This window comes from Janthinobacterium sp. P210005, assembly GCF_036231865.1.
Taxonomy (GTDB): Bacteria; Pseudomonadota; Gammaproteobacteria; order Burkholderiales; family Burkholderiaceae_D; genus Janthinobacterium; species Janthinobacterium kumbetense.
On the sequence record NZ_JAZARC010000003.1, the window covers coordinates 56141 to 170863 of the forward strand.

98 protein-coding genes and 1 pseudogene (2 of these 99 only partly in view) are annotated in these 114723 nt (G+C 63.8%); 38 read left to right on the forward strand and 61 right to left on the reverse strand.

The window, feature by feature from the left end:
* Positions 1-438, forward strand: the end of a protein-coding gene (locus VPH40_RS13935; RefSeq protein WP_328573712.1) for a cryptochrome/photolyase family protein. The gene continues 1026 nt to the left of window position 1, outside the view; only the last 438 of its 1464 coding nucleotides appear in the window; its start codon lies beyond the left edge, outside the window; it ends in the stop codon at positions 436-438.
* Position 439: 1 nt separating this feature from the next.
* On the opposite strand, the gene VPH40_RS13940 is transcribed toward VPH40_RS13935, so the two are convergent.
* The 6 genes from VPH40_RS13940 to VPH40_RS13965 all read right to left on the reverse strand — a co-directional run bounded on the left by VPH40_RS13940 (position 440) and on the right by VPH40_RS13965 (position 9697).
* Positions 440-5725, reverse strand: coding sequence for a hybrid sensor histidine kinase/response regulator (locus VPH40_RS13940; RefSeq protein ID WP_328573713.1), 5286 nt, complete (start codon positions 5723-5725; stop codon positions 440-442).
* Positions 5726-5765: 40 nt separating this feature from the next.
* Positions 5766-8003: a methyl-accepting chemotaxis protein gene (locus VPH40_RS13945; RefSeq protein WP_328573714.1), complete on the reverse strand. Its 2238-nt coding sequence runs from the start codon at positions 8001-8003 to the stop codon at positions 5766-5768.
* Positions 8003-8632, reverse strand: coding sequence for a chemotaxis protein CheW (locus tag VPH40_RS13950; RefSeq protein ID WP_328573715.1), 630 nt, complete (start codon positions 8630-8632; stop codon positions 8003-8005). Before VPH40_RS13950 ends, VPH40_RS13945 begins: the two co-directional genes overlap by 1 nt.
* A 2-nt stretch (positions 8633-8634) precedes the next feature.
* A complete protein-coding gene (locus VPH40_RS13955; RefSeq protein ID WP_077408483.1) occupies positions 8635-9000 on the reverse strand; it encodes a response regulator in 366 nt (121 codons plus the stop codon).
* Positions 9001-9036: 36 nt separating this feature from the next.
* A complete protein-coding gene (locus tag VPH40_RS13960) occupies positions 9037-9459 on the reverse strand; it encodes a response regulator (RefSeq protein ID WP_328573716.1) in 423 nt (140 codons plus the stop codon).
* 85 nt (positions 9460-9544) lie between these two features.
* Positions 9545-9697 (reverse strand): rubredoxin, encoded by a 153-nt coding sequence (locus VPH40_RS13965; RefSeq protein ID WP_010401308.1) that lies wholly within the window; start codon positions 9695-9697, stop codon positions 9545-9547.
* Between the two features lie 96 nt (positions 9698-9793).
* Here VPH40_RS13965 and thiD point away from each other — a divergent pair, with 96 nt between their 5' ends.
* The gene (gene thiD / locus VPH40_RS13970; protein WP_289900301.1) at positions 9794-10651 is read left to right on the forward strand and encodes a bifunctional hydroxymethylpyrimidine kinase/phosphomethylpyrimidine kinase; all 858 of its coding nucleotides are present in this window, start codon (positions 9794-9796) and stop codon (positions 10649-10651) included.
* Between the two features lie 50 nt (positions 10652-10701).
* Positions 10702-11991, forward strand: coding sequence for a glutamate-1-semialdehyde 2,1-aminomutase (hemL, locus tag VPH40_RS13975; protein ID WP_099666534.1), 1290 nt, complete (start codon positions 10702-10704; stop codon positions 11989-11991).
* A gap of 2 nt (positions 11992-11993) precedes the next feature.
* Here the strand turns inward: hemL and VPH40_RS13980 are convergent, their stop codons facing one another.
* Positions 11994-12710, reverse strand: a complete 717-nt coding sequence (locus tag VPH40_RS13980; protein ID WP_305054007.1) for an HAD family hydrolase — start codon at positions 12708-12710, stop codon at positions 11994-11996.
* Between the two features lie 309 nt (positions 12711-13019).
* Positions 13020-13985 (reverse strand): magnesium/cobalt transporter CorA, encoded by a 966-nt coding sequence (gene corA / locus VPH40_RS13985; protein WP_077408488.1) that lies wholly within the window; start codon positions 13983-13985, stop codon positions 13020-13022.
* Between corA and VPH40_RS13990 the strand changes: the two genes are divergently transcribed.
* The gene (locus VPH40_RS13990) at positions 13984-14142 is read left to right on the forward strand and encodes a hypothetical protein (protein WP_161789554.1); all 159 of its coding nucleotides are present in this window, start codon (positions 13984-13986) and stop codon (positions 14140-14142) included. The two genes, corA and VPH40_RS13990, sit on opposite strands and share 2 nt — an antisense overlap.
* A 64-nt stretch (positions 14143-14206) precedes the next feature.
* On the opposite strand, the gene mtgA is transcribed toward VPH40_RS13990, so the two are convergent.
* From mtgA to mpl, 7 genes are all read right to left on the reverse strand, one after another.
* Complete coding sequence (gene mtgA / locus VPH40_RS13995) at positions 14207-14953, reverse strand: monofunctional biosynthetic peptidoglycan transglycosylase (protein ID WP_442906654.1); 747 nt, start codon at positions 14951-14953, stop codon at positions 14207-14209.
* A complete protein-coding gene (gene aroE, locus VPH40_RS14000; RefSeq protein WP_328573718.1) occupies positions 14935-15777 on the reverse strand; it encodes a shikimate dehydrogenase in 843 nt (280 codons plus the stop codon). Before aroE ends, mtgA begins: the two co-directional genes overlap by 19 nt.
* Positions 15774-16631, reverse strand: coding sequence for an energy transducer TonB family protein (locus tag VPH40_RS14005; protein ID WP_289913189.1), 858 nt, complete (start codon positions 16629-16631; stop codon positions 15774-15776). The genes aroE and VPH40_RS14005 overlap by 4 nt, the downstream gene beginning before the upstream one ends.
* Positions 16632-16768: 137 nt before the next feature.
* Positions 16769-18859, reverse strand: coding sequence for a ribonuclease catalytic domain-containing protein (locus VPH40_RS14010; protein WP_328573719.1), 2091 nt, complete (start codon positions 18857-18859; stop codon positions 16769-16771).
* Between the two features lie 2 nt (positions 18860-18861).
* Positions 18862-19476, reverse strand: coding sequence for a chorismate--pyruvate lyase family protein (locus VPH40_RS14015; protein WP_305062760.1), 615 nt, complete (start codon positions 19474-19476; stop codon positions 18862-18864).
* The gene (locus tag VPH40_RS14020) at positions 19473-20057 is read right to left on the reverse strand and encodes a YqiA/YcfP family alpha/beta fold hydrolase (protein WP_289903512.1); all 585 of its coding nucleotides are present in this window, start codon (positions 20055-20057) and stop codon (positions 19473-19475) included. The genes VPH40_RS14015 and VPH40_RS14020 overlap by 4 nt, the downstream gene beginning before the upstream one ends.
* Entirely contained in the window at positions 20054-21442 is a 1389-nt protein-coding gene (gene mpl, locus VPH40_RS14025; protein WP_305062762.1) for a UDP-N-acetylmuramate:L-alanyl-gamma-D-glutamyl-meso-diaminopimelate ligase, read from the reverse strand. Before mpl ends, VPH40_RS14020 begins: the two co-directional genes overlap by 4 nt.
* A 115-nt stretch (positions 21443-21557) precedes the next feature.
* Between mpl and VPH40_RS14030 the strand changes: the two genes are divergently transcribed.
* The 8 genes from VPH40_RS14030 (at position 21558) to VPH40_RS14065 (ending at position 28534) form a co-directional block, all read left to right on the forward strand.
* Positions 21558-22196 (forward strand): hypothetical protein, encoded by a 639-nt coding sequence (locus VPH40_RS14030; RefSeq protein WP_328573720.1) that lies wholly within the window; start codon positions 21558-21560, stop codon positions 22194-22196.
* Between the two features lie 19 nt (positions 22197-22215).
* On the forward strand, positions 22216-22770 hold the full coding sequence (locus tag VPH40_RS14035; protein WP_328573721.1) for a TlpA family protein disulfide reductase: 555 nt from the start codon (positions 22216-22218) through the stop codon (positions 22768-22770).
* A gap of 82 nt (positions 22771-22852) precedes the next feature.
* Positions 22853-23290, forward strand: coding sequence for a type II 3-dehydroquinate dehydratase (gene aroQ, locus VPH40_RS14040; protein ID WP_034746628.1), 438 nt, complete (start codon positions 22853-22855; stop codon positions 23288-23290).
* Between the two features lie 91 nt (positions 23291-23381).
* Positions 23382-23846 carry an acetyl-CoA carboxylase biotin carboxyl carrier protein gene (accB, locus tag VPH40_RS14045; RefSeq protein ID WP_077408497.1) on the forward strand — a complete coding sequence of 155 codons (465 nt, stop codon included), beginning with the start codon at positions 23382-23384 and terminating at the stop codon, positions 23844-23846.
* Between the two features lie 101 nt (positions 23847-23947).
* The gene (accC, locus tag VPH40_RS14050) at positions 23948-25363 is read left to right on the forward strand and encodes an acetyl-CoA carboxylase biotin carboxylase subunit (protein WP_099666524.1); all 1416 of its coding nucleotides are present in this window, start codon (positions 23948-23950) and stop codon (positions 25361-25363) included.
* Positions 25360-26304, forward strand: a complete 945-nt coding sequence (gene prmA, locus VPH40_RS14055) for a 50S ribosomal protein L11 methyltransferase (protein ID WP_328573722.1) — start codon at positions 25360-25362, stop codon at positions 26302-26304. Before accC ends, prmA begins: the two co-directional genes overlap by 4 nt.
* Positions 26305-26312: 8 nt before the next feature.
* Positions 26313-27584, forward strand: coding sequence for a DUF3426 domain-containing protein (locus VPH40_RS14060; protein ID WP_328573723.1), 1272 nt, complete (start codon positions 26313-26315; stop codon positions 27582-27584).
* Between the two features lie 11 nt (positions 27585-27595).
* Positions 27596-28534, forward strand: a complete 939-nt coding sequence (locus VPH40_RS14065) for a carbohydrate kinase family protein (protein WP_034746615.1) — start codon at positions 27596-27598, stop codon at positions 28532-28534.
* A 49-nt stretch (positions 28535-28583) separates the two neighbouring features.
* On the opposite strand, the gene VPH40_RS14070 is transcribed toward VPH40_RS14065, so the two are convergent.
* The gene (locus VPH40_RS14070) at positions 28584-29117 is read right to left on the reverse strand and encodes a YggT family protein (RefSeq protein ID WP_305058733.1); all 534 of its coding nucleotides are present in this window, start codon (positions 29115-29117) and stop codon (positions 28584-28586) included.
* A gap of 253 nt (positions 29118-29370) precedes the next feature.
* Between VPH40_RS14070 and VPH40_RS14075 the strand changes: the two genes are divergently transcribed.
* Positions 29371-30234: a hypothetical protein gene (locus VPH40_RS14075; protein WP_328573724.1), complete on the forward strand. Its 864-nt coding sequence runs from the start codon at positions 29371-29373 to the stop codon at positions 30232-30234.
* Positions 30195-30506 (forward strand): hypothetical protein, encoded by a 312-nt coding sequence (locus VPH40_RS14080; protein WP_328573725.1) that lies wholly within the window; start codon positions 30195-30197, stop codon positions 30504-30506. The genes VPH40_RS14075 and VPH40_RS14080 overlap by 40 nt, the downstream gene beginning before the upstream one ends.
* 719 nt (positions 30507-31225) lie before the next feature.
* Here VPH40_RS14080 and VPH40_RS14085 read toward each other — a convergent pair.
* The 6 genes from VPH40_RS14085 to VPH40_RS14110 form a co-directional block, all read right to left on the reverse strand.
* On the reverse strand, positions 31226-32377 hold the full coding sequence (locus VPH40_RS14085) for a ribonucleotide-diphosphate reductase subunit beta (RefSeq protein ID WP_071322017.1): 1152 nt from the start codon (positions 32375-32377) through the stop codon (positions 31226-31228).
* Between the two features lie 118 nt (positions 32378-32495).
* Complete coding sequence (locus VPH40_RS14090; protein WP_328573726.1) at positions 32496-35453, reverse strand: ribonucleoside-diphosphate reductase subunit alpha; 2958 nt, start codon at positions 35451-35453, stop codon at positions 32496-32498.
* A 391-nt stretch (positions 35454-35844) separates the two neighbouring features.
* Positions 35845-36456 carry a 1,6-anhydro-N-acetylmuramyl-L-alanine amidase AmpD gene (ampD, locus tag VPH40_RS14095; protein WP_328573727.1) on the reverse strand — a complete coding sequence of 204 codons (612 nt, stop codon included), beginning with the start codon at positions 36454-36456 and terminating at the stop codon, positions 35845-35847.
* Positions 36434-37513, reverse strand: a complete 1080-nt coding sequence (locus VPH40_RS14100; protein ID WP_328573728.1) for a sigma-54 dependent transcriptional regulator — start codon at positions 37511-37513, stop codon at positions 36434-36436. The genes ampD and VPH40_RS14100 overlap by 23 nt, the downstream gene beginning before the upstream one ends.
* 120 nt (positions 37514-37633) lie before the next feature.
* Positions 37634-37894 (reverse strand): PP0621 family protein, encoded by a 261-nt coding sequence (locus VPH40_RS14105; protein WP_077408507.1) that lies wholly within the window; start codon positions 37892-37894, stop codon positions 37634-37636.
* The gene (locus VPH40_RS14110) at positions 37891-38694 is read right to left on the reverse strand and encodes a cytochrome C assembly family protein (RefSeq protein ID WP_305058736.1); all 804 of its coding nucleotides are present in this window, start codon (positions 38692-38694) and stop codon (positions 37891-37893) included. The genes VPH40_RS14105 and VPH40_RS14110 overlap by 4 nt, the downstream gene beginning before the upstream one ends.
* A 326-nt stretch (positions 38695-39020) precedes the next feature.
* Between VPH40_RS14110 and VPH40_RS14115 the strand changes: the two genes are divergently transcribed.
* Positions 39021-39560, forward strand: a complete 540-nt coding sequence (locus VPH40_RS14115; RefSeq protein WP_099666515.1) for a hypothetical protein — start codon at positions 39021-39023, stop codon at positions 39558-39560.
* A gap of 62 nt (positions 39561-39622) precedes the next feature.
* On the opposite strand, the gene VPH40_RS14120 is transcribed toward VPH40_RS14115, so the two are convergent.
* From VPH40_RS14120 to VPH40_RS14155, 8 genes are all read right to left on the reverse strand, one after another.
* The gene (locus VPH40_RS14120; protein WP_442906644.1) at positions 39623-40612 is read right to left on the reverse strand and encodes an ABC transporter substrate-binding protein; all 990 of its coding nucleotides are present in this window, start codon (positions 40610-40612) and stop codon (positions 39623-39625) included.
* A 134-nt stretch (positions 40613-40746) separates the two neighbouring features.
* Positions 40747-42741 (reverse strand): MacB family efflux pump subunit, encoded by a 1995-nt coding sequence (locus VPH40_RS14125; RefSeq protein WP_328573729.1) that lies wholly within the window; start codon positions 42739-42741, stop codon positions 40747-40749.
* A gap of 5 nt (positions 42742-42746) precedes the next feature.
* Positions 42747-43934 (reverse strand): efflux RND transporter periplasmic adaptor subunit, encoded by a 1188-nt coding sequence (locus VPH40_RS14130; protein WP_305054021.1) that lies wholly within the window; start codon positions 43932-43934, stop codon positions 42747-42749.
* A gap of 103 nt (positions 43935-44037) precedes the next feature.
* Positions 44038-44379: a DUF3325 domain-containing protein gene (locus VPH40_RS14135; protein ID WP_289900285.1), complete on the reverse strand. Its 342-nt coding sequence runs from the start codon at positions 44377-44379 to the stop codon at positions 44038-44040.
* Entirely contained in the window at positions 44376-46079 is a 1704-nt protein-coding gene (locus tag VPH40_RS14140; protein WP_328573730.1) for a PepSY-associated TM helix domain-containing protein, read from the reverse strand. The genes VPH40_RS14135 and VPH40_RS14140 overlap by 4 nt, the downstream gene beginning before the upstream one ends.
* Positions 46076-46357, reverse strand: coding sequence for a hypothetical protein (locus VPH40_RS14145; protein WP_328573731.1), 282 nt, complete (start codon positions 46355-46357; stop codon positions 46076-46078). Before VPH40_RS14145 ends, VPH40_RS14140 begins: the two co-directional genes overlap by 4 nt.
* A gap of 226 nt (positions 46358-46583) precedes the next feature.
* On the reverse strand, positions 46584-47576 hold the full coding sequence (locus VPH40_RS14150; RefSeq protein ID WP_442906645.1) for a FecR domain-containing protein: 993 nt from the start codon (positions 47574-47576) through the stop codon (positions 46584-46586).
* A complete protein-coding gene (locus tag VPH40_RS14155; protein ID WP_328573733.1) occupies positions 47573-48091 on the reverse strand; it encodes a sigma-70 family RNA polymerase sigma factor in 519 nt (172 codons plus the stop codon). Before VPH40_RS14155 ends, VPH40_RS14150 begins: the two co-directional genes overlap by 4 nt.
* 238 nt (positions 48092-48329) lie before the next feature.
* On the opposite strand from VPH40_RS14155, the gene ffh reads away from it, so the two are divergent.
* On the forward strand, positions 48330-49697 hold the full coding sequence (gene ffh, locus VPH40_RS14160) for a signal recognition particle protein (protein WP_034746567.1): 1368 nt from the start codon (positions 48330-48332) through the stop codon (positions 49695-49697).
* A gap of 436 nt (positions 49698-50133) precedes the next feature.
* Complete coding sequence (locus VPH40_RS14165) at positions 50134-50529, forward strand: SWIB/MDM2 domain-containing protein (RefSeq protein WP_071650146.1); 396 nt, start codon at positions 50134-50136, stop codon at positions 50527-50529.
* A gap of 79 nt (positions 50530-50608) precedes the next feature.
* Here the strand turns inward: VPH40_RS14165 and VPH40_RS14170 are convergent, their stop codons facing one another.
* Positions 50609-51235: a lytic transglycosylase domain-containing protein gene (locus tag VPH40_RS14170; protein ID WP_099666507.1), complete on the reverse strand. Its 627-nt coding sequence runs from the start codon at positions 51233-51235 to the stop codon at positions 50609-50611.
* Positions 51232-52971, reverse strand: a complete 1740-nt coding sequence (locus tag VPH40_RS14175) for a proline--tRNA ligase (RefSeq protein WP_251350261.1) — start codon at positions 52969-52971, stop codon at positions 51232-51234. The genes VPH40_RS14170 and VPH40_RS14175 overlap by 4 nt, the downstream gene beginning before the upstream one ends.
* Positions 52972-53175: 204 nt before the next feature.
* Here VPH40_RS14175 and VPH40_RS14180 point away from each other — a divergent pair, with 204 nt between their 5' ends.
* A complete protein-coding gene (locus VPH40_RS14180) occupies positions 53176-53808 on the forward strand; it encodes an RNA pyrophosphohydrolase (protein ID WP_076566319.1) in 633 nt (210 codons plus the stop codon).
* 100 nt (positions 53809-53908) lie between these two features.
* Here the strand turns inward: VPH40_RS14180 and mqo are convergent, their stop codons facing one another.
* A complete protein-coding gene (gene mqo / locus VPH40_RS14185; RefSeq protein WP_328573734.1) occupies positions 53909-55507 on the reverse strand; it encodes a malate dehydrogenase (quinone) in 1599 nt (532 codons plus the stop codon).
* The gene (locus VPH40_RS14190) at positions 55500-55757 is read right to left on the reverse strand and encodes a hypothetical protein (protein ID WP_150131050.1); all 258 of its coding nucleotides are present in this window, start codon (positions 55755-55757) and stop codon (positions 55500-55502) included. Before VPH40_RS14190 ends, mqo begins: the two co-directional genes overlap by 8 nt.
* 214 nt (positions 55758-55971) lie before the next feature.
* Between VPH40_RS14190 and VPH40_RS14195 the strand changes: the two genes are divergently transcribed.
* Positions 55972-56394, forward strand: coding sequence for a DUF1841 family protein (locus VPH40_RS14195; RefSeq protein ID WP_034780276.1), 423 nt, complete (start codon positions 55972-55974; stop codon positions 56392-56394).
* Between the two features lie 135 nt (positions 56395-56529).
* Here the strand turns inward: VPH40_RS14195 and VPH40_RS14200 are convergent, their stop codons facing one another.
* The 3 genes from VPH40_RS14200 to nirK are packed head-to-tail and all read right to left on the reverse strand — an operon-like array spanning position 56530 to position 61021.
* Positions 56530-58815 carry a nitric-oxide reductase large subunit gene (locus tag VPH40_RS14200; protein WP_328573735.1) on the reverse strand — a complete coding sequence of 762 codons (2286 nt, stop codon included), beginning with the start codon at positions 58813-58815 and terminating at the stop codon, positions 56530-56532.
* Between the two features lie 14 nt (positions 58816-58829).
* Positions 58830-59507, reverse strand: a complete 678-nt coding sequence (gene ytfE, locus VPH40_RS14205; RefSeq protein WP_328573736.1) for an iron-sulfur cluster repair protein YtfE — start codon at positions 59505-59507, stop codon at positions 58830-58832.
* Positions 59508-59536: 29 nt separating this feature from the next.
* Positions 59537-61021 (reverse strand): copper-containing nitrite reductase, encoded by a 1485-nt coding sequence (gene nirK, locus VPH40_RS14210; protein WP_328573737.1) that lies wholly within the window; start codon positions 61019-61021, stop codon positions 59537-59539.
* A 150-nt stretch (positions 61022-61171) separates the two neighbouring features.
* Between nirK and norR the strand changes: the two genes are divergently transcribed.
* Complete coding sequence (gene norR, locus VPH40_RS14215) at positions 61172-62728, forward strand: nitric oxide reductase transcriptional regulator NorR (protein ID WP_328573738.1); 1557 nt, start codon at positions 61172-61174, stop codon at positions 62726-62728.
* Between the two features lie 13 nt (positions 62729-62741).
* Here the strand turns inward: norR and VPH40_RS14220 are convergent, their stop codons facing one another.
* Together VPH40_RS14220 and VPH40_RS14225 are read right to left on the reverse strand one after the other, a co-directional pair.
* Positions 62742-63083, reverse strand: a complete 342-nt coding sequence (locus VPH40_RS14220) for a c-type cytochrome (protein WP_071075485.1) — start codon at positions 63081-63083, stop codon at positions 62742-62744.
* A gap of 14 nt (positions 63084-63097) precedes the next feature.
* Positions 63098-63427, reverse strand: a complete 330-nt coding sequence (locus VPH40_RS14225) for a c-type cytochrome (protein ID WP_092796428.1) — start codon at positions 63425-63427, stop codon at positions 63098-63100.
* Positions 63428-63660: 233 nt separating this feature from the next.
* Here VPH40_RS14225 and VPH40_RS14230 point away from each other — a divergent pair, with 233 nt between their 5' ends.
* The 8 genes and pseudogenes from VPH40_RS14230 (at position 63661) to VPH40_RS14265 (ending at position 73075) form a co-directional block, all read left to right on the forward strand.
* On the forward strand, positions 63661-64530 hold the full coding sequence (locus tag VPH40_RS14230; RefSeq protein ID WP_034746522.1) for an AAA family ATPase: 870 nt from the start codon (positions 63661-63663) through the stop codon (positions 64528-64530).
* A 9-nt stretch (positions 64531-64539) separates the two neighbouring features.
* Positions 64540-65190, forward strand: a complete 651-nt coding sequence (locus VPH40_RS14235) for a GNAT family N-acetyltransferase (RefSeq protein WP_328573739.1) — start codon at positions 64540-64542, stop codon at positions 65188-65190.
* A complete protein-coding gene (locus VPH40_RS14240) occupies positions 65184-66353 on the forward strand; it encodes a vWA domain-containing protein (protein ID WP_070256030.1) in 1170 nt (389 codons plus the stop codon). The genes VPH40_RS14235 and VPH40_RS14240 overlap by 7 nt, the downstream gene beginning before the upstream one ends.
* Before the next feature lie 312 nt (positions 66354-66665).
* On the forward strand, positions 66666-67853 hold the full coding sequence (locus VPH40_RS14245) for a cation:proton antiporter (protein WP_034780723.1): 1188 nt from the start codon (positions 66666-66668) through the stop codon (positions 67851-67853).
* Positions 67854-68984 carry a YbdK family carboxylate-amine ligase gene (locus VPH40_RS14250; RefSeq protein ID WP_034780287.1) on the forward strand — a complete coding sequence of 377 codons (1131 nt, stop codon included), beginning with the start codon at positions 67854-67856 and terminating at the stop codon, positions 68982-68984.
* 207 nt (positions 68985-69191) lie between these two features.
* A pseudogene (locus tag VPH40_RS14255) lies at positions 69192-69674 on the forward strand (sigma-70 family RNA polymerase sigma factor); the annotation flags it as partial.
* Positions 69675-69863: 189 nt separating this feature from the next.
* Positions 69864-70508 (forward strand): FecR domain-containing protein, encoded by a 645-nt coding sequence (locus VPH40_RS14260; protein WP_328573978.1) that lies wholly within the window; start codon positions 69864-69866, stop codon positions 70506-70508.
* Positions 70509-70603: 95 nt separating this feature from the next.
* Positions 70604-73075 (forward strand): TonB-dependent siderophore receptor, encoded by a 2472-nt coding sequence (locus tag VPH40_RS14265; RefSeq protein ID WP_328573740.1) that lies wholly within the window; start codon positions 70604-70606, stop codon positions 73073-73075.
* Here VPH40_RS14265 and VPH40_RS14270 read toward each other — a convergent pair whose 3' ends face one another.
* Both VPH40_RS14270 and VPH40_RS14275 read right to left on the reverse strand, forming a co-directional pair.
* Positions 73076-74155, reverse strand: coding sequence for an alginate lyase family protein (locus VPH40_RS14270; RefSeq protein WP_328573741.1), 1080 nt, complete (start codon positions 74153-74155; stop codon positions 73076-73078). It abuts the gene before it with no gap.
* Positions 74152-75150, reverse strand: coding sequence for a gamma-glutamyl-gamma-aminobutyrate hydrolase family protein (locus VPH40_RS14275; RefSeq protein WP_099666498.1), 999 nt, complete (start codon positions 75148-75150; stop codon positions 74152-74154). The genes VPH40_RS14270 and VPH40_RS14275 overlap by 4 nt, the downstream gene beginning before the upstream one ends.
* 218 nt (positions 75151-75368) lie before the next feature.
* Here VPH40_RS14275 and VPH40_RS14280 point away from each other — a divergent pair, with 218 nt between their 5' ends.
* From VPH40_RS14280 to VPH40_RS14290, 3 genes are read left to right on the forward strand one after another with little or no spacing between them, the layout of a single operon-like run.
* Positions 75369-75668, forward strand: coding sequence for a hypothetical protein (locus tag VPH40_RS14280; protein WP_251350252.1), 300 nt, complete (start codon positions 75369-75371; stop codon positions 75666-75668).
* Entirely contained in the window at positions 75665-76702 is a 1038-nt protein-coding gene (gene dapA, locus VPH40_RS14285) for a 4-hydroxy-tetrahydrodipicolinate synthase (protein ID WP_328573742.1), read from the forward strand. The genes VPH40_RS14280 and dapA overlap by 4 nt, the downstream gene beginning before the upstream one ends.
* A gap of 10 nt (positions 76703-76712) precedes the next feature.
* Entirely contained in the window at positions 76713-77222 is a 510-nt protein-coding gene (locus VPH40_RS14290; protein ID WP_328573743.1) for a cobyrinic acid ac-diamide synthase, read from the forward strand.
* A gap of 54 nt (positions 77223-77276) precedes the next feature.
* Here VPH40_RS14290 and VPH40_RS14295 read toward each other — a convergent pair whose 3' ends face one another.
* From VPH40_RS14295 to kdpF, 7 genes are all read right to left on the reverse strand, one after another.
* Positions 77277-78032 carry a TorF family putative porin gene (locus tag VPH40_RS14295; protein ID WP_328573744.1) on the reverse strand — a complete coding sequence of 252 codons (756 nt, stop codon included), beginning with the start codon at positions 78030-78032 and terminating at the stop codon, positions 77277-77279.
* Positions 78033-78163: 131 nt separating this feature from the next.
* A complete protein-coding gene (gene kdpE / locus VPH40_RS14300; protein ID WP_328573745.1) occupies positions 78164-78862 on the reverse strand; it encodes a two-component system response regulator KdpE in 699 nt (232 codons plus the stop codon).
* Positions 78859-81600 carry a DUF4118 domain-containing protein gene (locus tag VPH40_RS14305; RefSeq protein ID WP_328573746.1) on the reverse strand — a complete coding sequence of 914 codons (2742 nt, stop codon included), beginning with the start codon at positions 81598-81600 and terminating at the stop codon, positions 78859-78861. The genes kdpE and VPH40_RS14305 overlap by 4 nt, the downstream gene beginning before the upstream one ends.
* Before the next feature lie 58 nt (positions 81601-81658).
* Positions 81659-82234, reverse strand: coding sequence for a potassium-transporting ATPase subunit KdpC (kdpC, locus tag VPH40_RS14310; protein WP_328573747.1), 576 nt, complete (start codon positions 82232-82234; stop codon positions 81659-81661).
* Positions 82235-82244: 10 nt separating this feature from the next.
* The gene (gene kdpB / locus VPH40_RS14315; protein ID WP_328573748.1) at positions 82245-84323 is read right to left on the reverse strand and encodes a potassium-transporting ATPase subunit KdpB; all 2079 of its coding nucleotides are present in this window, start codon (positions 84321-84323) and stop codon (positions 82245-82247) included.
* Between the two features lie 9 nt (positions 84324-84332).
* On the reverse strand, positions 84333-86138 hold the full coding sequence (gene kdpA, locus VPH40_RS14320; RefSeq protein ID WP_328573749.1) for a potassium-transporting ATPase subunit KdpA: 1806 nt from the start codon (positions 86136-86138) through the stop codon (positions 84333-84335).
* Positions 86138-86227 (reverse strand): K(+)-transporting ATPase subunit F, encoded by a 90-nt coding sequence (kdpF, locus tag VPH40_RS14325; RefSeq protein ID WP_034746483.1) that lies wholly within the window; start codon positions 86225-86227, stop codon positions 86138-86140. Before kdpF ends, kdpA begins: the two co-directional genes overlap by 1 nt.
* A gap of 463 nt (positions 86228-86690) precedes the next feature.
* Between kdpF and VPH40_RS14330 the strand changes: the two genes are divergently transcribed.
* The 5 genes from VPH40_RS14330 to VPH40_RS14350 all read left to right on the forward strand — a co-directional run bounded on the left by VPH40_RS14330 (position 86691) and on the right by VPH40_RS14350 (position 94999).
* Positions 86691-88688: a DNA topoisomerase IV subunit B gene (locus VPH40_RS14330; protein WP_077408539.1), complete on the forward strand. Its 1998-nt coding sequence runs from the start codon at positions 86691-86693 to the stop codon at positions 88686-88688.
* Positions 88688-90397: a molecular chaperone HscC gene (locus tag VPH40_RS14335; protein ID WP_328573750.1), complete on the forward strand. Its 1710-nt coding sequence runs from the start codon at positions 88688-88690 to the stop codon at positions 90395-90397. Before VPH40_RS14330 ends, VPH40_RS14335 begins: the two co-directional genes overlap by 1 nt.
* 12 nt (positions 90398-90409) lie before the next feature.
* Positions 90410-92206, forward strand: coding sequence for a J domain-containing protein (locus VPH40_RS14340; protein WP_328573751.1), 1797 nt, complete (start codon positions 90410-90412; stop codon positions 92204-92206).
* A gap of 48 nt (positions 92207-92254) precedes the next feature.
* Positions 92255-94609, forward strand: a complete 2355-nt coding sequence (gene parC, locus VPH40_RS14345) for a DNA topoisomerase IV subunit A (protein WP_328573752.1) — start codon at positions 92255-92257, stop codon at positions 94607-94609.
* Positions 94610-94810: 201 nt separating this feature from the next.
* Positions 94811-94999 carry a helix-turn-helix domain-containing protein gene (locus VPH40_RS14350; protein ID WP_099666489.1) on the forward strand — a complete coding sequence of 63 codons (189 nt, stop codon included), beginning with the start codon at positions 94811-94813 and terminating at the stop codon, positions 94997-94999.
* Here VPH40_RS14350 and VPH40_RS14355 read toward each other — a convergent pair.
* The 13 genes from VPH40_RS14355 to VPH40_RS14415 all read right to left on the reverse strand — a co-directional run bounded on the left by VPH40_RS14355 (position 94996) and on the right by VPH40_RS14415 (position 112746).
* Positions 94996-95370 carry a hypothetical protein gene (locus VPH40_RS14355; RefSeq protein ID WP_328573753.1) on the reverse strand — a complete coding sequence of 125 codons (375 nt, stop codon included), beginning with the start codon at positions 95368-95370 and terminating at the stop codon, positions 94996-94998. The two genes, VPH40_RS14350 and VPH40_RS14355, sit on opposite strands and share 4 nt — an antisense overlap.
* Positions 95370-97676 (reverse strand): M43 family zinc metalloprotease, encoded by a 2307-nt coding sequence (locus tag VPH40_RS14360; protein WP_328573754.1) that lies wholly within the window; start codon positions 97674-97676, stop codon positions 95370-95372. Before VPH40_RS14360 ends, VPH40_RS14355 begins: the two co-directional genes overlap by 1 nt.
* Positions 97677-97841: 165 nt before the next feature.
* The gene (locus VPH40_RS14365; RefSeq protein WP_099666487.1) at positions 97842-98318 is read right to left on the reverse strand and encodes a hypothetical protein; all 477 of its coding nucleotides are present in this window, start codon (positions 98316-98318) and stop codon (positions 97842-97844) included.
* Between the two features lie 215 nt (positions 98319-98533).
* Positions 98534-99751, reverse strand: coding sequence for an acetate/propionate family kinase (locus tag VPH40_RS14370; RefSeq protein WP_328573755.1), 1218 nt, complete (start codon positions 99749-99751; stop codon positions 98534-98536).
* On the reverse strand, positions 99748-101163 hold the full coding sequence (locus VPH40_RS14375; RefSeq protein WP_251350238.1) for a bifunctional enoyl-CoA hydratase/phosphate acetyltransferase: 1416 nt from the start codon (positions 101161-101163) through the stop codon (positions 99748-99750). The genes VPH40_RS14370 and VPH40_RS14375 overlap by 4 nt, the downstream gene beginning before the upstream one ends.
* 9 nt (positions 101164-101172) lie before the next feature.
* Complete coding sequence (locus VPH40_RS14380; protein WP_328573756.1) at positions 101173-103437, reverse strand: DUF3141 domain-containing protein; 2265 nt, start codon at positions 103435-103437, stop codon at positions 101173-101175.
* A gap of 47 nt (positions 103438-103484) precedes the next feature.
* Positions 103485-104609, reverse strand: coding sequence for an ABC transporter permease (locus tag VPH40_RS14385; RefSeq protein WP_099666483.1), 1125 nt, complete (start codon positions 104607-104609; stop codon positions 103485-103487).
* Between the two features lies 1 nt (position 104610).
* Positions 104611-107358, reverse strand: coding sequence for a ribosome-associated ATPase/putative transporter RbbA (gene rbbA, locus VPH40_RS14390; protein WP_305062788.1), 2748 nt, complete (start codon positions 107356-107358; stop codon positions 104611-104613).
* Between the two features lie 2 nt (positions 107359-107360).
* Positions 107361-108434, reverse strand: coding sequence for an HlyD family secretion protein (locus VPH40_RS14395; protein ID WP_099666481.1), 1074 nt, complete (start codon positions 108432-108434; stop codon positions 107361-107363).
* A gap of 18 nt (positions 108435-108452) precedes the next feature.
* Positions 108453-109895, reverse strand: coding sequence for an efflux transporter outer membrane subunit (locus VPH40_RS14400; protein ID WP_442906646.1), 1443 nt, complete (start codon positions 109893-109895; stop codon positions 108453-108455).
* A 16-nt stretch (positions 109896-109911) separates the two neighbouring features.
* The gene (gene fabI / locus VPH40_RS14405) at positions 109912-110694 is read right to left on the reverse strand and encodes an enoyl-ACP reductase FabI (RefSeq protein ID WP_328573758.1); all 783 of its coding nucleotides are present in this window, start codon (positions 110692-110694) and stop codon (positions 109912-109914) included.
* Positions 110691-110876, reverse strand: a complete 186-nt coding sequence (locus VPH40_RS14410) for a hypothetical protein (RefSeq protein WP_328573759.1) — start codon at positions 110874-110876, stop codon at positions 110691-110693. Before VPH40_RS14410 ends, fabI begins: the two co-directional genes overlap by 4 nt.
* A gap of 427 nt (positions 110877-111303) precedes the next feature.
* Complete coding sequence (locus VPH40_RS14415; protein ID WP_328573760.1) at positions 111304-112746, reverse strand: IgA Peptidase M64; 1443 nt, start codon at positions 112744-112746, stop codon at positions 111304-111306.
* Positions 112747-112955: 209 nt separating this feature from the next.
* Here VPH40_RS14415 and VPH40_RS14420 point away from each other — a divergent pair, with 209 nt between their 5' ends.
* Positions 112956-113558: a TetR/AcrR family transcriptional regulator gene (locus VPH40_RS14420; protein ID WP_305054048.1), complete on the forward strand. Its 603-nt coding sequence runs from the start codon at positions 112956-112958 to the stop codon at positions 113556-113558.
* Positions 113555-114723 carry the 5' portion of a DUF418 domain-containing protein gene (locus VPH40_RS14425; RefSeq protein WP_442906647.1) on the forward strand. Its footprint extends 40 nt past the window's final position, so 1169 of the gene's 1209 nt are visible here — the first part of the coding sequence; it begins with the start codon at positions 113555-113557; its stop codon lies beyond the right edge, outside the window. The genes VPH40_RS14420 and VPH40_RS14425 overlap by 4 nt, the downstream gene beginning before the upstream one ends.

Consider the following 114723-nt stretch of genomic DNA (forward strand, 5'->3'; position numbering starts at 1 on the left):
CTGAACCAGACAGGCTATATGCACAACCGCCTGCGCATGGTCACGGCCTGCTTCCTGATCAAGGACCTGGGTATCGACTGGCGCCGCGGCGAAGCGTATTTCGCGCTGCACCTGAATGACTTCGACCTGGCGTCGAACAACGGCGGCTGGCAATGGGCTTCGTCGTCCGGCTGCGACGCCCAGCCCTACTTCCGCATCTTCAATCCGATCACGCAATCGGAAAAATTCGATGCCAGCGGGCGCTTCATCCGCCGCTACCTGCCGCAGCTGAAGGCGCTGGGCGACAAGGAAATCCACGCGCCCTGGCTGGTGCCGCGCATGCTGCTCGAGCAAAAAAACATCGTGCTGGGGCGCGACTATCCGGAACCGCTGGTGCAGCACGACGAGGCGCGCAAGGAGACCCTGGAGCGTTATGCCGTGGTAAAGGTGGTGGCGTAGGTCAAGACTCGGTCAACAAGCGCCCCACTTCCGCCAGCAATTCCTCTTCCTGGAACGGCTTGCCGAAATACGCATTCACGCCCAGCTCGAACGCATGTGCGCGGTGTTTGTCGGCGCTGCGCGAAGTGATCATGATGACGGGGATGGCACGCGTCTTGTCGTCGCTGCGCACATTGCGCGTCAAGTCAAAACCATCCATGCGCGGCATCTCCACGTCGACCAGCAGCAGGGCCGGCATGGCAGCCGGCTCCAGCGCATGCAACTGCTCCAGCGCATCGACGCCATCCTTGGCCAGCAGCACCTGGTAGCCTTCGCGCTCGAACAGGCGCTGCATCACGCGGCGCACCGTCAGCGAATCGTCGACCACCATCACGCGCGCAACCGGCGCGGCCAGCGCGCTGGAAACGGCATGCTGCTCGCGGCTGGCCAGCGCATATTGCGACAGCAGTTCCGGATGGTGCTCGAGGTGCTGCGCCAGCGCCACGGGGTTCAGGATCAGCACGATGTCGCCCGTGCCCAGCACCGTGGCACCGGCAATGCCCGGCATGCGCGCCAGTTGCGGACCCACGTGCTTGACCACGACTTCGCGGTTACCCAGCACGTCATCGACCTGCAAGGCCAGCCTGTCATTGCCATTCCTCAGCAACAGCACGGGCGCATAGCGCTGCGTGGCCTGCGCCGCCGGCGTCTCGCCCAGCATGGCCGACAGGTGGTGCAGCGCCAGCGACTGCCCGTGCGACTCGACGCGCCCGGCCGCCCGCACCTGCTCCAGCTGCTCGCCCTTCAGGTGCAGCACCTGCTCCACCAGCACCGATGGCAAGGCATACGTCTTGCCGTTCGCCGCCAGCAGCACCACCTGGGTGACGGCCAGGGTCAGCGGCAGGTGGATAGTGAAGCGCATGCCGAGGCCCGCCTGCGTCAGCGTTTCCACGCGCCCGCCCAGCGCCAGCGCTTCGGAGCGCACGATGTCCATGCCAAAACCGCGTCCGGCCAATTCCGTCAGACTGTCGGCGGTGGAAAAACCCGGCGTGAAAATCAGCTCGGCCGCCTGCGCGTCGGTCAATGGCGCGTCCATCGCCAGCAGGCCGGCGTCGTGCGCCTTGGCGCGGATGCGTTCCAGGTCCAGTCCCCCGCCATCGTCGGAAAAGGCGATCGCCACTTCATTGCCCTGCTGGCTGACCTGCACCAGCAGCTCGCCCGTCTCGCTTTTTCCGGCTGCCAGGCGCGCGTCGCGCGGCTCGATGCCGTGCACGATGGCGTTGCGCAGCAGGTGCTCAAACGGCGCCGCCATGCGTTCCAGCACGCTGCGGTCGATTTCCACGCCGCCGCCGCGGATGTCGAGGTTGACGCGCTTGTCGACTTCCTTGGCGCTTTGCCTCGCCACGCGGAACAGGCGTTCGGCGATGCTGGCAAACGGCACCATGCGGATCTGCATCAGGTCGCGCTGCAACTCGCGCGTCAGCCGCGCCTGCAGCACCAGGTCGTCCGTCACCGCATCGACGCTGTGGCTGAGGTTTTCATGGAAGGAGGCCACGTCGTTGACGCTTTCGGCCATCATGCGCGTGAGTTCCTGCAAGCGCGTAAAGCGGTCGAATTCGAGCGGATCGAATTCGCGCTCGCTGCCGACGGCCATGCGCGAGGCAATCTGCGATTCGGCCTGCATTTCCACTTCGCGCAGCTGGCGCCGCAAGCGCGCCAGGTTATCGGAAAACTCGGACAGCGAGGCGCCCAGAACGCCAACTTCATTTTCCATCTTCGAGCGCGTGATCGACACTTCGCCAGCCTGGTTGACCAGGCGGTCGAGAATATCGGCGCGCACGCGCACCAGCGCCGCCTTCGGTTCGGCGACCGGCGTATCTTCCATCCCCGGCAAGGGCAGCAAGGGCTGCTGCAACTGCTCGAACAGGTGCAACGCATGGTCGTAATGGGCCAGCAATTCCTCGAAAGCCTGCGGCGTGGCTGTGCCTGCATGCAGCATGTTTTCGATATGCGTCTCGATTTCATGCGCATGCTGGCCCAGGCGCATGGCGCCGGCCATGCGCGCGCTGCCCTTGACCGTATGCAGGGTACGCAACAGCATCTGCGCCTGGCCGCTGTCGTGCGCCTGCTGCTGCCAGCTGCGCAGCGCCTCGCCGATCTGCGGCAGCAGGTCGGCGCCCTCTTCCAGGAAGACGGACAATAAATCGAGGTCAAGTTCATCGCTGATGCCGGCGCTGGCCGCCAGCAGCGCGGCCGCATCGGCTGGCATGATGGCGGGCGCAGGCGCTTCCGGCGCCGCGTGCTCCAATGGCGGCGCATGTTCGAAACCGACGTCGAACAGGTCGTCGCTGGCGCCGCTGTCCTGCACCGGCGTCGGCACCGGTGCAGGCACTTCGGCAGCAGGCGGCTGCAGCGCGTCGGCGACGATGCTGGCATACGTCGCCTCGAACAGGGTCTCGAGCTGCGGCACAGGGACCTCGGCCAGCGCGTCGGGCAGCGCTTCCGCAGGGTGCGCCGGTGTGCCGACGATGCTGGCGTAAGCGGCCGCAAACAGGGCGTCTAGCCGCTCTGCCTTGCTCTCGCCGGGCGCCGCCGTCAGGGTGCGCCACAGGGTGTTGAGCGCTTCGATCATGTCCGGCTGCGTTGGCGCCAGGTCGCCCAGCGCAAACGCCTGCAGCATTTGCCCGACGCGCTGCGTGGCCTGCTCCAGCACATCGTGCTGTTCGGCGCGCAGGCCGGCCAGCGGCGGCACCACCGTTTCGATCACCGTCTCGAGCGCGTGCGCCAGGTCGCGCAGGGACTGGAAGCCGACCGTGCCCGACGTCCCCGCCAGGGTATGCACGGCTTGCAGCGCTTCCGCGCTGACGGCGCGCTGCTCGTGACGCCATTCGCCGAAGTCGCGCGTGAGCACGCGCAGCAATTCATCCGTCTCGGCCAGGTAGATGTTGTACAAGGGAAGGCTGATGCGCAGTTCGCCCACGTGCTTGAGGTGATCGTCCGGCGCTTCGTGGAGCGCGGGCGCCGTGGCCAGGGGAAGGCCGATCACATTGCCATTGCCGGCCACGGGCGCGGCCGGGCGCGGCTTGCGCAATTCGAACGGACAGCCTTCGCGCACGCGCTCTGCCGCTGCCAGCAGCATGCCGGCCTCGCGCTCTCGCCCTGCGCCGCCTTCCAGTTCCGCCACCCATTCGCTGAGCTGGTACCAGCCGTAATTCAGCAGGGTAAACAGATCGTCGCTGACGGGTCGCGCTTCGGCCAGCCAGGTATTCATGACGCGCTCGATGGCGCCGGCCGCTTCGGCAAACTGCGCCAGGCCGATCATGCGGCTGCTGCCCTTCAGGGTGTGGAACGAGCGGCGCAGCATGGCCAGGTGGTCGCCGCTGGCGGCTTGCTCGCGCGGCAGGGCCAGCGTGGTGTCGACAAAGGCCAGCACTTCGCGCGCTTCGGCCATAAAAATGTCGAGCATCTCCGCATCGACATCGGTCACTGCCGGCACGGCATCCATTCCGGCAGGCGCGGCGGGCGCCAGGGCCTGGTCGAGCAAGGGTACGGGCACGGTGCCGGCGGCGGCGACTTTTTCAAATGGCAGGGCGCGGAAGGCGCCGGCGGCGGCGTCGAAATGGAAACGCCCGCTGGCCGCCTGCGCGTTACGGCCCAGCATGTCGACAAAAAATCCCAGCGCGCTGACATTTTGCGCAATCTCGTCGAGCGCCCCGGCGCGCGCCTCCGTATTGGCGTCGCCACCGGCCAGCTGCCGCACGGCCGCATCGACCTGCAGCACGGCGGCGCGCGCCTCTTCCTGTTCCAGCCCGGCCAACTGCTGCTGCAACTGCTCCAGCACGGGCGCGACGCCATCGAGTGCCCCCGCCTTCGCCCCCGCTGCATCCGCGTAATACGCATTGAGCACCTTTTCCACCTGGCGCAGGCCCGTCTTCATTTCCTCGGCCAGCGCGGCAACCGTCTGCCCCTGTTCGATCTGGCGCGACAGCTCGCCCGCCGTGACGGGCGGCGGCGCTTCGCCAGCCAGCAGCGCCTGCAGGCGCGCGGCGATGGTTTCCGCATTGCCGGCGAAATCGTCGGGCAGGCGACGCACCTGCTCCAGGCCCGTGTCGGCAAACAGCAGCGCCATGCCGATTTCATTTTCCAGGGCCGCACTGCGTCCGCTGGCCACGGCTTGCCGCGCCACGGCCGCGCATTCGCGCAACAGGCTGGCCAGGGCCGGCTGCTTCAGGGACTCCGCATGCGCGGCCACGTGTTGCAGCGATGCGTCAAAATCCGTGCCCAGGGCGGGATCGAGGTCGGCTTGCGCCAGGCGGCTCCAGCTGGCACGCGCCTGCGCCAGTGCCGTGCGGGCGCCTTGCAAGGCCTCCTGGTCGACCCGACCATAGCGCCGCGTTTCCAGATCGGCGGGCACCTGCCCGTCCAGGGCGAAGGCGGCACGCAGCTGGCGCGCCTCCGGCGTGGGCTCGGTGGCGGCGGCAATGAAGAACAGGGCGTCGCGCAGCATCGCTTCGGGCAGGCTGGCCGTGCCCTGCGCCAGGCGGCGCAACTGCAGATTGATCAGGCCGAACAACTGTTTGACGTTGAGCGTACCCATGCCCTCGCCGCTGGCCGCCAGCCCGGCAAACGCCTGCATGACGAACCAGAAGGTGCGCGCCGGCGCTTCCTGCTGCGCATCGGCCACCAGGGTCAGGGTGGCGTGCAAGTCGCTCGCATGCTGGCGCCGCGCCGCGTCATCCTGCGCCTTCAGGAAGGGCAGCAGGGACTTTTCAAAGCGCCCGCGCCAGGCCGGATAATCGGCTACCGGGGGCGCGTCCGCCAGCGCAATCGCATACCCTTCCAGCACCGACGCCGGCGGAAAGAACAGGTCGGCCGGGTGACTGCGCTCGGCGCCCAGCATGGTTTGCAGGTCTCGGTAGTAGGGGAACAAGCGCGTCGGCTGCGGCGGCGTGCCGGCCACCAGGTCTTCCAGGTATTCGGTCAGGGCCTGATACAGTTCGGCGACGACTTGCGCATGGTCCAGGGTGTATTCGAGGCTGCCGTCGCGAAAGCGCGAAAGCGCCTGCTCCGCGCCGTCCGTCAGCAGGCTGGCGCCTGCCACGTCGACCATCACCAGTGCGCCATGCGCCTGGTGCAGATGCGAGCGCGCATGCTGCAGGGCCGTGGCGCGTTCCTCGCGCTCGCGGCCACCCGCCTCGAACAAAGCTGTTTTCGAGCGGCCCAGCGCTTCGCGGATTTCCACCATCACCCACGACAAAGGTTCGCTGTCGAACGGCTTGGACTGCAGTGGACTATCAGGTGTGCTCATGCATGCCTCGGTAAGGAAATCGCCTGGACTGGCGCGGCGTTCAGGCGGCGACGCGGAAGCGCGACACCGAATTTTTCAGTTCCTGCGCCAGCATCGACAGTTTATGGATCGACTGCGCCGTTTGCTGCGTGCCATCCTGGGTCTGCTCCGTCACGCTCAGGATATGCTGGATATTCAAGGCCACGCCGCTGGCCGAACCGGCCTGCGTGCCGGTGGCGAACGAGATGCCCTGGATTAGTTCAGCCAGGTGTTTCGACACCTGGCTGATATCGTTCAAGGCTGCGCCGGCCGCGTCGGACAGGCGCGCGCCCTCGACCACGCCCTGCGTGGACGTTTCCATCGCCCGCGTCGCATCCTGGGTATCGGCCTGGATGGTGCGCACCAGCGCGCCGATCTGCTTGGCGGCGGCGGCCGAGCGTTCGGCCAGGCGCTGCACTTCCTCGGCGACGACGGAAAAGCCGCGCCCCGCCTCGCCGGCCGAGGCCGCCTGGATGGCGGCATTCAGCGCCAGCACGTTGGTCTGTTCGGTGATGTCGGAAATGAGCTCGGTGATTTCGCCGATTTCCTGCGAGGATTCGCCCAGGCGCTTGATGCGCTTGGACGTATCCTGGATCTGCTCGCGGATTTCATGCATGCCCTTGATGGCGTTTTCCACCGCCGTCGAACCCTGCTGCGCCGCAGCCACCGACTGGCGCGCCACGTCAGCCGAGACACTGGCCGATTTCGACACGTCGGTAATCGCATTGGCCATCTTGACCACGGTGGCGCTGACGCCCTGGATTTCGCGCGACTGCTGCTGCGACGCGATCAACAGCTTGCTGGAGATGCTTTGCGCCTGCGTCGAGGCGCGATTGACCTGTTCGGCCGTTGCCGTCACCCGCCCCACCAGGCCGCGCAATTCCTCGACCGTGTAATTGACGGAATCGGCGATGGCGCCCGTGATGTCTTCCGAGACGGTCGCCTGCACCGTCAGGTCGCCGTCGGCGACCTTCTGCAATTCGTTCATCAGACGCAGGATGGCCGCCTGGTTCTGCTCATTCTTGGCCTTGGCCTGCTCCTCCTTTTCCTGCGACAGCAGGCGCAGGATTTCCGCTTCCTGGCGCCGCCGCTCGGCGTCGCGCGTGCGGTTGACGGAATCCTGCAGCAGCACGCGGCCGATGCCGGCCGCCGCGATCAGGGTCAGCAACACGCCGCCGACCATCATCCAGAAGGCGACGCCCAGGGTTTCCTGGTTCACGTGGTACATCTGCTGCAGCAGGGTCAAACGCTGGCGCAGGTCCTCGTTCTCGTTGAAAATCAGCTGTTCGGCGCTTTTCGCCGAGCTGAATTTATCGAGCCGGTCGAGTATCGACGAGACCAGCTTCTGGTAAGTGTCGAAACTGGCTTTCAGCGCCACCAGCCGGTCGCGCAGTTCAGCGTCGCGCGTAGGCGCCAATTGCAGCGGCACACTGCCATTGAGCAGGCCTTCGACGGCGGTGCGGAAATACGTCGTGTCGCGTCCCAGCGAGAACGCCGTTTCCGAGCTGATGCTGCCCGACGACAGGAACTCGCTGGCGCTGCGGCTCATGCGCTGGCTCAGCATCATCAGGCGGCCGATGACGGCCAGGTCGCGCGCATTGCCGCCACGCTGCACCTTGAGCGCGGCAATTTCCTCGGTCTGCGCCAGCAGCGCCGGCGACAGCGCATTCAATTGCTGCAAGGTCTTGTCGAATTCGCCCAGTTCCAGTTTCAGGCGCAAGATGGTGCTGGCCGCGCGGTCGCTGCTGGCCCACTTCTTGCGCGCGTCGGCCACCGCAGCCAACAGGGCGGAACGCGACTCGCCGATATCGCGCCCGTGATACGTACCGCCGCGCAGCATCAGGCGGAAATCCTGATTCAGTTCATTGCGGCTTTCCTCGAGCTGGCGGAAGGCTTCCGGATTGCCTTGCACAGCGTTCGGCGCAGCCTTGCCGATGCGCTGCGAATGCATCAGCGCATCGCTGGCCAACTGCGTCTGCGCCGAGGCAATATTGCCGCTGCGCGTATTCAGCCCGACGAACAGCAGGCTGGCGGCCAGGCTCAGGGCCATCACCGTCGACAGGATGCTCAGCTGCTTTTGCAGCGGAAAATGGCCGATCAGCGGCAGCTTCCAGTCCCCGGCAGGCGCGCTGGCCAGCGACTTGCGCCGTCCCAGCGCGTCGCGCAGGCGCAGCGGCAGGTCGGCCGTCGATGTCGGCGCTTCCGGAGCGTGCTGCGCTTCGGGCAAGCCGGCCGCCAGGATCGGGGAATGGGCACCCATCAGCAAATATCCTTGTGGTCAGGGAGGCCGTCAAAGCCGGCATCGAGGAAGCGTGCCGACTGCGCCAGCTGCGCCAGGTCCAGGCGCAGCCACTGCTGCCCTTCGCTGTCGCGCAGCGCCTGCGCGGCCCACGATGGGAGCACGCCCTGCGCCGTATCCTGCACGGGCTGCATCGCGCGCAACTGGCGCAAGCCCAGCACGCGTTCGACCAGCAATGCGCAATTGAGGCCCAGGCGAGGAGAAAAGGTGATGATGCGGCAGTGATTGCCGGGCGCGCAAGCCGCTTCGCCCATGTAGCGGGCCAGGTCGACGACCCCCGTCAGACGCCCGCGCATGGCCGCCAGGCCCAGGTACCAGTCCTGCGCTAGCGGCACCCCCTGGATCTGCACACCGGCGGCAATGACGATTTCGCCAAGCTGCGTCAGGTCGAGCAGGCACGGCCGGCCACCGAGCATCACGCCCAGTTCCTTGCGCGCTGCCAGCGCGCCGCTGCGCGCGGCCTGTATCCGCTCGATCAATTGCAGCTGATACTGGCGCAAGCGCCCCTGCCGCGCACCCGTCTCGAAAGATGGCATGGCGGCGGACGGATAAGCCGCGGTGGATACGCCGTGACCTGGCATCGTCTGCATGCTCAGGAAATCGCGGCGATCTTGGCCAGCAACTCGGCTTCGACCACCGGCTTGACCAGGTAATCGCGCGCGCCCTGGCGCAAGCCCCAGATGCGGTCCGTTTCCTGGCTCTTGCTGGAGCAGATAATCACCGGCACGTCCTGCAATTCGGGATCGCGCGCGATGGCGCGCGTGATCTGGAAGCCATTCGCACCGGGCATCACCACGTCCATCAGGATCAGGTCGGGCCTGGCCTGCTTGAGTTGCGCCAGCGCGTCGGCGCCATCCTGCGCCGTGAGGACGGCGTAGCCGGCACGCACCAGGATCTCGCTCAGGTAATAGCGTTCTGTCGGCGAGTCGTCGACGATCAGAATTGTGTGTATGGCCATCTGCTTCCTTGCTGCGTTGTCAATCAATAAAACCACTTACTCAAAATGCCCGGCCAGGTGCAGCCGCACGGCCTCCAGCAGCGCCTCGCGCGCCAGCGGCTTGGCCAGGCAGGCGCTGGCGCCTGCCATGGCGCCGCGCGCGCGGTCGAACAGCCCCTCCTTCGACGACAGCATCAGCACCGGCGTGGCGTGATGCGCCGCGCTGGCCTTGATCAGCGCGCAGGTGCGGTAGCCGTCCAGGCGCGGCATCACAATGTCGCACACGATCAGCGCCGGCCGGCAGTCAGCGATCTTGGCCAGGGCCTCGAAGCCGTTTTCCGCCACCACCACGCGATAACCGGCCTGGCCCAGGATCTTCGCTGCCGCGCTGCGTATCGTCGCGCTGTCGTCGATGACGAGTATCGTGGTGCCGGTGCACGCGGCATCGGCCGGCGCCTCGGGCAAAAAGGGACGCGTCATGTGATTATTCGACAATCTTTCATACCATAGCACAGCCTGCCGCGATACCTGCTTGCGGCAGCGGCATCCCATGGACCGCGATCAATTACAGCGCCACCATCTCGAAATCATCCTTGCGCGCACCGCATTCAGGGCAGGTCCAGTTCATCGGAACATCGGCCCAACGCGTGCCCGGAGCGATGTCTTCGTCCGGCAGGCCGGCCGCTTCATCATAAACCCAGCCGCAAATAAGACACATCCACGTTTGGAATTGCTGCGTTGTTTCGTTGCTACTCACGTTCTGCCACCCTTCAATCAAGTAAAATGCTGAATTAGGTATCTTAATCTACCCGCCGTGCAAAACCAAACTTCTCCCCTCATATTAAGCTTCGGCGTGTCCGATCCGGTCGGCGCGATCGGTATCCAGGCCGACCTGGCCACGTTTTCAGCCTTCGGCTGCCACGGCCTGTCCGTCACCACGGGCCTCTTGATCAGCGATACGGCGCGCGTGGAAGACGTGCAGGCGGTCGATCCTGACTGGGTTTCCGACCAGGCGCGCGTGCTGCTGGAAGACATGTCCGTGGCCGCCATCAAGATCGGCGCGCTGGGCAGCGTGGAAAACGTCACGGCCATCGCCGAAATCGTCTCCGACTATCCGAACGTGCCGCTGATCCTCGACCCCTTCATTTCGGCGCTGCCGGAACAGGGCATGGACGACGAAGACATCCTCACTGCCGTGCGCCAGCTCTTGATCCCGCAAACGACCCTGCTGGTGCTCTCGCCGGTGGAACTGGAACGCCTGGCAGAGACCTGGCGCGACGCCGATCCGGACGACACCCTGCAAAACGACGTCGACTATCTGGTGGCCTTGGGCTGCGAATACGTGCTCGTCACCGGCATGCCGGCCGACGCCAGCAAATCCGGCACGGCCGAAGGCAAGCTGCGCGCCAATACCCTGTTCGGCGAGGACGGCGTCGTGCGCCACGACGAATGGCAGCACCTGCCCGGCATCTTCAACGGCGCCGGCAGCACCCTGTCGGCCGCGGCCACCGCCCTGCTGGCCCTGGCGGAAAACGAAGACGATGTGCCGCAGGTGGTCGTAGCGGCGCAGGAATTCACCACCGGCGCACTGGCCCACGCACAGCGCCACGGCATGGGCAAGCTGGTGCCGAACCGGCTGTTCCGGCAGCAGCGCCCGCGCGGCGGCCAATAGACACAGACCAGACGACACAGACAACGATCCACTTTCAAGGCACGATTATCATGACGACGACTTCACAGAACGACATCCTGTTTACCCGCGCACAAAAAACCACGCCAGGCGGCGTCAATTCGCCCGTGCGCGCCTTCCGCTCCGTGGGCGGCACGCCGCGCTTCATCACGCGCGCCGAAGGCCCGTACTTCTGGGACGCGGATGGCAAGCGCTATATCGACTACATCGGCTCGTGGGGCCCTGCCATCGTCGGCCACGCCCACCCCGAGGTAGTCAAGGCGGTGCAGGATGCGGCAGCACTGGGCTTGTCATTCGGTGCGCCGACCGAAGGCGAAGTGCTGATGGCCGAGGAAATCACGCGCCTGGTGCCGTCGATCGAGCAGGTACGCCTGGTGTCGTCGGGCACGGAAGCGACCATGAGCGCCCTGCGCCTGGCGCGCGGCGCCACGGGGCGCGACAAGATCGTCAAGTTCGAAGGCTGCTACCACGGCCACGCCGATTCGCTGCTGGTAAAGGCGGGCAGCGGCCTGCTCACCTTCGGCAACCCGACGTCGGCTGGCGTGCCGGAAGACTTCGTGAAGCACACGCTGGTGCTCGACTATAACAACGTGGAACAGCTGAAAGACGCCTTCGACAGCTTCGGCGCGGAAATCGCCTGCGTCATCGTCGAACCCGTGGCCGGCAACATGAACCTGGTGAAAGCCACGCCGGCATTCCTGCAGGCGATGCGCGAACTGTGCACGCAGCACGGCGCCCTGCTCATTTTCGATGAGGTCATGTGCGGCTTGCGCGTGGCTCTGGGCGGCGCGCAGGCGCTGTACGGCATCCAGCCCGACCTCACGGCGCTGGGCAAGGTGATCGGCGGCGGCATGCCGGTGGCAGCCTTCGGCGGCAGCGCGGCGCTGATGCACCATATGGCGCCGCTGGGCGCCGTCTACCAGGCTGGTACCTTGTCCGGCAACCCCGTCGCCGTGGCGGCCGGCATGGCCACCTTGAAACTGATCCAGCAGCCAGGCTTCTACGAGCAGCTGGGCGCCACGGCCAAGCGCCTGGCCGAAGGCCTGACGGCCGCCGCCAAAGAAGCGGGCGTGGTCTTCTGCGCCGACTATATCGGCGGCATGTTCGGCATTTATTTCAGCGCCACCCCGCCGACCAGCTACGCGGAAATGATGGCGGGCGACCGCAGCAAGTTCAATGCCTTCTTCCACGCCATGCTGGACGAAGGCGTGTACTTTGCGCCCGCCGCCTTCGAGGCGGGCTTCGTCTCGGCGCAGCACGACGATGCCGTCATCGACGCCACCATCGCTGCCGCACGCAAGGTGTTTGCCAAGCTCGCGTAACGTTACACCACCGCGGTGTCCATCACCGCGGCCACCAGCGCCGGCAGGCTGGCCATGTCGCTGAACACGACATGCGCGCCAGCCGCCTTCAGGCGCGCTTCCTGGCCGGCGGCGATATGCCCGCCGCCAATGAATCCCAATACCGTCATGCCCGCCGCCACGGCGGCCGTCACGCCCGTGACGCTGTCTTCCAGCACCAGGCACTGGCCAGGCGGCACGCCGAAAGCAGCCGCCGCTGCCAGGTACAGGCCCGGATGCGGCTTGGCGTGCCCCACCAGGTCCGGCGTGAAAACGCGCTTGTCGAACAGCGGCGCCATGCTAGTCCGCTCGAGCGACGACAGCACGCGTGCGCTGACGCTGTTCGAGGCCACGGCCTTGGGCAGGGGAATGGCGGCCAGCGCCTGCGCCACGCCGGGCACGGCGCGCAACTGCGCATCGCATGCCACATCGACGGCGTTGCCGATGGCCATGATCTCGTCGGCCGGCAATTGCGGCAAGCCCAGCTCCTTGTAGATGTCCTGCATCAGCGGCACCAGGCGCTGGCCCAGGCGCGGCTCGATCAAGCCCTGCAGGGTGACGCCCTCGGGCAGGTTGGGCAGGCGCGGCCCCAGCAATTCCAGCAGCGCTTGCAGGGCCACGGCCTCGCTGTCGACCAGCACGCCGTCGCAGTCGCTGATCAGGTGGGTAAAGCGCGTTGGGATGGTGGCGGTATCAGGCATGGACTCTCCAGAAGGCAACAGTGACGGGAAATGCGGCGGCTAGCCGGCCAAGGCTGGCATCGCAACGATCATAGGTGGAACGGGCGGACGCTACCACGCAGAAAACGTCTGAATGACGATACTTTTCTGCCAAAGGCAGCCAACGGGGAAAGAATCGGGCGTCAGGCAAGCGGCTACGCGCAAATACCAATTCAATACCACGCAATACCAGTGATTATCGCTGATTTTTGAAATTGCTGCGCTCGCATTGAAATCCGGACAAGATCCGGTGGTAGCGCCGGGGCGCGGACGCGTCCCGGCGACAAGGACTTATTTCAGCCAGCCGCGGTGGCGGAAGTACAGGAAGGGGGCGATGGCGCTGGTGACCATCAGGCCCCAGGCCCACGGATAGCCGAACGACCATTCCAGTTCCGGCATCAGCTTGAAGTTCATGCCGTACACGCTGGCGATCAGGGTAGGCGGCAGGAAGGCCACGCTGGCCACCGAGAAGATCTTGATGATCTTGTTCTGGTTGATGTTGATGAAACCGACAGTGGCATCCATCAGGAAGTTGATCTTATCAAACAGGAAAGACGTGTGACCGTCCAGCGATTCGATGTCGCGCAAGATCTGCCGCGCTTCCTCGAATTGCTCGGAATTGAGCAGCCGGCCGCGCATCAGAAAGCTCACGGCGCGGCGCGTATCCATCATGTTGCGGCGGATGCGGCCATTCAAATCTTCCTCGTGGGCAATGGCATTCAGCGCTTCGGCCGCGTGCGCATCCGTAAATTCCTTTTGCAGCACGCGCGTGCTGACTTCTTCCAGGTTCTGGTAGATGCCTTCGAGCACGTCGGCCGAGTATTCGGCATCGGTGGCGTACAGGTCGAGCAGCACGTCCATGTAGTCGGCAATCGAGCCTGGCCGCGAACGGGCGCGCATGCGCACCAGGCGGAACACGGGCAAGTCGTCCGTATGCATGGAAAACAGGATCTTGCGGGCAAGAATGAAGGCTACCGTGATGACGCGCGAGGGACCGTCGTCTTCTTCGCGCAGGAAGTCCGTGCGCAGATGCAAGTCGCCGTTTTCCGCTTCGTAATAGCGGGCCGACGCTTCAATATCCTTGACTTCGTCTTCGCCCGGCAGGGTGACGTTGTAGATGGCCTTGACCCAGGCCCGTTCATCATCGGTGGGGTCGGTCAGGTCGACCCACACCGGTTCGGCATTTTCGAGGTCTGCGCGGCTGTCGATCGGCACCTGGTTGAGCCGGCCATTCTGTAATACAAAGACATTGATCATGCGCGCTCTCAGCCGGATGTTGGGTTATCGTGATGTGCTGGCGCTGGCGCCAAAAATGAAAACAGCGCAAGTGTACCCGCAAAGGCCTTTTCACGACCACCCCCGGCACCGCTTTTTCACGGAAAAAGTGCGGCGTTGCACCAACCGGGCCGATTAAGATGCTGCGCCGCAATAATGCCAATCAGGCATCCTTGATTTTATGAAAAGAAATTCCACTATCCTCAAGGCAATTCCGCCACCCCCATGCGGCGCAGGATGACACTGGTACGCCGGTTCAGGTAGCCCGTATCGCGGTGACGGTCATAATAGCGGGGATTCGGCAGCATCACGGCCAGTTTTGCCGCCTGTCCGGCGCTCAGACCCGCCGCGCTGACCCGGTAATAGTGGCGTCCGGCCGCTTCGGCGCCAAAGATGCCCGTGCCAAACTCCACCACATTCAAATAAATCTCGAAAATGCGCTGCTTCTCCATCAGGCTTTCCAGCATATACGTGATGATCAATTCCTGGCCCTTGCGCACATAGCTGCGCGAGCCGGAAAGGAACAGATTCTTCGCCAGTTGCTGCGTGATGGTGGAGCCGCCCGCCACGACCTTCTGCTTCTTGCTGTTTTTTTCATATGCCTTTTGCAAGGCTTCCCAGTCCACGCCTTCATGCTCGGAAAAATTCGCGTCTTCCGAGGCGATGACGGCCCGTTTCAGGTTGTTCGAAATGCGGTTGTACGGCACCCACGTCTGCTGGATGGTGGCGTTGGGATTCTTGTCCTGCAAGACAGACAACTGTTCGCGCATGAAAGCCGTGCTGGACGGGTTATGGTCGACCCACCACCAGATTTGCAGGAAGAAATACAGTTGCACGACGATAAACGCCAGCACGGGCAGGATGAGCAGCCACTTGATCCAGCCGTAGCGGCTGCCGCTGCCGCCCTTGCGCGCGCCCTTCTTGCCGGCGCTCACAGGGCACTGCGCAATTGCGCCAGCAAATCCTGCGTCTGCGGCCGCACGCCGCGCCACACGTAAAACGCTTCGGCCGCCTGTTCCACCAGCATGCCCAGGCCGTCGCGCACCTGCGCGCCATGCTGGGCGGCAAAGTCCATGAAGACGGTGGGCTGGGCGCCGTACATCATGTCCAGCGCCAGGGTGTGGCGGCCGAAAATACCCGGCGGCACGGGCGGCAAGTCGCCCGCCAGGCTGGCCGAGGTGGCATTGATGACGATATCGAACTGGCCATCGGGCTGCGCGAAGCTGCCGGCGCGCAGCTGCCCGGGGTGCGCCAGCGCATCGGCAAACTGCGCCACCAGCGCCTCGGCCGTGGCCACGGTGCGGTTGGCAATGAACATTTCCTGCGGCCCCTGCTCCAGCAAGGGCAGTACGACGCCGCGCGCCGCGCCGCCGGCGCCCAGCAGCAGGATGCGCTTGCCCGCGACGCTCACGCCCGCGTTGCGCACGATGTCCGCCACCAGGCCCGCGCCATCGGTATTGTCGCCAAGAATGGTTTCATTATCGAAACGCAAGGTATTGACGGCGCCGGCCGCTTGCGCACGCGGCGTCAACTCGGTGGCCAGCGCGCACGCGTCCAGTTTAAAAGGCACCGTCACGTTCGCGCCCTTGCCGCCCTCGGCGGCAAACGTACGGGCCGCCAGGGCAAAACCGTCGAGCGGCGCCAGCCGGCGATCGTAGACCATGGCCTGGCCTGTCTGCAAGGCAAACGCGGCGTGGATCAAGGGGGACTTGCTGTGGGCGATGGGATTGCCGAAGACGCAATATTGATCGGGATAAATGTTTTGCTTGCTCAATTGCTGCCGCCAGTCAGGTTAGCTTCCATTTTTTCTTCGCGCGTAAATTTGAAGCGGGTGATGACGACCCACAGGTCATCCTTGTCACTCGACAACATATTCGGTGGAAAACGACCATACGGCGCCGCGCGGCGCACGATGGCCAGAGCCGCCGCATCGAGCGCCGGGTTGCCCGAGCTTTTTTCCACGCGGGCGCCGCCTTCCTTCTGGTAAATCGTGCCGTCCTGGAAGATGGGGATATAGACGACCAGTTCGCCATACATCTTGCGGCCATTCTTTTGCGGGAAATTCAGGGTGCCGATTTCCTCGATGCGCTTTTGCAGGGTCTTGTAATACATGGCATAGCCGACTTCCTGCGTGCTGGGCGTAATAAAAGTCTTGCGCGGACGTTTATTCTGGTCTTCCACGGTCTGGCTGATTTCGGCCGCCATGCGGGCGATGGCCTTACTGCTTTCCATCAAGTCCGAGCCGCTGGCCAGGGGATTGGGCTTGTCCTTTTCCGTGACGGGCGCGGCGCTGTAAGGCGTCGGCTTGGCCGCCTGCGTCAGCAATTCCTGCTGTTTTTGTTCCAGTTCGGCAATGCGCCGGGCGCTGGCCTTGACGCTGTCGCCCTCTTCCACCTTGCGCATGTCGGGCAAGGGCGACTTGGCGCGCCCCTTGTCGGCCTGTCCACCACCGTCGAGGTTGGCTTGCGCCAGCGCCTCGGCCTTCAGCGGCTTGTTCGCATGCTTGGCATTGACCAGGATCACTTCCAGGCCGGGATCGGTAGCCACGGCCCGCTGCGGCGGCGGGGCGACAAAATGCATCGCCAGCAAGGCGCCGTGCGCCAGCAGCGATACCGCCACGGCTATCATCAGGAAACGATTCTCTCGGAAAGACTTCACGCGCAACCCAGTTCGCAACAAGCACAAGATACAAGATGGCTGAATTCTACGTCAAAGGGCGGTGCCGGCAACAGTTTTCAGCACCGCCTGATGGCCTGACGGACGCCTTACTTGACCCCGGGTTCGCTGACCACGTCTTCGCTGGCCAGTTCCGCCACTTCCGCCTCGGCATCGCTGACCTGGTTGGCCGCTTCCGGCGAGGCTTCCGGCGCCACATCGCCCTCGTCGGCGCCTTCGTCGCCCGCATCTTCCTCGTAGTCGAGCTCGGCGTCGTCGGCCGCCGCGTCCGGCACGGCGGCGATTTCCAGCAGGCGCGCTTCGATGCTCAGGTCGACTTCATCCCAGCGCAGCAAGTCCAGTTTCACCTGGGCGCCGCGCGCCACCGATGGCATGCCCGGCAGCTTGATGACCAGCGGAAGGTCGACCAGGCGCAAGATTTCATCCTTCAAGACGACGGCATCGACCTGGCGCGCGTTTTCCTGGTGCAGCCAGCGCAAGCACCAGTAGCGTTCCATGTTCGACTGGAAATCGCCATACGCGGCATACGCGGCGTCGAAGGCCGAGACGATGGCGAACAAATTCGCGTCGCGCGGCTTGAACGGGGCGACCAGCGGCGCCGTCACGCCATGCTCGGCGCAGGCGATGATTTGCCACTGGTTCACCAGGTCCGTGTAGCGGCGCAAGGGCGAGGTGCTCCACGCGTACTGATCCACGCCCAGGCCCTGGTGCGGCGCAGCATGGGTGACCATGCGCACCTGCATCTTTGCCGCCCAGCTATTGCCGCTGCCGCCGCCCTGGCTGCGGTAGATGCCCGGCACGCCATGGTCGTGCAGCATCTTGCCCCAGGTACTGTTGGCAAAAATCATCAATTCGGCAACGATCTTGTCCAGCGGCGCGCCACGCTTGCGGCGCGCCACGGTGACGATATCATTTTCCACATAGAAATTGAAATCAACGCGGTTATTCTGCTCCGGCTTCAAGCCAAACGCTTCGCGCTTTTTCATGCGGCCCTGTTCCAGCTGCTGCGCCCATTGCCACAGCACGGCAAAATCGGCCTTGTGCGGATACTCGCCTTCGCCGCTGGCCAGGGTTTCCTCGTTGACCAGGTCGTCGAGCTGGTTATGGCGCAAATTGCTGGCGATCGGCACCAGTTCCGCGCGCGTGTGCGTGCTGACAACTGCCCAGTCCGCTTTCGGGTCCAGCGTGGCGTACAGCGACAGGGCCGGGCACGTCGTGCCCTCCGCGAGCGTGAAAGCATTCACGATTTCATCCGGCAGCATGGTGATCTTGTCGCCCGGCATGTAGACGGTCGACATGCGCTGGCGCGCCATCTTGTCGATCACGTCTTCCGGACGGATGCCCAGGCCCGGCGCGGCGATGTGAATACCTACTTTCACGGTGCCGTCCGGCAACGGTTGCACGGAGAAAGCATCGTCGATCTCGGTCGTGGTCACGTCGTCGATCGAGAAGGCGGCCACGTCGGCCAGTGGCAGCTTGGCCGTCACGGATGGCACGGGTACGCTCGGGAAGCCGGCGCCTTTCGGGAAATTTTCGAAGAGGAATTTCGACAGGTGCAAGTCTTTCGGCGAAGCAATACCACCGACGGCCAGCATCAGGCGCGGCGGCGTCGTGTGCAATTCCGTGCACGCCGCTTCCAGTGCCTTGTATTCGATGGTGTTCTTGTCCGGCTTGAACAGCAGTTGCAGCACCATCGGCTGCATGGAGGCAGGCAAGCGGTTCTGTTTCAGCTCTTCCACATACGCGGCTTGCACCAGCGCCTGCTGTTTTTTCTTTTCGATGCCGGCCAGGGCCGCCTTCAGGGACGCTTCCGGCGCCGCCTTGTAGCGGCCACGGCCCTTCTTGTAGAAATACACGGGCGCCGAATGCAAGGCCAGGATCAGGCCGGCAGCTTCCGGCGGCAATGGTGCGTGACCGAAATACTCGGCGCCCAGCTCGGCAAAGCCGAACTCGTCTTCGCCCGCCACTTCCCACAGGAAATCGAGGTCGATCTCGGCAGCAACAGTCTTGGCTTGCTCGAGCAGCTCGGCCGGGGACGGCTTTTCATACTGCAGCAGCACATCCTTGACCTTGACCTTGGTGCGCTTGCCGCTGGCCATTTCGACCTGGTACGCTTCACCCGCTTGCGACAGGACCGTGCCGACCTTGAAATCGCCGGATTCTTCAAAAAATAGATTCATTGTTATGCTTTGTTTATTAATGTGTCGGTTGCAACGGTGCGAGTGACGGACGTCAACTCCAGCACCGCCGGCAAAAATACTTCGGTTACCAGCAGCAACCCCTGGTGACGCTGGTACAGGCAGCGGCGGGCAAAAAACAGCGACTTGTCACCGACGCGCTGCCCGTCCCCTGCCAGCGCCGCCTGCGCCCGCTGCACCAGCGGGTGCCCGGCGCGCAAGCGGGCAAATTCCAGTTCACCGCGCCGTACCATGCGGTCGCCAAACAGGGTCGTGCCCAGCGAACGCTCGCCCAGCGCGGAAAACAAGGGCCAGTCCGTGGCCGTCGCCTGCATGGGCACGACGGTATGGCCAAACACGGCCGGTTTGTTATCACAACGCAACAGCACTTCGCGTTCCCACACCCGGCCCGCACGGTGCAAACCGATGATGGCGGCCTCGTCGGTCAAACAGCGCGATGTTTCCTGATGCAAACATTGCACGCGGAACGCGCTGCTATGCGCTTTCAGCTTGGCCGTCAGCGAACCGCCGCCCGTCAGCCAGTGGCGCAAGGCCGGCGGCGCATTAACGGCATTCACGTGCGCATGCCATTGCGCCTGGCGCAGCGAACCCGGCCTCACCGGGCAGAGTCCGCGTCGATGCCGCAAAAGGCCAGCACGGGCGCCAGGTATGCGGCAAATTCGCTGATGCCATGGTCGCTGCCATCGATAACGCACTGCTGCGCCCCCTGATAATGCGCCACCATGTCGCGGTAGTCGAGTACTTCATCGCCCGTGGCGGCAATCAGGAAATAACGTTGCGGCTGCGTAATTTTCTCTACAGCAAACGTACGCAGCTCATCGATGTATTCGCGCTTGAACTCGAATGGCTTGTCCGAATGGAATTCGGTCGTCACGCCCACATGTTGTTCCAGGTCAATCAGGGGAACAATCGCCGGATTGAGCAGCACGGCGCGGCAACCGAGCTGTTCGGCCAGCCAGGTGGCGTAATAGCCGCCCAGCGAGGAGCCGATAATCGTCAGGTCGGCCGGCGCCACCTCCTTGACCAGCGACAAGGCCAGTTCGATGGCCAGCTTGGGCGAGGCCGGCAACTGCGGGCACAGCCATTCTGCTTCGCGGCCCAGCGCCTGCATCTGCGCGGCCAGCAGGCGCGACTTCATCGACAGGGGCGACGAGCGAAATCCATGCAGGTACAGAATCATCGGCCCAGCGCCTCCAGCAACTTCTGGTGCACGCCGCCAAAGCCGCCGTTGCTCATGACGACGATCTGGTCGCCGGGACGGGCGGCAGCTGCCACGGCCGCTACCAGCGCATCGATGTCTTCATAGGCGCTGGCAATCTGGCCCAGCGGCGCCAGCGCGTCGCCCAGGCTCCAGCCCAGCGCGGCATGGCTGCCGAAACCGAAGACCAGGTCGGCATCCTTCAGGCTGCCGGGCAGCGCATCTTTCATGGCGCCCAGCTTCATGGTGTTCGAACGCGGCTCCAGCACGGCCAGGATGCGGCCGATGTTGCCGATGGTTTGGTTCATTTTTTGGCGCAGCCCGCCCACGGTGGTGGCAATGGCCGTCGGGTGATGCGCGAAATCGTCGTACACGGTAATGCCGTTGACCTCGCCGCGCACTTCCATGCGGCGCTTGACGCTCTCGAACGTGGCCAGCGAGACGCACGCCTGGGCAATCGGCACACCCACGTGGCGCGCGGCGGCGATGGCCGCCAGCGCATTGCTGCGGTTGTGCTTGCCCGTGAGCGCCCACGCCACATGGCCTTCCTGCTGGCCATTGAAGTACACGTCGAAGCTGCCATCGGCCTGCTCTTGCAGTTGCCAGTTGGCATCTTGGCCGAAACTTTCTTTTTCGCTCCAGCAACCGCGCGCCAGCACGCGCTGCAGCGACGCTTCGTCGCCGTTGAACACGAGGCGGCCGATGCCGGGCACGGTCCGTACCAGATGGTGGAATTGCGTCTCGATCGCGTGCAGATCGGGGAAGATGTCGGCGTGATCATATTCCAGGTTATTCATGATGGCCGTCTTCGCGTGGTAATGCACGAACTTGCTGCGCTTGTCGAAGAAAGCCGTGTCGTATTCATCGGCTTCGATGACGAAGAAGTCCGAATCGGCGCTTTTGCCGTCGATCTTGCCGCTGAGGCGGGCGGAAATGCCAAAGTTCATCGGCACGCCGCCGATCAGGAAGCCCGGCGCGTAGCCCGCGTCTTCGAGTATCCAGGCCAGCATGGCCGACGTTGTCGTCTTGCCATGCGTGCCGGCCACGGCCAGCACCCACTTGTTGCGCAAGATGTGTTCGCCGATCCACTGGGGGCCGGACACATACGGCAGGCTGCGGTTGAGGATTTCTTCCACCAGCGGGTTGCCGCGCGAGACCACATTGCCAATCACATACAAATCCGGGTTCAGCTTGGTTTGTTCCGGATCAAAGCCCTGGATCAGTTCGATTCCCTGCGATTCCAGCTGGGTGCTCATCGGCGGATACACGTTGGCATCGCAACCAGTGACTTTATGGCCGGCTTCCTTGGCCAGGACAGCCAGGCCGCCCATGAAGGTACCGCAAATGCCGAGAATATGAATATGCATGTGATCAGTGCGAAAGGTGCACGCTTAAGTAAGTAAGACGGTGAGATAAAAAACAGCAAGTGCAGGATTTTACCTGACGCCATGACTTTTTCCGCTTCAGAGTATCATCTCGCTCATGACGAACGATGCATTTGACGATAGCGCGCAGTTGCGCCTGGAAATCGCCGCCGCTGCCGCGCGCCTCGTGGCGCAGGATGGCGCCGACTATGGCAGCGCCAAGCGCAAGGCGGCGCGGCAAGTCCTGGGGGACGCGCCGAACCGCCCCAATATCTTGCCGGACAACGACATGATCGAGGAACAGGTGCGGCAATACAATGCCCTGTTTCTGGCCGACAGCCAGCCGGCGCGATTGTTCCAGCTGCGCACGATTGCGTTGCAGGTGATGGAAGCGTTGCAACAATTTCATCCCCTGCTCAGCGGCCCCGTGCTCAATGGCACGGCCGGCCCCCATGACGAGATCTATTTGCAGCTGTTTGCCGAGAGCGCCAAGGACATCCACATCTTCTTGCTGAATAAAAATGTCGTGCTCGACATGTCGGAAAGCCCGCATTTCAAGGGAGCGCGTTATGATGCGGTCGAGACAGCCAGTTTCTTGTGGAAAAACGAAGGCGTGCACGCGGCCATGTATGAACTCGACGATATGCGCGGCGCGCTGAAAGCCAAGGCGGATGGAAAAGTGCTGCGCACCGACATCGCCGGGTTGCGCGGCCTGCTGGCCACCAGCCTCGCCGACGGCGTGCCGGCTGCCGACTAACATTGATATAGATAAAGTTATGACAAAAAAGAATTGGATCGCCTGCGCCATCGTGGCGCTGATGTTCGGCGGCATGGGTGCTTACGTCGGTTTGAGCAAGGAAAAAGCGAAAGAAGCGGGACCGCAGACGACCGCCATCGCGCCAGGCGCGAAGGGTCCCGTCAACGAACTGTATGCGCTGTCCCTGCCGGACGCGGCGGGCGTCACGCAAGTCTTGTCGCAATGGAAAGGAAAAAACCTGCTGGTGAATTTCTGGGCGCCGTGGTGCCCCCCTTGCGTGGAAGAAATGCCAGAGTTATCCGAAGTGCAAGGCCATTATGCGGCGAAAAACCTGCAGGTGATCGGCATCGGTATCGATTCGGCCAGTAATATTGCCACTTTTGCCAGCAAGGTCAAGATCGCCTATCCCGTGTATGTGTCCGGCATGAGCGGCACCGACCTGTCGCGTCATTTTGGCAATGCCACGGGCGGTTTGCCCTTTACGGTGCTGATCGGCGCCGATGGCGAAGTCAAAAAGACCTATCTGGGCCGCTTGAAATTTGATCAGTTGCGCGCCGATCTGGATAAATTGTAAATTCGGAGCGTGCTTTTTTCTCTTGCCAATGCGTATCTTTGGCGGCAAAATGCGGAACTTTCGCTAAAACGGTCTTCCATACATGGCAAAAAACCTCCTTCTGCTCAACGGTCCCAACCTGAATTTGCTGGGAACGCGCGAGCCTGAGGTCTACGGCGCCAGCACCTTGGCCGATATCGAGCAGGCAGCAATGGCGCAAGCCATGGCGGCCGGTGCCGACTTGGTTTGCTTTCAAAGCAACCATGAAGGCGCGCTGATCGACCGCATCCATGCCGCGCGAGCGGAAGGGATCGATGCCATCGTCATCAATCCGGGCGGCCTGACCCATACCAGCGTTGCCTTGCGCGATGCGCTGGCCGGGGTCGCCATCCCGTTCGTGGAAGTCCATATCTCGAATATTTATCAACGCGAAACGTTTCGACATCACTCATTTCTCAGCGCGATCGCGCAGGGGACGATCTGCGGCCTGGGTATCGATGGATATCGGTTTGCCATCGACTTTGCGCTTAAAAAACGTTAATCTACGCGATCTGCACGCATTTAGCGCGGCGATAGGTTCTTGGACATCACCGCATCACTCATAAAACAAACTACATTCCTAGGGGTTTTACATGGATCTACGAAAACTCAAGACCTTGATCGACCTGGTCGCCGAATCGGATATCGCAGAGCTGGAAGTTACCGAAGGCGAAAGCAAGGTTCGCATCGTCAAATCGTCGGCCATGCCGCAAAACCAGATGGTCATGATGCAGCCGCAAGGCATGCCAGCCCAATACCAGCCAGCCGCGCCAGCCGCCGCTCCCGCTGCGGCAGCCGCCGTCGTGGTCGCCGCCGAGCCAACGGGCTATGTGGTCAAGTCGCCGATGGTCGGTACCTTCTACCGCTCTTCCGCTCCTGGCAGCGCCGCCTATGTTGAAGTGGGCTCGACCGTCAAGGAAGGTGATACCCTGTGCATCATCGAAGCGATGAAGCTCCTGAATGAAATCGACTCCGATAAAGCCGGTGTCGTGACCCAGATCCTGGTCGAAAACGGCCAACCGGTCGAATTCGGTCAACCCTTGTTTGTGATCGGCTAAAACCCAGTCCACACGGCCGGCAACGGCCGTTTGCAGTTTTAGCCCCTCACACTTGTTGTTTCGCCGGCTCGCCGGCTCTCACAGACATACGCGAACCTACCATGTTTGAAAAAATCCTGATTGCCAACCGTGGTGAAATTGCCCTCCGTATTCAGCGCGCCTGCCGCGAAATGGGCATTAAAACGGTTGTAGTCCACTCCGAAGCCGACAAGGACGCGAAATACGTCAAGCTGGCCGACGAATCCGTTTGTATCGGCCCGGCCCAGTCGTCCCTGAGCTACCTGAACATGCCCGCCATCATCAGCGCCGCTGAAGTGACGGATGCGCAAGCGATTCACCCAGGCTATGGCTTCCTGTCGGAAAATGCCGACTTTGCCGAACGCGTCGAGAAATCGGGCTTCGTCTTCATCGGCCCCCGCTCCGAATCGATCCGCTTGATGGGCGACAAAGTGTCGGCCAAGCAAACCATGATCAAGGCTGGCGTACCGTGCGTCCCCGGCTCGGAAGGCGCGTTGCCGGACGATCCGAAAGCGATCGTGCAAATTGCCCGCAAGATCGGCTACCCGGTCATCATCAAGGCCGCCGGCGGCGGTGGCGGACGCGGCATGCGCGTGGTGCACACGGAAGCGGCCCTGATCAACGCCGTGGCGATGACCAAGACGGAAGCCGGCACGGCCTTCGGCAATCCTGAAGTATATATGGAGAAGTACCTGGAAAATCCGCGCCACGTGGAAATCCAGATCCTCGCCGACGAACACAAGAACGCCGTCTGGCTGGGCGAGCGCGACTGCTCCATGCAGCGCCGCCACCAGAAAGTGATCGAAGAAGCACCGGCGCCGGGCATCCCGCGCAAGCTGATCGAGAAAATTGGCGACCGTTGCGCCGAAGCGTGCCGCAAGATCGGCTACCGCGGCGCCGGCACGTTCGAATTCCTGTACGAAAACGGCGAGTTCTATTTCATTGAAATGAATACCCGCGTGCAAGTGGAACATCCGGTCACCGAGATGATCACCGGCATCGACATCGTGCAAGAGCAGATCCGCATCGCCGCCGGCGAAAAACTGCGTTTCCGCCAGCGCGACGTCTTGCTGTCGGGCCACGCCATCGAGTGCCGTATCAACGCGGAAGATCCGTTCAAGTTCACGCCATCGCCAGGCAAGATCGTCTCGTGGCATGCACCGGGCGGCCCCGGCATCCGCGTCGACTCGCACGCCTACGCCGGCTACTACGTGCCGCCGCACTACGACTCGATGATCGGCAAAGTGATCGCTTACGGCGCCACGCGCGAGCAAGCGATCCGCCGCATGCAGATCGCCCTGTCCGAAATGGTGGTCGAAGGCATCAACACGAATATCGCCCTGCACCGCGAACTGATGATCGACGCGCGCTTCATCGAAGGCGGCACCAACATTCACTATCTGGAACAGAAACTGGCCGATATGCCGGACCTGGGCAAGAACCTGAATAGCGGCAGCCCCAGCATCGCCAAGAAATCCGAAATCAAGGCGGGCGCATGAGCTGGACGGAAATCGTCATTGAAATTGCCCGCGACAACGCCGAGGCCATGTCCGACGCGCTGATGGAAGCGGGCGCCCTGTCGGTGTCGGTGGAAGACGCCGATGAAGGCACGGATGCCGAGCAGCCCTTGTTTGGCGAGCCCGGCATGGAACCGAAGGAAGCGGCGTGGGAACGCAGCCGTGTGGTGGCGCTGACGGACGTCGACGCCGACCAGGCCGCCATCGTGGCCGCCGCCGCCCAGGCGGTCGGCATGACGGACGTACCTGTCTTTACCATGCGCCCCGTGGAAGAGCAGGACTGGGTGCGCCTGACGCAGTCGCAATTCGCACCGATTCACATCGGCAAGAATATCTGGGTCGTGCCCAGTTGGCACGAGGCACCGGATCCTGACGGCCTGATCCTGGAACTGGACCCTGGCCTGGCTTTCGGCACGGGCAGCCACCCGACCACGCGCCTGTGCATGGAATGGCTGGAAGCGACCCCTGCTCCCGGCAAGACCGTGCTCGACTACGGTTGCGGTTCCGGCATCCTGGCCATGGTGGCCAAGAAGCTCGGCGCGCAAACGGTCGCCGGCGTCGATATCGACCCGCAAGCGATCGAATCGGCGCGCGACAATGCCGCACGCAACCAGTGCGAGATCGAATATTTCTTGCCAGACACGTTTGCCACTTCGGCACACGCCACGGCCAAGTTTGACATCGTCGTCGCCAACATCCTGTCGAGCCCATTGAAACTGATGGCACCGATGCTGTCGGGCCGCGTTGCCGACGGCGGCGCCCTGATCCTGTCCGGCGTGCTGGCACGCCAGGCGGAAGAAGTGGCCGCTGCCTACGCACCGTTCATCCAGCTGGGTGTATGGGCCGAGCAAGACGGTTGGGTGGCCCTGCATGGCCGCCTGGGCAGCACGCAAGCACCTGCGCCCCGCGCGGAAGGTGCATAAGCACAGCAATGGCCCTCGCCACCAAATGCCCCCATTGCAACACGATATTTCGGGTCGCTGCTGACCAGTTGAAGTTACGTGGGGGCATCGTGCGCTGCGGCACGTGCAGGGAAGTCTTTGACGGCAATGCCGCGCTGGTCGATCCAGCTGCGGCATCGCCGTTTTTAACATCCGGCCCCGGCACTGCCGCCCCCCTGTCGACCAGTTACCCGATCGACAACAGCCTGCCGTCCTCCACGGACGACGAACCCATTTATTCCCTCGACTTCGATACCTCGTTCGACCCATTCGGCATCTTGCCGGAAACGGCGCAGCTCAAGGACGATGCAGACGATGGCGAGCACATCGAGCTGGACCTCGACGTGGCCCTGCCCGACGAGGCGCTGGACCACGTGCCGGCCGCCGCACCGCTCGATATACCTGAAGCAACACCAGTAGAAACACCGGCAGAACTGCCCGAACCACCGTTGCCCCAGCTAATGGCGCCCTTCAAGCGCCGCCAGATCGATGACGCGCCCGCCTTCGCCACGTATTTGCGCGATAGCCGCCGCGAACCGAACCTGGAAGCGGCGGCAACCCCAGTGGCCCCGACATTGCCTGCCGCCGAAAAAGTCAACCTCGACAAGCCCCTGCCGGCGGCGCCTGCCGCAACCAGCCCCGCGCGCCGGGAACCCACGCTGGCCGACCCGCTGCCCGTCCCCCCCATTACGCCGGATGCCGCCGAAGAGCAGGAAGAACCCATCCAGCCGCCGGCCGACGACGAGCCGGCCTTTGTGACATTGGGCCGGCGCCGCGAACAGAGCGGCAAGGCCTTGCGCGTGGCCATGGCCCTCGGCTCGGTGGTACTGCTGCTATTATTATTCCTGCAAGTAATGACCACCTTCCGCAATCCGCTGGCGGCGCAATTTCCGCAGTGGAAACCGACCCTGGTAGCGCTGTGCAAGCTCAGTGGCTGCCAGGTCGACTTGCCGGCGCAAATCGAGGCGCTGGCCATCGAGCAAGGCGAGTTGCAAACTTTGAAGGACCAAACCTTTTCCTACGTCTCGCTGCTGCGCAACCAGGGCCGTAGCGTGCAAGCCTGGCCCAGCATCGAACTGATCCTCAACGACGCCAACGACAAACCGGTCTTGCGCCGCGTAATCGCGCCGCGCGACTACCTGCCGGCCACGATCGACGTGAGCACGGGGTTTGCGCCGCGTTCGGAACAAGCCATCAAACTGTACTTTGCATTAGACCAGCTCACGGCGTCTGGCTACCATATCGCCATCTTTTACCCTTAACAGACACTATCATGACCAAAACATCGCTGATCTGCGGCTCGCTTGCCACCGACACCATCATGCAATTCCCCGGCCGCTTCGGCGAATCCCTGCTGGCCGACCAGTTGCACAAGGTAAACGTCTCCTTCCTCGTGCCCACCATGCGCACGGAGTTCGGCGGCTGCTCGGGCAACATCGCCTACAGCCTGAAAATGCTGGGCGGCGACCCGCGCATCGTCGGCGTCATGGGGCAAGATAGCGCCGCCTACCTGGAGCGCCTGCAAAAGCTGGGCATTTCCACCGCCAACATCCTGATCAAGGCCGACAGCTACAACGCGCAATGCTTCGTTACGGCCGACGCGGACAATAACCAGATCAACGCCTTCCACCCGGGCGCCATGTCGTTTGCGCATGAAAACCCGATCGCCAATGCGGGGCCGGCCAAGGTGGCCATCATTTCGCCGGATGGCGACCAGGGCATGCTCAAGCACGCCGCCGACCTGGCCGAGCTGGGCATTCCCTTCATGTTCGACCCGGGCCAGCAGTTGCCACGTTTCAATGGCGAACAGTTGATCGACTTCATCAACAAAGCCACGTATGTGTCGGCCAACGACTATGAAATGGAGATGTTGATGGAACGCACGGGCCTGACCCTGCCGGACATCGCCAGCCGCCTGGAAGCGCTGATCGTCACGCGTGGCGAAAAAGGATCGGAAATCTATACGGACGGCAAGCGCATCGACATTCCTGTCGTGACCGCCAAGGAAGTGCTGGATCCGACCGGTTGCGGCGATGCCTACCGTGCTGGCTTGCTGTTCGGCATCACCAACGACCTGGGCTGGGAAACCAGCGGCCGCCTGGCCAGCCTGCTGGGCGCCATCAAGATCGCCACCCAAGGCGCGCAAAACCACGTATTTACGCCGGAAAGCATCGCCGACCAGTTCGAAGCGGCGTTCGGTTACCGCTATTAATATGTAGTCCGGTCGGCTTGTGCGCTAGCGCCAGGCCGACCTCCTCGTTTTACCTCAATACAATAATCATCCCCACCAGCACTTGCGCAATCTGCAGCAAGATCAACGCCACCAGCAAAGACAGGTCCAGGCTGCCGACCAGCGGCACGACCTTGCGGATCGGACGCAGCAGCGGCTCGTTCAGGGCCCGTACGAACGGCGCCAGCGGCGCATGCGGGTTGACCCAGCTGAAGATGGCTTCGATGATCAGCAAGGCCATGAAACCGTAGAGTATCCATTGCAGGAAGCGTTGCAGCGACTTGAGCAGTACCACCTCGACGGGATAGCCGGCAATAAACAGCACCGAGCTGGCCAGCAGCACGATCAGGAAGGCGCCGATCAGGCTGGCCCAGTCATACCCGCCCACGCCCGGCACCACGCGGCGCAGGGGGCGCACCAGCCAGTCGGACAATTGAAACGTGAATTGCGCCACCGACGAGGGCGGCCGCACGCGCACCGCCTGCATCCAGAAGCGCAGCAGCAACACGCCGCCCAGCAAGGTGGCGATGGTATCAACGATCAATGTAAGGATAACGATCAGCACGACTAATTCTCCAAAAAAAAACCGCTGTGTGATTGAGTCACACAGCGGCGTGTTGCCTCATCCAGGCACCCGTATCGCAGAAATTACGATGGGCGGGTGCTGGTTGGGAATGGCCAGGCTGCAGCCGGCGCCAACACGGTTTTTGCTACAGGTGCGATAGGCGCCGATGGCTTGGCGACAGGAGCTGCCTTCTTCGGTGCGGCCTTTTTAGGCGCGGCCTTCTTGGCTGCTGGCTTGGCTGCCACGGCGGCTGGTGCCGCTGGAGCTGCTGCCGGCGCTGCGGCTGGTGCGGCTGCCACGACTGGCGCTGCAGCTGGCTTGGCGGCAGGTTTCGCTGCGGCTTTCGCTGCCGGCTTGGCGGCAGCTTTTGCTGCTGGCTTCGCTGCTACCTTGGCTGCTGGCTTGGCTGCAGGTTTTGCTGCGACCTTGGCGGCAGGTTTCGCTGCTGCTTTGGCTGCCGGCTTGGCTGCGACTTTCGCTGCTGGCTTGGCTGCTACCTTGGCTGCTGGCTTCGCTGCCACCTTGGCCGCAGGTTTGGCTGCCGCTTTCGCTGCTGGCTTCGCTGCCACCTTGGCCGCTGGCTTGGCTGCAGCTTTTGCTGCTGGCTTCGCTACTGCCTTGGCTGCTGCTTTGGCCGCTGGCTTGGCTGCGGCTTTGGCGGCCGGCTTGGCTGCTGCCTTGGCGACGACTTTTTTCGCTGCTGGCTTGGCTGCCGCCTTGGCGGCCGGTTTCGCTGCTGCCTTGGCTGCAGGTTTCGCTGCGGCTTTTTTCACTGCTGGCTTGGCTGCTGCTTTTGCTGCTGGCTTCGCTGCTGCTTTTGCCGCTGGCTTGGCTGCTGCTTTTGCTGCAGGTTTCGCTGCTGCTTTGGCGGCCGGCTTGGCTGCTGCCTTGGCGACGACTTTTTTCGCTGCTGGCTTGGTTGCTGCCTTGGCTGCAGGTTTCGCTGCAGCTTTTTTCACCGCTGGCTTGGCTGCTGCCTTGGCCGCTGGTTTTGCTGCGGCTTTTGCTGCTGGCTTGGCGGCTGGCTTGGCGGCTGGTTTGGCTGCGGCTTTTTTCGCGACAGGTTTGGCTGCTGCCTTGGCTGCAGGTTTCGCTGCAGGTTTCGCTGCGGCTTTAGCTGCTGGCTTGGCGGCCGGTTTTGCTGCTGCCTTGGCCGCTGGTTTCGCTGCGGCTTTCGCTACTGGCTTGGCAGCCACTTTTGCTGCAGGCTTGGCTGCGGCTTTGGCGACTGGTTTGGCGGCTGGTTTTGCTGCGGCTTTGGCAGCTGGTTTAGCGGCAACCGTCTTCGCTGCGGCTGCCGGCTTCTTCGCGGCAGGAGCAGCCTTGGCGGCTGGTTTCTTTACTTCTGATTTCTTAGCGGCTGTTGCCATTTGTCTCTCCTTCATCTGAGATGAGAAATTTAAGCTACAAGATTTAAACCCGTCCGACCCACCACAGGGATAGGCCAGGCGAATTATTCATCGGCACAAACGGTCGTTTGCGCTAATGAATTCGGCACCAGCTGAACTGCTGCAACTCCTCACGTTTGCAGCACTTCAGCCATCGTCGGTGCCACCCTGCTTTATCTCGCAGCTGGTGGCAAAGTCTGAATTCGGTCATTCGTTTTCGATGCCGTGCGTTTTTTCGCTCCTCGCATCGCGCTCGCCACAACACCCATCCGTCAAATAAAAAACCGCCATGCCTGAAAAAATTCGGGCACGGCGGCAGACGAAAACGGTGTGGTTTTGTGCATATCCGTGTAAATCTGTATCCCTGTTTTGCGAGGTTTTTTCGCTACCGCGCTGGTTAAAAAACCCCGCATTCTAACGCTCGCATTTGCAATCTCATAAAGTACACGAAAACCTTGTCAATGCGCAACCGGCACGACACGTTTTCGCCCGCTTTTTTGCACGTTACGCGTGCTATCGCACAATCGCGCGGCAAATGCCGCCGCCAGCGTCTCCGGAAATGATTTTTGGGGCCCGCGATGCGGCCATTCGCGGCAGCCGAAAATCCTGCTGCAAACCTCGTCGCATGACGCGATGAGGCACGCATTTTTCCGCCGCCATGCTGACGAAAAAAAAGCGCCGTCTCGATGACGGCGCTTTTGGGCGTTGACTGAAAAAGGGTTACTCCCAGTTCAGCGCACCACCGGTTTGATACTCGGTCACGCGCGTTTCGAAGAAGTTACGTTCCTTCTTCATGTCGATCATTTCGCTCATCCACGGGAACGGATTTTCTTCCTGGGCGAACAGCGGCTCGATGCCGATCTGCTGCGCGCGGCGGTTGGCGATGAAGCGCAGGTAGCCCTTGAACATCGGCGCGTTCAGACCCAGCACGCCGCGCGGCATGGTGTCTTCCGCGTACGCGTATTCCAGTTCCACGGCCTTCATGAACAGGTCCTTGATCTCTTCACGGAAGGCGGCCGTCCACAGCTGCGGGTTTTCCATCTTGATCGTGTTGATCAAGTCGATGCCGAAGTTGCAGTGCATCGATTCGTCGCGCAGGATGTACTGGTACTGCTCGGCCGCGCCCATCATCTTGTTCTGGCGGCCCAGCGCCAGGATCTGCGTGAAGCCGACGTAGAAGAACAGGCCTTCCATCAGGCAGGCAAACACGATCAGGGATTTGAGCAGCTTCTGGTCATTTTCCACCGTGCCGGTGACAAACGCCGGGTCGGTCAGGGTGTTGATGAACGGAATCAGGAATTCATCCTTGTCGCGGATCGACTTGACTTCGTTGTAGGCGTTGAAGATCTCGCCTTCGTCCAGGCCCAGGGATTCGACGATGTACTGGTAGGCGTGCGTGTGGATCGCTTCCTCGAACGCCTGGCGCAGCAGGTACTGGCGGCATTCCGGCGCCGTGATGTGGCGGTAGGTACCCAGCACGATGTTGTTGGCGGCCAGCGAGTCGGCCGTCACGAAGAAGCCCAGGTTGCGCTTGACCAGGCGGCGCTCGTCGTCCGTCAGGCCGTTCGGGTTTTTCCACAGCTCGATATCGCGCTGCATGTTCACTTCCTGCGGCATCCAGTGGTTGGCGCAGCCGGCCAGGTATTTGTCCCACGCCCACTTGTACTTGAACGGCACCAGCTGGTTGACGTCCGTCTTGCCGTTGATGATGCGCTTGTCGTCGGCATTCACGCGGCGCGCGACTTGCTCGGCGTTCGCTTCGGACGGCTCGGCACCGGCCGGCAGGTTCAATTCGGTATTACCCAGTGGCGCTTGCTGCGCCGGACGCGGCGCAGCTGCCGACGTGGTTTCATCATCCCATGACAACGACATATTCTTCTTCCTTTCCATGCCGGCGAACCGGCGATCCGCAACAGGCCCGTTGTATCGGACAATGCGGACATTGACAACATTGAATCAGCCCGACCGTGCCGGGCTGACAACTAAAATTTTACTGGCAGGCTTCGCATTCCTCAAAGCCATCGTCACCCGGACGCAGGTAGCAAGCTTCGCCATCGGCGTCGTCCGCTGCCGCTGCCGCTGCCACTACCGGTGCCACGGCCACTGCTGCTGCCGCCACGACCGCCGCCTGGGCGCTCTGCGCGCTGGCCGACATGCCGCCATCGACTGCCACGGCGTTCAGGGCGCCCGTCTTGGAGGTCGATTTCTCCATGTGGGTAGCGGCGATGGTACGCAGGTAGTAGGTGGTTTTCAGGCCACGCAGCCATGCCAGCTTGTAGGTCTCGTCCAGTTTCTTGCCCGATGCGCCAGCCATATAGATGTTCAGCGACTGGGCCTGGTCGATCCACTTCTGGCGACGCGAAGCCGCTTCCACCAGCCAGCTTGGCGACACTTCAAAGGCGGTGGCGTAGATATCGCGCAGGTCTTGCGGGATGCGGTCGATCTTCACCAGCGAGCCGTCGAAGTACTTCAGGTCGGAGATCATGACTTCATCCCACAGGTCGCGCGCCTTCAGGTCGCGCACCAGGTAGCCGTTGATCTCGGTGAATTCGCCCGACAGGTTCGATTTCACGTACAGGTTCTGGAATGTCGGCTCGATACAGGCCGAGACGCCGATGATGTTCGAAATCGTCGCCGTCGGGGCGATCGCCACGCAGTTCGAGTTGCGCATACCGAACTTGGCGATGCGCTCGCGCACCGGTGTCCAGTCCATGGCCGACGAGGAATCGACTTCCAGATAGCCGCCGCGCTCTTCAGCCAGCAGCTTGACCGAGTCCTGTGGCAGGATGCCACGGTCCCACAGCGAACCGGCATACGATTCATAGCGGCCGCGCTCTTCGGCCAGTTCCGTCGACGCCAGGTAGGCGTAGTAGCAGACGGCTTCCATCGAGGTGTCGGCAAACGATACGGCGGCGTCCGAGGCGAACGGGATACGCATCATGTGCAGGCAGTCCTGGAAGCCCATCACGCCCATGCCGACCGGACGGTGGCGCATGTTCGAATTGCGCGCCTTGTCGACGGCGTAGTAATTGATGTCGATGACGTTGTCCAGCATGCGCATGGCGGTGCGGACGGTCTTGGCCAGCTTGACGTGATCGAGCTTGCCTTCCTTCATGTGCGCCGGCATGTTCACGGAACCGAGGTTGCAGACGGCGATTTCATCGCTGCTGGTGTTCAGGGTGATTTCCGTGCACAGGTTCGAGCTGTGGACGACGCCGACGTGCGACTGCGGGCTGCGGATGTTGCAAGGGTCCTTGAACGTGATCCATGGGTGGCCCGTTTCAAACAGCATCGACAGCATCTTGCGCCACAGGTCCAGCGCGGCGATCTTCTTGAAGACGCGTATTTCGCCGGCGGCGGCCTTGGCTTCATAGCCCACGTAAGCCTGTTCAAAAGCCTTGCCGACCTTGTCGTGCAAATCTGGCGTGTCCGACGGCGAGAACAGGGTCCATTCGCCTTTTTCCATGACGCGCTTCATGAACATGTCGGGAATCCAGTTTGCCGTGTTCATGTCGTGCGTGCGGCGGCGGTCGTCGCCCGTGTTCTTGCGCAGGTCGAGGAATTCCTCGATATCCATGTGCCAGGTTTCCAGGTAGGCGCAGACGGCGCCCTTGCGCTTGCCGCCCTGGTTGACTGCCACGGCCGTGTCGTTGACCACTTTCAGGAACGGCACGACGCCTTGCGACTTGCCGTTGGTACCCTTGATGTGGGCGCCCAGGGCGCGCACTGGCGTCCAGTCGTTACCCAGGCCGCCGGCGAACTTGGCCAGCAGCGCGTTGTCCTTGATGGCGTCGTAGATGCCTTCCAGGTCATCCGAGACGGTGCTCAGGTAGCACGACGACAGCTGCGAGCGCAGGGTGCCCGAGTTGAACAGAGTCGGGGTCGAGCTCATGAAGTCGAACGAGGACAGCAGGCTGTAGAACTCGATGGCGCGCGCTTCGCGGTCCGCCTCGTTCAGCGCCAGGCCCATGGCCACGCGCATGTAGAACGCCTGCGGCATTTCGATGCGCACGTCCTGGATATGCAGGAAGTAGCGGTCATACAGGGTTTGCAGACCGATGTAGCCGAATTGCAAGTCGCGGTCGGCCACGATGGCTTTGGCCAGGCGTTCCAGGTCAAAGTTGGCGAGTACCGGGTTCAGCAGCTCGGCGGCGATGCCCTTGGCGATGTATTGCGGGAAATACGTCAGGTACTCGGCGGCAGCGGCCGCTTGCGGCACTTCCTTGCCGAACACTTCCTTGCGTACCGTGTGCAGCAGGATGCGGGCCGTGACCTGGCTGTAGGCCGGGTCTTTTTCCATCAGCGCGCGCGCTGCCAGGATGGCCGACTTGTGCAGCTCTTCGACGGGCACGCCGTCGTACAGGTTTTTCACGGTTTCGGCCAGGATGGCGTCGGCATCGACGTGCTTTTCCAGGCCGGCGCAGGCGGCGTTGATCAGGTCGCGTACTTCCTGCATGTCCAGCAGGCGGCGCACGCCGTTGTCGGTCACGTTCAGTTGTGGTGCGGAAACTTGCGCGGAGGCGCCTTGCGCTTCCTTCTGCAGACGGCGCTCTTCCATGTGCTTGGCGCGGTACAGCACGTAGGCACGCGCCACGTCGTGCTCGCCCGAACGCATCAGCGACAGTTCCACCTGGTCTTGCACGTCTTCGATATGGAAGGTGCCGCCGCCCGGGTGGCGGCGCACCAGCGCAGTGACGACGCCGTCGGTCAATTGTTCCACCAGTTCGCGGATGCGGGCCGAGGCTGCGCCCTGGCCGCCGTTAACGGCCAAAAACGCCTTGGTCATGGCGATGGCGATCTTCGAAGGCTCAAATGCCACCACCGCGCCGTTGCGGCGGATGATGCGATAGTCGCCCAATGCCGCGCCCGTGCTCGCCACGCTGTTGGCCGCGCCTGGCGCTGGCGATACTGGCGTTGGATGGATGGAAATATCTTGTGGTGATTGCATTGAAGCTCCCGTTGTCAGCTAAAGTCAGCCTGCAGTTTTGCTGCCGCGTGTGTTGTTGAATAGAACGCCCGATGGTCAGGGTTTCTTCAGGTATTTGTTGCTAAATAGTAAATTCATAGTGCATAAAACAGGTCAGTATCCATCTCGCCACACCGCACTGCCCGGCTGGCGCAAAACACGATCAAGGGTGATAAACCGCCAGTTCCAGTGCTTTATCAGCAATCCGGGTAGCTTTGACAATAATTCTGAAAACGTCTGTGATGGCACTACATATAGTCTTTACATCCAACTTCTGCACTAATTGTAGTACCCATCGAAGGGCGATGCAATAGTTTTCCGGCATCCGTCGGCGTAATTTTTTGTATTTTCATATACGATTTCGGTTGACTTTTCAGGGCATGGATGGGAAGCCCAATCCACGCGAAGTAAGCGCTAACGCAGCTTGTCCGCTCAGGGTTTCCAGCCAGCATTCTTGATAGAAATGCCAGTCAAAAAACGGCCCCGGATCCGTCTTCCTGCCCGGCGCGATATGCTCGTGGCCGCGCACCTGGGACAGCCCGTAGCGCGCCACCAGCGCCGCCGTCAGCGCCGCCAGCACATGATATTGCCGCCGCTGGAACGGCACATCGTCCGCACCTTCCATTTCGATACCGATGGAATAGCCATTGCACTGCGGGCGTCCTTCGAAGGCGGACGCGCCCGCATGCCAGGCACGTTGATCAGCAGAAACATATTGCAACAGCGCACCATCGCGCCGCACAAAAAAGTGCGCCGACACCTGCAGGCCACGCAGGTCGGCGAAAGAAGGATCGGCATTATAATCTACCCGGCCCGTAAACAAGTCCGACACATGCGGCCCGCCAAAGCGGCCACCCGGCAAGCTGATGTTATGGATCACCAGCAAATCGACTTGCGCACCGTCCGGGCGCGCATCGCAGTACGGCGAGTCATAGCGCAGCGCGCCGTCGCACCAGCCGTCTTCATCTATCGTCCATGCACTCATCAAGTAGGGTTTCCTGTATCGTCAATTTCTGCATGCGGTAACGCAACTGGCGCACGCTCAGGCCCAGCTGGCGCGCCGCCCGTGCGCGGTGGTAGCGCGCCTGCACCAGCGCCAGCATGATCATGTCGCGCTCGGCTTGGCGCAAATACACGTCCAGCGGCAAGACCTTGGCCACGCCATACGCTGCCATGCCGGGCAGACACTGTTGCCGCTCGGACACAGCCGGCATGGCCGGCGCCGCCCGCAAGGGCACGTTGCCCGCCGCGGAGGGCAAGGCCAGCCCATCGAGCGCGATCACGCCGCCATCGGCAAAGGCCAGCGCCCGTTCCAGCACGTTTTCCAGTTCGCGCACATTGCCGGGAAACGCATATGCGGCCAGGGCCGCCAGCACCGGCGGCGCCAGGCTCACGACCCGGCGCGGCGACAGGCGCGCGAGGATCACCTCACATAATACCTGCAGATCGCCGCGCCGTTCGCGCAGCGGCGGCAGCGCCAGCTCGATCACATTCAGGCGGTAAAACAGGTCCTGGCGAAACGTCCCGGCGGCCACGCCGCGCGTCAGGCCATGCTGGCTGGCGCACAGGATGCGCACGTCGACGGCTTCGTCAGTACTGCCACCCAGCTTGCGCACGCGGTGCTCTTGCAGCACGCGCAACAGTTTCACCTGCATGGCCAGCGGCAGATCGTCGACTTCGTCGAGCAGCAAGCTGCCGCCGTGGGCCGCCTGGAACAAGCCCTGGCGCTCGTGCAGCGCACCCGTATAGGCGCCCGGGCGGCAGCCAAAGAATTCCGCTTCCATCAGCGCTTCGGGAATGGCGCCGCAGTTGACGGCGATAAACGGAAAACTGGCGCGCGCGCCCTGCGCATGGATGGCGCGCGCCGCCAGTTCCTTGCCCGTGCCCGATTCGCCGCGGATGGCCACCGGCGCGCCGCAGCGGGCGATGCGGCCGATCTGCGCGCGCAGCGCCTGCATGGGCAGCGAGTTGCCGCTCAGTTGCGGCGCCGGCGGCATGCCGGTGACGGTCGGCGGGATGGAACGGGGGCTGGGACGGGACATGGTGAGCGCGCCTTTCTGCAATGGCGGCGACGAACCGCCTGCTGCAGATGCTACGCCGGACGGATGCCGGAGGACGTTACGATACGGATGAGCAACGCACGCGCGCCTGCGAACCGCCCCCTACAGCGTGGCGTGCGCGTGGCTGCAGTAGTCGTGGCCCTTGGCCTGCACGTTTTCCGAGGCCGGGTAGTACACGCCGCAATGGGCGCAGCACAGCATCAGCTCGGCATCCGGCAATTCCTGCGGCCGCACAGGCGGCGTAAACGGATTCGGCCGCTGTTGCTGTTGCGCACGAGCCCGCTGCTGCATGCCACGGATCTTGCTGCGGATAGCGAACAGCACCAGGAACACCAGCGCCAGCCAGAATAAAACACGTGTCATGCGAATCCTCGGTGTAAAACCACTTCCAGTACAAAACGGCTGCCGACATAGGCCAGCAGCAAGGTGGCGAAACCGGCCAGGGTAAAACTTAGGGCCGTCTTGCCGCGCCAGCCGCGGAAGCGGCGGCCTGCCAGCAGCGAGGCAAACAGCAGCCACGACAGCATGGTAAACACGGATTTGTGATCCCAGTTGAGCGCCTTGCCAAATAATTGCTCGGAGAACACGATGCCCGACAGCACGGTCAGGCTGAGCAAAATAAACCCCAGACCGATCATGCGGAACAGCAACTTTTCCATCGTCAGCAGGGCTGGCAACTGGTCCAGCGCGCTGCCGATGAAGCCGCGGCTTTCGCTGCGCGTGTGCAAACGCGATTCCTGCAGCGCCATCAGCACGGCGTGAAAGGCGGCAATCGTCAGGGTGCTGTAGGCGAGCACGGCGACGGCAATATGCCAGCCGAAGACGGCCGACTTGCCTTCCATGCTGACCTGGCTGCCAGGAAAGGCCCAGGCCAGGCCAATGGCGATGACGGCGCTGGGCATGACCATGCGGCGCAAGCCGTCCAGACTGAAATTGCGGTTCTCTATCCAGTAAGCGCCTACCGAGACCCACAGCGCGGCCGACAGCATGGCGGAAAAACCGAAGCGCAATGTGCCCGGCGCCATCAGGTCGAACCACAGGGTAGCGGCGTGCGCCAGCCAAGCGACGCCGGTCAGGCCGGCAATAAGCCGGGCACGGGACGAGGGAAGCACCGCGCACACCGCATACAACAGGGCGGCGATGAAAAAGAAATAGATCTGCATAGTTTAAGTTTACACCATAGCCGACAAGCGCGATTCAGGCGACAGCCCGGGTGACAGGCACGACGCCGTCATCCAATGCCGCAAGCCTGCCATGATATCGCGCCTGAGGCATGACGGGGTGGCGCACCCTCAAGATTTCGGCAATCTTTCCTGCGACACACTGTCGCCGCGCTGCGGGTATGTTGCCACCCTGATTAGCCAGTCCTATAATTATGTCCACAAAGTAATATTTATCCACCCTGACGCCACCGCCCCCCGTCATGTCTTTTCTAAAATTGTCCTGGACCTGTCTCTTGCTGGCCGCCTGTACTATATTAGGCGGCTGCATGAAAGATGCACCTTCCCAATCCACGTACGAGGAATACTTCCGTACGTCCATCCAAAGCTATGATCTGTACAAACAGTACTTCGACATCGCGAAGCTGGAAAAGCTCAATGGCTGGAAAGAGAACGAACAGTACGAAATCAAGGGCTCGGCCGTGCTGCGCGCCAAGGTGGGCTACCTGGAATTGCTGGCCGACGTGGCCGACAGGCTCGAAACAGAGGCGAAGACGGATGGCTCCGTGGGCATGACCATGGGCCTGGGCCTGATGGCGCGCGGCATGGGCGGTGAAAACAAGGTTTTCCGCGAATTCTGGGCGCAGCAGCAGGAAAAGAAGGCGATTCCCGCGCCGCTGCTGGCGCGCCAGGCGGCGATGACGGCCGAACGTTTCGAGAACCTGATGCAGTGGTCGGACCAGATCGTGCAAGACAATTACGGCGCCATCATCAGCCGCCAGCTCAAGAAAGGCGACGAGCTGACGCGCATCTACACGCTGAGCTTCCGGCAGACGGAAAAAGGCTGGATGGGCTTTAACGCCCGCTAAAGGCAACCCGCCACAAGCTCCGCACCAGCACTGGCGCGGAGGTTTTTTCATGGTTTCCTGATTTACTTCACATTCAGGCTCTTTTTCGCCTGCTCCAGCAAGTCCGTCTTGACCCAGTCCCTTGCCACGGGCGGCTTGCTCATGCGGCCCACGCCCGTTTTCACCATCACATCGGTGGTCACCTGGATATGCTCGGGCGAGATGTCATACGAATACGGCGAATTGCTGATCGCGTCGTCGAAGTCGTCCTTCGTGATCTGGCCGCGGAACACCACTTCGCGCACATACTTTTCCGCCGTCGCCTTGTTGTCGATAAAGGCCTTGGTGGCTTCGACGAAGCAGCGCATGAATTTTTCCGCCACGGGACGGCGTTCCTTGTAAAACTTTTCCGTCATCACCATGGTGCGCACGGGTTCGCCGATCGGCGTGTCGTACGGCTTGATGACTTCGGTGCCGAAACCCTTGTTGATCGCCTGCGACGATTGCGGCTCCGACTGCATCATGGCGTCGATATTCTTGCCCATCAGCGCCTGGTTCAAGTCGGCGTAAGCCAGGAACACCAGTTGCACATCCTTGCCCTTGGTTTCGGAATACGTCAGGCCCGCCTGCGACAGCTCGGCCAGCAGCAGCACTTCCTGGATGCCGCCGCGCGTCACGCCCACGCGCTTGCCCTTGAGTTCCTTGACGTTGGCGATCTTTTGCCCGGCGCCCGCCACCAGGCGCGCGCCGCCCTTGGCAAAACCTGCCACCACATAGATGGGTGCGCCGCCGGCGCGGCCGGAAATGGCCGCTTCGGAGGCCGTCGCCCCCACGTCCAGCTCGCCAGCGATAATCGCCTGCATCACGTCGAGGCCCTTGGCGAAGACATGCTCCTCGACCTTGATGCCGCACTTGGGCGCGATTTCCTTGATGTACGACACGGCGCCGTAATGGGCGAACTTCAAATTGCCCAGGCGCACGACTTCCTGCGCCTGTGCCTGGACAGCGCCCATGCCGAAGGCCAGCATGAGGGCGGCGGCAATACCGGTCTTCAAGGTTGATTTTTTCTGCATCGGGTTCTCCTGTGGTGGTTGGTGTGTGCCCGCAAGGGCATAAAACACGGCGCTTTTATTATGAGGAGATAGTACCGTGTGTTGGAGCCAGGGCAACATTTTTTTTGCCGGCAGCCACGCTGCCGGCGTTATCACTACTGCCCCGCCAGCGCCACCACCGGATCGAGCCCCGACGCCTTGCGCGCCGGCATGAAGCCAAACACCAGCCCCGTCACCACGGCGCAGGCAAAGGCGCCGCCGACGGCGCTGAGCGAAAAGATCACCGGCACGTCCCATACCAGCAGCAAGCCGGCCACCGTCACGCCGACCACGATGCCGGCCACGCCGCCCACCACCGACACCAGCACGGCTTCGGTGAGGAACTGGCGCAGAATGTCGCGCCGGCGCGCGCCCGTCGCCATGCGAATGCCGATTTCGCGCGTGCGCTCGCGCACCGTCATCAGCATCACGTTCATGACGCCGATGCCGCCCACCACCAGGGAGACTGCGGCGATCAGGCTGAGCATCACGGTCATGTTGTCCTGCGTCTTCGCTTCGGCGGCAATCGACGCGGCCGCGTTGCTGATGCCGTAGTCGCGGATGCGGTGGCGCTCGAACATGGTGGCGTCAACCGCCGCCTCCACCTCCGTCACGCGCTTGACGTCAGCCACCGCCATGACGGTGTACGTCGGCTCGCGCTGGCCGAAGACGCGGATGCCGGCCGTGGAAAACGGCAGCAGCAGCACGTCGTCTTCATCCTTCTCGCCCGTCAGCGCGCCCTTCGCGCTCATCACGCCGATCACCTGGAACGGCACATTGCCGATCAGGATGCTCTGCCCCACGGGATTGGCCACGTCGGGCATCAGCTTTTCCGCCAGATGCGCGCCCAGCACAGCCACGGTGGCCATCTCGCGCTCGTCCTCCTCGGTAAAGAAGCCGCCCTTGGCCACCGGCCAGGTCTGGATCTGCGGCAGGGCCGGCCCCGTGCCCCGCACATAGGTCTGCACATCGAGGTTGCCATGGCGGATCACCTTGTTGCCCGTGACATTCGGCAGCACGTGGGTGATGCCCGGCACGTCCTTGAGCGCATCGAGGTCGGCCAGGGTGATGCTGCGCCCGGGGATGCGCGAGCTTTCGCCGCGCGACGCCATGTACAGCAGATTCGAGCCGAACGCGCCCAGCTGCGCCATCACCTGCTGGCGCGTGCCCAGGCCGATGGCCAGCATGACGATCACGGAAGCGACGCCGATGACGATGCCGAGCAGGGTCAGGCCCGTGCGGAAGCGGTTGATCCACAACACGCGCCAGGCGGCGCGCGCCGCATCGAGCAATTCCGTGCCCAGCGACGCACCCGTGTCATGGGCGGCGCGCGACATGTCCAGCGGCGGCAAGGCCGTCGACGTGGCAGGGATGGCGACGGCGCCCGAGTCTGCGACGATTTCGCCGTCGCTGATCTCGATCACCCGGCGCGCCTGGGCCGCCACCTTGCGGTCATGCGTAATCAGAATGATGGTGTGGCCCGCGTCGGCCAGTTCGCCCAGCAGGGCCATGACTTCGGCGCCGCTGCTGCTGTCGAGCGCCCCCGTCGGTTCATCGGCGAGGATGATGCGCCCGCCATTCATCAGGGCGCGGGCGATCGACACGCGCTGCTGCTGCCCGCCCGACAACTGGTTCGGCCGGTGGTCGAGCCGCTCGCCCAGGCCCAGGCGCTTGAGCAGCGCTTCCGAGCGGGCGTGGCGGGCGCTGGCGGGCATGCCCGCGTACAGGGCCGGCACTTCCACGTTTTCGCGCGCCGATTCTGTGGCGATCAGGTGATAACCCTGGAAGACGAAGCCGAACGCTTCGCGCCGCAGCCACGCCAGTTCATCGGGATTCAGGCTTGCCACGTCCTGGCCGGCGAAGCGGTAGGTGCCGTCACTGGGCCGGTCCAGGCATCCCAGCAAATGCATCAGGGTCGACTTGCCGGAACCGGACGCGCCGACGATGGCGACGAATTCGCCGGCGCCGATCGACAAGGTCAGGCCGCGCAACACTTCCACGGCCGGCGCGCCGTCATGGCCGCCGTAGCGCTTACGGATGCCCTGCAGTTCAATCAGGGGAACCGGCTGGCCAGGTTCCCCTGGCTGCCCCAGCGACCTGGCCTCGCTCATGGCGCTCACAGCTGGAACCTGCTGCTGCCGCTGCCGGCCGGCTGCTCGCCCGTGACCAGCAATTCGCCTTCGCGCAAGCCTTGCAGCACTTCCGCGCTGAGGCGGTTGCGCACGCCCACGGTGACGGTGCGCGTATCGACCTTGCCGTCCGCATCCATCACGCGGGCCGTAAACTGCCCCGGCTTGGCACCCTCTTCCTTCGATGGTTTCAGGGCCGGCAAGGGCACGGCCAGCACATTGTTCGCCGCGGCCGTGACAAACACCACTTGCGCCGTCATCTGCGGCATCAATTCGCCATCGGCGTTATCCACGTCGAACAGCACCGTATATAAAATCACCTTGCTGGTCGACGGCGCCAGGGCCGTGCCGGCGGAAGAACCGCCTGGCACCGGCGGCGCCGGCAGCACTTGCCGCACCTTGCCGCTCCAGCGCCGCTGGTCGCCGCCCAGGGTGGTGAAATACACGGGCATGTCCGGACGCACGCGGCGCACATCCGCTTCCGACACTTCCGTCCACACGGTCATGGCCGACAGGTCGGCGATGCGCAGAATATTCGGCGTCTGGTACGTGGCGTTCAGGGTTTGTCCTTCCTTCGCGTCCAGGCCCACCACCTTGCCGGCCATGGGCGCGTAGATGCGCGTATAGCCGAGGCGCGCCTCGTCCGCCTTCAGGCTGGCCTGGGTCTGGTCGATCTGCGCCTTCAGGTGGTCGATCTTGGCGCCGGCCGAGGCCAGCGTGGCTTCGGCCGTTTCCAGGTCGGCCAGCGGCGTGGAATCGAACTTGGCCATCTGCTTCTGGCGCACGTGCTGCTGGCCCGCCAGGCGGTGCTGCGCCTGCTGGTCGGCCAGCTGCGCGCGCAAGCCCGCCAGGGCGGCGCGGCCCGCATCGACCGTGGCTTGCTGTACGCTGGGGTCGATCTCGGCCAGCAACTGGCCTTTTTCCACGGCGCTGCCGGGCTGCACGTGCAGGCGCGTGATCTGGCCCGACACCTGCGCGCCCACGTCGACATAGGTTTGCGGCTGCAGGGTGCCGATGGCCGTGACGCTGGCCTCGATATTGCCGCGCTTGACGGGGGCCGTGTCGAACACGGTTGCCGGGCCGCGCGTGGCCCACAGTGCGCCGGCGCCGAACAGCGCCAGCAAGACCACGCCGCCCAGGATACGGGTACGGCGGGAAGGCAGGCGGGCCGCCATCAGGCAGCCGCCTTGGATGAAGTCAAAACGAAATTACAAACGTCAAACGGTGTCGCCAGGCGTGAAAAGTACATCGGTCTATCCTTGAAAATGGCGGTGAAGATCACCGCAGGAACGTCACAAGACCTGCCAGCGCGGCGACGGCTGCCAGCAGGGAACTACGAAACAGCAAGCGGGGGGCATACGGCAGCAGCAGGGCCACCAGCAGTGCGCCCACCCCGATGAATCCGAGCCAGGCGACCACGCCGACGGTGGCGCTCCAGCCGGCCACGCAAGGCCAGATGGCCAGCGCCAGCAACAGCGCGCCAGCCAGTTGCAGCGCGCGCCGCACGTTCGGCGCCGCGTCCCTTCCCCAGACCTGGCCATGGTGGCGGTCCATCGCCAGGGACAGGCTGGCCATGCCCGCATACGACAGGCCCAGCGCGCACAGGATGGTATTGATCATGACTGTCCCTCCGTATTGACTTGCAGGCTGGCAGAGGGCGCAGCGCTTTCCCTGGCGGCAGCCTTTTTCACCGGCTTTTCCTTGCGCTTGTGGACTTTCCACGCGCCCCAGGCGGCCAGCAGGCCGAAGGCCATGCTGCCCAGTTCCACGCCGGCGCTTTCCCAGTCGCCGCGCGCAATCTGCGCCGCCAGGTTGTCGCCCGTGCTCAGGACATTCAGGATGGGCAGCAGCAGGCACAGGGCCGCCAGCAAGCCCAATTGCTCGATCCACGCGCGTTTTTCCGCGCGCAGGCAGGCGTGCAACAGCATCAGGAACCAGACGCCAAAGAAGGCGCGCACTTCCCAGCCGGCACGCTGCTCGATGCCGACGGGGATCAAGCGGTTGGCCCACAGGAAGCCCACGCAGGCGATCGCCAGGCCGGCGATCGCCGCCACGTTCAGGCATGCGATGACGCGGTACACGCGCTGCGTGTAGGCGCCGAACTCGCCGCCGGACTTCTGGCGGCGCTTGACCATGAACAGGATGGCGCCCGTGCCCATCATGGCCGTGCCGGCCAGGCCGCAGAAGAAATACAGCCAGCGCATGGGAGTGCCGCCAAAGCCGACCATGTGCAGGTTCGACATGACGGAGCGCGTCAGGCCCGCGCCGCCCGTGTCCGACTTGCCCGGCAGGCGCACGGCGACCTGTTCTCCCGTGGCCAGCGCATAACAGGCCCTGCCCGAATTGGCGCTGAGGCGCGTGAGCAGTTCCGTGTCCTCATTCCAGCCGTACATGCACACGCGCATGGAGGCATCGTTCGGATTGTCCAGCACCACGGCGCGGATTTCCTGGCCGATGGCCTGTTCGGCGCGCAGCGCGAACGATTCCAGCGCGGGAATGGCCAGCGGCTGGCCCGACCGCGCAGGCTTGCCCGCATCGTTCCAGTCGGCCAGGAAGGCTTTCTTGGGATTGTCCATGCCGTATTGCGCCGCCACGGGGGCCGGCACATAGTCGTCGCTGAAGAATGCCAGGCCCGTGTAGGCGATCATGAACTGGAACGGCAGCGTCAGCACGGCCACCGCGTTGTGCGCGTCGAGCCACGAGCGCTGACCCTTGGCCGGGCGGAAGGTGAAGAAATCCTTGAAGATGCGCTTATGCGTGATGACGCCGCTCACCAGCGCCACCAGCATGATCATGGTGGTGATGGCGACGATCCACACGCCGATGCGGCCCGCGTGCAGTTCGTAGTGGAAATCGACGAAATGGTGGCCGCCGATGGTTTCCCGTTCCGTTGCCTCGCGCGCATGCTCGATGACGGCGCCCGTCAGCGGATCGAGGTCCGCCGAGCCATAGCCGCCGCTGGGCTGGAACCAGTAGGCGGACAGGCCATGGCCGGGACGCTGCACGGGCCAGATTTCCCACATGTCCGCCTTCGGGTGTTCCTTCCCCATGAAGTCGAGCGCCAGCTCCAGGCGGTGCGCGCGGTCCGTGACCTTCGGCAGCGGCGGATCGTTCGCGTGCGCTGCCTCGGCCAAAGCGTGCTCGGGCGTCATCCAGTGGCCGATCGGGTCGTCGAAGACGGCCAGGGAACCGGTCAGGAAGATGGCAAACAGCAGCCAGGAAATCCACAGGCCGCTCCACGTATGCAGCCAGGCCATGGCCTGGCGCAAGCCCCCCTGCTGCGGCGTTTTCACCACTTTGCTTGCCTTGACGGCGTTCATGCGGCACCTCGCGACAGCAGCATGCCGATGCCGCCGCAGACGATGGCCGGCAGCAGCATGCCGAGCCAGGCGCGGCGCAGGTCTTGCACGGCAAAGACCCAGATCACGGCGCAAGTGTAGACGACGAAGGCGCTCAGGGTCGCCGTCAGCACGGCTTCGGCGCGCGACAGCGGCAGCACGACCGACAGCAATACGGCCACGCCGGACGTGAGCGCATAGCCGCCAAAGATGGCGGCGAGCACGCGCGAGAACAACATCATGTTGGCCGATTTCATCATCGCGGCACTCCTGGGTATGGCTGTTGTGCCGGGCGGCAGACCTTGTACATCAGATGCATCACACTGCGTCCTTCCATTTGGGTTGATCGTGGCGGCGGCACGCAGCGGCATGAAACCGGGCAGCGTGGCGCCTTGTATGGGTACTGGATATTGAGTCTCTTAACTACAGGTGCCGCGAGAATCGAAAACGGGCAGCCCGATTGAACATTATTTTTTATTGCAAGGGCTATGGCGCCGGTTCGACGCTGACCCAATACCGCGTGCGGCTGCGCACCTGCACGGGCAGCGAGTTGGGCAGCATGTTCAGGATGCGCTGGGTGTCGGCCAGCGGGAACACGCCCGACAGGCGCAGCTGGGCGACTTCCGGCGCGCAATGAATCACGCCGGGGCGGTAGCGGGCCAGGTCGGCCAGGAAATCGCCCAGGGTCACGTCGTCGACGATCAGCTGCCCGTGCGACCAGGCGTGCGCATGTACATCGATGGCGTGCGGCGCATCCGGCGCATGGCGGGAAAATGCCGTGCCGCGCCCGGCCGCCAGCAACAAGGGCGCACCGATATCGTCGCGGGGACGGATTTCAACGGCGCTTTCAAATACGTCCACGGTGCTGTAGTCATCCTGCTGGCGCACGGCAAAGCGCGTGCCCAGCGCGCGCACCCGGCCTTCGCGCGTGACCACCACCAAAGGCGCGTCGCTGCCGGCGCCGTGACCGCTGGTGACGAGGACCTCGCCGGCCAGCAACTCGATCAGGCGGTGGCTGGCGTCGAAACGCACGTTCACGGCCGATCCCGTATTCAGGCTGAGCACGCTGCCGTCGGCCAGCGCCACCACGCGCCGCTCACCCGTGGCCGTGCGGTAGTCGGCACGCAGGGCGCGCACGCCATCCCAGACGCCCGTCTGCGCGGCCAGCATGCCGCCGCCGGCCGCCACGCCCAGCCACGCCAGCACCTGGCGCCGCTTGCCGTTGACAGCTTGTTGCTGCGTACCGGCCAGCGCCTGCGCGGCCGCGCCGCGGTGCAAACCGTTGAAGCGCTGCGACACCGCTTCGATATGCTGCCAGGCCCGTTCGTGTTCCGGGTCGGCCCCGCGCCAGCGCTGCCAGGCGGCGTGTTCCGCCTTGCTGGCCTGCTCCGACATCAGCACCGTCAGCCACTCGGCCGCCTGCTGCTGCACCTCTGCGCGGATGGCTGCCGCGGCTGCGGGTTCTGCCACCGTGCTCATGCTGGCAGGGAGAAAAACACCTGGCGATTGGCCCGCGTCAGATATTGCTTGACCGAGCTGGCCGACACGTTCAGGCGCGCGGCGATCTCGGCATAGCTGAGGCCTTCCAGCTGCGCCAGCAAGAACGCCGTGCGCACGGGCGCAGGCAAGCCGTCGAGGGCCTGGTCGATTTCCTGCAAGGCTTCCAGCGCCAGCAGCCGCTCCTCGGGCGCGGGCGCCACGTCGGGCGGCAGGCAGGCCAGGGCCTCCAGATAGGCGTCTTCCAGCACTTGCCGGCGGTAGCGGTGCGCCACCAGGCGGCGCGCGATGGTGGCCAGAAAAGGCCGCGCTTCGCGGATCTGCGGCGCGGAATCGGCCGTCAGCACGCTGATGAAAGTGTCTTGCGCCAGGTCCGCCGCCTCGCCCGCATTGCCCGCATTGCCCAGCTTATGCCGCAGCCAGCCCTGCAGCCAGCCGTGATGGCTGCTGTAGAGCGCGTGCAGGTCTTGTTGCTGTGCAAAATCGGCAGCCGACATGGCATCCCTTTCCGCTCAGGCGTGCGGTGCCCGAGAATGTAAATAAGAATTATTCTCATTTTAACCGCGCAATGCCTTTCATGCAATCGCGGCATTGCCAGAAATACCAACTAATTCAAAAGCAGGCCAACCGCCAGGCGATGCAGCGCAGGACCGCCAGCCACCCGCGATAAGGTAAAATGACGCCCATCGTCCGGCTTGCGCCGCCCACTCCCAAGCTTTTCATTGCAGGTTCATCATGCTAGATAATCTCACCCAACGGCTTGCCAAAGTCGTCAAGACCATGCGCGGCGAGGCGCGCCTGACCGAAGCGAACACCGCCGACATGCTGCGCGAAGTGCGCCTGGCGCTGCTCGAAGCCGACGTCGCCCTGCCCGCCGTGCGCGAATTCATCGCCAAAGTCAAAGAAAAAGCCATGGGCGAGGATGTCATTTCCTCGCTCACGCCAGGCCAGGCCCTGGTTGGCGTGGTGCAGCGCGAGCTGGCCGCCCTGATGGGCGCCGACCTGGGACCGGAAGCGTCGCAGATCAGCTTTGCCCAGCAGCCGCCCGCCATCATCCTGATGGCCGGTTTGCAGGGTGTGGGTAAAACCACCACCGTCGGCAAGCTGGCGAAGTACCTGAAGGAAGAAAAGAAGAAGAAAGTGCTGACCGTCTCGGCTGACGTCTACCGTCCCGCCGCGATCGCCCAGCTGCAATCGGTCACCGCCCAAGTGGGCGCCGACTTCTTCCCGTCCACCAGCACGGACAAGCCCGTCGATATCGCCCTGGCCGCGCTGGACTGGGCGAAAAAGCATTACCACGACGTGCTGATCATCGATACGGCGGGTCGCCTCGGTATCGACGAAGAGATGATGCGCGAAATCGCCGCCGTCCACGGCGCCGTGAAACCGATCGAAACCCTGTTTGTCGTCGACGCCATGCTGGGCCAGGACGCCATCAACACGGCAAAAGCCTTTAACGATGCGCTGCCGCTGACCGGTATCGTGCTGACCAAGCTCGACGGTGACGCGCGCGGCGGTGCGGCCCTGTCGGTGCGCCATATCACGGGCAAACCGATCAAGTTTGCCGGCGTCTCGGAAAAACTCGACGGCCTGGAAGCGTTCGACCCGACCCGCATGGCCAACCGCATCCTCGGCATGGGCGACATCCTCGCCCTGGTGGAAGAGGCGCGCAAGGGCGTCGACAGCAAGGCGGCGGCCGACCTGGCGCAAAAAATCAAGGTCGGCGGCAAGTTCGACATGAACGACTTCAAGGCGCAACTGGGTCAGATGAAGAAAATGGGCGGCATGGCCAACCTGATGGACAAGCTGCCGGCCCAGTTCCAGCAGGCGGCAGGCGGCAAGAACATGGATCAAGCCGACAAACAGGTACGCCGCATGTGCGGCATCATCGACTCGATGACGCCGCAGGAACGCGCCAAGCCTGAACTGATCAAGGCCACGCGCAAGCGCCGCATCGCCGCCGGCGCCGGCGTGCAAGTGCAGGAAGTGAACCGCATGCTGACGCAATTCGAGCAAATGCAGACGATGATGAAGAAATTGTCGGGTGGTGGCATGATGAAGATGATGCGCTCCATGAAGGGCATGATGCCCGGCATGAGGTAGTGGAAGGCTTCAAAATCCGCTGCGCGGGGCGCTTTGCGGCCGGCGATGCTCACCGTACTTCAGTACGGTTGCGCTTCTCGGCCACAAATCATCCCCGCTCGCTGTGATTTTGAAGGCCTTTTTTACGCCGCGTGAGACGTAGTTCAAGTCAAGAAACACCGTTATAAAATCATGCCGGATTGCATTTTCATGTGTCCGGCATCATTACTTCCCTCCCCCGCAGTCCCCCTCCCCGCATAGCCAGCAACCATGCCATTTACGGGCAAAAACGCCGTTCTGCGCTCCCAAGCGGTGCGCCTGGGCGACAGCATTGCCATTTCCCTGCTTTTTCCTCGTGAAAACGTGAAAAACACTTGCATACAAGGTAAATCCACACCAATATTAGCCGTGCGATTAATTGCGCAATTTCCCATGTGTTTGTTAAGGAGGCTCGAAGATGGCAACAGCCAAAAAAACCCCAGTAGCAGCGCCAGCCAAAGCAGCAGCAGCCAAGCCTGCAGCCGCCAAGAAAGCAGCACCCGCAGCCAAGGCAGCAGCTAAACCAGCAGCGGCGAAGAAAGCGGCAGCACCGGCAACACCACGCAAGCCAAACGCAGCATTCATGAAAGCAATGACGCCATCGAAAGATCTGGCCGCCGTTGTTGGCGCAGCACCGCTGCCGCGCACGGAAGTGACCAAAAAGGTATGGGATTACATCAAAAAACTCGATCTGCAAGATCCGGCCAACCGCCGCATGATCAATGCGGACGACAAGCTGAAAGCAGTTTTCGGCGGCAAAGCCCAAGTCTCCATGTTTGAAATGACGAAACTGATCTCCGATCATTTGAAATAAATCAGATACGCGCCGGCTTCAACAGCCGAGCGAGTGCCCCGCCGCATCACTGCGAGCGGGGCATTTTTTTGCCTGCGGTTCAACTGGCTGGCTTGAATTCCCACTGCCGCCACGCCGCCCGCACGGCATTCGGGTACTCGGCCCGCCCCCGGCTGCCGTTGTAGCGCCCCAGCGCCAGGTACAAATCGCCCTTTTCCATATCCAGGTACATGCGCAGGATCGCGCAGCCATAGCGCAGATTCGTCTGCATGTGGAACAGCTTGCTGCGGTCGCTGTCGCCGATGACACCTGTCCAGAACGGCATCACCTGCATGTAGCCGCGCGCGCCGGCCAGCGAGACGGCATATTTGCGGTAGGCCGACTCCACCTGGATCAGGCCCAGCACCAGGGCCGGTTCCAGGCCCGCGCGGCGCGCTTCATACCAGACCGTTTCCAGGAATTCCGTGCGCAGCTGCGCATCCGGCAGCTTGCGCTGCAGGCGCGACGACATCTGCGCCAGCCATTGCTGGTAGCGCTGCAAGTCGGCGGGAGTGGCAAATTTGGGTTGCGGCGGGCGTTCGTCGCGGATCGCGTGCGACAGCGCCAGGCGGACGGAGTCGGCCAGCGCCTCCTCCTTCTGGTTGCCGGCCTGCGCCGGAGAGACGCAGGCCAGGCAGGCGGCCAGCGCGAGCGCGCCAGCCGTTTTACTTACGGATATACGCTTCACTGCGCCATTTTGCCCTGGATGAAGGCGACGATCTCGTCCGGCGCCACGCCGGTTGCTTCCGCATCGCGGCGGCCCTGGTATTCCAGCTTGCCTTCTTTCAGGCCGCGCTCGCCGATGACGATGCGGTGCGGCACGCCAATCAGTTCCCAGTCAGCAAACATGGCGCCAGGGCGCAAGCCGCGGTCGTCGACGATGACATCGACGCCAGCGCCTTGCAGGGCCGCGTACAGCTTCTCCGTCTCTTCCTTGACCAGTTCGCTGCGGTCCATGCCCATCGGGCACAGCACGACCTCGAATGGCGCGATCGACGCCGGCCAGATGATGCCCTTGTCGTCGAAGTTCTGCTCGATGGCGGCGCCCAGGATGCGCGTCACGCCGATGCCGTAGCACCCCATCTGCAGCGGCGCAGGCTTGCCGTTTTCATCGAGGAAGGTGGCTTTCATGCTTTCCGAGTACGCCGTACCCAGCTGGAACACGTGGCCCACTTCGATGCCGCGCTCGATGGCGAGCGTGCCCTGGCCGTCCGGCGAAGCGTCGCCGGCGACGACATTGCGCAAGTCGGCCACGATGGCAGGCTCGGCCACGTCGCGGCCCCAGTTGGCGCCCGTGTAGTGGAAACCGGCGTCATTCGCGCCGCAAACGAAGTCGCTCATGTGGGCAACCGTGCGGTCCGCCACCACGGTGACGGGCGCTTGCGTGCCGATCGGGCCCAGATAGCCGGGAATGGTGCCGTAGACTTCCAGGATTTCCGCTTCCGTCGAGAAACGGTGACCGGCCAGGCCGGCAACCTTGCCCACCTTGATGTCGTTCAATTCATGGTCGCCGCGCAGCAGCAGCATGAAATGCTGTTTCGTGACTTTTTCATCCTTGCCAACGGTTTCCACCGTCAGGGCGATGGTTTTCACGGTCTGCGACAGGGCTATGCCCAGCAGGGCAGCCACGGTTTCGCACTTGACGGTGTCCGGCGTGGCCGTTTTCGTCAGCGCCTGGCTTGCTGCCGGGCGCTCGCCCGCTGGCGGCAGCGCTTCGGCCGCTTCCATGTTGGCCGCGTAATCGGAGGTCGGGCAGTACACGAGCGCGTCTTCCCCGGTGTGGGCGATGACGTGGAATTCATGCGAACCGGAACCGCCGATGGCGCCGTTATCGGCTGCCACGGCGCGGAATTGCAGGCCAAAGCGCGTAAAGATGCGCGTGTAGGCGTCAAACATGACCTTGTACGACGCTTGCATGCCGGCCAGGTCGCGGTCGAACGAGTAGGCGTCCTTCATGGTGAATTCACGGCCGCGCATCAGGCCGAAGCGTGGGCGGCGCTCGTCGCGGAACTTCGTCTGGATGTGATAAAAGTTCAACGGCAACTGGCGGTAAGACTTGATTTCCGTGCGCACGACGTCCGTGATGACTTCTTCCGATGTCGGCTGGATCGCGTATTCGCGGCCGTGGCGGTCTTTCACGCGCATCAGTTCGTCGCCCATCTTGGTCCAGCGGCCCGTCTCTTGCCACAGTTCGGCCGGCTGCACGAGCGGCATCAGCAGTTCGATACCGGCGGCTTTGTTCATCTCGTCACGGATGATGGCTTCCACCTTGCGGATCACGCGCAAGCCCATCGGCATGTAGGTATAGATGCCGGAACCGAGGCGTTTGATCATGCCTGCACGCATCATCAATTGGTGGCTGACGATTTCCGCGTCAGAAGGTGCATCTTTAAGTGTGGAAATAAAAAAACGGGAGGCGCGCATAACGGTGAATTCTTTTTAAAAAGAGAGGGTTATAATCAACCTAATTTTAAAGGATTAGCTGGCTGATGCGTCCATACTTTACACAAATGCGCTCAATTGGTGCGATTCCGGCGCTTTTCGCACCCCGAAAAGGTCACCGGCTTGCGAAGTTGTGGGTAATTATGTAAAAAAGGATGCACTGTCGCAGAAAGTTTGAGGTGCATTATGCTCGACCGTGAAGGGTTTCGGCCCAACGTCGGCATCATCCTGCTAAACGCCCAGAACGAGGTGTGGTGGGGCAAGCGGGTGCGCGAGCACTCATGGCAGTTTCCGCAAGGCGGTATCAAATATGGCGAAACACCGGAACAAGCCATGTTTCGCGAACTTGAAGAGGAAATCGGACTCAGACAGGAACACGTCAAAATTGTCGGCCGCACCCGCGACTGGCTGCGCTATGAAGTGCCAGACCACTTCATCAAGCGCGAGATTCGCGGCCATTACCGTGGCCAGAAGCAGATTTGGTTTCTGCTGAGAATGTGCGCGCGCGATAACGACGTCAATCTGCGCCTGACCGACCATCCGGAGTTCGACGCCTGGCGCTGGCATGAATACTGGGTCCCGCTCGATGTCGTCATTGAATTTAAACGCGATGTCTACCAGCGCGCCTTGCAGGAGCTGTCCCGCTTCCTGACCTGGCCCGTGCATGGCAACGCACAGCAAGCGCACCGCCACACGTCGCGCTACCTGCGCCAGCCCCATGCGCCACGGGCGCAGGATGGGGCGGCACTGGCCAAGCCTTGCGACGGCATTGCCGCCGAAGGGTGTACGCCGGAGCTGATCTTGCCGGGCAAGGGGTAGTCCACCGCAATGAACGCACTCTCCCACGCAAAAGGGGCAGCCTGAACAGGCTGCCCCTTTTTTCATTCCGGCAGGAAACTTCCCTGCCGGCAAGGCTGACTTAGTTTGCTTCCGGCGCTGGCGCAGCGGCTGGCACGTCGAGCGTGATCGCCTTCAAGCCCAGGATGTTGCTGCTGTAGTGGCGGATCTTGTTGGCCAGGGCTGGGTCATTGTTCAGCTTTTGACCGTACGACGGCACCATTTCCACCATCTTCGCTTGCCATTCCGGCGTTGCCAGGCGGCTCTTGAACGCCGTTTGCAGCACCTTGATCATGATCGGCGGCGCGGTCGAGGCGCCTGGCGAGGCACCCAGCAGGGCGACGATGCTGCCATCGGCGGCGCCGACGACTTCCGTGCCGAACTGCAGCAAGCCACCTTTTACGGGGTCATCCTTGACGATTTGCACGCGCTGACCCGCGTTTTGCAAGGTCCAGTCTTCCATCTTGGCGTTCGGCAGGTACTCGCGCAAAGTCTTCAGGCGGTCTTCCGGCGTGTTCATGACCTGTTCGACCAGGTATTTCGTCAGCGGAATATTGTCGTAACCGGCTTGCAGCATGGGTTTCACATTGCCAGTGCCGATCGAGGCAGGCAAGTCGATCCACGAACCGTTTTTCAGGAACTTGGTCGAGAAGGTGGCAAACGGGCCAAACAGCAAGGCTTTCTTGCCGTCGATGATGCGCGTGTCCAGATGCGGCACGGACATCGGCGGCGAACCGACGGACGCCTTGCCGTAGACCTTGGCCGCATGCGCCGCCACCAGCTCCGGATTGGTGGTGACCAGCCATTGGCCGCCCACCGGCACGCCGCCGTAGCCCTTGGCTTCCGGAATGCCCGATTTTTCCAGCAGCGGCAGCGAACCGCCGCCGGCACCGATGAAGACGAACTTGGCGCGCATGGTCTTTTCCTTGCCGGCGTTCAAGTCTTTCACCGTCACGTTCCATACGCCATCGGCGCCGCGCTGGATGTTTTCCACCTGGTGGCGCAGGTGCAGGACCATGCCGTGGCTGTCCGTCAGGTACTTGACCAGGCCGCGCGTGAGGTTGCCGAAATTGACGTCGGTACCGATTTCCATGCGCGTCGCGGCCACTTTCTGGCCCTTGTCGCGGCCTTGCATCACCAGCGGCGCCCATTGCTCGATCTGCGCCTGGTCTTCCGAGAACAGCATGCCCTTGAACAAGTTTTCCTTTTGCAGCGCGGCGTAGCGCTTCTTCAAAAAGGCAATATTGTCATCGCCCCACACAAAGGCCATGTGCGGCACGTTATTGATGAAGGTTTGCGGCGCGCCCAGGTGCTTGTTGGCGACCTGATAAGCCCAGAATTGCTTGGAAATTTCGAATTGCTCGTTGATGGCAACGGCTTTCTTGGTCTCGATGCTGCCATCGGCCGCTTCCGGCGTGTAGTTCAGTTCGGCAAACGCCGAGTGGCCCGTGCCTGCGTTGTTCATCGCATCCGAGCTTTCAGCGGCCACGGAATCGAGGCGCTCAACCATTTCCATCGTCAGCGACGGATCGAGTTCCTTGAGCATGCTGCCCAGGGTGGCGCTCATGGTGCCGGCGCCGATCAGCAGCACGTCGACCGGTTTTTCGGACGAGGCCGGAGGGGTCTTGTCACATGCCGCCAGGATCAGGCACGACATCAAAAGTAATAGCGATTTACGCATACGTAACTCCGTTTATGAATACTGAAGGATGATTCTTGCGCGCCACCGTGGCGGCACCATCGCCGTATTGAATGAAAAACAGCCAGCCAGCCGGAACGCCAGGGCGGCCGGACAGGTCAATGTCGATGGTGATAGGCATGCTGCCGCGCTCCGGGATATCCCAAGAGCATGATCTGGTGGCAAAGGTGCGGGCAATGGACAGCGCGGACCTCGTTGTCGGCTGAAAAACCGGCAATGAAATCGCCGTCATGTCCAGTGCAAATATCAAGAGCGGCGATTTTATCACCGTTATTTGGCGCCGCCGGGCCGTGGCGGTAGTGGATAATACTTACTGCAGGGTATTAAATGACGGTGACTATCGGGTCATGCAAGCGGCCGCCAGACGGCAAAAAGGGCATCCTCGATGCCCTTTATTTATGTACGCGGTACAATGCCGGCTGCCCTTTAGCCATAGTCCTTCAGCCATGTTCAACCCCTCGTCCGACGATGTGCGCCGTTTCTTTTGCGAAACATTGCGCAAGCACCGCGCCCATGAAATCCTCACGCCGATGGAAGCCATTGCGCTCGACTGGATCCTCGAACACCCCGAGTATGAAAACGAGCTCTCCGACGTCGAAGCGGCGCTGGCGCGCGACTATTCCGTCGAAGGGGGACAAGCCAATCCTTTCTTGCACCTGTCCATGCATCTGTCGATCACGGAACAGGTGCAGGTGGACCAGCCGCGCGGCATCCGCCCGGCCGTCCAGCAGCTCACCCAGCGCCTCGATTCGGCCCATGCCGCCCAGCACGAAGTGATGGAATGCCTGGGCCAGATGATCTGGGCATCGCAGCGCTCGGGCTTGCCGCCGGACACGGACGCCTATATCGACTGCGTCCGCCGCCGGTAGGAACACCTGTCAAAACCTGCTGCGCGTCGCGCTTTGCGGCCTGCGATGCTCACCGTACTAGTGTACGGTTGCGCTTCGTAGCCACAAATCGCTGCCGCTCGCTACGGTTTTGCCAGGTGTTGTGCCAGTACTACCTCACATCGGTTTTACTGCCTCCTTCATGCGCTGAGGCAAGGCCTGTGTCGGCCCTCTCCCCATCAATCCCAGCAGCACCTGCAGCGCCATGGCGATGGCGCCGACGATGAAGACCACGTCGCCAAAGGTGCGTATCCAGCGCAGATTCTGCAACAGCGGCTGCTGCATGTACGCTTCGCTGCGCGCATACCACAAGCCTTCCGTCACGCTGGCGTGGAACTGGATGATGCCAATCGGCAGCAAGCTGGTAAAGATCATCAGCACCAGGCCCGCGTTCAAGCCCCAGAACGCCGTCTTCATCAACGCAGGGCTGAAACGGTAGTCGGGCCGCAGATAGCGCAGCACCAGCAAGGTAAAGCCCAGTGCCAGGAAGCCGTACACGCCGAACAGCGCCGCATGCGCATGCACGGGGGTCGTGTTCAAGCCCTGGATGTAGTACAGCGCGACGGGCGGATTGATCATGAAGCCCAACACGCCCGCACCCAGCATGTTCCAGAAGGCGACGGCGACAAAGCACATCATGGGCCAACGCAGGTTTTCCATCCATGGCGCACGCTCCTTCAGGCGCCAGTTTTCCCACGCTTCATGCCCCAGCACGATCAGCGGCACCACTTCCAGCGCGCTGAAGCTCGCGCCGATGGCCATCACGGGCGTGGTGGTGCCGGCAAAGTACAGATGGTGGAAAGTGCCGGGTATCCCGCCCAGCATGAACAGCGAGGCCGACGCCAGGCTGGCCGTCGTGGCCATGCGCACCGACACCAGGCCCAGGGTCGAGAAGATGAAGGCCAACGCTGTCGTGGCGAACACTTCAAAGAAGCCTTCCACCCACAGGTGCACCACCCACCAGCGCCAGTATTCCATCACCGATAAATGCGTGCGTTCGCCGTAGAACAGGCCGGCGCCATAGAACAGGCCGATGGCGCCCACGGATGCGGTCAGGAGCGCCAGCAAGTTCTTGTCGCCGCCTTTCTGGCACAGGGCCGGTATGACGCCGCGCAACATCAGCACCAGCCACAGCAGGATTCCGACGAATTTGCCGATCTGCCACAAACGCCCCAGGTCCACATATTCATACCCCTGGTGGCCGAGCCAGAAATTCCACTCGGGCGGCATCACTTGCGCGATGGCCAGGTAATTGCCGATAAACGAACCGACGACGACCAGCACCAGGGCCCAGAACAGCACGTCGACGCCCAGGCGCTGCCACCTGGGGTCCTTGCCGCCATTGATCAGGGGAGCCAGGAACAGGCCGGCGGCCAGGAAGCCCGTGGCGATCCAGAACAGCGCGGCCTGGATATGCCAGGTGCGCGTGAGCGCATACGGGAACCAGCGCGACACGTCGATGCCGTAGAACTGCTGCCCCTCCACCGTGTAATGCGCCGTAAAGCCGCCGATGAAGACCTGGAAGATGAACAGCGCCACCACCAGGAACAGGTATTTTCCCAGTCCCCGCTGCGAAGGCGTGAGGGCGAAAGTGGTGAGCGGATCGCGCGGACCGGCCGCCGGCAGCGCTTCGTCATGGTCGCGCAGGAAGGCCCAGCCCCAGACGAGGAAGCCCACGCCGGCCAGCAGCACCACCACGCTGGCGACCGACCAGACGAGGTTTTCGCCGCTGGGCTGATTGCCGATCAGCGGTTCATGCGGCCAGTTGTTCGTATAGGTCACTTTCTGGCCCGGACGCTCGGTGGCGGCGGCCCACGCCGTCCAGAAGAAGAACTGCGTCATCTGCGCGCGCCGCTCGGCGCTGGGCAAGGTGTTTTCCTTCATGGCGAAATGCTCGCGGCTGGCGTGCAGCGCAGGCGCATCGGAGAACAACTGGTCGTAGTAGTGCGCCGTGCTGGCGATGGCTTGCACGCGGCGCGGCGACAGGCGCAGCACTTGCGCGTCATCGACCCGGTTGCCGCGGTATTCCAGCTTGAGCGCTTCGCGCAGCGCCGCCTGCGCGGGGCCGTCGAGCGCCGCGTAGGCCTTGCCATGCTGCTCTTGCGCGGCCAGTTCCAGCCAGGCCGTCAGTTCGCGGTGCAGCCAGTCTGCCGTCCAGTCGGGCGCCTGGTAGGCGCCGTGGCCCCAGATGGAGCCGAGCTGCATGCCGCCGACGGATTGCCAGGCCGTCTGGCCGTCGAGGATGCCCTCGCGGTCGAACAGTTGCCGGCCATCCTGCGCCAGCACTTGCGCGGGGATGGGCGGCGCCTGCCGGTAGACTTCCGTGCCGTAGTAGCCAAGTAGCGAAAACGTCACGATCAGCACACCGATCAGGGTGAACCAGAGTTTTTTGTACGGACCCATGGGTCATTCCTTTGTCAGTGCACCACGGCCGGCGCAAAGCGCTCGAACAGGATATTGTTTTCAGTATGGATGTGCGCCATCAGGTCTGCACGGAAGGTGCGCAAGCCCGTGTACAGCGCGCGCCAGGTGGTGCAGGCGCCAGCAGGGGCGGTGATATCGTTCGTCATTGCCTCCATCGCGCGCAAGGCCACGCCATGGTCGTCGTGCTCCATGCGCATGACGTTGATGGGCGCACCGGCCCGCGGGCCCTGGCCGCGCACGATCATCGGGAACAACACGTCTTCTTCCTTGCGCATATGGCTTTCCAGCTCCTGCGCCATGGCCGACAGGTGTTCCGCCAGCCCGTGCGGACAGTCGGCGCGGTCGCCATGCACCTGCTCGACCTTGCGTGCCAGGCGTATCAGTTCGGGCAGCTGCTCGCGGTGCACCGCGTGGTAGCGCGCCAGCAGGTGTTCCACCAGCTCGGTGGCCGAGGCGTCCTGCCAGTCACGCTCGCCGCTGGCGTCAATCCGTCCTGCCAGCAGCCGCAATTCCTCGACGATGGGCGCCGCATCCACGCCGGCCGCTTCGGCCGCCGCGCGCAGGGTCTTGTTGCCGCCGCAGCAAAAATCCAGGCGGTGCGCATCGAACAGGCGCGTGGCGCCAGGGATGCGGCGGGCCAGTTGGCCCAGGGATAGGTCGATCATTTCCATAACAGTTCCTTGAGGATGAATAGGTAGATTTATTGCGCCGCGCCCGCGTGGTAGACGCCGGGTACGGGTTCGCCAGTCACTTCCAGCACGCCCACGGCGCCCTTGCCGGCGCGCGACAAGGCATGGTCGACCAGCAGATAGCTGCCCGGATGCTGTACCTTGAGTTCGACGATGGTCGCGCCGCCCGGTGCCACCAGGGTGGTTTGCACGTCGTGTTTCGGGCTGCTGATCGAGCCTTCGCTGTATACCTTGTCGAATATCTCGCCGATGATGTGGAACGATGAAATCTTGTTCGGGCCGCCGACGCCGAAATAGATGCGCACCGTCTCGCCGACTTTCGCCTGCAATTTGTGCGTCTTGCTCAAGGCGCCCACTTCGCCGTTGAAGACGTAGTAGTCGGGCAGTTCATTGGCCATTTTTTCCAGGTTCGGTTCCTGGTGCACGGGCGCGCCGTGCGGACGGCCCGTGTACATCTCGCCCTGCATCACGTAATACTCGCGGTCGACTTTTGACAGGCCGCCTTCCGGTTCGACCAGGATCATGCCGTACATGCCGGCCGCGATATGCTGCGGCACCAGGGGCGTGGCGCAGTGGTACACATACAGGCCCGGATTGAGCGCCTTGAAGGTAACCGTCTTTTCCTGCCCCGGCGCCACCTGCGTGTGCTGTCCGCCGCCATGGCCGCCCGTCACGGCGTGCAGATCGATCGAGTGGATCATCTTGCTGTCCCTAGCGTTGAACAGGGTCAGTTCGACCGTGTCGCCCACCTTCGCGCGCAGCATCGGGCCAGGCACTTGCCGGTTGAAAGTCCAGTAGGTAAAACTGGTGCCGTCATCGAGCTTGCCCGGCAGCTCCACCGTCTCCATGCGGTATTTCAGGGTTTGCGGCGCACGCGCGCCGATGGCAGCCGGCACGGAGGCAGGATTGGCGGCCACGCTGACGGCCGATGGGTCGGGACCGCGCATCGGCGATGGCGCGGGCGTGTACAGGGCCAGCGCAGCGGCCTGGCTCGATTCGCTGGCCGCGCTGCCGGCGCCGGCAGCCTTCGGCGCTCCCACTTCGGCCAGCGAAGTGCCGCTCACGACCAGCTTGCCTTCCATGCCGATCTGGCGGTGGCCGGGAATCGAGCAGTAATAGGTGAACGTACCGGCGCGCGTGACCTTGAAGCGCACGGTGGTGCTGCCGCTATTGGCGCTGAATTTGCTTGAAGCCACGTTCAGCTCGGGGATCAGCAGGTCGTGTTCGGCGCCTTCGCCGCTTTTCAGCACGAGTTCGACCGTTTCCCCCACCTTGGCCGCCAGCACCGGGTTGACCTGGCCCTTGGCGTCGATGAATACCATCTTGCCGTTGACGATATTGGTTTGCAGTTCATAGCGCTTGACCACGGCGGTGGCAGGTTTGGCGGCAGTGGCGGCAGCGCTGGCAGGCAGGCTCGCCTGGGCCTGCACGGACAGGGGCATGGCCAGGACACAGACGGCGGCGGCAATGGCGCGGAGGGAGGGAGTCGTTTTCATCAAGCTTTCCTTGGTCTTGTATGCCGGTTTGGCACTCATACCTAGGCAAACCGTGTGCCAGGAAAAACTTGTTTTAAATCAATGATTTGAAAAACACAGGGTCGTAATAACCCTTGTTTACCGTGGTTCGTTGTACCCTGCATGGTACTTATGACCACCACTGCCATCCACCTGCTGCTGCTCACCGACCTGGTCGCCGACCTGCCCGTGGCAGTGCGCCTGCAGCGCCTGGTCGGCAGCCTGCGCGCACACTTCGGCTGCGAAGCCGTGGCCTTGCTCAAGCTCGATGGCGAGCACTTGCGCCCCGTGGCGATGGCCGGCCTGGCCAGCGACGCGCTGGGGCGTCGCTTCGCCGTCGCCGACCATCCGCGTCTGGCCGCCATCCTGCAACGGCGCGGCGTGCTGTGCTTCCATCACGACAGCTCCCTGCCCGATCCCTACGATGGCTTGATCGCCGAGCGGGCCGGCGAGCCGCTGCCCGTGCACGACTGCATGGGCATGGCACTGGACCTGGAAGGCGAACGCTGGGGTGTGATCACGCTCGACGCCCTGCAGGTAGGCACCTTCAATGGACAGGCGCAGCGCGACCTGGGTGAACTGGCTTGCGCCATCGAGGCGGCCGTGCGCGTGACCCGCCTGGAAACGGAAATCCGCGCCCTGCGCCTGTCGGGCGGCGCCATGCTGGCCGATGCGCAAGCGCCGCGCGAGGAACACGATTTCGTCGGCCAGAGCAGCGCCATCACGCACTTGCTGCACGAGTTGCAAGTGGTCGCCGATTCCGAACTGCCCGTGCTGCTGCTGGGAGAGACGGGCGTCGGCAAGGAACTGTGCGCGCACCGCCTGCACCGGCTGTCGCGCCGCGCAGGCAAGCCCTTGATCCACGTCAATTGCGCGGCCTTGCCCGAGTCCCTGGCCGAAAGCGAATTGTTCGGCCATGTACGCGGCGCGTTTTCCGGCGCCGTCAGCGACCGGCCCGGGCGTTTCGAGGCGGCCGAAGGGGGTACCCTGTTTCTCGATGAAGTGGGGGAATTGCCGCTGTCGATACAGGCCAAGCTGCTGCGCACCTTGCAAAATGGCGAAATCCAGCGCCTGGGTGCGGACCGGCCGCGCCGCGTCAACGTGCGCGTGATCGCCGCCACCAACCGCAGCCTGCGCGAGCATGTGCGCGATGGCTCGTTCCGCGCCGACCTGTATCACCGCTTGTCCGTGTATCCCGTGCCGATTCCGCCGCTGCGCGAACGGGGCAATGACGTGCTGCTGCTGGCCGGTGGTTTTCTTGAGCTCAACCGCGCGCGCCTGGGCTTGCGCAGCCTGCGCCTGTCCGCCGCGGCGGAAAATGCCCTGTGCCACTACCGCTGGCCGGGCAATGTGCGCGAACTGGAACATGTGATCAGCCGGGCCGCGCTGAAAGCCGTGATCCGCGGCGCGGACCGCAAGGACATCGTGACCCTGGAAACGGATATGCTCGACCTCGATGCGCTGGAGGCGCCAGCCGGTGCGAACGCGTCGCTGCCTGCGCCGGCTGCGTGCGGAGCGCCAGCGGCGCCGCTGCTGTCCATGCATCAGATCGTGGAAGCGAGCCAGCGCCAGGCCATCCGGCAAGCGCTGGTGCTACATCAGGATAACTGGGCCGCTGCCGCGCGCCAGCTGGGGCTGGACGCCAGCAATCTGCACAAGCTGGCGCGCCGGGTCGGCTTGAAAGCCTGAGCCCGGCTAAAACTCAGCGGTGAATGACCAGGGTGGTCGGCAGGCTGTGCAGGTAGGCGGCCAGGTCCTTGATGTCCTGGTTGCTCAGCGGTTTCACCTGGCCCGTCATGATGGCGTTGTTGCGGCCATTGGCCTTGTCGCCCCGCTTATACGCCGTCAAGGCGTGTTCCAGGTAATCCTTGTGCTGACCCGCCAATTTCGGATAGGACGGGTCGATGGGCGAACCGTAATCCTTGCCGTGGCAGGTGGCGCAGCTGTATTTTTCGGCCAGGGCCTTGCCCGTATTGATATTGCCGGCGGCGCTGGCGCCGAACGAGACGGTGGCGCAAACGAGGGCGGCGAGTAGTGTTTTCATCATCTGGCTGGTCCTCAGTTCGGCTTGGCTTGTTGCGCATAATACGCGGCGACATCGGCGATATCCTGGTCCGACAGGCTGCTGGCGATGCCCTTCATGCTGGGGTGCTTGCGATCGCCCTTCTTGTAGGCTTGCAGCGCATTCTCGATATATTTTGCCGGCTGGCCGCCGATCATCGGCACCTGGAACACTTCGGGGAAGGTTGCCTTGTAACCGGGGATGCCATGGCAGCCGATACACATTTCCACCTTGGCAGTCGCTGCCTTGGCGTTTCCTACAATGTCAGCCGCTGTGACGGCATTTGCTATGCCGGCAAGCACGAGAAGTGCAAATATTTTTTTCATAGTGGCAATGTGAACAAAGGTAATCGGAGAAACGCCAGAGCTGGTTTTTATTGATTTTATGTGTTGACAATTAAGGTTGACAATTAATCTGCTGCTTGCCGATTCTAGCCAAGATATTCTTGCAAGTCCACCTATAAAACCCGCATTGTAGGCAGGCAGGCACAGGCCGTCCGCGTGGCAGTGCGCCACAGTTCTGTTTATACTCACCATTTCCCTACTTTGGCAGACCGCTCATGCAAGCACAGCACACCCAGCAAGGCCAACGCTTCGAAGGTTCCGACAGCTATGTCGCCACCGCCGACCTGAAACTGGCCGTGAATGCGGCGCTGACCCTGCAACGCCCGCTGCTGATCAAGGGCGAACCGGGCACGGGCAAGACCATGCTGGCAGAGGAAGTGGCCGCCGCGCTGAACATGCCGCTGATGCAATGGCATATCAAATCGACCACCAAGGCGCAGCAGGGCCTGTACGAATACGACGCCGTCTCGCGCCTGCGCGACTCGCAGCTGGGCGACGAGCGCGTGCGCGACATCCAGAACTACATCGTCAAGGGCGTGCTGTGGCAGGCGTTCACGGCGCCCGAGCCGGTGGTGCTCTTGATCGATGAAATCGACAAGGCCGACATCGAATTCCCGAACGACTTGTTGCGCGAACTGGACCGCATGGAATTCTATGTCTACGAAACGCGCGAAATGGTCACGGCGCGCCATCGCCCGCTCGTCATCATCACCTCGAACAACGAAAAGGAACTGCCGGACGCCTTCCTGCGCCGCTGCTTCTTCCATTACATCAAATTCCCGGACAAGGACACGATGGAGCAGATCGTCGCCGTCCACTACCCGCACCTGAAACAGGAATTGCTGGCGCAGGCGCTGCAAACCTTCTATGAAGTGCGCGACGTGCCGGGCCTGAAGAAAAAACCGTCGACGTCGGAATTCCTCGACTGGCTCAAGCTCCTGCTGGCCGAAGACATCCCGGCCGAAGCCTTGCGCAGCAAGGACAACAAGGCCGTCGTGCCGCCGCTGCACGGCGCGCTGTTGAAAAACGAACAGGACGTGCACCTGTTCGAGCGCCTGATGTTCATGTCGCGCACCAACCGCTAAGGAGCGCCGGTGAACGACATCAGCCAGGACAAGGTCTTCGTCCCCCTGGAACTGCACGGCATCCGCCTCGAAGCGCTGGCGCCGCACCATGCGCCTGGCCTGCGCGCGGCGGCCACGGACGGCGAGCTGTGGAATCTGCGCGTCACCTCCGTGCCCGAGCCGGACCAGGTGGACCAGTACATTTTCAAGGGCATCGAGATGCGCCCTTCGCGCTTCGCCTTTGCCGTCATCGACGTGGCCAGCGGCGAGGTGCTCGGCACCACCAGCTACCACGACGTGGTGCCAGCCATCGGGCGCCTGGAAATCGGCTACACCTGGTATGCCAAGCGCTGCCAGCGCAGCCACGTCAACACCACCTGCAAATTGCTGCTGCTGGCGCACGCCTTCGACACGCTCGGCTGCGCGCTGGTGGGCCTGCGCACCGATAATTTCAACCATGCCTCGCAGGCGGCCATCGAGCGCCTGGGCGCAAAAAAGGATGGCGTGCTGCGCCACCATGCGCTGCGCCGCGACGGCACCGTGCGCGATACCGTCATGTACAGCATCACGCGCGGCGAGTGGCCCGAGATTGCCGCCCATTTGCGCTACAAGCTGGCGCAGCGCCCCATCGCCGCGCTGCCCCGCGTGGGAGTCGCCGGGGCAGAGGAAGCCCCATGCTGATCGATTTCTTCTTCACGCTCAAGGATGCGAAGATTCCCGTCTCGATCAAGGAATTTCTGACCCTGCTTGAAGCGCTGCAAAAGAACGTCATCGACGCCTCGATGGACGATTTTTACTATCTGGCGCGCCTGACCCTGGTCAAGGATGAAGCCCATTTCGACAAGTTCGACCGCGCGTTTGCCCAGTACTTCAAGGGTGTCAACGCGGCCTTCGACACGAACGCGGCGATTCCCCTCGACTGGCTGCTGAAACGCATGCAGCGCGAGCTGTCCGAGGAGCAGAAGGCGCAGCTGGAGAAATTCGGCTACGACAAGCTGATGGACCGCCTGAACGAGCTACTGAAGGAACAGAAGGAGCGCCACGAAGGCGGTAGCAAATGGATCGGCACGGGCGGCACGTCGCCATTCGGCAATGGCGGCACGAACCCGGAAGGCATCCGCATCGGCGGCAAGGGCGGCAACCGCACGGCCGTGAAAGTGTGGGAAGCGCGCAGCTACAAGGATTACGACGGCGAGCGCGAACTGGGCACGCGCAACATCAAGGTGGCCTTGCGCCGCCTGCGCAAGTTCGCGCGCGAAGGCGCGGAAGATGAACTGGCGCTGGACGCCACCATCGCCGCCACGGCCAATAACGCGGGCTATCTCGACATCAGGATGCGGCCCGAGCGCAAGAACCGCATCAAGGTGCTGATGCTGCTCGATGTTGGCGGCAGCATGGACGACCATATCGAGCGCACCGAGGAACTGTTTTCGGCGGCGAAGACGGAATTCAAGAACATGGAGTTCTTTTACTTCCATAACTGCGTCTACGACTACCTGTGGAAGAACAACCGGCGCCGCAACGCCGAACGGTTCCCCACCTGGGACGTGCTGCGCAAATACCCGCCGGACACCAAGCTGATTTTCGTCGGCGACGCCACCATGAGCCCCTATGAAATCCTGCAACCGGGCGGCAGCGTCGAATACAACAACGAGGAAGCGGGATCGACGTGGCTGGCCCGCTTTACCCAGGCATTCCCGAAATTCATCTGGCTCAATCCCGAATCGGAGGGATTGTGGCAATACCGCCAGTCGATCGGCGTGATGCGGCAACTGATGAACAACCGCATGTTCCCCCTGTCGATCGACGGGCTGGAACGGGGCATGCGTCTGCTCAGTAAATAAAAGCACGCAACAAAAAGTCCATGGCGGCAGGGGGCCGCCATGCCGTACACTGCAACACGGCACTACCGTGCGGAGCCTCTCCGCTGCGGGCGGGTACCATACGCTGATACCAGCCCTGCCCAACCTGCTGCATCCTGTGCGCGGCCGCCATGGCCGCGACACTGTTCGATTGCGCACATCGTGCGCGCCTTCTGCTCCGGTAGAATCGGCGCATCGCTCTGCGCAAACTATGCACCATCGCTGCACCATGACATTGCCGCGCCAGCCCCCGTGCTGCCGGCCGGTGCCAGCGCCATTTTCAAAGGAATGAGCATGCAAAGTCTGATCTCGATCGCCGCCGACCTGTCCTGGCCGTTCGCCATCACCCTGGCCTGGGTGGTGGGCGAATTCGGTCACCGCTGGACTGGCCTGCCGCGTATCAGTTTTTACGGCGTGATCGGTTTCGTCCTCGCGCAGACGCAGGTGGGCATCCTGCCGCAGACGGACGCCGGCCCCATGCTGGTGCTGGCCGACGTGGCCTTCGGCCTGATCCTGTTCGAAGTCGGCTACCGCATCAACCTGCGCTGGCTGAAGAACAATCCGTGGATCGCCGTCACGGGCCTGGTCGAATCCTTGCTGACCTTTGCCGTCGTCTACTTCATCGGCATCGAATTCGGTTCCACCTCGATGACGGCGCTGCTGCTGGCGTCCCTGGCCATGTCCACCTCGCCGGCCACCATCATGCGCGTCATCAACGAGGAGCGCAGTTCGGGCCAGGTCACGGAACGCATCGTCCACCTCACCGCTCTCAATTGCGTGCTGGCCGTCTTCACGTTCAACATCATCGTCGGCTTCTGGATGTTCCAGAGTTCCACCGACCTGATCGAAGCGAGCAGCAGCAGCGCCGCCGTGCTGGCCGCCTCGGTGGCCGCCGGTACCGTCTTCGGCATCGTCGTGCCGGCCATGCTGCGCCGCCTGGGCAATATGGCGCAGGATGCCACCGTGGCCTTCGCGCTGTCGGTGATGCTGCTCGTCGCCCTCACCTACACCACCAGCCTGTCGCCGCTGCTGGCCACCCTCACCTTCGGCCTGGTGGCGCGCCACCGCCGTGTCGCCTTCAGCCAGGCGCAGCGCAATTTCGGCGCGCTGGGCGAGCTGCTGACGGTGCTGCTGTTCGTGTATGCCGCCTCGACCCTGGAATGGGCCAGCGTGGCTGCCGGCGCGGGCCTGGCCCTGGCCGTCGTCGGCGGGCGATTGCTGACGAAGGTCGTCGGCGTGGCCGCGTTCTCGCATGTGAGCGGCATTTCCTGGCGCAAGGGCGTGCTGACGGGCGTGGCGCTGACGCCCGTCTCCGTCTTCATCATCCTGCTGCTGGAGCACGCGCGCCAGCACGGCGTGAACTTCGGCGACGAATTGAACGCCCTGGCCGCCATCACCCTGGGACTGGAACTGGTCGGCCCCGTGCTGGTGCAGCGCGTGCTGATGCTGGCCAAAGAAACCCACGAAATCAAGGAGCGCTAAATGCCGCTGGAACCCTTTGGCCAATCGGCCGCGCTGACCTTCGGCGTCGAACTCGAACTGCAACTGGTGAACCTGTCGGACTATGACTTGACGGCCGCCAGCCCCGACCTGCTGCATCTGCTGAATAAAAAACCGTTCCCCGGCAACGTCACGCCGGAAATCACCGAGAGCATGATCGAGATCAACTCGAGCGTGCACACGCATCACGGCCCCCTGCTGGAGCAGCTGCAGGAAATCCGCGACACCTTGATCACGGCCGGCGACAAGCTCAATATCGGCATCGCGGGCGGCGGCACGCACCCGTTCCAGCAATGGTCGTCGCAAAAGATCTTTTCCAAGCCCCGCTTCCAGGAGATTTCGGAACTGTACGGCTACCTGGCCAAGCAGTTCACCATCTTCGGCCAGCACGTGCACATCGGCTGCGCCTCGGGCGACGACGCCATGTTCCTGCTGCATTCGCTGAACCGCTACATCCCCCACTTCATCGCCCTGTCGGCGTCCTCGCCCTACGTGCAGGGACGCGACACCCTGTTCGATTCGGCCCGCCTCAATTCCGTGTTCGCGTTTCCCATGAGCGGGCGCGCGCCGTTTACGCTGAGCTGGGACCAGTTCTCCAACGAGTATTTCGCCAAGATGGAGAACACGGGCATCATCAAGAGCATGAAGGATTTTTACTGGGATATCCGTCCCAAGCCGGAATTCGGCACCATCGAACTGCGCGTGTGCGACACGCCGCTGACGGTGGAACGGGCCGCCGCGCTGGCCGCCTACCTGCAAGCGCTGTGCCGCTACCTGCTCGAACGCCGCGAAACCCCGCCGGTGGAAGACGATTATCTCGTATATAACTACAACCGCTTCCAGGCTTGCCGCTTCGGCCTCGACGGCGCCATCACGCATCCGAAAACCTACGAAACGATGTCGCTGCGCGAAGACATCATGACCACCCTGCGCAAGATGGAACCGCACGCCGAGGCGCTGGGCAGCACGCCAGCCCTGAAACACCTGTCGGACGTGGCCAAGCAATGGAGCGACGCGCAATACCTGCGCAAGCAGCACAGCTTGCAGGGCAGTGCCGAGGGCATGGTCGATTCGGCGATCCGATGTTTTCGCGGTGAACCGATGAACTATTGACGCTGTCCGGTCCAGCCAACGTCGCGTCCATGGGGTCTGACCCGCCGGGTCAGACCCCAGCATTCAACAACGTCAAACCCAAAAAACCACACCCCATCTCCCCATCGTTTACAGCCGCCGCCACCGCTTGTTACAATAAGTGAGAATGATTCTTATTATTGTTTAAAAACACCAGCCCACCCGGGCCGGCCATGCAAGGGGAATGCGATGCCGCTGGCAGAGCCGCTACAACGCCAGGACATCGCGACACTGTATGCCGACCACCACGGCTGGCTGCAAGGCTGGCTGCGCAAGAAGCTGGGCAGCACGGCGTGTGCGGCCGACGTGGCGCACGATACCTTCATGCGCCTGCTCGACCGCGAAGACGCCGTCGCCGCGCGCGAGCCGCGCGCCTTTCTCGCCACCGTCGCGCAGCGCGTGCTGTTCAACCATTACCGCCGTCAGAAACTCGAAGAGGCTTACCTCGACGTACTGGCGCAACTGCCGCCCCGGCATGCGCCATCGCCCGAGGAACGGGCACTGCTGCTGGCCACCGTATTTGAACTCGACCGCATGCTTGACGGATTGCCGCCTCCCGTGAAACGGGCTTTTTTACTACGCCAGCTCGACGAGCTGCCGCAGGAAGACATCGCGCGCCAGCTCGGCATCTCGCTGGCCACGGTGAAACGCCACCTGCAGCGGGCCGGCAGCGCCACACAGGCGTGGCAGCAGTTGCAAACGCAGCATGAACACCTGCCGCCCGCCATGCACGCCACCCTGCTGCGCGCCTGCGTGCAAGCGAATGCGCCGCGCCGCCATGCCGTCAAGACCCTGGCCCTGCTGCTGGCCTGCGGTGCCTCGCTGTATGCGTTTGAGCGCCGCAGCCCATGGCGCGGCTGGATGGCCGATTACCGCACGGCAGTCAACCAGCGCCGCGTGGTGACACTGGACGATGGTACCCAGCTCACGCTCAACACCAATAGCGCCGTAAACATCGCTTACGACGGCGAGCGACGCAGCATCGAACTGCTGGCCGGCGAAATCTTCATCGCCACCGGCAAGGATGCGGCACGGCGCCCCTTCTTCGTCGCCACGCCGCACGGCAGCCTGCAGGCACTGGGCACGCGCTTCACCGTGCGCCTGCACGATGACTATGCCAGCGCCGGCGTGCTCGAAGGGGCCGTCGCCGTGCTGGCCAGCGACGGCGCCCAGCGCCTGGTGCTGCATCCCGGCGAAGGCGCCCATTTCGACAGCAACAGCCATCATCGCCAGGCGCTGGCGCCATATGGCGGCGCCTGGCTCAATGGCATGCTGGTGGCGCGCGACATGCGCCTGGCCGATTTCCTCGCCGAGCTGTCGCGCTACAGCAAGCATCCGCTGGCCTGCGCGCCGGCCATCGCCAGCCTGCGCGTGTCCGGTTCCTACCCGCTGGCCGACGTCAATGCCATCGTCGACGCCATCAGCGCCAGCCTGCGGCTGCAGCGCAATACCGTGACGCGCTTCTGGGGCCATCAAGTCGTCAGGATCGAACTGGCGGCCCACTGAAAAATATTTTCTGCAAAGTGAGCTGTTCTAGCGTGCTCGCGTGACTTGGTAGATAGGCAGTCTCCATCTTGCGCATCCACGAAAGGTTTTATTCCATGTACCACGCTTCACGTTCCCTCCTGACCCGCCCCGTCCTGGCCTGCGCCCTGTCTCAAATCGGTATGGCCCTGGCCCTGCCAGCGCTGGCCCAGGCACAAAGCCAGCAAGTGCGCGTCTACAGCATTCCCGCCGGCGCGCTGGGCGATGTGCTGACGCGCTTCGGCAGCGACAGCGCCATTTTATTGTCGTTCTCCAGCGACGCCACGCAAGGCTTGCGCAGCGCCGGCCTGCAAGGCAGCTATGGCGTGCACGATGGTTTCCGCGTGCTGCTGGCCGGCAGCGACCTGCAAGCCGTGCCGCAGGCGAACGGCGGCTACCTGCTGCAAAAGATCCCCGCCGGCGCGGATACTGCCTCGGTGGATAGCCGCGGCGTGGCCGTCATGAGCGGCGTCACCGTGGTGGCGGCGGCCGAGCGTAGCGCCGTGACGGGCGGTACCGGCAGCTATACGGGCGGCCCCGCCAGCGGCGCCACGGGCCTGGCCTTGAGCCAGCGCGAAACGCCGCAATCGCTGACCATCGTCACGCGCCAGCAGATGGATGACCAGAACAGCAATGCCGTTTCCGACGTCATGAAAAACGTCAATGGCGTGAGCGTGCAAAACTACGACAGCGACCGCTGGAGCTTCCAGGCGCGCGGCTTTGCCGTCACCAATTTCCAGTACGACGGCGTGTCGGCCATCTATGACGGCGTCTACGACTGGGGGACGACGAACAGTGACATGGCCATCTACGACCGCATCGAAGTGCTGAAAGGCGCGACGGGCCTGATGAGTGGTTCGGGCGACCCGTCGGCCACCGTCAACATGGTGCGCAAGCGCCCCACTGCCCACTTCGAGGGTTCGGCCACCCTGGGCGCGGGATCGTGGGACAACTACCGCGGCGAAGCCGATGTCTCCGGCCCGCTCAATGCCAGCCGCACGGTGCGCGGCCGCCTGGTGGGCGCCTACCAGGACAAGCACTCCTACCTCGACCGCTACACGCAGCAGAAATCCGTCGCCTACGGCATCATCGAGGCGGACCTGACACCCGTCACCCTGCTCACGACCGGCTTCACGCACCAGGATTACAAGCCGCGCGGGTCGACCTGGACCGGTTTCCCCGTCCTGCTGTCCGACGGCACCCGCACGGATTTCCCCACCTCGTGGAACCCGGCCACGGACTGGAGCCGCCGCAACATGCAGAACACCACCCTATTTACGTCGCTGGAACACAGCTTCGCCAACGCGTGGAAAGTGAAATTGAGCGCCAATCAGTTGCGCAGCAAGCATGACAGCGTGCTCGGTTCGGCCAGCGGCGGCAATCCCGACCCCGCCACGGGCGCAGGCGCGTTTTTCTTCATGGGTAAATACAAGGGCGACCGCCGCCAGACCACCGTCAACGTCGACGCCAGCGGCCCGTTTACCGCGTTTGGCCGCCAGCATGAGGCGATGATCGGTTATTCCAGTTCGACGGCGAAGCAGGATGGTCCCGTCTATGATTCGGTCTACCCGCCCGTCGAAGGCAGTTATTTCGACTGGCGCGGCCAGTACGCGGAACCGGCGTTCAAGCGCCTGGGCAACGACAACGATAGCACGCGCCAGAGCGGCCTGTATGGCGCCGTGCGCCTGCATCCGCTTGACGCGCTGTCGGTGATTCTCGGCGCACGCGTCAGCGATTACAAGCAGGAGCAGGACCGCACTTTCTTCGACGCCGGCACCGCGCGCATCACCTCGCGCATCGAGGAAAACAAGGTCATCACGCCGTATGCGGGCGTCGTGTATGACCTCGACAAGACGTATTCCGTGTTCGGCAGCTACACCAGCATCTTCGCGCCGCAAAGCAGCCGCGACATCAACCGCAACTTCCTGTCGCCCGTGCGCGGCAAGGGTGTGGAAGCGGGTGTGAAGGCCGAATACCTCGACGGCAAGGTCAATGGCAGCGCGTCCCTGTTCCAGATCCGTCAAAGCAACGTGGCCAGCCCTGTGGGCGAAGTCAACGGTGAGATAATGTATAAAGCCATCGACGGCGTCACCAGTCGTGGCGTGGAAATGGAAGTGACGGGCGAAGTGGCCAAGGATGTGAGGCTGAGCGCCGGCTACACCTACACCCACGTGCGCGATGCGGATGGCAAGGATGTCTTTTCCACCATGCTGCAAACGACGCAGCCCGCCCACCTGGTGCGCGTGCAAGGCACGTGGCGCCTGCCGGCCGGGCTGGACAAGCTGACCGTCGGTGGCGGCATCAACTGGCAAAGCAGCTACGACGGCAATATCTGGAACCCCGCCATCGAGGACAATGCACGCATCAAGCAGGGCGGCTACGCGCTGCTCAACCTGATGGCGCGCTACGAGATCAGCAGGAACGTCACGGCCAGCGTCAACGTGAACAACCTGCTGGACAAGAAATACTTCACGGGCCTCGGCCTGTTCCAGACGGGCTTCTACGGCGAACCGCGCAATGTGATGTTCACCGTGCGCACGAAGTTTTAATCAGCTCCCATACAGCGCCAGCGCCCAGGCTGGCGGGTGCAATTCCAGCGCCAGCGGCAGGTAAGCGGGATCGAAGCGCGCCGCCAGCAGATACACATTGGCGGCGCCCTTCGGCTCCCAATTCCCCGTAAAGCCTTTTTCGCCGGCCGCCACGCGCTTGCGGTCGAAGGGCACGGCGCTTTTCGCGAACTCCTCGTGCGTCTTTCTCCCCTGCGCGTACGGCGCCAGCCAGGCCAGCGCCTCGGCCAGGCGCCGCGCTTCCGGCGCGCCATACCAGTCGTCGCCATGCGCCTGCGCCATCAGGGCGGTCGTCAGCAACGGCTCCAGACTGTAGGTGGTGTAATGCAGGGCATCGCGCTGCTCGAAGTCGAAGGGTACGCCGCCGACGCCGATATTGCGCGGCACGTGCGCCAGGAAGCGTTCCTTCGCCCGCGCGATCAGCAAGGCGTCGCCCGTGACATACGCGGCGGCCGTGCCGATCTTGATGCGGTGGCTATGCCAGTTGTTGCGCGCCGTGGACGGGCCGCCCACCTTGATGGGGTCACTCAGATATCCGTGCGCCAGGGTGCGGCAAAATGCCTGCACCTGTTCGCGCTCGACGCCGTTCAAGCGTTCCTGCACCAGGTCAAAGCCCATCAGGAGGCTGGCCAGCTCCGTCTCGTCGACGGGGCTGAACGACGGCTGGTAGGCGCCGCTCCAGGCCAGCAGCAGCTGGCGCGCCGCCTCGAAATGCGCCATCTCGCCCGATAGTCTCCAGGCCAGCGCCTGCAGGCGCGCCTGGCGCCAGTCTTCCTGCGCCTGCTGGCTGGTCTCGCGTCCGCCCTCGCCCTTCAGCAAGCCGCCCGTGCGCACTTCGGCCATCAGGTGCACGGGGCGCGCCGCATCCTTGCGCGCCGCCTTGACCACCTGTTCCGCAATGGCCGGCACCACCCGCGCCTTGAGCGTGCGGGCGCGCGCGGCGGACGTCAGCGCAAACGGCAGCGCGCCTTCATGCGGGCGCGGCGCCGCGCGCAAGCCAGCCAGGGGCAGCGCCAGCAGGCCGGCCAGCACAATGCGCCGGCGCATCAGGTGCGTACTCAAAACCGCGTCTCCCGCGCCGCGCGCAAAAAGTTATCGAGGATGGGTGTGCAATCGAGCAGTTCGACGCCGCCCGCCGAATGGAATTCCGGGTGCCACTGCAAGCCCATGACGAAGCGCGCCCGCTGGTAGCGGATGGCTTCGACGATATTGTCCCCTTGCGAATACGCTTCCACCGTGATGTCGCGCCCCAGGTCCTTGACCGACTGATGGTGGATGGAATTGACGAGCGCCTCGCCCGTCTTCGGGAACAGCCCCGCCAGCGACGAGCCTTTCGGGAAGACGATGCTGTGGCGGTGGCGGTCATACAGGTCGTTGACGTGCGAGGTGGCGCCTTCCACATCCGAGGCGATGTCCTGGTACAGGGTGCCGCCAAAGCCCACGTTGATGAGTTGGCAGCCGCGGCAGATGCCCAGCACGGGCTTACCCGCATCGACGAATTCGTGCAGCAGTTCCAGTTCGTACAGGTCGCGCGCGCGGTCGCCGCTCCATTCGGGCCGCGTGGCCGCCTCCGAATACGTCTGCGGCGAGACGTCGGCGCCGCCCTGCAGCACCAGGCCGTCCAGGTGGCGCGCATAGTGGCGCAAGGTGATGTTACTCGGGTGTAGCTGGCCGCTGGTATTGACGGTCGGGATCATGAACACCAGCACGTCGCGCGACATCACCCACTGGGCGATCGACTCTTCCAGGTATTGCAGGTTCTTGCTGCGCAGGCCAGTGGCACCCGGTTCGGGGTGGAAAATGCGCGCCGAGATGCCGATGCGCAGGGTGCGCCGCATGAAATCGCGGCTGGCCTTGTCGCGCATGGAGCGGTAGCGCGACGAGATCACCCGCCAGGCCAGCGCCAGCGGCGTGTCGTTGTCCTTCAGATAGCGGGGTGCGGCATCGCGCGCGCGGTGCTCATCATCGGGCGCCCTGCCTACCCGGTCGGGCCGCGCCGAAGCTGGCGCCGCGGGATCGGTGGAAGGGGGAAGCTGGGGATCTTTTTCGTCTGACATGGCGGGGCTGACTGAAAGCGGAGACGTTTTCAATATAAACCCCTGCCCCGGAAAGCACGATTCAATTTTGTAACAAAAGCCCACGCGCGGGGCATCCACGCAACACGTCCACACCCGATGCATACAGTCCGTTTACGCTGGCGGCCCCGCTTTTTAGAGAATCTTTACGCCCCCGCTGCTAATCTTGAACGTACCTCAACCACCGCTGCAAAGCCACCATGGAACCCCATTCACGCCAGCAAACGCATCAAGCCCTGCCCCACCGCCATCCCCGCCTGCCCACCTTTCTCATGCATATCACGGTCGACAAAGCCTGCCTGGCCGAGCTGCGCCAGCTGGTCGTGCGAACCTGCGGCGGCATGCTGTCGTTCATGCGCGTCGAGGCAGTCGACCACGCCGAACGCATGAAAGTCTGGCTGTGCGTGACGGAACCGGCCCTGCGCCTGACCATGGATGCCGTCATGCGCCTGCTGCCGGCGGCGGAATTTGGCCGCATCAGCCAGGGGAAATCGCTATGAACCAGTATGCCTGCGAACACGCGATGTCATCCATGCGCATCACCGCGCACTTCCAGGGCATCTGGGTGCCGATGGTCACGCCATTCCGTGATGGCGATAGCGAAATCGACTTCGACGCCGCCCAGCAACTGGCGTGCGAACTGGCCGCCGGCGGCATCGATGGCCTGGTGGTGTGCGGCACCACGGGCGAAGCGGCCATGCTGAGCGCCGCGGAACAGACCATGCTGCTCGACAGCGTGCTCGAGGCCGTCGGCCCCCGTTTCCCCGTCGTGATGGGGATCGGCGGCAGCGATACGCGCGGCGTCGTCGCCACGGTGCAGCGCTACAACGACCATCCGCTGGCCGGCCTGCTGGTCTCCGCGCCCGCGTACGTGCGCCCTTCGCAGGACGGCATCGTGCGCCACTTCCAGGCCATCGCCGCCGCCACCGACCAATCCATCGTGCTGTACAACGTGCCGGCGCGCACGGGCGTCAACATCGAACCGCAGACCGCCGCGCTGCTGGCGCGCGACTCGCACTTCGTCGCCATCAAGGAAGCGGGCGGCAAGCTGCAGCAGCTGGGCGAACTGCTGCTCGACACGCGCCTGGACGTCCTGTGTGGCGACGATGCGCTGCTGCTGGCCAGCCTGTCCATGGGCGGCCACGGCGCCATGTCGGCCGCCGCCCAGGTCCGTCCCGATCTGTATGCGCAGCTATATCATCTGGTCAAGCAGGGCCGCCACGGCGCTGCCGGCGCCCTGTTCAAGATCATGCTACCCGTCATCCGCCTGCTATTTGCCGAACCGAATCCCGCTCCCGTCAAGGCGGCGCTGGCCATGCAAGGCAAGGTGCGCGACGCATTGCGCCTGCCGATGACGCCCATGTCCGCCGCCGGCCAGGCCGCCCTGAGCGCGGCACTCGAGCCCTTGATGGCTCTGCCCGTCTGGACAGCCAGCGACAGGGATGCGCCGCGCGAAGGCTGTCTGCTGCAGCTGGTCTCCCCTGCCAACATCATGCCAGCCGTGCGCCAAGATGATCATCGCCATCACGGATGAACGCGGGGGCATGGAGAAATCCATCCTGGCCGGACGGCTGGCCGCCTCGCGCGCGCTGGCCGGGCGCAAGGTATTGCTGCTCGATGCCGATCCGCGCCAGGGCGCCATGGCGCAGGCCAGGAACCTGCACGACGGCGCCATGCACGGCAGCCTGACGCGGCCGCGCCTGATGGCGCGCGCCATCAGCGCCAAGGGCTTGCAGCCGGAGCTCGAGCACCTGGTGCACTGCTACCACGACATCGTCATCGACAGCGAAGGCCGCGACTCCATGGGCAGCCGTTCGGCCCTGATCGCCGCGCGCGTGCTGGTGGTGCCGCTCGACGGTGTCGTCGATGGCGCCGCGCAGGCGGGCCTGGCGCGCCGCATCGCACACGCGCGCAGCGTCAATCCTGACCTGCGCGTCCTGCTGGCAACGGACGCGCAAGCGGCACCCGCCCATGCGCTGGCCACGCAGATCCCCTCCGCCCGCGTGGTGGGACTGGGGCAGCTGTACTGCGCCGTTTTCAACCTGCCAGCGTAAGTACGCAAAAAAGGCGGCGCATGCGCCGCCTCTCCTTTCAGTCAACTCAGTCCATTAAAACGTCTTGCTGACCGTCAGCTGCAGCGCCGTCTTGCCCATGAATTTGCCATTCACGGGCGAGGCATAGACCGACTTGCCCGCGTTCGTGCCGATCACGGCCAGCGCGCCCGAAACAAAGCCGAAGTCGCGCGTGACGCCCACTTTCCAGTCCGTATAGCTCGACGCGTCGTTGTTCCTGACCTTCTGGTGGCCCGCATGCAGGTTGCCGGTCCAGCCGTTCGTCAGGTCGATGGTCGCGCCGATGTCCAGGTAGCCGCTGTTCTTGCTGTTGACGATGCCGAACAGGTTGGAGACGGCGTGCGAATATTTGACGTAGGCGGGACCATACGACAGCTGGCCGTAGACTTCCTGCGTGTCCGCGTTGGCCAGGCCGATATTCTTCAAGCCGTTGTCCGCATACACGTAGGCGAGCACGCCCACGTCATAGCCGATATCACCGGTCAACTGGCCGCGCTTGCCCGCATACAGGTCCACTTCCACGTCGCCGCTGCCGCCCGCGTCCTTGGTCCACTTGATGGTCGAGGCCCAGGCGCCCGCATACAGGCCCGTCGGGTTGTTGACGTAATCGACGCCGCCCTGCAGCGCCGGTTTCAAACGCGTCTGCGAAATGCCGCGGTAGCGGTAGTCGGACACGCCGGCCACGTTGAAACTGACTTCGTTGTCGGGCTTGGCCTCATCCGCGTGGGCCAGGCTGCCCGTCAAGGCGGTGAAGGGGGTGGCTAGGGCAAGTGCCAGTAGCATTTTATTCATGGTTTTTTCTTCTTCATGGGTGGTATGGGCCTTTGCCAACATGGCGCAGCTGGCCCGCCGCTGCAAAAAAATGGGTAAAGCGTCCCCCTGGCGCGCGCGGCGCCTGTTTTCAAACAGGGAAATAACAGGTGTTAGAGCGGCAGCAGCAACCGGTAGCCGACGGCCGTTTCCGTCAGCAGGTACTGCGGCTGGGCCGGATCGGCTTCCAGCTTCTGGCGCAGATGGCCCATGTAGATGCGCAGATAGTGGCCGTTTTCGCTGTTCGACGGCCCCCATACTTCGCGCAACAGCTGCGGATTGGTGACCACCCTGCCGGCATTCTTAACGAGTACCGACAGCAGGCGGAATTCCGTCGGCGTCATGTGCACCAGCTGCTTGTTGCGTGTCACCAGACGGTCCTTCAAATCGACGCGCACGTCGCCAAACTGCACCACGCCATCGTCGCTGGCGGCAGGCTGGCGCTGGCGGCGCAGGGTGGCGCGCACGCGGGCCAGCAGCTCGCCCACGCCAAACGGCTTGGTCAGATAGTCGTCGGCGCCCGCATCGAGCGCGCGAATCTTGTCCTGCTCGTCGACCCGCGCCGACAGCACGATGATGGGCACGGCCGACCATTTGCGGATGTCGGCGACGAAATCGATGCCGTCGCCATCGGGCAAACCGAGGTCCAGCACGATCAGGTCGGGCCGGCGCGTGCCGGCATCGATCAAGCCCCGCTGCATGGTGGCCGATTCGAAAATCTGCCAGCCCTCGTCTTCCAGCGCGGCACGCACGAAGCGGCGGATTTGCGGTTCATCCTCGACCAGCAGGGCGGTGGCGGAAGGTTCGTTCATGTTGGTTTTCCTGTTTCATGGTCGTTGGCGTCATCGAGCTCGATCTCCGGCGGCGCCGGAGGCGTGCCCAGCGGCAGGCTGAACACAATGGCGGCGCCCCGTCCCGGAGCGTGCGGCTGCGCGTGGATGGTGCCGCCGTGGGCTTCGACGATGGCGCGGCAAATGGCCAGCCCCAGCCCGACGCCCGGCTTGTTCGATTCGCGTTCGCCGCGCGTAAATTTTTCAAAGATCGCTTCTTCGCGGCCGGGCGGCAAGCCCGGGCCATCATCGGCCACTGTCACCTGCAGGAACTGGCCGTGCACCCCGGCCGCGACCGTGATGGTGCTGCCGGGCGGCGTGTACTTGGCCGCGTTTTCCAGCAGGTTGCACAGCACGCGCTCGATCAGCACAGCGTCGTAGCGCACCAGCGGCAAGTCCGGCGCCAGCTGCGTCTGCACGGCATGTTGCTGCAATTGCGGACCGCTGGCGCGCAGCGCGCTGCCCACCACTTCTTCCAGCGCCTGCCATTGCAGGTTCAGGCGCACTTGCCCGCTTTCGATGCGCGCCATGTCCAGCAAGTTCGCCACCAGGGCGCTCATGCGCACGGTTTCGGATTGCAGCGAGCGCGCCATGTCCAGCTGCGCAGGCGACAAGGCTGGCCGGGACAAGGCCAGCGATTCGGCCAGGCCCACCAGCGACGTCAACGGCGTGCGCAAGTCGTGCGACAGGGCCGCCAGCAGCGAATTGCGCAGCCGCTCGGACTCCATCTGCAGCAGCGCGCCCTGGGCCACGTCGATGTAATGCACGCGTTCGAGGGCGATGGCCGCCAGCGCGGCAAAGGTGTCAAGGTGCTGGCGCTGTTCCGGCACCAGCAGCCAGCGCCCGCGGTGTGCGCCCTCGAGCGGCAGCAGTGCCAGCACGCCCCGTGTGCGCATCGGTGCGATCAGCGGCAGGTAGAAAATGGGCGACGCCGGCAAGGTATCCGTGCCTGTCCCCGCCGCCTGCGCATGGTCGAAGGCCCACTGCGCGATGCCGATATCGAGCGGCTCGCCGCCGTTCGGGGCTTGCAAGCTGCCCTCGTCATCAGGCAAAAGCAAGGTGGCGCGCGCGCGGAAAGCGCGTTCGATGGCGCTTTTCGTGATGTCGAAAATCTGCTCTGTCTGCAGCACACCGGACAACTCGCGCGAGAATTCGTACAGGGCCCGGGCGCGCGCTTCGCGGTGAGAGGCCACGCGCGCCTGGAAACGCAGGCCGGCAGTCAGGTGGCCCGTGATCAGGCCCACGGCCAGCATCACGCCAAAAGTGATCACATACTGGAAATCGCCCACGGCAAACGAAAAGCGCGGTGGCACGAAAACGAAATCGAAGCAAGCCACGCCCACCAGGCTGGCCAGCGCCGCCGGCCCGCGCCCCAGGCGCACGGCCACCAGCACCACCGTCAGCAAGGACAGCATGGCGATATTAGCCAGGTCCAGGTAGGGTTGCAGGGGAACCGAGGCGAGAGCCGTGGCCAAGCTGGCGCCGGCGGCCAGGATGTAACGCCAATGGCGAGAGGACCGGCGCGGCGCCTCTGCGTCTTCGCCAGCAGCGCGCCGGGGCGCCGCATCGGCGGGCGGCAAGCCCACCTCGATCAGATCGATATCGGGTGCCAGGCTTGCCATGCGCGCGGCCGGCGGCGCATGCCACAGGCGCGCCAGCGCGCCTGCGCGGCCACGCCCGACGATGACTTTCGAGATATTCGCGCTGCGTGCATACTCGACCACGGCGCCGGCGATGTCGGCGGACGGATTGACGGCCGTGCGCGCGCCCAGGTCCTGCGCCAGTTTCAGGGTTTTCAGGATGCGCTCGCGCTGGCCCGCCGGCAGGCGCTGCAAACGGGGCGTTTCCACGTATAGCGCATGCCATTCCGCATTCAGCTGGCTGGCCAGACGTGCCGTGCTGCGGATCACGTGCTCGCCCCCCGCGTGCGGCCCCACGCAGGCGAGCAGCGCGGCCCCCGTCTTCCACACGGGATTGATGGATTTTTCGACGCGGTAAGCCTGCACATCGTCCTGCACCCGGTCCGCCGTGCGGCGCAAGGCCAATTCGCGCAGGGCGATCAGATTACCCTTGCGGAAAAAATGCTGGGACGCCCGCTCCGCCTGCTGCGGCTGATACACCTTGCCCTGCTTCAGGCGGTGCAGCAGTTCATCGGCGGGGATATCGACCAGCACCACTTCGTCGGCGCGGTCGAACACCGTGTCGGGCAAGGTTTCGGCCACGCGCACGCCCGTGATGCCGCCCACCACGTCGTTCAGGCTTTCCAGGTGCTGCACGTTGAGGGTCGACAGCACGTCGATGCCGGCCGCCAGCAATTCCTCGACATCCTGCCAGCGCTTCGGATGGCGCGAACCGGCCACGTTCGAATGGGCCAGTTCATCCATCAGTATCAGTGCCGGCGCGCGGCGCAGCGCTTCGTCCAGGTCGAACTCGAACAGGGTCTTGCCCCGGTATTCGATGGCCTTCAGGGGCAGCACGGGCAAGCCATCAAGCTGGGCCGCCGTATCCTGGCGCCCATGCGTCTCCACCACGCCCACCAGCAAGTCCTGGCCATCGGCCAGCAATTTGCGGGCGGCGGCCAGCATCGCATAGGTCTTGCCGACGCCGGCCGAGGCGCCAAAGTAAATGCGCAGCCGGCCGCGCGCGGCTTTCTTTTCCTGCGCCTGCACTTGCGCCAGCAGGGCATCAGGGTCGGGGCGTTGGCTGTCGTTGGGGAGCATGGGCATCTTTTAATGTCAAAACCAGGGGCAAAACCGGCGGCTCTGCCCCTGCATCATCTTACTTCGCGGCCGCATCCAGCGCCAGATTCAGTTCCAGCACATTGACCCGCGGTTCGCCGAAAAAGCCGATGTACGCGGTTTTCTGCACCTTGGCGATGGCGTTTTCCACCTGCGCCAGCGGCATGGCGCGCACGCGGGCCACGCGCGGCGCCTGGTACAAGGCGCCCGCCAGGCTGATTTCCGGATCCAGGCCGCTGCTCGACGCCGTCACCAGGTCGACAGGGATCGGGTTGCGATTGCCCGGATCGGCTGCCTGCAGGGCAGCGATGCGCGCCTTGACGGCGTCCACCAGGGCCGGGTTGCTCGGACCCTGATTCGAACCGCCCGAACCGGCGCCGTTATTCGCCATCGGCGCGGTGGCCGATGGCCGGCCCCAGAAGTACTTGGGCGAGGTGAAGGACTGGCCGATCAGGCTCGATCCGACAGGTTTTCCACCACGCTCGACGATGCTGCCGTTGACTTCATCGTTGAAAGCCAGCTGCCCGATACCGGCCGTGGCAAACGGATAGACGACGCCGCAGATCACGGTCAGCGCGGCAAACAGGACCAGGGCGGGACGTACGATAGTGCTCATGATGGTTCCTTTAGACTAAATTGAGTGCGGACAGCAGCACGTCGATCAGCTTGATGCCAATGAAGGGCAGGACGATGCCGCCCAGGCCGTAGATCAGCAGGTTGCGGCGCAACAGGCTGGCCGCACCGATGGCACGGTACTGCACGCCTTTCAGCGCCAGCGGAATTAGCACGACGATGATCAAGGCATTAAAGATCACGGCCGACATGATGGCCGACGCAGGGCTGGCCAGGTGCATGATGTCGAGCGCCTTCAACTGCGGATAGGTGCCCACGAAGGCGGCCGGGATGATGGCGAAGTACTTGGCGATGTCGTTCGAGATCGAGAACGTCGTCAATGAACCGCGCGTCATCAGCATCTGCTTGCCGATTTCAACGATTTCCAGCAGCTTGGTCGGGTTCGAGTCCAGGTCGACCATATTGCCCGCCTCCTTAGCCGCCTGCGTGCCTGAATTCATGGCCACGGCCACGTCGGCCTGCGCCAGCGCCGGTGCGTCGTTGGTGCCGTCGCCCGTCATCGCAACGAGGCGGCCTTCGGACTGGTAGCTGCGAATGAGTTTCAGCTTGTCTTCCGGCGTCGCCTCGGCGAGAAAATCGTCCACGCCCGCTTCTGCGGCGATGGCCGCAGCCGTCAGCTTGTTATCACCCGTGATCATGACGGTCTTGATGCCCATGCGGCGCAGTTCCGCGAAACGCTCCTTGATGCCGCCCTTGACGATATCCTTCAGCTCCACGGCACCCATGACGCGGCCATCGTCGACCACCACCAGCGGCGTGCTGCCGCGGCGCGCGATGTCGTCGACGGCGCGTCCCACCTCCGCCGGATACGGCTGGCCCAGCGCTTCCACATATTTTTTCATGGAATCGGCCGCGCCCTTGCGCAGCTGGCGCACCTGCTGTTCACCAGGAATGTCCACGCCGCTCATGCGCGTTTGCGCCGTGAACGGCACGAAGGTGGCGTGCAGGCTGGCCATCTCGCGTTCGCGGATATTGAACTTCTGCTTGGCCAGCACGACGATGCTGCGCCCTTCCGGCGTTTCATCGGCCAGGGAGGCCAGTTGCGCCGCATCGGCCAGCTGCTGCTCCGTTACGCCGGGTGCCGGCACAAAACTCGACGCCTGGCGATTGCCCAGGGTGATGGTGCCCGTTTTATCGAGCAGCAGCACGTCCACGTCGCCGGCCGCTTCCACGGCACGGCCCGACGTGGCGATCACATTGGCCTGCATCATGCGGCTCATGCCGGCCACGCCGATGGCGGACAACAGGCCGCCGATGGTGGTCGGGATCAGGCACACGAGCAGCGCGATCAGCACGGTGATGGTCACCGGCGTGCCACTGCCGGCCGCCGCCACGGAAAACAGCGAGTACGGCAGCAGGGTCACGGTGACGATCAGGAAGACGATCGACAGGGCGACGAGCAAAATCGTCAGGGCGATCTCATTCGGCGTCCTCTGGCGCTTGGCGCCTTCGACCATGGCGATCATGCGGTCGATGAAGGCTTCGCCCGGGTTGACGGAAACGCGCACCAGCAACCAGTCCGACAGCACGCGGGTGCCGCCCGTCACGGCGGAAAAATCGCCGCCCGACTCGCGGATGACGGGCGCCGATTCGCCCGTGATGGCGCTCTCGTCGACGGAGGCCACGCCGGCCGTCACTTCGCCGTCTGCGGGAATGACGTCGCCCGCCTCGACCAGCACCGTCATGCCCTTGCGCAGGTCGGTGGCCGGCGTGGGCAGCCAGGAAGTGCCGTACTTCGGCGTTTGCATTTTCTTTGCCATCACCGTTTGCTTGAGGGCGCGCAGGGACGCCGCCTGCGCCTTGCTGCGGCCTTCGGCCAGCGCCTCGGCGAAGTTCGCGAACAGCACGGTAAACCACAGCCACACGGCGACGGCGACGATGAAGCCGAATGGCGCTTCACCCTGGCCATTCAGGGCCTGGATGGCCAGCAGGGTCGTGATGATGCTGCCCACGTAGACGACGAACATCACGGGGCTGCGCCACTGCGTGCGGGGGTCGAGTTTTTTGAACGCATCGACGACGGCAGGGCCGATCAGTGCGGAATCGAACAAAGTCAGGCTTGTGCGTGACATGGTAGCCTCTTATTTGATGAAAAGTTGCAGGTGTTCGACGATCGGGCCCAGGGCCAGCGCGGGAACGTAATTCAAAACGCCGACGAGTACGACAACGCCGATCAGCAAGCCGATGAACATGGGGCCGTGCGTGGGCATGGTGCCGGCATTGGCCGACAGGCGCTGCTTGGCCGCCAGCGAACCGGCCACCGCCAGCACGGGCACGATCACGCCGAAGCGGCCGAACCACATGGCGATCGCCAGCATCACGTTGTAGAACGGCGTGTTCGCGGACAGGCCGGCAAACGCGCTGCCGTTGTTGTTGGCCGCCGACGTGAAGGCGTAGAGTATCTCCGAGAAGCCGTGCGCGCCCGGATTGGCCACGCCGATCTTGCCCGGTTCGACCATCACGGCGATCGCCGTGCCCGTCAATACGAGGGCTGGCGTAATCAGGATGGCCAGCGACACCATCTTCATTTCATAGGCCTGGATTTTTTTGCCCAGGTATTCAGGCGTGCGGCCTATCATCAGGCCGGCGATGAAGACGGCCAGGATGGCGAACATCAGCATGCCGTACAGGCCCGTGCCCACGCCGCCGAAGATCACTTCACCGAACTGCATCAGCAGCAGCGGCACCATGCCGCCCAGGGGCATGTAGGAGTCGTGCATGGAATTGACGGCGCCGCACGATGCGGCCGTCGTCACCGCCGCGAACAGGGTCGAGGAGCTGATGCCGAAGCGCGTTTCCTTGCCTTCCATATTGCCGCCCGATTGCAGGCTGCTGGCCTGCTGGTCCAGGCCCAGGCCTTGCAAGGCGGGATTGGCTTGCTGCTCGGCGCTCATCACGCCGGCCGTCATGACGACAAAGATCAAGGTCATGGCGGCCAGCACGGCCCAGCCCTGGCGCATGTCGCCCACCATGCGGCCAAAGGTGAAGCACAGGCCGGCGGGGATGATGAAGATGGCCAGCATCTGCAGGAAGTTCGACAGCACGGTGGGGTTTTCATACGGGTGCGAGGAATTGGCATTGAAGAAGCCGCCGCCATTCGTGCCCAGCAGCTTGATCGACTCCTGCGACGCGACAGGGCCCATGGCGATCGTCTGCGTGGCCGCCACTTGCGCTTCCATCATGGGCTTGCCGGCGGCATCCAGCACGGGCTGGCCGTCGGCCGTCACTTTCGGCGTTTCATACGCCACGTGGTCGAGCAGGGTCACTTCCTTGTAGGCGGAAAAATTCTGGATCATGCCTTCGCCCATGAAGACGACGGACAGGGCCAGGGACAGCGGCAGCAGGATATACAGAGTCGAGCGCACCAGGTCGACCCAGAAATTGCCGATCGATTTGCCCGAGCGCGAGGCGAAGCCGCGCACCAGCGCGAAGATCACGGCGATGCCGGTGGCCGCCGAAAAGAAGTTCTGGCATGCCATGCCCAGCATCTGGGTCAGGTAGCTCATGGTCTGTTCGCCGCCGTAGCCCTGCCAGTTGGTATTGGCGACGAAACTGACGGTGGTATTGAACGAGGAATCGGGGCTGACGGCGCCGAGACCCTGGGGATTCAAGGGCAAGAAGCCCTGCAGGCGCTGCAGGCCGTAGACGAAGACGGCGCCCACGGTATTGAAGACGATCAGGGCGATGGCATAGCTTTTCCAGCCCATGGCCTTGTCGGCGGGCAGGCCGGACCAGCGGTACAGCAGGTTTTCCAGCTTTTGCAGCCAGCCCAGGCCGCGCACGGGGCCATCGCCGGCCACCCTGGCCATATACAGGCCCAGCGGATAGCCGGCGGCCAGCAGCACGGCCAGGAAAGCCACCAATAACAATATCGATTGCGTCGTCATCACAGTTCCTCCGCCTTCAGCAGCGCGACCAGCAGGTACACGAGCAGGCCAGCCGACACGACGGCGCCCAGCACATAAAACGCGTTCATTTGACGCTCCCTAATTTGTCGCAGGCGACGGCAAAGCCGGCCGCCACGACGAAAAACACGGCAATCAAGCCGAGATACACGAGATCCATTCCCACCCTCATTCAGGTTTGTTTTGATAGTGAGCAGATTAGCCAAAAGGGTCTAAAAAATTCGTAAAGACTGGGGAGGCAGCTGTAAACAAGATGTAAAAACGGGCGCTTTACCGCATAAAATCCTTCACAATGGGCGCCAAACCACGCGCGCAGCGCACTGTTGTTGCCTTGGAGTAGCGCTATTGCTCGCGGGACAAGATAGAATGCGCGAGCGTCCGCACAAGGACGCCAAGCCTGCCGCACTGCCCTCCCCCAGTGACGCTGGACGGGATATACTGTATATTTATACAGTTATCGCCGCCGCTGTCACTGCGCCCCGCAGTGCCCTGGCCTGGCGTTCCAACCACTGTCTTTACTTAGCTTGAACACGTATGGCCACTAAAAAACCAGCATCCGACTACAGCGAATCATCCATCCGTGTCCTGAAAGGACTGGAACCCGTCAAGCAGCGCCCGGGGATGTACACCCGCACTGAAAATCCGCTGCACATCATTCAGGAAGTGATCGACAATGCCTCCGACGAGGCGCTGGGCGGTCACTGCACGCATATCGCCGTGACGCAAAACACGGATGGCAGCATCACCGTCGAAGACAATGGCCGCGGCATTCCCGTCGGCCTGCATCCGGAAGAAGGCGTGCCGACGGTGGAAATCGTGTTTACGCGGCTGCACGCGGGCGGCAAGTTCGACAAGGGTTCGGGCGGCGCCTATGCGTTCTCGGGCGGCTTGCATGGCGTCGGCGTGTCCGTCACCAATGCGCTGTCGACGCGCCTGGAAATCACCGTCTGGCGCAAGGAAAGCGACGGCAACGGCTTGCACCATATGGTGTTTGCCAACGGCGACGTGATCGAGCCCCTGAGCTCCCGCCCCGCCCCGCGCGACGGCAAGAAGTCAGGCACGCGCGTCACCGCCTGGCCCGATGCCAAATACTTTGATTCGCCGAACATCTCGCAAACCGAGCTGCAACGCCTGCTGCGCTCGAAAGCCGTGCTGCTGCCGGGTGTGACCGTCACCCTCACCAACGCGAAAACGGGCGATACGCAAACCTGGCAGTACGCGGAAGGCTTGCGCGGCTACCTGACCGAAACGCTGGCGCAGGTATCGAATGGCGAAACCCTGATTCCCCTGTTCGAAGGCGCGCAGTATGCGGGTCCGGACTCGGAAGGCTTTGCCGAGGGCGAAGGCGCGGCCTGGGTCGTGGCGTGGACGGAAGAAGGCGCCATCGTGCGCGAATCGTACGTCAACCTGATCCCCACCTCGAATGGCGGCACGCACGAATCGGGCTTGCGCGACGGCCTGTTCGGCGCCGTGAAAAACTTCGTCGAAATGCACTCGCTGCTGCCGAAAGGCGTCAAATTGCTGCCGGAAGACGTGTTCGCGCGCGCCTCGTTCGTGCTGTCGGCGAAGGTGCTGGACCCGCAATTCCAGGGCCAGATCAAGGAACGCCTGAACTCGCGCGACGCCGTGCGCCTCGTCTCGACCTTCACCAAGCCGCCGCTGGAACTGTGGCTGAACCAGCACGTCGACTACGGCAAGAAGCTGGCCGAGCTGGTGATCAAGCAGGCGCAATCGCGCCAGCGCTCGCTGCAAAAAGTGGAAAAGAAAAAATCCTCGGGCGTCGCCGTCCTGCCGGGCAAGCTGACCGACTGCGAATCGTCGGACATCACGCGCAATGAACTGTTCCTCGTCGAGGGCGACTCGGCGGGCGGTTCAGCCAAGATGGGCCGCGACAAGGAATTCCAGGCAATTCTTCCCCTGCGCGGCAAGGTCTTGAATTCGTGGGAAACGGACCGCGACCGCCTGTTCGCGAATAACGAGATCCACGACATCGCGGTCGCCATCGGCGTCGATCCGCACAGCGTGGGCGACTCGCCCGACCTGTCCGGCCTTCGCTACGGCAAGATCTGCATCCTGTCCGATGCGGACGTGGACGGCTCGCACATCCAGGTACTGCTGCTGACGCTTTTCTTCAAGCACTTCCCGGCCCTGATCAACAAGGGTCACATCTGCATCGCCCGCCCGCCGTTGTATCGCGTGGATGCGCCCGCGCGCGGCAAGAAGCCGATGCAGAAGATCTATGCGCTCGACGACGGCGAACTGCTCGCCATCGAGGACAAGCTGCGCAAGGAAGGCGTGAAACAGGGCGCCTGGTCGATCTCGCGCTTCAAGGGCCTGGGCGAGATGAACGCCGAGCAGCTGTGGGAAACGACGATGAACCCGGACACGCGCCGTCTGCTGCCCGTCACGCTCGGTGAAGTCGACCACATGGCCTCGGCCTCCCGCTTCAATATGTTGATGGGCAAAGGCGAGGCGGCAGGACGCCGCGCCTGGATCGAAGAACACGGCAATGAAGCGGAGGCGGATATCTGATGATCATCGGCATCGACCTGGGCACCACCAACAGCCTGGTCGCCATCTGGCGCGACGGCAAGGCTTCCATCATCCCGAATGCGCTTGGTGAACACCTGACGCCGTCGTGCGTGAGCATCGATGACGACGGCACCGTGCTGGTGGGCCGCGCCGCGCGCGAGCGCCTGCAGACGCACCCGCAGCTGACGGCGGCCGTCTTCAAGCGCTACATGGGCAGCGAAAAGAAGATCACCCTCGGCACGCAGCAATTCCGTCCGGAAGAACTGTCGTCGATGGTGCTGCGCGCGCTGAAGGAAGATGCCGAAGCCTTTTTGGGGCACAAGGTCGAGGAAGCCATCATTACGGTGCCCGCGTATTTCAGCGATGCGCAGCGCAAAGCCACGCGCATCGCGGGACAACTGGCGGGCTTGCGCGTGGAGCGCCTGCTGAACGAGCCGACGGCCGCCGCGCTGGCCTACGGCATCCGCGACAAGGAACAGGAAAGCAAATTCCTCGTCTTCGACCTGGGCGGCGGCACGTTTGACGTGTCGATCCTGGAGCTGTTCGAAGGCGTGATGGAAGTGCGCGCCTCGGCTGGCGACAATTTTTTAGGGGGCGAAGACTTCGTCACCGTGCTGGTCGACGCCTTTTTGGAAGGCAGCGGCCTGCGCGACGCTGTCGGCGTCCGCCTGCTCGACCCGCGCCAGCAGCAGCTGTTGCGCGATGAAGCCGAACGCGTCAAGCGCCTGCTGTCGGAACAGCCGTCCGTGCGCATGGCCACGCGCTACCAGGACAAGGAATACAGCTGGGAGATCAACGAAGACAAGCTGGCGCAGCTGTGCGAACCGCTGCTGGCCCGCCTGCGTCTGCCCGTGGAGCGGGCGCTGCGCGACGCCACCATCCGCGCCGCGGAATTGAATGAAGTGGTGCTGGCCGGCGGCGCCACGCGCATGCCGCTGGTGCGTAAACTCGTCTCGCGCATGTTCGGCCGCTTCCCCGCCATCCACCTGGACCCGGACGAAGCCGTGGCACTGGGAGCCGCCGTGCAGGCGGGCCTCAAGATGCGCGACTCCGCCCTCGACGAAGTGGTCATGACGGACGTGGCGCCGTATTCGCTGGGCATTTCGATTTCGCGCCAGGTCGGCGCGAACCAGTATGAAGGCGGGCATTACCTGCCCATCATCGAGCGCAATTCCGTGGTGCCTGTCTCGCGCACGGAAAACATCACCACCATCTACGACAACCAGAAGGAAATCAACGTGGCGATCTTCCAGGGCGAGTCGCGCCTGGTGGCCGACAACGTCTTCCTCGGCAAGATCAGCTTCCCGATACCCGCGAAAAAGGCGGGCGAGATCGGCATCGACGTGCGCTTTACCTACGACGTCAGCGGCGTGTTGGAAGCGGAAGTGACGGTGCTGGCCACGCAGGAAAAGCACAAGATGGTCATCAGCGACAATGCGGGCGTGATGACGCCGGAACAAATTGAGCAGCGCTTTGCGGAACTGGCCGACCTGAAGATCCACCCCCGCGAGCAGATGGAAAACCGCACCCTGGTCACGCGCGCCGACCGCCTGTATGAACAGTCGCTCGGCGACGTGCGCCAATACCTGGCGGCGCACACGGCCAATTTCCAGGCGGCGCTGGAAACGCAGGACCCGAGCACCATCCGCAAGGCGCGCCAGGCGCTCGACGAGGTGTTGCGCCAGGTCGAGAGCGAGAGCTTCCTGTAAATGGACGGCGGCATGCACAACGAGCAGCGCAGCCTGTGGGATATCCTGGACACGGAGCCGACGGGCGACGAGCGCGCCCTCAAGCGCGCGTATGCGAAGCGCCTGAAGGTGACGCGTCCCGAAGACGATCCGGCCGCCTTCCAAGAGCTGCGCGAAGCGTATGAATACGCGCTGCGCCATGCGCACCTGTTTGCGGAGGAATTTCCGGAACCGCAAGCGGCAGCAGCCGAAGCGCCAGAAGCGCCGCCCATGGAACCGGCAGACCTGTGGGGCGTCATCGACGAGGCGGTGCAGGAAGCGCCTGCGGAACTGTGGGGCATCATTGCCCAGGAACAGCCCCCTCCCCCGGAACAATGGGGCGTGGTCGCCATCGACCCGGCGCAGGAAGCGGCCAACCTGTGGCAAGGTTGCCTGGCGCAGGCGCGGCATGCGGATGCCGGCGACGTGCTGGCCCGCATGCTGCAGGACGACGCCATGCTGAACCTTGACGTGCGCGAGGAATTCGACCTGTGCGCGCTGCGCTATTGCGCCAGCGCCGGCTATGACCTGGCGCTGCGCCAGGCACTGTTCGAGCAACTGGGCTGGGACCACGACTTTTCCTACCTGGTGCGCAGCCATGCGGACCTGGTGCGCGGCGCCGTGCAGCGTCACCGGGCAGACCGCTCGTTCGCCCATTTCAGCGACAACCGCGACAGCTACCCCGGCCTGGACTGCATCATGTCGCAGCAGCCGCCAAGCGCCTACGCGCGCCAGCTGTTCGACCGCAAATTCACGCTGCAGCTGCGCGAACTGCTGCACGCGATACGCTGGCAGCACAGCGAGATGCTTGCCTGCAAGCTCGATACAGACCTGTTCGAGCAGTGGGAACACGCCGTCCATGCCAAACGCTACTTCAAGCAGACGGCGCTGGCCTCGGGCGGCCTGGGTTCCGTGCTGCACTTCATGCTCGCGGGTGTGCTCGATGCGGCCGGCTTCAAGCTCGGCGACACGGCTGCCTATGCCAGCCTGCTGGGCTTCCAGGCGCTCGCCTTTTCCCTGCTGGCCATGCATGCCTTGCGCTGGCCGGCGCCCCTGTTCGCGCGCCTGGAAGCGCTGCAGGAAACGTTGCAGGAACGCCTGCCCGTGCTGTGGCAACGGCCCGGCTTGCGGCAACTGAGCTGGATCGCGCCCTACCTCGTGCTGGCCTTGCTGCTGTTCTTGCCCGAACGCGGCGAGACCATGCGCCTCGTCACGGCGGCCGGCCTGTGCGCGTCGGCCCTGCTCGCGTATGCGATGAACCGCCAGCTATTGCATGGCATGCTGCTGTTCCTGTGTCTGGGCCTGTCGCTATTCGCGGCCATGTTCATGAGCGGCAGGGGCCAGTCGGCGCTGGCCATCGGCGATGCCATGCCATTGATGTTTTGCCTGGCGGCGCTGGCCCTGCGCAGCGCCACCGGTCTGTATGGCGATTGCGGCTGGCCAGAGGCGCTCTTGCCCCGCCTGCGCGCGGCATGGCTGATCGGCTGCGCGGGCTTGCTGCTGCAACTGTATTTGCAACTGCTGCCGGCCGCCTTCGTCGGCGCCGCGCTGTATGTCTGGTCGTGTGCCGGCTTGCTGTTTTCCCCCAGCGATTTCAAATGGAAGACGATCTGGCCGGTGGTGCTGGTGCCGTCCATCGCCACTTTCGTGCTGGCCAGCCAGGCCCCGGCCATCCGCGCCATGCCGATGATGCATAACGGCGTCGAACTGGCCCTGGCCGTGCTCTATTTGACCTTGCGCTACATGTATCTGACGTACGGCAAGTCCTTTTCCAAATCCGGGCTGTCATAATCAGCTCCACGAATTCAACCGCAACCACTTAACACCGAAACAAGCGCCATGTCCACACAAACCAATTTATTTGACGATGCCCAGCCTGAGCCGATCGAGCCGGATGAACCGGTATTCGACGGCGAAGCGCTGACCCTGTCCACCTTCGCCGAGCGCGCCTATCTCGACTACGCCATCTCCGTCGTCAAGGGCCGCGCCCTGCCCGACGTGTGCGACGGACAGAAACCCGTGCAGCGCCGCATCCTGTATGCGATGAATGAGCTGGGCCTCAATTCCACGGCCAAGCCCCGCAAATCGGCGGCCGTGGTCGGCGACGTGCTGGGTAAACTGCATCCGCATGGCGACCAGTCCGTGTACGACGCGCTGGTACGCATGGCGCAGGATTTCTCACTGCGCTACCCACTGATCGATGGCCAGGGCAACTTCGGCTCGCGCGACGGCGACGGCGCCGCAGCCATGCGTTACACGGAAGCGCGCCTGACGCCGATCGCCAAACTGCTGATGGATGAAATCGGCATGGGCACGGTGGACTTCCAGCCCAACTACGACGGCTCGACGGAAGAACCGAAACTGCTGCCGGCGCGCCTGCCGATGGTGCTGCTCAATGGCGCCTCCGGCATCGCCGTGGGCCTGGCAACGGAAATCCCGTCGCACAACCTGGCGGAAGTGGCGAAAGCAGCTGTCGCCATGATCCGCGATCCGAAGATGACGCACGCCGAACTGATGGCCATCATTCCCGGCCCGGACTTCCCCGGCGGCGGCCAGATCATCACGCCGCCGTCGCAAATCCAGGACATGTACGCGAGCGGCCGTGGCAGCATGAAGGTGCGCGCGCGCTGGAAGATCGAAGAGCTGGCGCGCGGCCAGTGGCAAGCCGTCGTGACGGAACTGCCACCGGGTACCTCGTCGCAAAAGGTGCTGGAAGAAATCGAGGAACTGACGAATCCGAAGATCAAGCTGGGCAAGAAGGCGCTGTCGCCGGACCAGGTGGCCCTGAAGGCGCTGATCCTCAATTCGCTCGACACCATCCGCGACGAATCGGGCCGCGCCGCGCCCGTGCGCCTCGTGTTCGAACCGAAATCGAAGAACCAGGACCAGACGGAGTTCATGCTGATGCTGCTGGCGCATACGTCGCTGGAATCGTCGACCTCGATCAACCTGGTGATGATCGGCGGCGATGGCCGTCCGCGCCAGAAAGGCCTGGGCGACATCCTGCGCGAGTGGATCGATTTCCGCTTCGAGACCGTCACGCGCCGCACCGGCTACAAACTGGGCAAGGTCAAGGACCGCATCCATATCCTGGAAGGGCGCGAAGCGATCCTGCTCAATATCGACAAGGTGATCCAGATCATCCGCAATTCGGATGAGCCGAAGGCGGCCCTGATCGACGCGTTCAAACTGTCCGAACGCCAAGCTGACGATATCCTGGAAATCCGCCTGCGCCAGCTGGCGCGCCTGGAAACGATCAAGATCCAGCAGGAACTGGCCGAGCTGCGCAAGGAAGAAAAATCGCTGCAAGACCTGCTCGACAACCCGGGATCGATGAAGCGCGCCATCATCCGCGAAATCGAAGCGGACGCCAAGCAGTTCGGCGACGCGCGCCGCACCCTGATCGAGGAAGCGCAGAAAGCCGTGGCCGAACAGAAGGTGGTCGATGAACCCGTCACCGTCATCATTTCGGAGAAAGGCTGGGTGCGCGCGCGCACCGGCATCGGCCACGATGCGGCGCAGTTCACCTTCAAGGCCGGAGACAGCCTGCATGGCGCCTTCGAGTGCCGCACGGTCGATACCCTGCTGGGCTTTGGCAACAACGGCAAGATTTACTCGGTCCCCGTCTCGGCGCTGCCCAACGCGCGCGGCGACGGCGTACCGATCACGACCTTGTGCGACCTGAGCGGCGGCACGCCCGGCAACGCCGTGCGCATCCTCCATTACTTTGCGGGCAATGGCGCCACCAGCTTGCTGCTGGCGTCGAGCGCCGGCTACGGCTTCATCGCCAAGGCGGGCGACATGACGAGCCGTCTGAAAGGCGGCAAGGCCTTCATCACCCTGGACGACGGCGACGTGCCTCTGGCGCCCAAAGTCATCCCCGAGGCAGCCAGCGCCCTGGCCTGTCTGACGGAAGGCGCGCGCCTGCTGGTGTTCGGCCTCGATGAAATGAAAACCCTGTCCAAAGGCGGCACGGGCGTCAAGCTGATCGACCTCGATGCCAAGGACAAGCTGCTGGCCGTGCAGCCGATCACCCAGCGCGGCGTGGTGGTCTCGGGCATCGGCCGGGCATCGAAACCGCAGGATGCGTCGCTGGGCGCCACGGCCCTGGCCGAACACTTCGGCAAGCGCGCGAAGAAGGGCAAGGCGCTGGCGGCCAAGCTGAAACCGGTATCCATGGCGGCCATCGGCTGATCGCCACCCCGTCATACGAAAAGACAGGTTCGCCTGTCTTTTTTTTTCGCCTATCGCCCCGTAGCGGCCGCAGAGAAAATAGTTGTACAGATAATTTTACAGATACGTCCCGCGCTCCCGTTATCCCTGCAGGCATGCCACCGGCATGCTGCCCACGGAGAGGAGAACAGCGATGACAAACAACGTTTCAGGCAAGCGGTCATGCAGCGCCTGACCCCGGCCGAACGGCTGGTGGCGGCCATGGCGGCCGAAGGCTTGCCGTATAAAAGCATCGCCAGGGAACTGGGCAAGTCGCCGGCCACCGTACGCAACCAGTTGCATGCGATTTACCAGAAGCTGGGCGTGGGCAACCGCACGGCGCTCGCGTACAAGCTGCGCGGCACGCCTTAACGCCGCGACAGGCGCAGCACCTCGGGCGTCGCTTCAACGATGTCGATCACCTCCTGCGCCCCGCTAGCATCACCCACGGCATAGCGGCCCATGCCCAAGGGATGCAGCCGGGTCACGGGGCCGGCGCGGGGCCGGTCATCGGGGCCGGGCGTCATGGACGTCAAGGCCGCCTCCCCTGGTGCCATGGCGCCGGCGGGCGCGCCTAACTCGAGCACCTTGCGCCCCTTGCGGCTGGGAGGAAAGGCGAACGTGGCCGTGGGCCGGTACACCTCGACACCGTCTGCATCCTCCTCGAAGGAATGCGTCCAGCTGCCGCTGGGCAAAGCCATCGTCATGCCGTGCATGCCGCCTCCCGTTGAACAGATTGTCATCAGAAACACGATACCACGCCGCCCAGGCTTTCATAGCCGCTCACGGAAGGCGACCAGACCGTGCCGTTCCACGCCTTGTGGAACAGGGCACCATTGGTGCCCGTGACAAACACGTCGAGGCGGTTCGGCGCCCAGGCCGTGGCGCGCGGACGCGAGGTGCAGATGCCCCCCAGGTTTTCAAAGCCCGTCAGCGACGGACTCCAGGCGCTGCCGTTCCATGCCTTGTGGTACAGCGCGCTATCCGTGCCGATGACGAACAAGTCGAGCCGGTTGGCACCCCACGACACGGCTTCCACTTCGCCCACGCAGATGCCGCCCAGGCGTTCGAAGCCATCGTTGGACGGCCCCCATTTCGCGCCATCCCACCATTTGTGGTACAGCGCGCCATCGGTGCCCGTGACGAACACGTCGAGACGGTTCGGCCCCCACGCCACCGCCTTCGGCGACGAGGTGCAGATACCGCCCAGGCGCTCGTAGCCCGTCAGCGACGGTCCCCAGGCCGTGCCGTTCCACCACTTGTGGTACAGGGCCCGGTCCGTGCCGATGACGAAGACATCGAGGCGGTTCGCCCCCCACGCCACGGCTTCCGGCTGGCCCAGACAGATGCCGCCCATGGCTTCGTAGCCCGTCAGCGACGGTCCCCAGGCCGTGCCATTCCACCACTTGTGATACAGGGCCCGGTCCGTGCCGACGACAAACACGTCGAGGCGGTTCGGCCCCCAGGCCACGGCGCGCGGGTCGCCCACGCACAAGCCGCCCATCGCTTCATAGCCGGTCAGCGACGGTCCCCAGGCCGTGCCGTTCCACCATTTGTGGAACAGGCCGCTGTCGGTGCCCGTGACGAACACGTCGAGCCGGTTCGGCGCCCACGACACCACCTGCGGCGCACTGGTGCAGATGCCGCCCTGCCCTTCATAGCCGGTGACGGACGGCGCCCAGGCCGAGCCATTCCAGGCCTTGTGGTACAGCGCGCGGTCCGTGCCCAGCACGAAGACGTCGAGGCGGTTCGCGCCCCAGGCCACGACGGGAGAAGAGCTCTGGCGCGGCGTGGCGCCCGTGCCGCCCCCCGTGCCGATGCTGGCGCGCGGACCATCGAGGCAAGCCTGCATGCGCGCCACCTGGCCCGCCGTGAACATGAACATGGCGGGATCGTCGACATAATCCATGTAGTTCATGAACATGTCGCCATTCGGCCCATTGCTGCAGGAAACGTGGGGGAACGAAGGCTGGCCCGTGTTCGGCCCGCCCTGGTTCGGCGTATCGGCTACATTGTCCGTGCCCGAGCACCCGGTGCCGTCGTCTCCCCAGATATGGTTCAGGTTTAGCCAGTGGCCGATTTCATGCGTGGCCGTGCGCCCCAGGTGGAACGGCGGCGCCGCCGTGCCGCTCGTGCCGAAGGCCGATTGCAGGATCACCACGCCGTCGGTGGCCGCCGGGCCGCCGGGGAACTGCGCGTAGCCCAGCAAGCCGCCACCGAGCTGGCACACCCAGATATTCAGGTAGCTGTCGGCCGGCCAGGCATCCATGCCGCCCGTCGCCTGCGACTTGACGGCATCGTCCGCGCCAAACGAGGCGACCGTCGTCTGGCGCCGCTCGATGCCGCTGGTGGCCGCACCATGCGGATCGGTCGTGGCCAGCGCAAACTCGACGCGCGCATCGGCCGTCAGGGGCAAAAATGGCGCCGGCGTGCTGTTCACATCCGGGTTGACGCGTCGGAAGTCGCGATTGAGGACATCGATCTGGCTGGCGATCTGCGCATCCGAAATATTCTGCGCGGCCGTATTCCACACCACGTGCACCACCACCGGTATCTGCGTCACACCGGAACGTCCGGCAATGCTGCTGTCGCCCTCGTAAAGTCCGGCCAGGTTTTCTATATCGGCGCGCACGTTCGCATAGGATGGATCTTCGGTCAGCAGGCGACGATGCACGTCCATCGTGGCGCAGGTGCGCGTCTGCGGCGTACCGCCACCCTGCCCCCCATCGCCGCCGTTGCCACCGCCACCATCGCCGCCCATGCCGCCGCCACCGATCTGCATGCAGCTGGTGCCCGCCATGCCTTGCGGCGCCTGCTGCATGCCGCCGCCCGGCATGGCGCCGGCATCCACGGCGGTCGCCCCCTGGGCGAGCGCCGTCTGGTCGGCATACGACACGCCCAGGCGCGGCCCCGGCATAGCGTCGCCGCCCGTCGCATCAGCATCGGCCTGCATGTCGCCCTCGACCGGCATCGCCTGCATGGAAGACATGGCGGACATGCCTTCAGCCGAACCGGTGGCCGGTGTTTTTTTCGTTTTAGCGGTGCTCATGATGTCTCCCTTCGTCTGTTTGCCAGATCACTATGGCACGGCGAAAAGAGGAGCATTTGCGGCAGATCAAGACTGGCAAGCGACGCCAGGGAAAAGTGGCGGACGAAAAAAAAGACAGCCGAAGCTGTCTTTGGGGTTTGCGGGCCGTGGCCCGCAAACGGGGAATTACTTGGCGGCGGCTGCCTTGACTTCAGCGTCGGCCTTGGCCTTGGCTTCTTCCGTCTTGGTGGCGGCCAGGGCCTTGTCGGCGTTCGCTTCCACTTTTTCCTTGGCGACCTTGGCGTTCGCTTTCACGGCCGTCTTGGTGGCTTTCGCATCGGCCTTGGCATCGGTTTTATCCGCCTTGGCTTCCGCTTTCAGCTTGTCTTCCGCATCAGCATTGACGACTTTGTCGTGTGCCTTGGCCTTGGTTTTGTTGGCCTTGTGGTGGGCGTCGGCTTTCTTGTCATCGGCCTTCATTTCCGCCTTGGCGACATTCGCGTCAGCCTTGGCATCGACTTTGGCTTCCGAAGCAACAGCCTTGTTGACGTCTTTTTGCGCGGAAGCCTGGGCTTTCACAACGGCTTCCGTGGCCGGTGCGGTTTGCGCGAAGGCGGCGGTGGCAAACAGGGTAGCGATCAGTGCGGCGAGTAATTTGTTCATGATGTGACCTTTCAATATGGTTTAATTTTATTCTTACTAAAGGCGGGCAAAATGTTCAAAATTTGCCAGGCATCGCGCTGTTTCTTGATGTAGCGCAATGGCATGACTTCATAGTAAAGATAACTGGCAAACCACACAGTGCGTTAGCGCACTCAACGGGAAATATGTGCATTTCGGCAAACTTCCCATCGAGCGCGGCCGTACGCTGCAGGATCTCACACGCTGACGGCCAGGGCCGCGTGGCGCGCCGCCACCCACTCCTCGTTGGCCGGTTCCACGCCCACCACGATGCGGCTGGCATCGCTGGAAATGCGGCTGGCATTGCGCGCATTCGCCTGCGCATCGAGCACGGGGCCAATAAAGCCCAGCTCGGCGCAGATGCGCTGGCGCAGCTCGGCGCTGTGCTCGCCGATACCGGCCGTAAACACCAGCATGTCCAGCCCGCCCAGCACGGCCGTCAGGGCGCCGATCTCGCGCACGATGCGGCGGATGTATAAAGCCAGCGCGGCGCGGATGCGCTCGCCAGTGGCATCCTGGCGGTCCTGCTGCGCCAGCAAGACCGGCGGATCGGCCGACACACCCGACACGCCCAGCAAGCCCGATTCGTGGTACAGCACGTGCGCTACCTTTTCCAGCGACAGTTTTTCGATTTCCATCAGGTAGATGACGGCGCCCGGATCGAGCGAGCCGCAGCGCGTGCCCATCATCAGGCCGTCCAAGGCGGAAAAGCCCATGGTGGTGGCCACGCTGTGCAAATTCTCCATGGCGCACAGGCTGGCGCCACTGCCCAGGTGGGCCACGATGACCTTGCCACGCGCGACAGCGCCGAAGCGCTGCTCCAGCACCAGCGACTGGTATTCATACGACAGGCCGTGGAAGCCGTAGCGGCGCAAGCCCCGCTCCCACGCATCGTACGGCAGTGCCAGCATCTGCTCGACCTGCGGCACCGTGTGGTGGAAGGCCGTGTCGAAGCACGCCACCTGGGCGATGTCGGGGCGCGATTCGAGCAGCACCTCGATCGCCTCCAGGGCGAACGGCTGGTGCAGGGGCGCGAGCGGCACGAAGCTTTTCAGGTCCGCCTGCACGGTGAAATCGATGCGCACGGGGGCGAAATACTTGCTGCCGCCATGCACCACGCGGTGCGCCACGGCGCGCAGCGCACGCCCGTCCAGCTGCGCCACCACTTGCGCGCGGATATATTCGAGGGCCGCGTGATGCGGTTGCTCCGGGTCCAGCTGCAAAGCGACGGCAGGCAGGCCGCCGGCGCGGTACGTGGCATTTTCGCGGCCGATGCCTTCGACCTTGCCGCTCCATTGCGCCTGCTGCGGCAACACGCCGCCCGCTTGCTCGAACAGGGCGAACTTGATGCTCGACGAGCCGCAATTGAGCACCAGGATCAGGGTGCCATCGGCATGGGGGATTGGCGCGTTCATGGCGGCGTGCTCCGGTAATGGTTGGCCAGCATCACGGCGATGGCGCACGAGGCGATGCGGCTGGCGCGCGAGTCGGCGCGGCTGGTCAGGATGACGGGGATTTTCGCGCCCAGCACGATGCCGGCGCTGTCCGCGTCGCCCATATATTCGAGCTGCTTGGCCAGCATGTTGCCGCTTTCCAGATCGGGCACCAGCAAGATATCGGCGCGGCCCGCCACCTCGGAGACGATGCCCTTGACGGTGGCGGCGGCGATCGAGACGGCGTTATCGAAAGCCAGCGGGCCGTCGAGGATCGCGCCCGTGATCTGGCCGCGGTCGGCCATCTTGCACAGGGCGGCGGCATCGAGCGTGGCGGGCATGTCCGCGTTCACCGTTTCCACGGCGGCCAGGATGGCCACGCGCGGCCTGGCCACGCCGATCACGTGCGCCAGGTCGATGGCGTTGCGCACGATGTCGGCCTTCATGGCCAGGTTGGGCGCGATATTGATGGCGGCGTCCGTGATGATGAAAGGACGCGGATACGCGGGTGTCTGCATCAGGAAGCAGTGGCTGATGCGGCGCTTGGTGCGCAGGCCGGCGCTGGCCGACAGCACGGCCGACATCAGTTCATCCGTGTGCAGGCTGCCCTTCATCAAGGCTTCCACTTCGCCCTTGCCCGCCAGTTCGGCGCCGCGCGCAGCTGCCGCATGGCTATGCTCGACGTCCTCGATGGCGATGCCGGCCAGGCTCAGGCCAGCTTCCAGCGCCACCGCCTCCAGGCGCGCGCGCGGCGCCACCAGCACGGGCGTGATCAGGCCGGCCGCATGCGCGTCGAGCGCGCCGGACAGGCTCAGTTCATCGCAAGGGTGGATCACGGCCACCTTGATCGGACCCAGGGTGCGCGCGTGTTCCAGCAGGCGCCGCGTGCCGTCGCCGTTATGCAGGCGTACCTCGGGCAGGGTGGCGCGCTGGCGTTCGATCTGCTCGGCGGGCGCGATCACCTGCGCCTCGCCGTCGAGCACCACGGCGCCGTGCTGGTTGACGCAGCGGCACGCAAGGGTCACGTGGCGGCTGCGCGGCTCGAGGGCCGTGACGGTGACGCTGATGGCCAGCGTATCACCCACGCGTACGGGCTGCAGGAAGCGCAGGGTCTGGCCCGTGTAGACGGTGCCGGCGCCGGGCAGGCGCGTGCCCAGCACGGCGGAAATGAGGGCCGCGCCCCACATGCCGTGGGCGATCACGCCCTGGTAGCGGCTGGCCGCGGCAAATTCGGCATCGAGGTGCTGCGGGTTGTCATCGCCCGACATCACCGCGAACAGGGCGATATCGTCCATGCTCAGGGTGCGCGTGATGCTGGCGCTGTCACCGATGGCGATCTGGTCGAAGGTGCGGTTACGTACGATATTCAAGTCATCGTCTTGGGTAGTAGTCATCGTGGTCTTCTATACAGGGGTAATGTGTTTGGCCGGCTTGGCTTTTGGCCCGGCAGGGGATGAGCGCGCGTCCGACGGCAACGCCTTCGCTTGCGCCTTGATCGCGCGATCGAAGACGTCCAGCATCTGCTGCAGGCTCGCTTCCTCGTCCGGCGTCGGCGCTTCGGGCACTTGCAGCACTTGCTGCAGCCATTCGGACAGCGCGCCGATGTCGTCCGGGCTGGCGCGCGACAGCAGGACCGGCAAGGCGGCGATGGCGGCATCGAAATCATGCAGCATCAAGCGCGCCTGCTGGCGCACGATGCCGCGGAATTCCTCCATGTTGACATCCTGCCGGTACTGCGGCTTGATCAATTTCAGGGCCAGGTTGACCCTGCGCTCGTCGGCGATCATGCGGAAGCGGTAGATGTAGAACAGCGCGCGCACGGCCGCTTCCACCAGGCCGCCCCGCTGCATGTCCTCGTCCATCTTGCGCGTTTCGCAACGCACGTATTCGCAATGCTCGGGCGAGATACCGGGATGGGGGCGCGGCGGCGTCGTGTCGCCGATGGCTTGTCCCGTCAGCGCCTGCACCAGCGGCGAGCCGTACACCAGGTCAAAGGTGGTTTCCTGCAGCGTATCGCGCCAGTCGCGCCAGCTGTTCAAGCCGGCCGTGATGGCACCTGAAACTGCTTCCTGCATGGCCAGCAGCGGGTTGTCGGGCGCCACCGGCTGGCGGTGGGCGCGTACTTTTTCCGCCTCCCTGGCCACCAGCCTGGCCAGCGGATTATGGTCCGTCCAGCGTTCGTACGACACGCGCAGCGGATGCGCGAGCTGCAGGAAGCGCGCCGACTGCGGCGTGACCATGGCGCGCACCCACGGCTGCGCAAACGTGCGGTACAAGGCCAGATTCACTTCGGACACGCGCGCGGCGGCGGCGAACTTACGGTCGTTTTCCACACTTGGCTGCACGATGGCGCGCACGTCCTCGATGCCGCGGTGCTCGACCTGCAGCACATAGTCGCCGCTGGCCAGGTCGGCGTTCGGCGTGTCGGGCGTCTTGTCGACGATCCTCGCTTCGTAAATGCCGGCCGGCAGCAGGTTGATCAGGTCGATATTGCTGGCGAATTTCTGGTGTTCCTTGTGCCCCACCTTGGCCGAGACGAAGATGCCCAGGTGGCCGATGCTGTCATGCACGGCATACACGATGGTCTGGTCGTGCAGCAGCACATCCTTGTCATCGCGGTACAGGTCCGTGATCCAGCCCAGCGCCTGCGGCGGCGGCGTGATGTTGTCGCCGTTCGAGCAAAACACGACGATGGGCGAACGGATATTGCGCAAGTCCAGGCGCACGCCATCGGACGTGATCAACTCCGCCGTGGCCAGGCGGTTGCCGATGAACAGATTGTCGACGATGTACTGCATCTCGACGTCGTTCAGGAACACGTGGCCGCCCCAGTACTTTTCAAATTCCAGGTAACGGGGCGCTTCCGTGTCGATGTTCGCATACAGGTTGTACTGCTTGCTCCACAGGGTGTTGGCCGGGTTGAGCTTCTCGAAATTCTGCACCAGGCTGGCGCCGTCGAAACGGCCGTTGCCCAGGTCGCCCGCCAGCGCCGTGGCCCAGCTGCCGCCCATCAGCCCACCGGCGTAGCGCATCGGATTGCGGCCATGCCAGCCGGCCCAGTACGACACGGGCGCGCCGGCCACGATGATGGGACCGAACAATTCCGGACGCATGGCCGCCGTCATGAGGATTTGCCAGCCAGCTTGGCAATTGCCGATGACGACGGGCTTGCCCTCGCTGAGCGGATGCAGGGCGATGACTTTTTCCAGGAAAGCCGCCTCGGCGTGCATCACGTCTTCCACCGTCTGTCCCGGCACGGGATCGGGCAGGAAGCCGATGAAGTAGCACGGGTGGCCGGCGCGCAGGGCCACGCCGATTTCGCTTTCCGCCTTGAAGCCGCCGATGCCGGGACCGTGCCCGGCGCGCGGGTCGACGACGACGAAGGGCCGCTTCGACGGATCAGGTTCGGGTGCATCGGGCGTCAATATGCGCGCCAGGCCGTAGTTGACGGGACGCGCCAGTTCCAGGCCAGACATCACCAGTTCGGCGGGGAAGTCCAGCACGTTCGGCACTTCCTCGGCCATGTGCTCCTGGTACTGGTTGCCGCGCCGGCGCATCACGTCCGCGTACAACACGATGCGCTGCCACGAGTCGCGTGCATAGTCGCCCAGCACGCCCAGCGACGGCAAGCCGCCGGTGGAGAAAAATGGTGCAGCTTCGATCTTCATGGCTATCCTTTTCATGCAAAAAACGCCGGACCATTCCGGCGCGGGGGCTACGCCATCTGGCTGATGGTCTTGCGAAAGCGCGCCAGCGCGAAGGTAAACAGGGCCGTGCCGATGGCCAGCAGGGCCAGGAACGGCTTCCACACCACGTCGATGCCGGCGCCCCGGTACAAAATTGCCTGGCTCAATTCGACGAAATGCGTGGTTGGGGCGATCAGCATGATGTTTTGCACCAGCTGGGGCATGCTTTCGCGCGGCGTGCTGCCGCCCGACAGCATCTGCAGCGGCAGCAGCACGAGGATCAGCAGCATGCCAAACTGCGGCATGCTGCGCGCCACGGTGGCGAGGAAAATACCCATCGACGTGGTGGCAAACAGGTGCAGCGCCGCGCCGCACAGGAACAGCGCGATCGAGCCTTCGATGGGCACATGCAGCATGCCGCGCACCACCAGGTTCAGCGACAGGGCGGCGGCCAGCAGCACCACCAGGCCCATCGACCAGACCTTGCCCAGCATGATTTCGGCCGGCGTCACGGGCATCACCAGCAGATGCTCGATGGTGCCGTGTTCGCGTTCGCGGATCAGGGCCGCGCCCGTGAGGATGATCGACAGCATCGTCACCTGGTTGATGATTTCCATCAGCGAGCCAAACCACGCCTGGCTCAACGAAGGATTGAAGCGCGCGCGCATCACCAGTTCCACCGGCGAGACCGTCGCGCCCCGATAGCGTTTGGCGAATTCGGCCACTTCGCCGGCGACAATCTGCTGGATATAGCCGCTGCCGCTGAAGGCCTGGCTCATGCGCGTCGCATCCACGTTCAGCTGCAGCTCCGCCTGGCGCCCGCCCAGCACGTCGGCCTGCAGCTTGGGCGGTATCGTCAGCACGAAGGTGTACTGGCCCGCGTCCAGGCCCGCATCGACCTGGCTCTGGTTGATCATGGCCGGCGGCGTGAACTGGGGCGGGAAGAAGGCCGAGGCGATGCGCCCGGACAGGGGCGAGCCATCCTCGTCGACGATGGCAATCGAGGCCATGTGCAGCGTTTCCGGCTTGGCCGTGGCAGCCACATAGATGGCCAACGTAAACGTGTAGAGGATCAGGATCAGCATCATCGGATCGCGGATCAGGCTCCAGATTTCCTTCACGCCCAGGCGGTAGATATTTTCAAGATGCCGCATATCAGCTCTCCTGTTTCTTCAGCAGCGCCACCGTCACGCCGAGGATCACGGGAATGGCGACGATCAGGGGCCAGAACGAGGCATGCAGGTCACCAAAGCCCAGCGCCTTGTTGAACACCCCCCGGCTGATATTGAGCATGTGCGTGGCCGGGTACATCAGGCCGATGGCCTTGCCCACGCCTTCCATCGACGAGACGGGATTGAGCAGGCCTGAAAACTGGATGGCCGGGATCATGGTGCCGATCATGGTCACGAACAGGGCCGCGATCTGGCTGCGCGTAAACGTCGACGCGAACAAGCCGATGCCGGTGGCGCAGATATTGAAGATGAAGGTGGCGCCGATCAGGGTCGGCAGGCTGCCCTTGATCGGCACGCCAAAGGCGGTGACCGCCAGCAGCGCCATGAGCACGAAGTTGAGCATTGCCAGCAGCACGTACGGCACCTGCTTGCCGAGCAAAAATTCCAGGCGCGTGACGGGCGTCACGTACAGATTGATGATGGAGCCCAGCTCCTTTTCACGCACCACGGACAACGCCGCCAGCATGGCCGGCAGCATCAGCAGCAGCAAGGGAATCACGGCCGGCACCATCGCCGGCAAGCTTTTCACGTCCGGGTTGTAGCGGTAGCGCGTCTGGATGGCAACCGGATTGTTCATCGTGATGCCATAGCGGTGCAAGGCCTGGTCGGCCAGCCACAGCTGATGCATGCCCTGTACATAGCCCTGCACGGTTTCGGCGCGCATCGGCATGGCGCCATCGATCCACGCGCCCACCTGGGCCGGTGCGCCGCGCTGCACGTCGCGCGCGAAGCCGGGCGGAATTTCTATGGCCAGCGACAGTTCGCCGCTGCGCATGCGCTTGTCGATATCGGCATAGTCGCGCAAGGGCGGTCGCTCGATGAAGTAGCGCGAGCCGGCCAGGTTGTTCGTGTAATTCTGGCTCAAAGTCGTCTGGTCGTGGTCGAGTACCGCATAACTGAGGTCTTCGACGTCCAGGCTGATGCCGAAGCCGATGACGAACAGCAGCAGGACGGAGCCGCCCAGCGCCAGCGTCAGGCGCACGGGATCGCGGCGCAGTTCCAGGGTTTCGCGCCACATGTAGCTGAGCATGCGTCCCAGGCTGAAACGGCTGCGCCGGTGCTGCGGCGCTGGTGCCTGCACTGCCGCTTCCTGCGCGGGCGCCGGCGTTTCCTGCACTGCCGCGGGCGCCGTGCTGCCGCCCGCCTCTTCCAGGTAGGCGATGAAAGCCGCTTCCAGCGACGGTGCGCCCTTCTTGCGCACCAGTTCTGCCGGCGCATCGCTGACCAGCACTTTACCCGCGTGCATCAGCGAAATGCGGTCGCAGCGCTCGGCCTCGTTCATGAAGTGGGTGGAAATGAAAATGGTGACGCGGTCGCGCCGCGCCAGCTCTATCATCAGGCGCCAGAAATTGTCGCGCGCGATGGGGTCGACGCCGGACGTCGGCTCGTCGAGGATCAGCATTTCCGGCTTGTGCACCATGGCCACGGCCAGCGACAGCCGCTGGCGTATGCCCAGCGGCAGGCTGTCGGGCAAGTCGTCCATCACTGCGCGCAAGTCGAAGCGCTGTGCCATCTCGTCGATGCGTGCAACGATTTCAGCTTCCGGGACGTGGAACAGGCGCGCGTGCAGCACCAGGTTCTGGCGCACCGTCAGTTCGCTGTACAGAGAGAAGGCCTGCGACATGTAGCCGACCCTGCGGCGCGTGTCGATATCGTTGGAATCAACCTCCTTGCCGAACAGCCAGGCCTTGCCTTCCGTCGCTGGCAAGAGGCCCGTGAGCATCTTCATGGTGGTCGACTTGCCGCAGCCGTTCGATCCCAGGAAGCCGAAAATCTCGCCGCGACCGATACGGAAATTCACATGGTCGACGGCCGTGAAATCGCCGAAGCGCATGGTCAGGTCTTTGGCCTCGATGGCCACGTCCTGCGCACTGGCCGCATCGAGCGGCGTGATGACGACGGGCTGGTGACCGGCGCGCTTGGCGTCGGGCAGCAGCCTGATGAAGGCCGCTTCCAGGTTGCCGCTGTCCGTGCGCGCCAGCAGTTCGGCCGGCGTGCCCGTATCGAGCACCTTGCCGTCGTCCATGGCCACTAACCAATCGAAGCGCTGCGCCTCGTCCATGTAGGCGGTGGCCACCATCACGCTCATTTGCGGGCGCTGCACGCGGATGCCGGCGATCAGGTCCCAGAACTGGGCGCGCGCCAGCGGATCGACGCCAGTGGTGGGCTCATCGAGAATGAGCAGGTCGGGATCGTGGATCAGCGCGCAGCACAGGCCCAGCTTCTGCTTCATGCCGCCCGACAGCTTGCCCGCCGGGCGCGCCAGGAAGGGCTGCAAGCCCGTGCTGCGGGTCAGCTGGTCGATGCGGCGGCGGCGTTCGGCCGCGTCGTGGCCGAACAGGCGCGCGAAAAACTGCAGGTTTTCCTCGACAGACAAAGTCGGATACAGATTCTTGCCCAAGCCTTGCGGCATGTAGGCGATGCGGGGGCAGACGTCGTCGCGGTGACGCGCATCGCGCATGTCGCCGCCCAGCGCCATCACGCTGCCCTGCTGCACGGCACGCGCGCCGGCCACCAGCGACAGCAGGCTCGATTTGCCCACGCCATCGGGCCCGATCAAGCCCACCATGCGGCCGGCCGGCACGTCCAGGTCGATGGCGTCGAGCGCCACCGTCTTGCCGTAATGCTGGCTGACGCCCTTGATGCTGACGACAAAGGAGTTCACGTCCATGCTCACTGCGGAACCTTGGCAGTCAGTTCAGCGGGCCATGCCTGCTTCGCATCGAGACGCACCCAGGCCACGCCAGGCAAGCCCACTTTCACCAGCGCCAGATGCTTTTGCAGCAGCTCGCGGCTGATCTGCGCCTTCACGCGGAACATCAGCTTCTGGCGCTCGCTGGCCGTTTCCACCGTCTTCGGCGTGAATTGCGCGCTGGCCGCGACAAACGAGATCGTCGCCGGAATCACATAATTGGGCGCCGCGTCGAGGATGATGCGCACCTCGCCGCCCAGCGCCACCTTGCCGGCCGCCGTCTCGGGCAGGAAGAAGGTCATGTAGACGTCCGACAGGTCGACCAGGTTGAGCACCTTGCCGCCGCCCGCCAGCACTTCGCCCTGCTGCGCCACCAGGTATTGCACGCGGCCGTCGCGCGGCGCCGTCAGCTGGCCATCGGCCAGGTCGGAATCGATGCGCGCCGTCGTCGCCTCGGCGGCGACGACGGCGGAGCGCGAACCCACCACCTGCGCCTTTGCCGCGTCGATAGCCGCCTGCGCCGCCGTCACTTGCGCCTTGGCCGCGTTCAATGCTGCTGCCACGCTGCGCACGCGGGCGCGGTCGTCGTCGAGTTCCTGCACCGAGGAAGCCCCCTCTTTCGACAGGGTTTCGGAACGGGCCAGGCGGCGCTTGGCCGCATCGAGTTCGCTTTCGCGCTGCGCCACCATGGCCAGCGCGGCCGCCTTGTCGCTCTCGCGCACGGCCACTTGCGCCTGCGCGCCCACCACGGCGTCGGACGCCTGCTGCTGGCGCGCGCGCGCCTCGTCGCGCTGGGCCGTCAGGGAGTCGACCTGCATGGTGGCCAGCGGCTGACCCGACTTGACGAAGTCGCCCTCGCGCACGAGGATCTCCTTGACCCGGCCCGCCAGCTTGGTGGCGACGTCGATTTCCGTCGCTTCGATGCGGCCATTGCCGCTGACGAAACCTTCGCCTGGGCCCGTGGGACGCATTTTTTGCCAGGCCACATAGCCCAGCACGAGGACGGCCACGACCAGCGCGGCGGGAATGAGTTTTTTCTTCAGTTGTGGAGTCATGGTATCGGGGCGATCAAATTAGTGGGTGGAAGCGGCGGCGGAAGTGGCTGGCGCGCCACCGCCCAACGCCGCATACAGGCTGACCTGACTGGACAGCAGCGCGCGGCGCGTCTGCACCAGCTGCTGCTCGACCGTCAGCAAGTCGCGCTGCGCGTCGAGCACTTCCAGGTAGGGCGCGGCGCCATTGTCGTAGCGCAGCTTGGCCAGGCGCGCCCGTTCGCTCTGCGCGGCAAGGGTCGTCTTGCCGATATCGACCTGCAGCGCCAGCCAGCGCCGGTTCGACAGCGCGTCGGCCACTTCGCGGAAGGCGCCCTGCACGCTTTTTTCGTAATTGGCCACGGCCATGTCGCGGCGCACTTCGGCCAGTTCCATATTCGCGCGCAGGCGGCCCGCGTCAAAGATCGGCAGCACCAGGCGCGGCGCGAAATTCCACGCGCCGCTGCCCGAATCGAACAAGCCGCTCAATTCCGCGCTGGCCGTGCCGTAGGCCGCCGTCAAGGAAATCGTCGGGAAGAAGGCGGCGCGCGCGGCACCGATATTGGCTTGCGCGGCGCGCAGCTGATGTTCGGCCGCCACCAGGTCGGGACGCTGCGTGAGCAAAGCCGAGGGCAGGCCCGCATGCAGCGGCTGCAGCACGCTGGCGTCGTCGAAGCGGCGCACCTCACCAGCCACCGGCGTCAGGTCGATGGGGCCGCCCACCAGTTGGGCCAGCGCATGCGCCTGCACGGCGCGCGCCTGTTCCAGCTGCGCCGACAGCGACAAGGCCTGGCTGAGCAAGGTTTCCACCTGCGTCAGGTCCAGCTTGGAAATCGACCCCACCTCGAAGCGGCGCGTGAAGATGCGCAGCGATTCGGCGCGGCTGTCGACGGTGGCGCGCGCCAGTTCCACGCGCTCGTCGAGTTCGCGCAAGCCCAGGTAACCATTGGCCACCTGCGCCACCAGGGCCACGCCGACGGCGCGGCGCGCCTCGTCGCTGGCCAGCAGGGTTTGCAGCGCGCTGTCCTTCAGGCTGCGCACGCGGCCCCAGAAGTCGAGTTCCCAGGCGCTCACGTTCAAGCCTGTCTGGTACTGCGCGCTCGTCATGGGACGGCCCGTCACGCTCAGGTCACCGGGCACGCGCGCGCGGCTGCCCGAAGCGCCCAGCGCGATGGTGGGAAATTGCTCGGCGCGCTGAATGCCATACGCGGCGCGCGCCTCTTCCACGCGCAGCGCAGCGATGCGGATGTCACGGTTGCTGGCCAGCGCCTGCGCAATGAGCGCCTGCAGGCGCGGATCGGCAAAATAGGCTTGCCAGGCGACGTCGGGCGCGTGCGCGCCGGCGGAATCGGTTTCCGGATACTGCGCCGCCACGGGCAGCGGCGGTGGCGCATACGGTGGCGCCATCGAGGCGCAGCCGGCCAGAGCCAGCGCGGTGGCCAGCGCGGCCATCCTGGCGCAGTTGGGTAAAGTAGGAACAGCCATGGTCATCTTCTTCCAGTCAATTCAGAATGTTGTAGCCGCCGTCGACATACAGGGTGCCGCCCGTGATGGCGCGCGCGCCGTCGCCGGCGAGGAAGGCGCACAGCGCGCCCACGTCCTCGATGGTGGCCAGGCGCCGCATGGGCGAGCGTTCGATGGCGTCGGCCATCAGGCGGTCGAAATGGGCGATGCCGGAAGCGGCCCGCGTCTCCAGTGGTCCCGGCGAAATGGCGTTGACGCGGATGCCTTGCGGGCCCAGTTCGGCGGCCAGGTAGCGCACCGACGCTTCCAGCGCCGCCTTCACGGGCCCCATCAGGCCATAGTCGGCGATGACTTCCTCCGCGCCCAAATAACTCATGGTCATCAGGCTGCCGCCGTCCGGCATCAGCGGTTCGGCCAGTTTCGCCATGCGCATGAAGGAGTGGCAGGAGATATCCATCGCCTGCGCAAAGCCGTCGGCAGAACTGTCCGTCACGCGGCCATGCAAGTCCTGCTTCGGCGCATAGGCAATGGAATGGACGACGAATTCGAGCCGTCCCCATTGCCGTTCGATCTGCGCGAACAGCGCTTCGAGCTGGCCCGGCACGGCCACGTCGAGCGGCGCCATGATGGCCGCCTGCACTTGCTGCGCCAGCGGTTCCACGTATGGACGGGCCTTGTCATTGAGCCAGGTCACGGCCAATTCGGCGCCGGCCGCGCGCAGTGCGCTGGCGCAGCCCCAGGCGATGCTTTGCGTGTTGGCGATACCCACCACCAGGCCCCGCTTGCCCTGCAAAGGCAAGGGCCGCAAGTCGGCCGTCATGCCTGGACCGGACGCAGGGCGGGCCACGGCGTGGCCGCATGCACGCATCGCACCGCGCCGGCGTGCATGGCGACGGCGCAAGTGGCCAGCGTCACGCCGCCGGCACGCGCATACGGCAAGGCAATGGGAGTGTGGGGGTGTAAGGTACTGCACGCGTCAGGCGCGGGGGTCTGCATCTTCATGAATCGGCTTCCGTCACTGAAATTCGAGGCACGCACCAGTGCATTTTCGGGGAACTGGTACGGGGCGAAATTACTCTACAGCATTTAGACGCGTGATTCGTGATGAGTCCGATCCGCATTCCATGACGCTTTGAGCTAGGTCAACTATAAGTGCGATTGCGGCAATGCAACATTGATGTAAATCAAATTTTACCTCAATATTATCTAAATGAAATATTTTTCAGGCAAGCGTGCGGACGTATTGATTTGATAATATCACTGGGCTAGCGAGAAGAAAAGCGCGCAGGTGAGCGACAATTGGTATTGCCTGGAAAACAAGCAGCGCTGGGCAGGGGCGGAAGGCAGACGGTGGGGAGAGGCAGAAAGGGGGCCATGCTATTGCGATGCAACATGACCCCCATGTATTACGGATGCGGCAGGAGCGGCATTATTTGCCCGGCGCCGCGGCGGGACGCGAATACAGGTCGATGATGGTGCTGATGCCATCCTGACACACGGAGCAGAACGTCTCGCTGCGGTCGAACATGATGCACTGCATCTCGGGCCGGTAGTAGCCGGACGACTCGTAGTTCGCGCCTTCGAAGGCGCCCACCGCATGGCGCTGCGGCGCCTTCGAGAATAGCTGCTGCGTGTAGGCCAGGTCGGCCTTGAACAAGTCGCTCATCTCACTTTCCGGGCGGTTGGCCGCGCGCAGGGCCGCGCGCTGCTTCTGGTATTCGCGCGCATGGCTGTCGTATGCTTCCTTCGGCCATGGCGTCGGCAGCGGCGTGCCGGCCTTGACGTGGTGCTTCCATTTCAGCCTGGCCGGATCGCGCAGCGCCGTGGCGTTCGGCTCCCACGGTTCCTGGCGCTCGCCATTCGACTGATAGGCCACGGGCGAGGTGTAGTACTCGTCGGCCAGGCCGGCGAAATGGTGGCCGAATTCATGCACGAACAGGTAATTGGCCCAGTCGCTATTGGCCGCCGCCGTGCTGAACTGGCCGAAGATGCCGCCGCCGCCGTATGTATCGTTGTTGACGAGGATTTCGATGAATTCATACGGCGCGTACTGCGCCAGGTCGCGCAGCGCGCGGTTATCCGTCGTCAGCACATAGCGCTCGCTGCCGAAGATATCGTAGCGCGTGCCCAGCTGCGACGCGTGATGCACGCCCGTCGAGGGACGCGACACGCCCGACTCCTGGGTCGGCGCGGCCATGGCCCATACGTTGAAGTCCCTGGCCCGCTCGCGAAATGGCGAGACGGTGAAAAGATGGTCAGCCAGCTTGCGCGCCGTCGCTTCGAACTTGCCCATTTCGGCGGCCGTATAGCCGTCGCCCATGATCAGCAGGTCGACCTTGTCGGGCGATGGCCCGCTGATGCGGATCGGGATCGGCTTGACGGGCGCCGGCGGCTGCTTGCGGATCACGTCCTGCGCGGCAGGATCGACATCGGTACTCCACACAACGGAAAACAGGCCGCGCTCGTCGCGCTTGAGGATGCGCACGCGCACGGGGTGCTCGGGCTGCGGGAAGCGCACGGATTCCTGGAAGGCGCGCGTGGTGGTCTTCGCTTCATCGGTGCTGGCCCATTCGCCGAAGATGGTGGAAAAACCGCGCGAGTACAGCACCTTGCCCGACTTGATGTCGACCACTTCCAGCAGGTCGTTGCCGCGGTTGCTATCGTCGATGGGGCGCGCCAGGTTGCCCGGCCATGGCAGCGGCTCGACCAGCACACGCTCGACCGCATAGTGCTCGCCCAGCGCATTGCCGCTGTGCTGGTAATCGAGGCGCATGGTGGCCGGCGGCGGCGTGTTGCCCGCCTGCGCGGCAGGGACGATGCCGGCGGCCAGCGCCAGCGCGCAGAGGAAGGATCGAATCGGAGTCTGCTGCATGTCATTCCTAAAACGGTAGAAAAACAGGTGAAGGGAACGGTTTTCCAAACAATCGGCGGGCCTGCCGGCAGGTGCGGGAAAAACCGCTGCGGCACATTGTAGCGACAGGATGCGGGCGTGCAAAGCGCCCATTTCATGCGATTCGCTTGACCATGCGATACAATCGCCTTATATTAGACTGACTAGTCGATTAACTAAAGGAAAGAGCTATGCGCACCATCGATCCCGGCAAACACGCGGCCCGCCGTGACGCCATTCTCGCCGCCGCGCGCCACTGCTTTGCGCGCAAGGGCTTTCACCAGACCAGCACCGCCGCCATCTGCGCGCAGGCGGGCATGAGTCCCGGCAACCTGTTTCACTACTTCCCCTCCAAGCAAGCCATCATCGCCGCCATCGTCGACGAGGAAGGCAGCGAGACGACCGCCTATTTCGCCGGCGTGCAAGGCAGCGCCGATGCCTACGGCGCCCTGCTCGATTTCATGGACCTGGTGCTGGCGCTGGCGGCCGATGACGACTTTGCGGGGCTGGCGCTGGAAATATCCGCCGAAGCGATGCGCGACACGGATATCGCGGCCAGGGTGGCGCGCAACGACGCCAGCCTGCGCGCCGGCTTGCAAGCCTTGCTGGAAGAGGCGGCATCAGGGGGCCAGGTCGACGCCGCGCTGGACGCCGCGCAAACGGCCAGCTGGATCGCCGCGCTGATCGACGGCATCTTCAACCGGGTCGCAGTCGATCCCGATTATGCACCGCTGGCGCAACGCGCCAGCCTGCACCTGCTGCTGGCGCGCTTCCTGCGCCCTGCCCTGGCATGAGCGCCGCCATGCAAGCCCAGCCCACACGCATCGCCGACGTCGACGCCCTGCGCGGCTGCGCCCTGTTCGGCATTTTGGTCGTCAATATCGGCGCCTTCGCCACGCCCTGGTTCGGCCTGGGATTGACCGATCCCGCCTTTCACGGCGGCGTGGACCGCGCCACGCACTTTATCGTCGCCCTGCTGTTCGAAACCAAGTTCTACCTGCTGTTTTCCTTCCTGTTCGGCTACAGCTTCACCTTGCAGATGCAGGCAGCCGCGCGCGCCGATGCGCCGTTCGTGCCGCGCATGCTGCGCCGGCAAGTGGGCCTGTGGCTGATCGGCGCCCTGCATGCCGTGCTCCTGTTTCATGGCGACATACTCACGACCTATGCTCTGCTGGGCATCGTGCTGCTGGCGCTGCACCGCTGCGGCGAGCGCCAGGCACTGTCCCTGGCGTTGATACTCGTCACCGTCTGCGTGGCATTCTGGGCAGGCATGGCCTGGCTGCAAAGCCTGCAGCCAGCGGGCGACGCTGCGGACAACGCCGTGGCGATGGCGCAAAAGGCGGCAAGCGCGCTGGCCGCCTACCACGCCACGCCGGCCGCCGTCGTCCATCAGCACCTGCGCGAACTGGGTGAAATCTGGATCGTCCTGCTGCTGGTACAGGCACCGTGCGCGCTGGCCATGTTCCTGTGCGGCCTGGCCGCCGGCAAGCGCGAGATGCTGCTGCACGCAAGCGATTATCTGCCGCTGCGCCGCCACCTGCTGTGGGCCGGCGCGCTGGCGGGATTGCCCGGCGCCGCCTTCTACGCGTGGACCTCCGTGTATGGGGATAGCCAGGCATGGCAGGTGGCGGGACTGGCCGTGGGCCTGGCGAGCGCGCCACTGCTGGCGGGCGCCTACCTGGCGCTGGCGCTGATCCTGTTCGAGCGCCTGCGCGACGGCACGCTGTTTGCGCTGCTGGCCGACACGGGCCGCATGGCCCTGTCGAACTACCTGCTGCAGTCGGCCATCTGCGCCGTGCTGTTCCTCGCGTATGGCGCGCGGCTGATGGGCAGCGTGTCGCCGCTGGGCGCACTGGCGCTGGCCGTCATCATCTTCGGCCTGCAGCTGCCGTTGAGCCGTTGGTGGCTGCGCGGCCATGCGTATGGCCCTATCGAGTGGCTGCTCAGGGCCTTGACGAT

What these genes read in the sequence shown, in the direction of transcription:
- VPH40_RS14125 (WP_328573729.1), bottom strand. Translation starts at nt 42,741, where the DNA reads ATGAGCGAGGCCAGGTCGCTGGGGCAGCCAGGGGAACCTGGCCAGCCG.
- VPH40_RS14330 (WP_077408539.1), top strand. Translation starts at nt 86,691, where the DNA reads ATGGCCACTAAAAAACCAGCATCCGACTACAGCGAATCATCCATCCGT.
- VPH40_RS14010 (WP_328573719.1), bottom strand. Translation starts at nt 18,859, where the DNA reads ATGAATCTATTTTTTGAAGAATCCGGCGATTTCAAGGTCGGCACGGTC.
- VPH40_RS14275 (WP_099666498.1), bottom strand. Translation starts at nt 75,150, where the DNA reads ATGTCAGACGAAAAAGATCCCCAGCTTCCCCCTTCCACCGATCCCGCG.
- VPH40_RS14065 (WP_034746615.1), top strand. Translation starts at nt 27,596, where the DNA reads ATGACCAAAACATCGCTGATCTGCGGCTCGCTTGCCACCGACACCATC.
- VPH40_RS14260 (WP_328573978.1), top strand. Translation starts at nt 69,864, where the DNA reads ATGGCCGATTACCGCACGGCAGTCAACCAGCGCCGCGTGGTGACACTG.
- VPH40_RS14085 (WP_071322017.1), bottom strand. Translation starts at nt 32,377, where the DNA reads ATGTCGTTGTCATGGGATGATGAAACCACGTCGGCAGCTGCGCCGCGT.
- VPH40_RS13945 (WP_328573714.1), bottom strand. Translation starts at nt 8,003, where the DNA reads ATGGGTGCCCATTCCCCGATCCTGGCGGCCGGCTTGCCCGAAGCGCAG.
- VPH40_RS14240 (WP_070256030.1), top strand. Translation starts at nt 65,184, where the DNA reads ATGCTGATCGATTTCTTCTTCACGCTCAAGGATGCGAAGATTCCCGTC.
- VPH40_RS14355 (WP_328573753.1), bottom strand. Translation starts at nt 95,370, where the DNA reads ATGACAATCTGTTCAACGGGAGGCGGCATGCACGGCATGACGATGGCT.
- ffh (WP_034746567.1), top strand. Translation starts at nt 48,330, where the DNA reads ATGCTAGATAATCTCACCCAACGGCTTGCCAAAGTCGTCAAGACCATG.
- VPH40_RS14180 (WP_076566319.1), top strand. Translation starts at nt 53,176, where the DNA reads ATGCTCGACCGTGAAGGGTTTCGGCCCAACGTCGGCATCATCCTGCTA.
- kdpB (WP_328573748.1), bottom strand. Translation starts at nt 84,323, where the DNA reads ATGTCACGCACAAGCCTGACTTTGTTCGATTCCGCACTGATCGGCCCT.
- VPH40_RS14290 (WP_328573743.1), top strand. Translation starts at nt 76,713, where the DNA reads ATGGAGAAATCCATCCTGGCCGGACGGCTGGCCGCCTCGCGCGCGCTG.
- VPH40_RS13950 (WP_328573715.1), bottom strand. Translation starts at nt 8,632, where the DNA reads ATGCAGACGATGCCAGGTCACGGCGTATCCACCGCGGCTTATCCGTCC.
- VPH40_RS13955 (WP_077408483.1), bottom strand. Translation starts at nt 9,000, where the DNA reads ATGGCCATACACACAATTCTGATCGTCGACGACTCGCCGACAGAACGC.
- dapA (WP_328573742.1), top strand. Translation starts at nt 75,665, where the DNA reads ATGAACCAGTATGCCTGCGAACACGCGATGTCATCCATGCGCATCACC.
- prmA (WP_328573722.1), top strand. Translation starts at nt 25,360, where the DNA reads ATGAGCTGGACGGAAATCGTCATTGAAATTGCCCGCGACAACGCCGAG.
- VPH40_RS14295 (WP_328573744.1), bottom strand. Translation starts at nt 78,032, where the DNA reads ATGAATAAAATGCTACTGGCACTTGCCCTAGCCACCCCCTTCACCGCC.
- VPH40_RS14195 (WP_034780276.1), top strand. Translation starts at nt 55,972, where the DNA reads ATGTTCAACCCCTCGTCCGACGATGTGCGCCGTTTCTTTTGCGAAACA.
- VPH40_RS14020 (WP_289903512.1), bottom strand. Translation starts at nt 20,057, where the DNA reads ATGATTCTGTACCTGCATGGATTTCGCTCGTCGCCCCTGTCGATGAAG.
- ytfE (WP_328573736.1), bottom strand. Translation starts at nt 59,507, where the DNA reads ATGGAAATGATCGACCTATCCCTGGGCCAACTGGCCCGCCGCATCCCT.
- mpl (WP_305062762.1), bottom strand. Translation starts at nt 21,442, where the DNA reads ATGCATATTCATATTCTCGGCATTTGCGGTACCTTCATGGGCGGCCTG.
- VPH40_RS14030 (WP_328573720.1), top strand. Translation starts at nt 21,558, where the DNA reads ATGACGAACGATGCATTTGACGATAGCGCGCAGTTGCGCCTGGAAATC.
- VPH40_RS14060 (WP_328573723.1), top strand. Translation starts at nt 26,313, where the DNA reads ATGGCCCTCGCCACCAAATGCCCCCATTGCAACACGATATTTCGGGTC.
- VPH40_RS14110 (WP_305058736.1), bottom strand. Translation starts at nt 38,694, where the DNA reads ATGCAGATCTATTTCTTTTTCATCGCCGCCCTGTTGTATGCGGTGTGC.
- hemL (WP_099666534.1), top strand. Translation starts at nt 10,702, where the DNA reads ATGACGACGACTTCACAGAACGACATCCTGTTTACCCGCGCACAAAAA.
- VPH40_RS14245 (WP_034780723.1), top strand. Translation starts at nt 66,666, where the DNA reads ATGCAAAGTCTGATCTCGATCGCCGCCGACCTGTCCTGGCCGTTCGCC.
- VPH40_RS14250 (WP_034780287.1), top strand. Translation starts at nt 67,854, where the DNA reads ATGCCGCTGGAACCCTTTGGCCAATCGGCCGCGCTGACCTTCGGCGTC.
- corA (WP_077408488.1), bottom strand. Translation starts at nt 13,985, where the DNA reads ATGATCAATGTCTTTGTATTACAGAATGGCCGGCTCAACCAGGTGCCG.
- VPH40_RS13940 (WP_328573713.1), bottom strand. Translation starts at nt 5,725, where the DNA reads ATGAGCACACCTGATAGTCCACTGCAGTCCAAGCCGTTCGACAGCGAA.
- VPH40_RS14135 (WP_289900285.1), bottom strand. Translation starts at nt 44,379, where the DNA reads ATGATCAATACCATCCTGTGCGCGCTGGGCCTGTCGTATGCGGGCATG.
- VPH40_RS14200 (WP_328573735.1), bottom strand. Translation starts at nt 58,815, where the DNA reads ATGGGTCCGTACAAAAAACTCTGGTTCACCCTGATCGGTGTGCTGATC.
- VPH40_RS14120 (WP_442906644.1), bottom strand. Translation starts at nt 40,612, where the DNA reads ATGCAGAAAAAATCAACCTTGAAGACCGGTATTGCCGCCGCCCTCATG.
- VPH40_RS14410 (WP_328573759.1), bottom strand. Translation starts at nt 110,876, where the DNA reads ATGAAGATGCAGACCCCCGCGCCTGACGCGTGCAGTACCTTACACCCC.
- kdpC (WP_328573747.1), bottom strand. Translation starts at nt 82,234, where the DNA reads ATGAGCACTATCGTACGTCCCGCCCTGGTCCTGTTTGCCGCGCTGACC.
- mqo (WP_328573734.1), bottom strand. Translation starts at nt 55,507, where the DNA reads ATGCGTAAATCGCTATTACTTTTGATGTCGTGCCTGATCCTGGCGGCA.
- aroQ (WP_034746628.1), top strand. Translation starts at nt 22,853, where the DNA reads ATGGCAAAAAACCTCCTTCTGCTCAACGGTCCCAACCTGAATTTGCTG.
- ampD (WP_328573727.1), bottom strand. Translation starts at nt 36,456, where the DNA reads ATGAGTGCATGGACGATAGATGAAGACGGCTGGTGCGACGGCGCGCTG.
- VPH40_RS14140 (WP_328573730.1), bottom strand. Translation starts at nt 46,079, where the DNA reads ATGAACGCCGTCAAGGCAAGCAAAGTGGTGAAAACGCCGCAGCAGGGG.
- VPH40_RS14280 (WP_251350252.1), top strand. Translation starts at nt 75,369, where the DNA reads ATGGAACCCCATTCACGCCAGCAAACGCATCAAGCCCTGCCCCACCGC.
- VPH40_RS14005 (WP_289913189.1), bottom strand. Translation starts at nt 16,631, where the DNA reads ATGATAGCCGTGGCGGTATCGCTGCTGGCGCACGGCGCCTTGCTGGCG.
- VPH40_RS13980 (WP_305054007.1), bottom strand. Translation starts at nt 12,710, where the DNA reads ATGCCTGATACCGCCACCATCCCAACGCGCTTTACCCACCTGATCAGC.
- kdpE (WP_328573745.1), bottom strand. Translation starts at nt 78,862, where the DNA reads ATGAACGAACCTTCCGCCACCGCCCTGCTGGTCGAGGATGAACCGCAA.
- VPH40_RS14105 (WP_077408507.1), bottom strand. Translation starts at nt 37,894, where the DNA reads ATGACACGTGTTTTATTCTGGCTGGCGCTGGTGTTCCTGGTGCTGTTC.
- kdpF (WP_034746483.1), bottom strand. Translation starts at nt 86,227, where the DNA reads ATGAACGCGTTTTATGTGCTGGGCGCCGTCGTGTCGGCTGGCCTGCTC.
- accB (WP_077408497.1), top strand. Translation starts at nt 23,382, where the DNA reads ATGGATCTACGAAAACTCAAGACCTTGATCGACCTGGTCGCCGAATCG.
- VPH40_RS14150 (WP_442906645.1), bottom strand. Translation starts at nt 47,576, where the DNA reads ATGAGCACGGTGGCAGAACCCGCAGCCGCGGCAGCCATCCGCGCAGAG.
- VPH40_RS14035 (WP_328573721.1), top strand. Translation starts at nt 22,216, where the DNA reads ATGACAAAAAAGAATTGGATCGCCTGCGCCATCGTGGCGCTGATGTTC.
- VPH40_RS14220 (WP_071075485.1), bottom strand. Translation starts at nt 63,083, where the DNA reads ATGAAAACACTACTCGCCGCCCTCGTTTGCGCCACCGTCTCGTTCGGC.
- VPH40_RS14230 (WP_034746522.1), top strand. Translation starts at nt 63,661, where the DNA reads ATGCAAGCACAGCACACCCAGCAAGGCCAACGCTTCGAAGGTTCCGAC.
- fabI (WP_328573758.1), bottom strand. Translation starts at nt 110,694, where the DNA reads ATGACGGCCGACTTGCGGCCCTTGCCTTTGCAGGGCAAGCGGGGCCTG.
- nirK (WP_328573737.1), bottom strand. Translation starts at nt 61,021, where the DNA reads ATGAAAACGACTCCCTCCCTCCGCGCCATTGCCGCCGCCGTCTGTGTC.
- VPH40_RS14370 (WP_328573755.1), bottom strand. Translation starts at nt 99,751, where the DNA reads ATGAACGCGCCAATCCCCCATGCCGATGGCACCCTGATCCTGGTGCTC.
- VPH40_RS14225 (WP_092796428.1), bottom strand. Translation starts at nt 63,427, where the DNA reads ATGAAAAAAATATTTGCACTTCTCGTGCTTGCCGGCATAGCAAATGCC.
- accC (WP_099666524.1), top strand. Translation starts at nt 23,948, where the DNA reads ATGTTTGAAAAAATCCTGATTGCCAACCGTGGTGAAATTGCCCTCCGT.
- VPH40_RS14305 (WP_328573746.1), bottom strand. Translation starts at nt 81,600, where the DNA reads ATGCTCCCCAACGACAGCCAACGCCCCGACCCTGATGCCCTGCTGGCG.
- VPH40_RS14100 (WP_328573728.1), bottom strand. Translation starts at nt 37,513, where the DNA reads ATGTCCCGTCCCAGCCCCCGTTCCATCCCGCCGACCGTCACCGGCATG.
- VPH40_RS14340 (WP_328573751.1), top strand. Translation starts at nt 90,410, where the DNA reads ATGCACAACGAGCAGCGCAGCCTGTGGGATATCCTGGACACGGAGCCG.
- VPH40_RS13990 (WP_161789554.1), top strand. Translation starts at nt 13,984, where the DNA reads ATGCGCGCTCTCAGCCGGATGTTGGGTTATCGTGATGTGCTGGCGCTG.
- VPH40_RS14265 (WP_328573740.1), top strand. Translation starts at nt 70,604, where the DNA reads ATGTACCACGCTTCACGTTCCCTCCTGACCCGCCCCGTCCTGGCCTGC.
- VPH40_RS13965 (WP_010401308.1), bottom strand. Translation starts at nt 9,697, where the DNA reads ATGTGTCTTATTTGCGGCTGGGTTTATGATGAAGCGGCCGGCCTGCCG.
- VPH40_RS14415 (WP_328573760.1), bottom strand. Translation starts at nt 112,746, where the DNA reads ATGCAGCAGACTCCGATTCGATCCTTCCTCTGCGCGCTGGCGCTGGCC.
- rbbA (WP_305062788.1), bottom strand. Translation starts at nt 107,358, where the DNA reads ATGGACGTGAACTCCTTTGTCGTCAGCATCAAGGGCGTCAGCCAGCAT.
- VPH40_RS14335 (WP_328573750.1), top strand. Translation starts at nt 88,688, where the DNA reads ATGATCATCGGCATCGACCTGGGCACCACCAACAGCCTGGTCGCCATC.
- kdpA (WP_328573749.1), bottom strand. Translation starts at nt 86,138, where the DNA reads ATGACGACGCAATCGATATTGTTATTGGTGGCTTTCCTGGCCGTGCTG.
- VPH40_RS14365 (WP_099666487.1), bottom strand. Translation starts at nt 98,318, where the DNA reads ATGAACAAATTACTCGCCGCACTGATCGCTACCCTGTTTGCCACCGCC.
- VPH40_RS14155 (WP_328573733.1), bottom strand. Translation starts at nt 48,091, where the DNA reads ATGTCGGCTGCCGATTTTGCACAGCAACAAGACCTGCACGCGCTCTAC.
- VPH40_RS14145 (WP_328573731.1), bottom strand. Translation starts at nt 46,357, where the DNA reads ATGATGAAATCGGCCAACATGATGTTGTTCTCGCGCGTGCTCGCCGCC.
- VPH40_RS14350 (WP_099666489.1), top strand. Translation starts at nt 94,811, where the DNA reads ATGCAGCGCCTGACCCCGGCCGAACGGCTGGTGGCGGCCATGGCGGCC.
- norR (WP_328573738.1), top strand. Translation starts at nt 61,172, where the DNA reads ATGACCACCACTGCCATCCACCTGCTGCTGCTCACCGACCTGGTCGCC.
- VPH40_RS13960 (WP_328573716.1), bottom strand. Translation starts at nt 9,459, where the DNA reads ATGACGCGTCCCTTTTTGCCCGAGGCGCCGGCCGATGCCGCGTGCACC.
- VPH40_RS14190 (WP_150131050.1), bottom strand. Translation starts at nt 55,757, where the DNA reads ATGACGGCGATTTCATTGCCGGTTTTTCAGCCGACAACGAGGTCCGCG.
- VPH40_RS14115 (WP_099666515.1), top strand. Translation starts at nt 39,021, where the DNA reads ATGAAAGATGCACCTTCCCAATCCACGTACGAGGAATACTTCCGTACG.
- VPH40_RS14380 (WP_328573756.1), bottom strand. Translation starts at nt 103,437, where the DNA reads ATGAAGATCGAAGCTGCACCATTTTTCTCCACCGGCGGCTTGCCGTCG.
- VPH40_RS14385 (WP_099666483.1), bottom strand. Translation starts at nt 104,609, where the DNA reads ATGCGGCATCTTGAAAATATCTACCGCCTGGGCGTGAAGGAAATCTGG.
- VPH40_RS14400 (WP_442906646.1), bottom strand. Translation starts at nt 109,895, where the DNA reads ATGGCTGTTCCTACTTTACCCAACTGCGCCAGGATGGCCGCGCTGGCC.
- VPH40_RS14360 (WP_328573754.1), bottom strand. Translation starts at nt 97,676, where the DNA reads ATGAGCACCGCTAAAACGAAAAAAACACCGGCCACCGGTTCGGCTGAA.
- VPH40_RS14420 (WP_305054048.1), top strand. Translation starts at nt 112,956, where the DNA reads ATGCGCACCATCGATCCCGGCAAACACGCGGCCCGCCGTGACGCCATT.
- VPH40_RS14165 (WP_071650146.1), top strand. Translation starts at nt 50,134, where the DNA reads ATGGCAACAGCCAAAAAAACCCCAGTAGCAGCGCCAGCCAAAGCAGCA.
- VPH40_RS14130 (WP_305054021.1), bottom strand. Translation starts at nt 43,934, where the DNA reads ATGGCGGCCCGCCTGCCTTCCCGCCGTACCCGTATCCTGGGCGGCGTG.
- parC (WP_328573752.1), top strand. Translation starts at nt 92,255, where the DNA reads ATGTCCACACAAACCAATTTATTTGACGATGCCCAGCCTGAGCCGATC.
- VPH40_RS14090 (WP_328573726.1), bottom strand. Translation starts at nt 35,453, where the DNA reads ATGCAATCACCACAAGATATTTCCATCCATCCAACGCCAGTATCGCCA.
- VPH40_RS14375 (WP_251350238.1), bottom strand. Translation starts at nt 101,163, where the DNA reads ATGACTACTACCCAAGACGATGACTTGAATATCGTACGTAACCGCACC.
- VPH40_RS14175 (WP_251350261.1), bottom strand. Translation starts at nt 52,971, where the DNA reads ATGCGCGCCTCCCGTTTTTTTATTTCCACACTTAAAGATGCACCTTCT.
- VPH40_RS14395 (WP_099666481.1), bottom strand. Translation starts at nt 108,434, where the DNA reads ATGACTCCACAACTGAAGAAAAAACTCATTCCCGCCGCGCTGGTCGTG.